General features: G+C 66.2%; 109 protein-coding genes (2 of these 109 only partly in view). 56 read left to right on the forward strand and 53 right to left on the reverse strand.

Going from position 1 to position 112200, the window contains the following annotated elements; translation table 11 throughout:
- Together NFH66_RS00265 and NFH66_RS00270 are read right to left on the reverse strand one after the other, a co-directional pair.
- Positions 1 to 1398, reverse strand: partial view of an FAD-dependent oxidoreductase gene (locus NFH66_RS00265; protein WP_349607409.1) — the 5' portion only. The gene continues 315 nt to the left of window position 1, outside the view; 1398 of the gene's 1713 nt are visible here — the first part of the coding sequence; it begins with the start codon at positions 1396 to 1398; its stop codon lies beyond the left edge, outside the window.
- A gap of 54 nt (positions 1399 to 1452) precedes the next feature.
- A complete protein-coding gene (locus tag NFH66_RS00270; protein ID WP_349607410.1) occupies positions 1453 to 2421 on the reverse strand; it encodes an MBL fold metallo-hydrolase in 969 nt (322 codons plus the stop codon).
- A 290-nt stretch (positions 2422 to 2711) separates the two neighbouring features.
- Between NFH66_RS00270 and NFH66_RS00275 the strand changes: the two genes are divergently transcribed.
- The 8 genes from NFH66_RS00275 to NFH66_RS00310 all read left to right on the forward strand — a co-directional run bounded on the left by NFH66_RS00275 (position 2712) and on the right by NFH66_RS00310 (position 10117).
- Positions 2712 to 3767 carry a TRAP transporter substrate-binding protein gene (locus NFH66_RS00275; protein ID WP_349607411.1) on the forward strand — a complete coding sequence of 352 codons (1056 nt, stop codon included), beginning with the start codon at positions 2712 to 2714 and terminating at the stop codon, positions 3765 to 3767.
- Positions 3768 to 3793: 26 nt separating this feature from the next.
- The gene (locus tag NFH66_RS00280) at positions 3794 to 4336 is read left to right on the forward strand and encodes a TRAP transporter small permease (protein WP_349607412.1); all 543 of its coding nucleotides are present in this window, start codon (positions 3794 to 3796) and stop codon (positions 4334 to 4336) included.
- On the forward strand, positions 4329 to 5624 hold the full coding sequence (locus NFH66_RS00285) for a TRAP transporter large permease (protein WP_349607413.1): 1296 nt from the start codon (positions 4329 to 4331) through the stop codon (positions 5622 to 5624). The genes NFH66_RS00280 and NFH66_RS00285 overlap by 8 nt, the downstream gene beginning before the upstream one ends.
- A gap of 129 nt (positions 5625 to 5753) precedes the next feature.
- The gene (locus NFH66_RS00290) at positions 5754 to 6146 is read left to right on the forward strand and encodes a MarR family winged helix-turn-helix transcriptional regulator (protein ID WP_349607414.1); all 393 of its coding nucleotides are present in this window, start codon (positions 5754 to 5756) and stop codon (positions 6144 to 6146) included.
- A 382-nt stretch (positions 6147 to 6528) separates the two neighbouring features.
- On the forward strand, positions 6529 to 7587 hold the full coding sequence (locus NFH66_RS00295) for a TRAP transporter substrate-binding protein (protein WP_349607415.1): 1059 nt from the start codon (positions 6529 to 6531) through the stop codon (positions 7585 to 7587).
- 138 nt (positions 7588 to 7725) lie between these two features.
- On the forward strand, positions 7726 to 8268 hold the full coding sequence (locus NFH66_RS00300; protein WP_349607416.1) for a TRAP transporter small permease: 543 nt from the start codon (positions 7726 to 7728) through the stop codon (positions 8266 to 8268).
- Entirely contained in the window at positions 8261 to 9556 is a 1296-nt protein-coding gene (locus tag NFH66_RS00305) for a TRAP transporter large permease (RefSeq protein WP_349607413.1), read from the forward strand. The genes NFH66_RS00300 and NFH66_RS00305 overlap by 8 nt, the downstream gene beginning before the upstream one ends.
- A 156-nt stretch (positions 9557 to 9712) precedes the next feature.
- On the forward strand, positions 9713 to 10117 hold the full coding sequence (locus tag NFH66_RS00310) for a hypothetical protein (RefSeq protein WP_349607417.1): 405 nt from the start codon (positions 9713 to 9715) through the stop codon (positions 10115 to 10117).
- A 248-nt stretch (positions 10118 to 10365) separates the two neighbouring features.
- Here the strand turns inward: NFH66_RS00310 and paaZ are convergent, their stop codons facing one another.
- The 12 genes from paaZ to paaF form a co-directional block, all read right to left on the reverse strand.
- Positions 10366 to 12408: a phenylacetic acid degradation bifunctional protein PaaZ gene (gene paaZ / locus NFH66_RS00315; RefSeq protein ID WP_349607418.1), complete on the reverse strand. Its 2043-nt coding sequence runs from the start codon at positions 12406 to 12408 to the stop codon at positions 10366 to 10368.
- 112 nt (positions 12409 to 12520) lie between these two features.
- On the reverse strand, positions 12521 to 13618 hold the full coding sequence (paaE, locus tag NFH66_RS00320) for a 1,2-phenylacetyl-CoA epoxidase subunit PaaE (RefSeq protein ID WP_349607419.1): 1098 nt from the start codon (positions 13616 to 13618) through the stop codon (positions 12521 to 12523).
- An 8-nt stretch (positions 13619 to 13626) separates the two neighbouring features.
- Complete coding sequence (paaD, locus tag NFH66_RS00325; RefSeq protein WP_349607420.1) at positions 13627 to 14166, reverse strand: 1,2-phenylacetyl-CoA epoxidase subunit PaaD; 540 nt, start codon at positions 14164 to 14166, stop codon at positions 13627 to 13629.
- Between the two features lie 21 nt (positions 14167 to 14187).
- On the reverse strand, positions 14188 to 14952 hold the full coding sequence (gene paaC, locus NFH66_RS00330; RefSeq protein WP_349607421.1) for a 1,2-phenylacetyl-CoA epoxidase subunit PaaC: 765 nt from the start codon (positions 14950 to 14952) through the stop codon (positions 14188 to 14190).
- A 19-nt stretch (positions 14953 to 14971) separates the two neighbouring features.
- Complete coding sequence (gene paaB, locus NFH66_RS00335; RefSeq protein ID WP_305797804.1) at positions 14972 to 15259, reverse strand: 1,2-phenylacetyl-CoA epoxidase subunit PaaB; 288 nt, start codon at positions 15257 to 15259, stop codon at positions 14972 to 14974.
- A gap of 12 nt (positions 15260 to 15271) precedes the next feature.
- Entirely contained in the window at positions 15272 to 16228 is a 957-nt protein-coding gene (paaA, locus tag NFH66_RS00340; RefSeq protein WP_502878657.1) for a 1,2-phenylacetyl-CoA epoxidase subunit PaaA, read from the reverse strand.
- Positions 16229 to 16395: 167 nt separating this feature from the next.
- Entirely contained in the window at positions 16396 to 17709 is a 1314-nt protein-coding gene (gene paaK, locus NFH66_RS00345; protein ID WP_349607423.1) for a phenylacetate--CoA ligase PaaK, read from the reverse strand.
- A gap of 44 nt (positions 17710 to 17753) precedes the next feature.
- Positions 17754 to 18959, reverse strand: coding sequence for a 3-oxoadipyl-CoA thiolase (pcaF, locus tag NFH66_RS00350; RefSeq protein WP_349607424.1), 1206 nt, complete (start codon positions 18957 to 18959; stop codon positions 17754 to 17756).
- On the reverse strand, positions 18956 to 19423 hold the full coding sequence (gene paaI / locus NFH66_RS00355; protein ID WP_349607425.1) for a hydroxyphenylacetyl-CoA thioesterase PaaI: 468 nt from the start codon (positions 19421 to 19423) through the stop codon (positions 18956 to 18958). The genes pcaF and paaI overlap by 4 nt, the downstream gene beginning before the upstream one ends.
- A complete protein-coding gene (gene paaH / locus NFH66_RS00360; protein ID WP_349607426.1) occupies positions 19416 to 20945 on the reverse strand; it encodes a 3-hydroxyacyl-CoA dehydrogenase PaaH in 1530 nt (509 codons plus the stop codon). Before paaH ends, paaI begins: the two co-directional genes overlap by 8 nt.
- Position 20946: 1 nt before the next feature.
- Positions 20947 to 21738 (reverse strand): 2-(1,2-epoxy-1,2-dihydrophenyl)acetyl-CoA isomerase PaaG, encoded by a 792-nt coding sequence (gene paaG / locus NFH66_RS00365; RefSeq protein WP_349607428.1) that lies wholly within the window; start codon positions 21736 to 21738, stop codon positions 20947 to 20949.
- Between the two features lie 16 nt (positions 21739 to 21754).
- On the reverse strand, positions 21755 to 22528 hold the full coding sequence (gene paaF, locus NFH66_RS00370) for a 2,3-dehydroadipyl-CoA hydratase PaaF (RefSeq protein WP_349607429.1): 774 nt from the start codon (positions 22526 to 22528) through the stop codon (positions 21755 to 21757).
- A gap of 390 nt (positions 22529 to 22918) precedes the next feature.
- Between paaF and paaN the strand changes: the two genes are divergently transcribed.
- On the forward strand, positions 22919 to 24595 hold the full coding sequence (paaN, locus tag NFH66_RS00375; protein ID WP_349607431.1) for a phenylacetic acid degradation protein PaaN: 1677 nt from the start codon (positions 22919 to 22921) through the stop codon (positions 24593 to 24595).
- A 12-nt stretch (positions 24596 to 24607) separates the two neighbouring features.
- Positions 24608 to 25216, forward strand: a complete 609-nt coding sequence (gene paaY / locus NFH66_RS00380; RefSeq protein ID WP_349607432.1) for a phenylacetic acid degradation protein PaaY — start codon at positions 24608 to 24610, stop codon at positions 25214 to 25216.
- A 107-nt stretch (positions 25217 to 25323) separates the two neighbouring features.
- On the opposite strand, the gene paaX is transcribed toward paaY, so the two are convergent.
- The 5 genes from paaX to serA all read right to left on the reverse strand — a co-directional run bounded on the left by paaX (position 25324) and on the right by serA (position 30451).
- Positions 25324 to 26250: a phenylacetic acid degradation operon negative regulatory protein PaaX gene (paaX, locus tag NFH66_RS00385; protein WP_349607434.1), complete on the reverse strand. Its 927-nt coding sequence runs from the start codon at positions 26248 to 26250 to the stop codon at positions 25324 to 25326.
- A gap of 121 nt (positions 26251 to 26371) precedes the next feature.
- Positions 26372 to 27208 carry an IclR family transcriptional regulator gene (locus NFH66_RS00390; RefSeq protein WP_349607436.1) on the reverse strand — a complete coding sequence of 279 codons (837 nt, stop codon included), beginning with the start codon at positions 27206 to 27208 and terminating at the stop codon, positions 26372 to 26374.
- A gap of 112 nt (positions 27209 to 27320) precedes the next feature.
- Entirely contained in the window at positions 27321 to 28109 is a 789-nt protein-coding gene (locus NFH66_RS00395) for an enoyl-CoA hydratase (protein ID WP_349607438.1), read from the reverse strand.
- A 55-nt stretch (positions 28110 to 28164) separates the two neighbouring features.
- Positions 28165 to 29091 (reverse strand): DMT family transporter, encoded by a 927-nt coding sequence (locus tag NFH66_RS00400; RefSeq protein WP_349607440.1) that lies wholly within the window; start codon positions 29089 to 29091, stop codon positions 28165 to 28167.
- Between the two features lie 109 nt (positions 29092 to 29200).
- Positions 29201 to 30451 (reverse strand): phosphoglycerate dehydrogenase, encoded by a 1251-nt coding sequence (gene serA / locus NFH66_RS00405; RefSeq protein WP_349607442.1) that lies wholly within the window; start codon positions 30449 to 30451, stop codon positions 29201 to 29203.
- A 252-nt stretch (positions 30452 to 30703) separates the two neighbouring features.
- On the opposite strand from serA, the gene xseB reads away from it, so the two are divergent.
- The 5 genes from xseB to NFH66_RS00430 all read left to right on the forward strand — a co-directional run bounded on the left by xseB (position 30704) and on the right by NFH66_RS00430 (position 35450).
- Complete coding sequence (xseB, locus tag NFH66_RS00410; protein WP_349607444.1) at positions 30704 to 30994, forward strand: exodeoxyribonuclease VII small subunit; 291 nt, start codon at positions 30704 to 30706, stop codon at positions 30992 to 30994.
- Positions 30984 to 31868, forward strand: a complete 885-nt coding sequence (gene ispA / locus NFH66_RS00415) for a (2E,6E)-farnesyl diphosphate synthase (protein ID WP_349607446.1) — start codon at positions 30984 to 30986, stop codon at positions 31866 to 31868. The genes xseB and ispA overlap by 11 nt, the downstream gene beginning before the upstream one ends.
- Positions 31869 to 31884: 16 nt before the next feature.
- On the forward strand, positions 31885 to 33825 hold the full coding sequence (gene dxs, locus NFH66_RS00420; protein WP_349607448.1) for a 1-deoxy-D-xylulose-5-phosphate synthase: 1941 nt from the start codon (positions 31885 to 31887) through the stop codon (positions 33823 to 33825).
- A complete protein-coding gene (gene djlA, locus NFH66_RS00425; protein WP_349607450.1) occupies positions 33825 to 34595 on the forward strand; it encodes a co-chaperone DjlA in 771 nt (256 codons plus the stop codon). The genes dxs and djlA overlap by 1 nt, the downstream gene beginning before the upstream one ends.
- Positions 34596 to 34820: 225 nt before the next feature.
- Complete coding sequence (locus tag NFH66_RS00430) at positions 34821 to 35450, forward strand: glutathione S-transferase family protein (RefSeq protein ID WP_349607452.1); 630 nt, start codon at positions 34821 to 34823, stop codon at positions 35448 to 35450.
- A 10-nt stretch (positions 35451 to 35460) separates the two neighbouring features.
- Here the strand turns inward: NFH66_RS00430 and ribA are convergent, their stop codons facing one another.
- The gene (ribA, locus tag NFH66_RS00435; RefSeq protein WP_349607454.1) at positions 35461 to 36096 is read right to left on the reverse strand and encodes a GTP cyclohydrolase II; all 636 of its coding nucleotides are present in this window, start codon (positions 36094 to 36096) and stop codon (positions 35461 to 35463) included.
- A gap of 134 nt (positions 36097 to 36230) precedes the next feature.
- On the opposite strand from ribA, the gene hemE reads away from it, so the two are divergent.
- On the forward strand, positions 36231 to 37307 hold the full coding sequence (hemE, locus tag NFH66_RS00440; protein WP_349607456.1) for a uroporphyrinogen decarboxylase: 1077 nt from the start codon (positions 36231 to 36233) through the stop codon (positions 37305 to 37307).
- Complete coding sequence (locus NFH66_RS00445; protein WP_349607458.1) at positions 37300 to 37692, forward strand: VanZ family protein; 393 nt, start codon at positions 37300 to 37302, stop codon at positions 37690 to 37692. The genes hemE and NFH66_RS00445 overlap by 8 nt, the downstream gene beginning before the upstream one ends.
- A gap of 10 nt (positions 37693 to 37702) precedes the next feature.
- Here NFH66_RS00445 and NFH66_RS00450 read toward each other — a convergent pair whose 3' ends face one another.
- Positions 37703 to 38188 (reverse strand): hypothetical protein, encoded by a 486-nt coding sequence (locus NFH66_RS00450; RefSeq protein WP_349607460.1) that lies wholly within the window; start codon positions 38186 to 38188, stop codon positions 37703 to 37705.
- Positions 38189 to 38395: 207 nt separating this feature from the next.
- Between NFH66_RS00450 and NFH66_RS00455 the strand changes: the two genes are divergently transcribed.
- Positions 38396 to 38824 (forward strand): host attachment protein, encoded by a 429-nt coding sequence (locus tag NFH66_RS00455; RefSeq protein ID WP_349611614.1) that lies wholly within the window; start codon positions 38396 to 38398, stop codon positions 38822 to 38824.
- Positions 38825 to 38880: 56 nt separating this feature from the next.
- Here the strand turns inward: NFH66_RS00455 and NFH66_RS00460 are convergent, their stop codons facing one another.
- A complete protein-coding gene (locus tag NFH66_RS00460) occupies positions 38881 to 39807 on the reverse strand; it encodes a LysR family transcriptional regulator (RefSeq protein ID WP_349607462.1) in 927 nt (308 codons plus the stop codon).
- Between the two features lie 143 nt (positions 39808 to 39950).
- Here NFH66_RS00460 and NFH66_RS00465 point away from each other — a divergent pair, with 143 nt between their 5' ends.
- Positions 39951 to 40727, forward strand: coding sequence for a ferredoxin--NADP reductase (locus NFH66_RS00465; protein ID WP_349607464.1), 777 nt, complete (start codon positions 39951 to 39953; stop codon positions 40725 to 40727).
- 194 nt (positions 40728 to 40921) lie between these two features.
- Here the strand turns inward: NFH66_RS00465 and NFH66_RS00470 are convergent, their stop codons facing one another.
- The 3 genes from NFH66_RS00470 to NFH66_RS00480 form a co-directional block, all read right to left on the reverse strand.
- Positions 40922 to 41260, reverse strand: coding sequence for a P-II family nitrogen regulator (locus NFH66_RS00470; protein WP_349607466.1), 339 nt, complete (start codon positions 41258 to 41260; stop codon positions 40922 to 40924).
- Between the two features lie 145 nt (positions 41261 to 41405).
- Positions 41406 to 42656, reverse strand: coding sequence for an ammonium transporter AmtB (locus tag NFH66_RS00475; RefSeq protein WP_349607468.1), 1251 nt, complete (start codon positions 42654 to 42656; stop codon positions 41406 to 41408).
- Positions 42657 to 42709: 53 nt separating this feature from the next.
- Positions 42710 to 43048: a P-II family nitrogen regulator gene (locus NFH66_RS00480; RefSeq protein ID WP_349607470.1), complete on the reverse strand. Its 339-nt coding sequence runs from the start codon at positions 43046 to 43048 to the stop codon at positions 42710 to 42712.
- Positions 43049 to 43316: 268 nt separating this feature from the next.
- On the opposite strand from NFH66_RS00480, the gene NFH66_RS00485 reads away from it, so the two are divergent.
- Complete coding sequence (locus NFH66_RS00485; RefSeq protein ID WP_349607472.1) at positions 43317 to 43661, forward strand: accessory factor UbiK family protein; 345 nt, start codon at positions 43317 to 43319, stop codon at positions 43659 to 43661.
- Between the two features lie 66 nt (positions 43662 to 43727).
- A complete protein-coding gene (locus tag NFH66_RS00490; protein WP_349607474.1) occupies positions 43728 to 45230 on the forward strand; it encodes a YifB family Mg chelatase-like AAA ATPase in 1503 nt (500 codons plus the stop codon).
- Positions 45231 to 45248: 18 nt separating this feature from the next.
- Here the strand turns inward: NFH66_RS00490 and NFH66_RS00495 are convergent, their stop codons facing one another.
- Positions 45249 to 45755 carry a hypothetical protein gene (locus NFH66_RS00495; RefSeq protein WP_349607476.1) on the reverse strand — a complete coding sequence of 169 codons (507 nt, stop codon included), beginning with the start codon at positions 45753 to 45755 and terminating at the stop codon, positions 45249 to 45251.
- Positions 45752 to 46735 (reverse strand): alpha/beta hydrolase, encoded by a 984-nt coding sequence (locus NFH66_RS00500; RefSeq protein WP_349607477.1) that lies wholly within the window; start codon positions 46733 to 46735, stop codon positions 45752 to 45754. The genes NFH66_RS00495 and NFH66_RS00500 overlap by 4 nt, the downstream gene beginning before the upstream one ends.
- 233 nt (positions 46736 to 46968) lie before the next feature.
- On the opposite strand from NFH66_RS00500, the gene NFH66_RS00505 reads away from it, so the two are divergent.
- Entirely contained in the window at positions 46969 to 49143 is a 2175-nt protein-coding gene (locus tag NFH66_RS00505; RefSeq protein ID WP_349607479.1) for a malate synthase G, read from the forward strand.
- 152 nt (positions 49144 to 49295) lie between these two features.
- Positions 49296 to 49709, forward strand: coding sequence for a PaaI family thioesterase (locus NFH66_RS00510; protein ID WP_349607480.1), 414 nt, complete (start codon positions 49296 to 49298; stop codon positions 49707 to 49709).
- Between the two features lie 6 nt (positions 49710 to 49715).
- Here NFH66_RS00510 and NFH66_RS00515 read toward each other — a convergent pair whose 3' ends face one another.
- Positions 49716 to 50090 (reverse strand): DUF423 domain-containing protein, encoded by a 375-nt coding sequence (locus NFH66_RS00515; protein WP_349607481.1) that lies wholly within the window; start codon positions 50088 to 50090, stop codon positions 49716 to 49718.
- 125 nt (positions 50091 to 50215) lie between these two features.
- On the opposite strand from NFH66_RS00515, the gene trmB reads away from it, so the two are divergent.
- The 4 genes from trmB to NFH66_RS00535 all read left to right on the forward strand — a co-directional run bounded on the left by trmB (position 50216) and on the right by NFH66_RS00535 (position 54664).
- Positions 50216 to 50980, forward strand: a complete 765-nt coding sequence (gene trmB / locus NFH66_RS00520; protein ID WP_349607482.1) for a tRNA (guanosine(46)-N7)-methyltransferase TrmB — start codon at positions 50216 to 50218, stop codon at positions 50978 to 50980.
- A gap of 211 nt (positions 50981 to 51191) precedes the next feature.
- On the forward strand, positions 51192 to 51686 hold the full coding sequence (ubiT, locus tag NFH66_RS00525) for a ubiquinone anaerobic biosynthesis accessory factor UbiT (RefSeq protein ID WP_349607483.1): 495 nt from the start codon (positions 51192 to 51194) through the stop codon (positions 51684 to 51686).
- A 38-nt stretch (positions 51687 to 51724) separates the two neighbouring features.
- Positions 51725 to 53836: an adenosylcobalamin-dependent ribonucleoside-diphosphate reductase gene (locus NFH66_RS00530; RefSeq protein WP_349607484.1), complete on the forward strand. Its 2112-nt coding sequence runs from the start codon at positions 51725 to 51727 to the stop codon at positions 53834 to 53836.
- 75 nt (positions 53837 to 53911) lie between these two features.
- Entirely contained in the window at positions 53912 to 54664 is a 753-nt protein-coding gene (locus NFH66_RS00535; protein ID WP_349607485.1) for a ribonucleoside-diphosphate reductase, read from the forward strand.
- Positions 54665 to 54904: 240 nt separating this feature from the next.
- Here the strand turns inward: NFH66_RS00535 and NFH66_RS00540 are convergent, their stop codons facing one another.
- From NFH66_RS00540 to NFH66_RS00560, 5 genes are all read right to left on the reverse strand, one after another.
- Positions 54905 to 55399, reverse strand: a complete 495-nt coding sequence (locus tag NFH66_RS00540; RefSeq protein WP_349607486.1) for a hypothetical protein — start codon at positions 55397 to 55399, stop codon at positions 54905 to 54907.
- Positions 55400 to 55460: 61 nt separating this feature from the next.
- Positions 55461 to 57320, reverse strand: a complete 1860-nt coding sequence (locus NFH66_RS00545) for a heavy metal translocating P-type ATPase (protein WP_349607487.1) — start codon at positions 57318 to 57320, stop codon at positions 55461 to 55463.
- Positions 57321 to 57381: 61 nt separating this feature from the next.
- Complete coding sequence (locus NFH66_RS00550) at positions 57382 to 57615, reverse strand: heavy-metal-associated domain-containing protein (RefSeq protein WP_349607488.1); 234 nt, start codon at positions 57613 to 57615, stop codon at positions 57382 to 57384.
- A gap of 217 nt (positions 57616 to 57832) precedes the next feature.
- Positions 57833 to 58975, reverse strand: coding sequence for a helix-turn-helix domain-containing protein (locus NFH66_RS00555; RefSeq protein ID WP_349607489.1), 1143 nt, complete (start codon positions 58973 to 58975; stop codon positions 57833 to 57835).
- 211 nt (positions 58976 to 59186) lie between these two features.
- Positions 59187 to 60212: a ferredoxin reductase family protein gene (locus tag NFH66_RS00560; protein ID WP_349607491.1), complete on the reverse strand. Its 1026-nt coding sequence runs from the start codon at positions 60210 to 60212 to the stop codon at positions 59187 to 59189.
- 14 nt (positions 60213 to 60226) lie between these two features.
- Here NFH66_RS00560 and NFH66_RS00565 point away from each other — a divergent pair, with 14 nt between their 5' ends.
- Positions 60227 to 60766, forward strand: coding sequence for a sensor histidine kinase (locus NFH66_RS00565; protein ID WP_349607493.1), 540 nt, complete (start codon positions 60227 to 60229; stop codon positions 60764 to 60766).
- A gap of 102 nt (positions 60767 to 60868) precedes the next feature.
- Complete coding sequence (locus tag NFH66_RS00570) at positions 60869 to 62188, forward strand: IS1380 family transposase (protein WP_349607494.1); 1320 nt, start codon at positions 60869 to 60871, stop codon at positions 62186 to 62188.
- A 167-nt stretch (positions 62189 to 62355) separates the two neighbouring features.
- Here NFH66_RS00570 and NFH66_RS00575 read toward each other — a convergent pair whose 3' ends face one another.
- The 5 genes from NFH66_RS00575 to ytfE form a co-directional block, all read right to left on the reverse strand.
- On the reverse strand, positions 62356 to 63093 hold the full coding sequence (locus NFH66_RS00575) for an anaerobic ribonucleoside-triphosphate reductase activating protein (protein ID WP_349607495.1): 738 nt from the start codon (positions 63091 to 63093) through the stop codon (positions 62356 to 62358).
- Between the two features lie 5 nt (positions 63094 to 63098).
- Positions 63099 to 64019, reverse strand: a complete 921-nt coding sequence (locus tag NFH66_RS00580; RefSeq protein ID WP_349607497.1) for a U32 family peptidase — start codon at positions 64017 to 64019, stop codon at positions 63099 to 63101.
- 10 nt (positions 64020 to 64029) lie between these two features.
- Complete coding sequence (ubiU, locus tag NFH66_RS00585) at positions 64030 to 65025, reverse strand: ubiquinone anaerobic biosynthesis protein UbiU (protein WP_349607498.1); 996 nt, start codon at positions 65023 to 65025, stop codon at positions 64030 to 64032.
- Positions 65026 to 65093: 68 nt separating this feature from the next.
- On the reverse strand, positions 65094 to 65714 hold the full coding sequence (locus NFH66_RS00590; RefSeq protein ID WP_349607499.1) for a hemerythrin domain-containing protein: 621 nt from the start codon (positions 65712 to 65714) through the stop codon (positions 65094 to 65096).
- Positions 65715 to 65774: 60 nt separating this feature from the next.
- Entirely contained in the window at positions 65775 to 66431 is a 657-nt protein-coding gene (ytfE, locus tag NFH66_RS00595) for an iron-sulfur cluster repair protein YtfE (RefSeq protein WP_349607500.1), read from the reverse strand.
- Between the two features lie 165 nt (positions 66432 to 66596).
- On the opposite strand from ytfE, the gene norR reads away from it, so the two are divergent.
- Positions 66597 to 68120, forward strand: a complete 1524-nt coding sequence (norR, locus tag NFH66_RS00600; protein WP_349607501.1) for a nitric oxide reductase transcriptional regulator NorR — start codon at positions 66597 to 66599, stop codon at positions 68118 to 68120.
- 3 nt (positions 68121 to 68123) lie between these two features.
- Here the strand turns inward: norR and NFH66_RS00605 are convergent, their stop codons facing one another.
- Together NFH66_RS00605 and NFH66_RS00610 are read right to left on the reverse strand one after the other, a co-directional pair.
- The gene (locus NFH66_RS00605; protein ID WP_349607502.1) at positions 68124 to 69179 is read right to left on the reverse strand and encodes a tellurite resistance/C4-dicarboxylate transporter family protein; all 1056 of its coding nucleotides are present in this window, start codon (positions 69177 to 69179) and stop codon (positions 68124 to 68126) included.
- On the reverse strand, positions 69173 to 70375 hold the full coding sequence (locus NFH66_RS00610) for a trans-sulfuration enzyme family protein (protein ID WP_232911867.1): 1203 nt from the start codon (positions 70373 to 70375) through the stop codon (positions 69173 to 69175). The genes NFH66_RS00605 and NFH66_RS00610 overlap by 7 nt, the downstream gene beginning before the upstream one ends.
- 219 nt (positions 70376 to 70594) lie before the next feature.
- Here NFH66_RS00610 and NFH66_RS00615 point away from each other — a divergent pair, with 219 nt between their 5' ends.
- From NFH66_RS00615 to NFH66_RS00640, 6 genes are all read left to right on the forward strand, one after another.
- Complete coding sequence (locus tag NFH66_RS00615) at positions 70595 to 71212, forward strand: TetR/AcrR family transcriptional regulator (protein ID WP_349607503.1); 618 nt, start codon at positions 70595 to 70597, stop codon at positions 71210 to 71212.
- Positions 71209 to 72609 carry an efflux RND transporter periplasmic adaptor subunit gene (locus NFH66_RS00620; protein ID WP_349607504.1) on the forward strand — a complete coding sequence of 467 codons (1401 nt, stop codon included), beginning with the start codon at positions 71209 to 71211 and terminating at the stop codon, positions 72607 to 72609. The genes NFH66_RS00615 and NFH66_RS00620 overlap by 4 nt, the downstream gene beginning before the upstream one ends.
- Positions 72606 to 75740, forward strand: coding sequence for an efflux RND transporter permease subunit (locus NFH66_RS00625; protein WP_349607505.1), 3135 nt, complete (start codon positions 72606 to 72608; stop codon positions 75738 to 75740). The genes NFH66_RS00620 and NFH66_RS00625 overlap by 4 nt, the downstream gene beginning before the upstream one ends.
- A gap of 105 nt (positions 75741 to 75845) precedes the next feature.
- Entirely contained in the window at positions 75846 to 76193 is a 348-nt protein-coding gene (locus NFH66_RS00630; protein WP_349607506.1) for a hexameric tyrosine-coordinated heme protein, read from the forward strand.
- Between the two features lie 62 nt (positions 76194 to 76255).
- A complete protein-coding gene (locus NFH66_RS00635) occupies positions 76256 to 76960 on the forward strand; it encodes a succinate dehydrogenase iron-sulfur subunit (protein WP_349611615.1) in 705 nt (234 codons plus the stop codon).
- A gap of 27 nt (positions 76961 to 76987) precedes the next feature.
- Positions 76988 to 77446 carry a 2-hydroxyacyl-CoA dehydratase gene (locus NFH66_RS00640; RefSeq protein WP_349607507.1) on the forward strand — a complete coding sequence of 153 codons (459 nt, stop codon included), beginning with the start codon at positions 76988 to 76990 and terminating at the stop codon, positions 77444 to 77446.
- Between the two features lie 80 nt (positions 77447 to 77526).
- Here the strand turns inward: NFH66_RS00640 and hmpA are convergent, their stop codons facing one another.
- Together hmpA and NFH66_RS00650 are read right to left on the reverse strand one after the other, a co-directional pair.
- Positions 77527 to 78696, reverse strand: coding sequence for an NO-inducible flavohemoprotein (gene hmpA / locus NFH66_RS00645; RefSeq protein ID WP_349607508.1), 1170 nt, complete (start codon positions 78694 to 78696; stop codon positions 77527 to 77529).
- Between the two features lie 106 nt (positions 78697 to 78802).
- The gene (locus NFH66_RS00650; RefSeq protein WP_349607510.1) at positions 78803 to 79369 is read right to left on the reverse strand and encodes a YIP1 family protein; all 567 of its coding nucleotides are present in this window, start codon (positions 79367 to 79369) and stop codon (positions 78803 to 78805) included.
- Positions 79370 to 79489: 120 nt separating this feature from the next.
- Here NFH66_RS00650 and NFH66_RS00655 point away from each other — a divergent pair, with 120 nt between their 5' ends.
- Entirely contained in the window at positions 79490 to 79903 is a 414-nt protein-coding gene (locus NFH66_RS00655; RefSeq protein WP_349607511.1) for a MarR family transcriptional regulator, read from the forward strand.
- Between the two features lie 100 nt (positions 79904 to 80003).
- Positions 80004 to 81161, forward strand: a complete 1158-nt coding sequence (locus NFH66_RS00660; RefSeq protein ID WP_349607513.1) for a cytochrome P450 — start codon at positions 80004 to 80006, stop codon at positions 81159 to 81161.
- 69 nt (positions 81162 to 81230) lie between these two features.
- On the opposite strand, the gene NFH66_RS00665 is transcribed toward NFH66_RS00660, so the two are convergent.
- The gene (locus NFH66_RS00665) at positions 81231 to 82454 is read right to left on the reverse strand and encodes a cytochrome D1 domain-containing protein (protein WP_349607515.1); all 1224 of its coding nucleotides are present in this window, start codon (positions 82452 to 82454) and stop codon (positions 81231 to 81233) included.
- Entirely contained in the window at positions 82447 to 82788 is a 342-nt protein-coding gene (locus tag NFH66_RS00670; RefSeq protein WP_282041956.1) for a c-type cytochrome, read from the reverse strand. The genes NFH66_RS00665 and NFH66_RS00670 overlap by 8 nt, the downstream gene beginning before the upstream one ends.
- Positions 82789 to 83147: 359 nt before the next feature.
- On the opposite strand from NFH66_RS00670, the gene NFH66_RS00675 reads away from it, so the two are divergent.
- From NFH66_RS00675 to NFH66_RS00750, 16 genes are all read left to right on the forward strand, one after another.
- On the forward strand, positions 83148 to 84878 hold the full coding sequence (locus tag NFH66_RS00675; RefSeq protein WP_349607517.1) for a cytochrome D1 domain-containing protein: 1731 nt from the start codon (positions 83148 to 83150) through the stop codon (positions 84876 to 84878).
- A gap of 57 nt (positions 84879 to 84935) precedes the next feature.
- Positions 84936 to 85451, forward strand: coding sequence for an AsnC family transcriptional regulator (locus NFH66_RS00680; protein ID WP_349607519.1), 516 nt, complete (start codon positions 84936 to 84938; stop codon positions 85449 to 85451).
- The gene (ahbB, locus tag NFH66_RS00685) at positions 85448 to 86017 is read left to right on the forward strand and encodes a siroheme decarboxylase subunit beta (RefSeq protein ID WP_349607521.1); all 570 of its coding nucleotides are present in this window, start codon (positions 85448 to 85450) and stop codon (positions 86015 to 86017) included. Before NFH66_RS00680 ends, ahbB (NFH66_RS00685) begins: the two co-directional genes overlap by 4 nt.
- Positions 86014 to 86472, forward strand: coding sequence for an Lrp/AsnC family transcriptional regulator (locus NFH66_RS00690; RefSeq protein WP_349607523.1), 459 nt, complete (start codon positions 86014 to 86016; stop codon positions 86470 to 86472). The genes ahbB (NFH66_RS00685) and NFH66_RS00690 overlap by 4 nt, the downstream gene beginning before the upstream one ends.
- On the forward strand, positions 86447 to 87046 hold the full coding sequence (gene ahbB, locus NFH66_RS00695; RefSeq protein WP_349607524.1) for a siroheme decarboxylase subunit beta: 600 nt from the start codon (positions 86447 to 86449) through the stop codon (positions 87044 to 87046). The genes NFH66_RS00690 and ahbB (NFH66_RS00695) overlap by 26 nt, the downstream gene beginning before the upstream one ends.
- Before the next feature lie 46 nt (positions 87047 to 87092).
- A complete protein-coding gene (gene nirJ / locus NFH66_RS00700; RefSeq protein ID WP_349607526.1) occupies positions 87093 to 88325 on the forward strand; it encodes a heme d1 biosynthesis radical SAM protein NirJ in 1233 nt (410 codons plus the stop codon).
- Positions 88326 to 88344: 19 nt separating this feature from the next.
- Entirely contained in the window at positions 88345 to 89181 is an 837-nt protein-coding gene (cobA, locus tag NFH66_RS00705; protein WP_349607527.1) for a uroporphyrinogen-III C-methyltransferase, read from the forward strand.
- A 20-nt stretch (positions 89182 to 89201) separates the two neighbouring features.
- Entirely contained in the window at positions 89202 to 90776 is a 1575-nt protein-coding gene (locus NFH66_RS00710; RefSeq protein ID WP_349607529.1) for a cytochrome D1 domain-containing protein, read from the forward strand.
- 199 nt (positions 90777 to 90975) lie between these two features.
- On the forward strand, positions 90976 to 92187 hold the full coding sequence (locus tag NFH66_RS00715) for an NnrS family protein (RefSeq protein WP_349607530.1): 1212 nt from the start codon (positions 90976 to 90978) through the stop codon (positions 92185 to 92187).
- Positions 92188 to 92206: 19 nt separating this feature from the next.
- A complete protein-coding gene (locus NFH66_RS00720; protein WP_349607532.1) occupies positions 92207 to 92593 on the forward strand; it encodes a SirB2 family protein in 387 nt (128 codons plus the stop codon).
- 59 nt (positions 92594 to 92652) lie between these two features.
- The gene (locus NFH66_RS00725) at positions 92653 to 92973 is read left to right on the forward strand and encodes a carboxymuconolactone decarboxylase family protein (RefSeq protein WP_349607534.1); all 321 of its coding nucleotides are present in this window, start codon (positions 92653 to 92655) and stop codon (positions 92971 to 92973) included.
- 194 nt (positions 92974 to 93167) lie between these two features.
- On the forward strand, positions 93168 to 93620 hold the full coding sequence (locus NFH66_RS00730; RefSeq protein ID WP_161431681.1) for a c-type cytochrome: 453 nt from the start codon (positions 93168 to 93170) through the stop codon (positions 93618 to 93620).
- Between the two features lie 69 nt (positions 93621 to 93689).
- The gene (locus tag NFH66_RS00735) at positions 93690 to 95045 is read left to right on the forward strand and encodes a cbb3-type cytochrome c oxidase subunit I (protein WP_161431680.1); all 1356 of its coding nucleotides are present in this window, start codon (positions 93690 to 93692) and stop codon (positions 95043 to 95045) included.
- 55 nt (positions 95046 to 95100) lie between these two features.
- Entirely contained in the window at positions 95101 to 95913 is an 813-nt protein-coding gene (locus NFH66_RS00740) for a CbbQ/NirQ/NorQ/GpvN family protein (protein WP_349607535.1), read from the forward strand.
- Between the two features lie 88 nt (positions 95914 to 96001).
- Complete coding sequence (locus NFH66_RS00745) at positions 96002 to 97948, forward strand: nitric oxide reductase activation protein NorD (protein WP_349607536.1); 1947 nt, start codon at positions 96002 to 96004, stop codon at positions 97946 to 97948.
- Between the two features lie 52 nt (positions 97949 to 98000).
- Positions 98001 to 98219 carry a hypothetical protein gene (locus NFH66_RS00750; protein WP_349607537.1) on the forward strand — a complete coding sequence of 73 codons (219 nt, stop codon included), beginning with the start codon at positions 98001 to 98003 and terminating at the stop codon, positions 98217 to 98219.
- 81 nt (positions 98220 to 98300) lie between these two features.
- Here NFH66_RS00750 and NFH66_RS00755 read toward each other — a convergent pair whose 3' ends face one another.
- The 9 genes from NFH66_RS00755 to NFH66_RS00795 form a co-directional block, all read right to left on the reverse strand.
- Positions 98301 to 98591, reverse strand: a complete 291-nt coding sequence (locus tag NFH66_RS00755) for a hypothetical protein (RefSeq protein WP_349607538.1) — start codon at positions 98589 to 98591, stop codon at positions 98301 to 98303.
- 2 nt (positions 98592 to 98593) lie between these two features.
- Positions 98594 to 99163: a cytochrome c oxidase subunit 3 gene (locus NFH66_RS00760; RefSeq protein WP_349607539.1), complete on the reverse strand. Its 570-nt coding sequence runs from the start codon at positions 99161 to 99163 to the stop codon at positions 98594 to 98596.
- Positions 99160 to 99624: a DUF4870 family protein gene (locus NFH66_RS00765; RefSeq protein WP_349607541.1), complete on the reverse strand. Its 465-nt coding sequence runs from the start codon at positions 99622 to 99624 to the stop codon at positions 99160 to 99162. The genes NFH66_RS00760 and NFH66_RS00765 overlap by 4 nt, the downstream gene beginning before the upstream one ends.
- A gap of 103 nt (positions 99625 to 99727) precedes the next feature.
- A complete protein-coding gene (locus tag NFH66_RS00770; RefSeq protein WP_349607543.1) occupies positions 99728 to 101026 on the reverse strand; it encodes an MFS transporter in 1299 nt (432 codons plus the stop codon).
- 64 nt (positions 101027 to 101090) lie between these two features.
- Positions 101091 to 102590: an MFS transporter gene (locus NFH66_RS00775; protein ID WP_349607545.1), complete on the reverse strand. Its 1500-nt coding sequence runs from the start codon at positions 102588 to 102590 to the stop codon at positions 101091 to 101093.
- Positions 102591 to 102627: 37 nt separating this feature from the next.
- Entirely contained in the window at positions 102628 to 103083 is a 456-nt protein-coding gene (locus NFH66_RS00780) for a universal stress protein (RefSeq protein WP_349607547.1), read from the reverse strand.
- Positions 103084 to 103156: 73 nt separating this feature from the next.
- Positions 103157 to 104749 carry an MFS transporter gene (locus tag NFH66_RS00785; protein WP_349607549.1) on the reverse strand — a complete coding sequence of 531 codons (1593 nt, stop codon included), beginning with the start codon at positions 104747 to 104749 and terminating at the stop codon, positions 103157 to 103159.
- A gap of 276 nt (positions 104750 to 105025) precedes the next feature.
- Positions 105026 to 105691 (reverse strand): two-component system response regulator NarL, encoded by a 666-nt coding sequence (narL, locus tag NFH66_RS00790; protein ID WP_349607551.1) that lies wholly within the window; start codon positions 105689 to 105691, stop codon positions 105026 to 105028.
- Positions 105688 to 107619, reverse strand: coding sequence for a type IV pili methyl-accepting chemotaxis transducer N-terminal domain-containing protein (locus NFH66_RS00795; protein ID WP_349607553.1), 1932 nt, complete (start codon positions 107617 to 107619; stop codon positions 105688 to 105690). Before NFH66_RS00795 ends, narL begins: the two co-directional genes overlap by 4 nt.
- Positions 107620 to 107790: 171 nt before the next feature.
- Between NFH66_RS00795 and NFH66_RS00800 the strand changes: the two genes are divergently transcribed.
- Positions 107791 to 109062, forward strand: a complete 1272-nt coding sequence (locus NFH66_RS00800; RefSeq protein WP_023007076.1) for an MFS transporter — start codon at positions 107791 to 107793, stop codon at positions 109060 to 109062.
- A gap of 217 nt (positions 109063 to 109279) precedes the next feature.
- Positions 109280 to 112200, forward strand: partial view of a nitrate reductase subunit alpha gene (locus NFH66_RS00805; RefSeq protein WP_349607556.1) — the 5' portion only. Its footprint extends 835 nt past the window's final position; the window shows 2921 of its 3756 coding nt (coding positions 1–2921); it begins with the start codon at positions 109280 to 109282; its stop codon lies off the right edge, out of view.

Genomic DNA, 112200 nt, shown 5'->3' on the forward strand with positions numbered 1-112200 from the left:
GAGTCGGGCGTCCAGCAGCAGCACGAAACGGTTACCGAGCTGGTTGAGCAACCAGGCGTTCTCGCCGCAGAGCCGGATCGGCGCATCCTTGGCCGGGCTGCCGGGCCGCAATTCTTTCGGGAAGCTGTGATCGTCGTCCCCATTGAGCGGCGAGTCCTCATAACGGCAGGGCATCGACAGACGGCCGCTGTTGACCAGGCTGCGGGCGAAGGGGTATTGCTCGGCCAGTTCCAGGGTAGTGTCGCGGAACAGCCGGCTGACGCGGCTCTTGGGCGTGATGAAGTCGGTGGCGCGTGTCGAGTTGAGGATGTTCTCCGTTGCCCCGTGCTGGCGCTCTGTGTTGTAGGTCTCTAGCAGGGCGTCTGGCGCCTCGCCCTTGAGAACGCGCGCCAGTTTCCAGGCCAGGTTGTCGATGCCCTGGGCGCCGCCGTTGGCGCCGCGTGCGCCGAAGGGGGAGACCTGATGGGCGGCGTCGCCCATGAAGAACACCCGGTGATGGATGAAGTTGTCCATCTTGCGGCAGCGGAAGGTGTAGACGCTGGCCCACTCCAGTTCGAACTCGACCTCTTCGCCGAGCATCTGCTGCACGCGGGGGCGAATGTTCTCTTCCTTTTTCTCCTCTTCCGGATCTGCATCCCAGCCAAGCTGGAAGTCGATGCGCCAGACGTTGTCCGGCTGCTTGTGCAGCAGCACCGACTGGTTGGGATGGAAGGGCGGGTCGAACCAGAACCAGCGCTCGGTGGGGAAGTCGGCCTTCATGATCACATCGGCGATCAGGAAGCGGTCCTGGAAGATCTGCCCCTTGCTCTCCAGGCCGAGCATGTCACGGATCTTGCTGTTGGCGCCGTCGGCGACCAACAGGTAGTCGCAGGTGAGGCGGTACTCACCATCCTGGGTAGAGACCGTGATCGCCGTATGTTCGGGCTTGGCATCGACCTCGGTGACCTTGTGCAGCCAGCGCAGGTCGATGTGCTCCTTCAGATCTTCGGCCCGATCGACCAGGTACTCCTCGAGGTAGTACTGCTGAAGGTTGATGAAGGCCGGTACGCGGTGTCCCTCCTCCGGCAGCAGGTTGAAGTCGTAGACCTCGCGCTCCTGGAAGAACACCCGGCCGTGCTGCCAGGTCACGCCCTTGTCGAGCATGGGCTGGGCACAGCCGAGTCGATCCATTATCTCAAGGGTGCGCTTGGCAAAGCAGATCGCTCGTGAGCCGACGCTGACGGTATTGTTGTCGTCCAGCAGTACGCTGTCGATGCCCTGTTGAGCCAGGTCGATTGCGGCGGTCAGGCCGGAGGGACCGGCACCGACGATCACCACGGGGCAGTGTCGGGTCGATGACTGGTCGAGCTCCGTCGGGCGTCGATAGGGATAGACAGGATTCTTGTAAGTGGTTGGCATGGCGTGCTCCCGAAAGGCCGCCGATGCCTTGGCATCGGCGGTTGCCCTGATCCGTTACTGCTTCTCTACCGCTTCCTGCAGCGAGTGCCACATCTCGGTATCGCGCTCGGCGGTCCAGATGCGCGGATCCGGATATTCGCCACCCGCCTCATCAAAGCAGCGAGTGATATCGAAGGGCAGGCAGTGATCGAAGATCACCCAATGGCCGTACTTGGGCTTGAGCTTGGCGTAGGTCTCGGAGTAACACTCGGAGAGTGACTTGCCGGCGGCCTTGCCTGCCTTGACGCTCTCGTACATGTCGGCGAGGAAGTCGCGGGTGCCCTGGATCGCCTCCTGGCACTGCTCGGGTGTCTGCAGCGCCTCGCCGCGTCCCGGCACCAGCTTCTCGGGCTGCATGGCCTGCAGGCGGTCCAGGGTGGCAGGCCAGTATTCGTGATAGGCGTCGCCGGTGTAGGGCGTGGCACCGAACTCGACCAGGTCGCCGGAGAACATCACCTTCTCCTCGGGCAGCCAGACGATGGTGTCCCCCTTGGTGTGGCCGCGGCCCAGGTGGATGATGCGCACCTCGCGCTTGCCCATGTAGACCGTCAGCTCTTCCTGGAAGACGATGTTCGGCCAGGTCAGGCCGGGCACGGAGTCGACACCCTTGAACAGGCGCGGGAAGCGGCCGACCTCGGACTCATAGTCCTGCTGTCCGCGCTCGACGATCAGGTCGTAGGTGTGCTGGCTGGCGTAAATGTTCTCGGCCTCGTAGGCGGAGGCCCCCAGCACCCGCACGGCATGGTAGTGGGTCAGCACCACGTGCTTGATCGGCTTGTCGGTGATCTCACGGATACGGCGGATCACGTCCTGAGCCATGATCGGCGTGGCCTGGGTGTCGATGACCATCACACTGTCATCGCCGATCACCACGCCTGTGTTGGGGTCGCCCTCGGCGGTGTAGGCGTAGAGGCCTTCGGCCAGCTTGTCGAAGCTGATCTCTTTCTCTTCCGTGTCGGCGTGGGATGCGAACTTCTTGCTCATGCTTCCTCCGGTGTCGTCGGGTCGCGCTTGGCGTCTTGTGAATCGGCAGCATAGTTACTACTGAAACTATATGTCCAGCATTGGCTGAGAAACAACTGGGGAGTTTGCCAGTCGGAGGCTTAAAAAATTGACTGAAATCAGTATATTTCGGCGTTGATTAAACTTAAGTCTAATGGTGTATGCCGCCAATTTAGTTGCGATAGATACTTTATGCCGGCATGGTGTCCGCCATGGAAAGCGCCATCTGTCGCTTCTCCGCGACCCCCTTGATGAATCAGGAGCACGAAAAAATGTATAAATCCGCTCGCTTGATACTGGGTGCCGCCGGTGTCGCCACTCTCGCCATGTCGACTCCCGTCTTGGCCCAGACCACCCTCACGGTTAGCACCTGGGGGGGACCCAATCACGGCATCAATACCATCGTCTGGCCAACCTGGAAGGCCTGGATCGAGGAGGCCACCGAGGGGCGCGTGACCCTTGAGGTGGTGCATGACATGGGGCCCCCCGACTCACAGATGGAGATCGTTGCCGATGGCATAGGCGATGCCACCTGGGTCTTCCATGGCTTCAACCCGGGGCGCTTCGAGCTGACCAAGCTTCCGGAATTCCCCACCTTCGAGGACTTCTCCTCAGAGGATGCCTCAGCCGCCTATTGGCGAGCCCATCAGGAGTTCCTGGCCGAGGCTGGTGAGCACCGCGGTGTCGATGTCGTGGCTGTCGGGGTGCATGGCCCCGGGCAGATCTTTACCGGGGAAATGGTCGAGAGCCTCGACGCCCTGGAGGGCAAGCGTATTCGCGTCGGAGGTGGCGTGATGGGTGACCTCGCCCAGGCGCTAGACCTGACCGGCGTGGCGCTGCCCCCTACCGGCGTGTACGAGGCGGCCTCCCAAGGGGTTATCGATGGCGCCATGCTGACCGAGGAGGGGCTGCGCAGCTTCCGGGTAGCTGAGGTGCTGCCGCATACCCTGACCGTGGATGGTGGCTTCTATCGTGGCAGCTTCTCCATTGCCATGAACCCGATGTTCTGGGAGCGGGTATCTCCCGAAGATCGTGAGGCGATCCTGGAGGTATCCGGCGAACCCTTGTCGCGGCTTTTCGGGCACATGATGGATGAAGTGGATGCCCGCGGCGTGGCATTCGCCCAAGAGCAGGGCAATACCTTCACAGAGGTTCCCGAATCTGATGTCGAGAGCCTCCGTGAGATCAGTGACCAGATGGTCGCGGACTGGGCAGCTTCCATGGAGGAGCGCGGAGTGGATGGCATGGCTGCCATCGAATTCTTCCGTGACCAGCTGGAAGTGGCTGCTGAAGAAGAGAGTATCGCGGATCAGGTCGTGAGCGAGTAATACGCTAGCCAAGGCGAGAAATCACCATGACAAACTCAGTATCACAATGGTCGCGCGTTGGCCGTGTACTGCAGTTGATGCTGGAGGGGGTGGCGGGCGCCACGCTCTTCGGCATGATGCTGCTGACCACGGTGGATGTGGGCGGCCGCTACTTCTTCAACTCGCCGATCCTTGGTGCTGTCGAGCTGACGCAGCTGATGCTGGCGGCGCTGGTGTTCCTGTCGCTGCCGGTAGTGTGCTGGCGGCAGGAGCATGTCAGCGTGGACCTGCTGGATGCCATCTTTCCCTCTCGGTTCATCTGGGTGCGGGAAGTGCTGGTGAACCTGGTAGTGACGGCAGCGCTCTGGGTGATGTCCCTGCGCGTGTGGGCCCTGGCCGAACGGGCCTTTTCGTGGGGTGATGTCACCGAGTTTCTGCGCATTCCCTACGGCTACCTGATCGGGCTGATCTCGATCATGCTGGCCCTGTCGGCGCTGCTGACCCTGGCGCGGGCGGTGCTGTATCTGCTGGAAGGGTTCAAGGTGGTCAAGCGAGGCGGCCCGCTGAGCCCAGGAGGGAACCATGACTGAAGCACTCTACGGATTTGCGGCTTTGCTGGTGCTGGTGTTCCTGCGGGTCCCCCTGGCCTTCGCGATGGGGATCGTCGGTTTCGCCGGCTTCTACTACCTGACCGGTAACGTGAGCGCTGCCGAGTCGATGGCGGCGCGGCGGGTGGTGGATACCGCCATGGACTACGGCCTGTCGGTGATCCCGCTGTTTATCCTGATGGGCAACTTCGTTTCCCATGCCGGGTTGTCGGATGCCCTGTTCCGGGCCTCCAATGGCTTTCTGGGACACCGCAAGGGCGGCCAGGCGATGGCTACCATCGTGGCCTGCGGTGGCTTCAGTGCCATCTGCGGTTCCAGTCTTGCCACTTGCGCAACCATGGGACGCGTCGCCATGCCGCAGATGCGCAAGTATGGCTACAAGGACTCGCTGGCCTCGGCCTCCATCGCCGCCGGCGGCACTCTGGGCATCCTGATTCCGCCCAGCGTGATGCTGGTGATCTACGGCATCCTCACCGAGACCAGTATCCGCGAGCTGTTTGCCGCAGGCTTCATTCCCGGCATCCTCGGGATCTTCCTCTACCTGGGGGCGGTCAAGTGGGTGCTGTGGCGCGACCCCGACGCGGGCCCGGCGGCGGAGCGGGTGCCCTGGCCGGAGCGCATCGCCGCGCTGAAGAGCGTGGGCAGTACCCTGGCGCTGTTCGTGCTGGTAATCGGCGGCATCTATCTGGGCGTGTTCACGCCCACCGAGGCGGCGGGTATCGGTGCGATGGGGGCCTTCCTGATCGCCCTGATGCGCCGTTCCCTGTCACCGCGAGTGTTGATGAACGTGCTGATGGACACGGTGCGTACCACGGCGATGCTGTTTGCGGTGGTGCTGACGGCGCTGATCTTCGCCAACTTCATCAACCGGGCGGGGCTGCCCAATGATCTGCTCAACCTGGTCACCGGCATGAACGTGGCGCCCTTCGTGGTGATCCTGACGATCATCGCCATCTATGTGGTGCTGGGCTGCGTGTTCGAGAGCATGTCGATGCTGCTGTTGACGGTACCGGTGTTCTTCCCGGTGGTGGCGGGGCTCGGCTATGACCTGGTGTGGTTCGGCATCCTGGTAGTGATCGTGATCGAGATCAGCCTGATCACGCCTCCGGTGGGGATGAACGTCTTCGTGCTTCGTGCGGTACTGCCGGATGTGGCGACGGGGACGATCTTCCGCGGGGTGACGCCGTTCTGGGTGGCGGGCACGATCCGCGCCCTGCTGGTGCTGTTGCTCCCCGGTATCGTACTCTTCCTTCCTGACCTGCTTTACTAGGCCATTACTATGGATATAGAGGAAAGTGCGCCACACACAGGAGTGACCGAGAAGGCCAGCAGCCAGGCTGCTGGCCATTCCAAGCCAGAGATAGATCTCAATCAGTTTCTCCCCTACAGGTTGAACAAGTTGGCGGACCGCATCAGCGATGAGCTGGAGCGTATGTACTCCCAGCGTTATGGCCTCAACGTCGCCCAGTGGCGAGTGCTGTCATGGCTGAGCCACTGCGATGACCTGACCGCCAAGAAAATTTGTGCGTACACCAACATGGATAAAGCACGGGTATCACGCGCGATACAGGCCCTGGAGGACAGAGGCCTGATCAAGCGCAGTCCCTCACCTCGCGACCAGCGTGTCCATGATCTGCATCTGACACAGGAAGGAGGGCGATTGCTGGAGGGGCTTATTCCCGATGCTCACTCCTGGGAGTCTGAACTGGTCTCCACGCTGAGTGCCAGCGAGTACCGTGACCTGCTGAATGCCATGAGCAAGCTGGAGCGACAGCTTGAGCGTATCGGTTAGGGCGCGAAGCCAGGACATTGCTACCTGATTCCCTCTTGTCGGCAACCTGGCGCTGGTCATGTTGCCGTTTTTGTTGCAAGCCATTACCGCATCGCGAGCCTCTTCTTTCTGGCAGGAGGTCTGCAATGTCATGATTGCGAAGATTTTTTTTGGCGCAATACTTAAGTTGTATTATCTATTGGTCGTGTGAGGATTGCGGGGTGGAAGATTACGAGGCATTGTATCCCACGAAGTGTTTCCTGTTTTGGATCTGAGCTGAAGAAATTGTATCGCATTAGGCCTGTATCAGGTCTCGTCGGCCCATTCGCCAGGTTCACAGGATGAAAGCCACCTTCTAACCGAGCGCGTGCCGCTCGCCCCGTGAAGTCGGAGGATACTTACAATGAACAAGACTACAGGCCTGATCCTAGGCACCCTGACCGCCGCTGTGATGAGCTCTACTGCCCTTGCCGAGACCACGCTGACTATCAGTACCTGGGCCGGCCCCAATCATGGGATCAACACCATGGTGTGGCCAACATGGGGAGCATGGATCGAAGAAGCCACGGAGGGCCGCGTCAAGGTCAACGTGGTGCATGATATGGGGCCGCCCGACTCCCAGATGGAGATCATCGCCGACGGCATCGCCGATGCCACCTGGATTTTTCATGGCTATAACGCGGGCCGCTTCGAGCTGACCAAGCTGCCTGAATTCCCCACTTTCGAGGATTTCTCCTCTGAAAATGCTTCAGCCGCATACTGGCAAACCCATCAGGAATATCTGGCCGAGGCCGCTGAGCATCGTGGCGTCGATGTGGTAGCCGCCGGTGTCCACGGTCCTGGCTGGATCTTCAGCAGCGAGCAGTATGAGACCCTTGATGACATGCAGGGCAAGCGTATCCGTGTCGGTGGGGGGGTGATGGGCGACCTTTCCGAGGCTCTCGGCCTGACCGGCGTTGCCCTGCCGCCTACCGGCGTCTACGAGGCAGGCTCCCAGGGTGTCATCGATGGTGCCATGCTGGTTCCCGAGGGCCTGCGTAGCTTCCGCGTAGCCGAGATTTTCCCGCATACCCTCAAGGTGGACGGCGGCTTCTACCGCGGCAGCTTCACCATTGCCATGAATCCGATGTTCTGGGACAGGATCTCTCCCGAGGATCGTGAGGCCATCGAATCAGTTTCCGGCGAGCGTCTGTCAAGGCTGTTCGGATACATGATGGACACCATGGACGTGCGCGGCGTGGAGTTCGCCGAGGAGCAGGGCCACACCTTCACCGAACTGGGAGCTGAGGATCTCGAGAAGCTGCGCGGCATCAGCGATGAGATGATTACCGAGTGGGCCGACAAGGTCTCCGACAGCCGCGGGGTTGATGCGATGGCGGCCATCGAGTTCTTCCGTGAGCAGCTCGCCGTTGCCGCCGAGGAAGACTCCGTGGCTCCCCTGGTACCGGACGAGCTTAAGTAAGCGCTTCATTCATACGCCAGGTACTCATACTGATATTGAACCCGAGTCCGCGCCACACCGGCACCTGTCACGTTTCCGGTATGGCGCGGATTTGCGTTCTATCGAGGTGTACGCTCCCTCGCCAACAGGAGTTCTACTATGCAGACCCTGACGATGCGCCCGGCTCGTATTGGCCGTGTACTGCAGTTGATGCTGGAGGGGGTGGCGGGCGCCACGCTCTTCGGCATGATGCTGCTGACCACGGTGGATGTGGGCGGCCGCTACTTCTTCAACTCGCCGATCCTTGGTGCTGTCGAGCTGACGCAGCTGATGCTGGCGGCGCTGGTGTTCCTGTCGCTGCCGGTAGTGTGCTGGCGGCAGGAGCATGTCAGCGTGGACCTGCTGGATGCCATCTTTCCCTCTCGGTTCATCTGGGTGCGGGAAGTGCTGGTGAACCTGGTAGTGACGGCAGCGCTCTGGGTGATGTCCCTGCGCGTGTGGGCCCTGGCCGAACGGGCCTTTTCGTGGGGTGATGTCACCGAGTTTCTGCGCATTCCCTACGGCTACCTGATCGGGCTGATCTCGATCATGCTGGCCCTGTCGGCGCTGCTGACCCTGGCGCGGGCGGTGCTGTATCTGCTGGAAGGGTTCAAGGTGGTCAAGCGAGGCGGCCCGCTGAGCCCAGGAGGGAACCATGACTGAAGCACTCTACGGATTTGCGGCTTTGCTGGTGCTGGTGTTCCTGCGGGTCCCCCTGGCCTTCGCGATGGGGATCGTCGGTTTCGCCGGCTTCTACTACCTGACCGGTAACGTGAGCGCTGCCGAGTCGATGGCGGCGCGGCGGGTGGTGGATACCGCCATGGACTACGGCCTGTCGGTGATCCCGCTGTTTATCCTGATGGGCAACTTCGTTTCCCATGCCGGGTTGTCGGATGCCCTGTTCCGGGCCTCCAATGGCTTTCTGGGACACCGCAAGGGCGGCCAGGCGATGGCTACCATCGTGGCCTGCGGTGGCTTCAGTGCCATCTGCGGTTCCAGTCTTGCCACTTGCGCAACCATGGGACGCGTCGCCATGCCGCAGATGCGCAAGTATGGCTACAAGGACTCGCTGGCCTCGGCCTCCATCGCCGCCGGCGGCACTCTGGGCATCCTGATTCCGCCCAGCGTGATGCTGGTGATCTACGGCATCCTCACCGAGACCAGTATCCGCGAGCTGTTTGCCGCAGGCTTCATTCCCGGCATCCTCGGGATCTTCCTCTACCTGGGGGCGGTCAAGTGGGTGCTGTGGCGCGACCCCGACGCGGGCCCGGCGGCGGAGCGGGTGCCCTGGCCGGAGCGCATCGCCGCGCTGAAGAGCGTGGGCAGTACCCTGGCGCTGTTCGTGCTGGTAATCGGCGGCATCTATCTGGGCGTGTTCACGCCCACCGAGGCGGCGGGTATCGGTGCGATGGGGGCCTTCCTGATCGCCCTGATGCGCCGTTCCCTGTCACCGCGAGTGTTGATGAACGTGCTGATGGACACGGTGCGTACCACGGCGATGCTGTTTGCGGTGGTGCTGACGGCGCTGATCTTCGCCAACTTCATCAACCGGGCGGGGCTGCCCAATGATCTGCTCAACCTGGTCACCGGCATGAACGTGGCGCCCTTCGTGGTGATCCTGACGATCATCGCCATCTATGTGGTGCTGGGCTGCGTGTTCGAGAGCATGTCGATGCTGCTGTTGACGGTACCGGTGTTCTTCCCGGTGGTGGCGGGGCTCGGCTATGACCTGGTGTGGTTCGGCATCCTGGTAGTGATCGTGATCGAGATCAGCCTGATCACGCCTCCGGTGGGGATGAACGTCTTCGTGCTTCGTGCGGTACTGCCGGATGTGGCGACGGGGACGATCTTCCGCGGGGTGACGCCGTTCTGGGTGGCGGGCACGATCCGCGCCCTGCTGGTGCTGTTGCTCCCCGGTATCGTACTCTTCCTTCCTGACCTGCTTTACTAGGCGGCGTCGAGACCCATAAAGCGACACGGCTAGCTCTTCAAATCTGAATTTTTAGTGTCAAAAGTCGCCCTGATTTGACTCGCGTCAAATCAGGGCGACCTGCGTTGAGCTACTCTGAAAGTGAGCAGTAACTGACACCAGATGAGGAGGACAGCAATGGAAAGGTTATCTGATTACATTCAGGGTGAGCGTGTGGTCCGTGAACTTCGCAGCCATGCCCCGGAGGCGCTGGAAGAATTGGCTCGCGACCTGGAGCAGCCGCTGAGCAGGCCACTGGAAAAAGCAATCGGCAGGACTCTCGATGACCGTCGGGTGCCCGACTTCCAGGCCTCCGAAGTGTTGATGCCGGCGATGATGAAGACCTTCGAGGTGCCCACCGCTGCTATTGCCGAGGATGAAATGGCGTTACTGGAGTCTGTCTGCAATCGCTGCGAGGTGGTTGGCCATTGCTGGAAGGCGATGCGTAACGGCGCAGGTGCCGAAGCTTGTCGTGGCTTCTGCCCCAATGCCAAGAGTTTCGTGGCGCATGGCGGTGAAGAGAGTGAGCCAGTAGCAGAATGAGCGGTGTGGCATGGCGGTTAGCCAATGATTGCCATGACGGATTCGCTGAGTGGTCGTCGGCCAGTAGAGCGGGCCACTCACTACAGCAGTAAATGAATAAGCGAGTGCCACCATGCCGATCTCGGCGTTGGTGGACACCCGCTTGTCGATAGTATCCAGCGATGTTTCCTGTCAGTACATGCCGTATCAGCAGAGGCACTCGGGTAGGGGATCAGTGCAGCACAATCCCCAATACCGGTATCGTGAACTTACTGTCGCTTTGCGACCAACGTCAGAATGTCATAGCTGGCCACCAGCTCGCCGTTCTGGTTGGTGACTGCCACGTCCCACATGACCACTCCCTGGGGGTGCCCCTCGGGTGAGGTTCGGCCCTGATCGATCTTGCGCTTGCACGTCAGGCGAGCACGGATGGTATCGCCGGCGACCACAGGGTTGATGAATCGAAGGGTGTCGATGCCATAGTTTGCCAGCACGGGGCCTTCGCCGGCATAGACGAACAGACCGGCGGCGGCGGAGAGCACGAAGTAGCCATGGGCGATGCGCTGGCCGAACTGGGTCTCCTTGGCGGCGATCGCGTCGAAGTGCATGTAGAAATGGTCGCCCGAAAGGCAGCCGAAGTTGACGATGTCAGCCTCGGTGACAGTGCGGCGATGGGTCAGCAGAGATTCGCCCACCTGCAGGTCGTCGAAGTGGCGACGGAAAGGGTGGATATCGTTCTCGATCACCGTGGCGCCACGCACATACTCGCGGGTTACCGCGGCGACCATGGTGGGTGAGCCCTGGATGGCGGTGCGCTGCAGATAGTGGTGCACGGAACGAATGCCGCCGAGTTCTTCGCCACCCCCGGCGCGACCCGGACCGCCATGCTTGAGCATGGGCAGCGGGGAGCCATGGCCGGTAGATTCTTTGGACGCTTCGGCGTTCAGGATCTGCAGGCGACCATGCTGGGCGGCCAGCACCGGGATCATCTCGGCGGCGATGGCCGGATCCTTGGTGGTGAGCGTGGTGACCAGGCTGCCTTTGCCTTTGGCGGCGATGGTCAGGGCCTCGTCGATGCCGTTGTAGGGCATCAGGGTGGCTACCGGACCGAAGGCCTCGATGTCGTGGGCGCCGCCGTCGTTCAGCGGGTTGCGGCTGACCAGCAGATGAGGCGCGATAAAGGCGCCATTCTCCACTCCTTCGCCCGTGGGGCGCAGGCCTTCGGTTCGGCCGTACGCGCATTCGCTGGTTTCCAGCAGGCGATCGATGGCGGCCGTGACGTCTCTCAGCTGGTCATGGGAAGCGAGAGCGCCCATGCGAACGCCGTCAGCGGCGGGGTTGCCGAAGGCAATCTTGCTCAGTCGCTGTTTGAGGCGTTCAGCCAGGGCGTCCAGGTGCTCGGCTGGCACCAGCACCCGGCGTATGGCGGTACACTTCTGGCCGGCCTTGGCGGTCATCTCCTTCGCTACTTCCTTGGCGAAGATATCGAACTCGTCGTCTTCCGGGGTGACATCCGGGGCCATGATGGCGCTGTTGAGGGAGTCCGCCTCGGCGTTGAAGGGGATACTCCTGGCCATGATGTTGGGGTGGCTCTTCAACTTCAGGGCGGTACTGGCTGAGCCGGTGAAAGTGACGAAATCCTGCTCTTCGAGTCTGTCCAGCAGGTCGCCGGTGCCGCCGATGATCAATTGCAGCGCGCCTTCGGGGAGCAGGCCGGAATCGTTCATGACCCGCACAGCGGCTTCGGTGAGGTAGCTGGTAGCCGTAGCTGGCTTGAAGATACACGGCATGCCTGCCAGAAAGGCTGGGGCAAATTTCTCCAGCATGCCCCAGATGGGAAAGTTGAAGGCATTGATGTGCACGGAGACACCACGACGAGGCACCAGGATATGGGTCCCGTTGAAGTGATTGTCCTTGCCGAGCTGGGTGACAGGTCCCTCATGGGCCACGTTGCCGGAGGGCAGCTCCTTGCGGCCGGTGGAGGCGTAGGCGAACAGGGTGCCGAAGCCACCGTCGATGTCGATCCAGGAGTCGGCCTTGGTACAGCCGGTGTGATAGGAGGTTGCGTAGAGCTCTTCCTTGCGGCCCTGGATATAGATGGCCAGTTCCTTGAGGATGGCGGCGCGCTGTTGGAAATCAAGCGCAAGGAGACTCTTCACCCCGGTGGAGCGGGCATAGTCGACTGCCTGGGCGAAGTCGATGGTTTCCTCATGGGTATGCGCAACGGTATCACCGTTGATGGCGCTGGGCAGTGCCTTGGCTGGCGTCTCTCCCAGCCACTTTCCGGCAATGTAACTCTGTAGGACTGACATTAAGCGTTCTCCCGGTAATAAGTGTGGATCGGTGACGATCTTGCTTCGTCACCGTGACCAGAGCGTGGCGTGGAGTGAGCGTATCGAGGGATTAGGGTGGCTCAGCCGATCATCAGCGCTGATCGAAGTCGAGGGTCACTTCATCGGTGAGAGGGTGAGCCTGGCAGCTCAGCACATAGCCCGCCTCGATTTCGTGCTTCTCGAGGCCGTGGGTCACATCCATATCCACTTCGCCCACTACCAGCTTGCACTTGCAGGTGGAGCAGACGCCGGCCTTGCAGGAATAGGGAAGGTCCATGCCGTTGGCGATCCCGGCGTCCAGGATGTTTTCGCCTACCGTGGCCAGATCGAACATCACGGAGCGGCCATCCGCGACCACGGTCACCTTGCTGCTCTTCTCCTCGCCATACTCCGCGATGCGCTGCTGCGCCTTCTCGAGCATTTTCTCGGAGTCCGCAGCAGAGTTAGCGAACAGCTCATAATGGATCTGCTCATTGCTCAGGCCCTCGAGGCGAAAGCCATGCGAGACCTCAGCCATCATGGCCTCGGGGCCGCAGATAAAGGCTTCATCGGTGTTCTTGATATCGATCAGGCCACTTTTCTGAAGTTCGTAGCCCTTCTTGTTGTCAATCTTGCCGTTGAGAAGGTCAGCGCCCTGGTCTTCGTAGTTCATGATGTTGAGCCACTGGAAGCGGTCCATGTGGCGATTCTTTACGAAGCTCAGCTCATCCTTGAACATCACAGAATTGCTGCGGCGGTTGCCATAGATCAGCGTCACCTTACTGTTGGGCTCCGTATCAAGAACGGATTTCACAATCGACAGTACCGGTGTGATGCCGGAGCCTGCGGCAATACACATGTATTGCTTGGCATTGTTTTCATCCAGCTGGGTATAGAAGCTGCCCTGTGGCGGCATGACATCGATCTCCATGCCGCGCTTGAAATGGTCATTGGCATAGTTGGAGAAGCGACCATTCTTGACGCGCTTTATGCCGACTCGCATATGGCCATCCTTGACGCCGGAACAGATAGAGTAGGAGCGGCGGACCTCCTCGCCATCAATCGTGGTTCGCAGTGTCAGGAACTGTCCCTGAATGAAGTCGAAGGTTTCCTTCAGCTCCTCGGGAATGTCAAAAGTCACACGTATGGCGGTGTCCGTCTCCGGCTGGACGTCGGCGATTCTCAGCGTATAGAAGTTCGTGTCTGACATCACGTAGCCTATATTGTCTTGAAATAATCGAAGGTCTCCTTGCATGACTGGCACTGAAACAACGCCTTGCATGCGGTGGAGCCAAATTCACTGAGGAGTCGTGTATCGCGCGAGCCACAGCGTGGGCAAAGCGCCTGTGAGTCGGAGCTCAAGCCCTCCTCGGAGGCCTCGACATCCTCCGGGGGGGCGATGCCGTAATTGCGTAGCTTGCGGCGCCCGTCGGAGGACATCCACTCGGAGCTCCAGGCGGGTGATAGCTTTACCTTTACCTCGAGTCTCTCATATCCCTTGGCGTACAGGGCAGCCTCGATATCTTCGGTAATGGTGTTTATTGCCGGGCAGCCAGAATACGTCGGTGTGATAGTGACGACTATGTAATCACCCCGCCGCTGGATGTCGCGCAGTATTCCCAAGTCCCAGATACTCAGTGCCGGAATTTCGGGATCCTTGACGTCATCAAGCAAGTCCCAGAGCTCTTTTACTTCGGAAGTGTTGCGCTGCTGTAACCGGTGGTACTCTTCCTCCGGCATCAACGAGATTTCGCTCATGATCCATTACCAACCTTGCACTTACCACTGGCATCCAGGGTAAGAGCGGTGTACGAATTGCATTTCTGTCAGCAGGTGGCCAAGGTTCTCGGTGTGATAACCGATACGACCACCACGCACTGCCCAGCCATCTTCCGGAACGCTCAGAGTGGCTTCCGAGAGGATAGCGTTGACTTGCTTCAGCCACTCTTCGCGAAGCTGGGTGGTATCGACGCCGATACCGTTATCGGCCAAGAGCTTCTCGGTCTCGTCCATATCGAACAGCTCATGGGTATAGCCCCAGAGGCTGTCGACGGCAGCCTGTGCGCGACGATGGCTCTCTTCGGTGCCATCGCCTAAACGCAGCACCCAGTCACGGCTGCGCCGCAGGTGATAGCGGGTTTCCTTGATTGCCTTGGCGGCGATGGCGGCCAGCGTGTCGTCCTTGGAATCGGCCAGTTTCGGCAGCAGGAGGTTGTAGTAGATATCCACGAAGAGCTGTCGAATTTGAGAGTAGGCAAAATCGCCTCGTGGCATCTCCATCAGCAGCAGGTTCCGGTACTGGCGGTCGTCGCGCATGTAGGCGAAATCGTCTTCGGTTCGACCATCGTTGGCCAGCTCCGCTGCATAGCCATAGAACATGCGCGCGCGGCCAATGTAGTCCAGCGCCACATTGGCATAGGCGATGTCCTCTTCCAGGAAGGGCCCACGGCTGACCCACTCTGAAATACGGTGGCCCAGGACGACGGCATCATCGCCCAGGCGTGTTGCATATTCCTGCGTCGCGTCCTTAATATTGACACTCATCACGCGGTCTCCTCAGAAGTTACATGTTGTTGACGGCATCGGGGAGTTCGTAATAAGTGGCGTGCCGATATGGTTTGTCGTCGTTGGGGTCGAAGAAGTCTTCCGCATCGTCTTCCTGAGACGCGCAGATATCCGATGACTTGACCACCCAGATGCTGACGCCCTCGCTGCGGCGAGTATAGACATCGCGGGCATACTCCAGCGCCTGTGCATGGTCTTCGGAATGCAGGCTTCCGACATGCTTGTGATCGAGGCCGCGCTTCGAGCGAATAAAGACCTCAAAGAGTTCCAGGGCATTGTCTTGCATGATGTTGTCTCCTTAGGCGGCTTTAGACTTGTTGGCCTGCTTCTTGGCGTTGTAGGCGGCGAGGGCCTCCCTCACCCAGGCCCCTTCTTCATGAGCCTTGATGTGGTGCTCGAGGCGCTGGCGATTACAGTGGCCATTGCCGTTGATGACATTCTGGAACTCTTCCCAGTCGATCTCGCCGCTGTCGTAATGACCGCGCTCTTCGTTCCACTTGAGATCCTTGTCGGGATGCTCTAGCCCCAGGAACTCGATCTGTGATGCGGTCTGGTCGACGAACTTCTGGCGGAGGTCGTCATTGGTCTCACGCTTGATTTTCCACTCCATGGACTTGGCGGAGTGTGCCGACTCAGAGTCGTGCGGACCGAACATCATCAGTGCCGGCCAGTAGAAGCGGTTCAGGGCATCTTGGGCCATGGCCTTCTGCTCGGAGCTGCCGTTGACCAAGGACAGCATGATGTCGTAGCCCTGGCGCTGGTGGAAACTCTCTTCCTTGCAGATGCGAATCATGCCGCGTGAATAGGGGCCGTAGGAGGTGCGCTGCAGGGATACCTGGTTGACGATGGCGGCCCCATCGACCAGCCAGCCAATGGCGCCCATGTCGGCCCACGTCAGCGCTGGGTAGTTGAAGATGGAGGCATATTTCGCCTTGCCGCTCTGCAGCGCCTCGATCATCTCCTCACGGGTAATCCCCAGGGTTTCGGCGGCACTGTAGAGGTAGAGCCCGTGACCAGCCTCGTCCTGGATCTTCGATAGCAGGATCGCCTTGCGGCGCAACGAAGGCGCACGAGTCAGGAAGTTACCTTCGGGCTGCATGCCAATGACTTCCGAGTGAGCATGCTGAGAAATCTGGCGAATCAGATTCTTGCGATATTTCTCGGGCATCCAGTCCTTGGGCTCGATCTTCTCTTCAGCCTTGATCTTGTCCATAAACTGCTGTTCTTGAAGAGATATCTGCTGTTCAGAGGACATCGTTACACTCTCCAGTTCTGGTTTAGCCTGTCTTGCTTGTCTCAAGCATAGCAGGCTGAACTTTTAAGCGACACAAAAAGGTGGTTATACCTTCGTATCTTGTGTCGCTATTGTTGGTTTTTAATCAAGCTGTTGTTCAATAAGCTTTTTATGGCGCCTGGGTGCGATCAGCGTAAATCCTTCACGCGCTTCGCCTTGCCGACAGAGCGCATGACTTCATCTACCCCACAGACATCTACCTTGGTGCTGATGCCTACGTAGGTCTTGATGGCATGCTGGAGTTGTTTGCCCAACTGCTCGCAGGCTACTGGATCGCGGGCAATGTCATTGCTGCATGCCTCGACGCGCACGAGCACCATATCCATGTTGCCCTGGCGAGTGACTTCGATCTCGTAGTGCGGTGAGAGCTGTTCGATCTTGAGTAGCCGTTCCTCGATCTGGGTCGGGAAGACGTTGACCCCGCGAATGATCAGCATGTCATCGCTGCGACCGGTAATCTTGTCGATACGCCGCATGGGTCGGGCTGTGCCGGGAAGAAGGCGGGTGAGATCGCGGGTACGGTACCGGATCACCGGCAATGCTTCCTTGGTGAGGGTGGTAAACACCAGCTCGCCGTATTCGCCATCAGGCAAAACTTCACCGCTGATCGGGTCGATGATCTCGGGATAGAAATGGTCCTCCCAGATGGTCGGGCCATCCTTGGTTTCCAGGCACTCCATGCCTACCCCAGGCCCCATCACCTCGGAGAGGCCATAGATGTCCAGGGCATCGATGCCCAGACGCTTCTCCAGAGAGAGGCGCATATCGTTGGTCCAGGGCTCTGCGCCGAAGATGCCGGTACGCAGAGGCAGTTCACGTGGATCGATGCCCTGACGCTCCATCTCATCTGCGATATTGAGCATGTAAGAGGGGGTCACCATGATGATGTCCGGCTGGAAGTCTCGGATCAGCTGCACCTGCTTCTCGGTCTGACCGCCGGACATGGGGATGACGGCGCAACCCAGGCGCTCGGCGCCGTAGTGGGCGCCCAGGCCACCGGTGAACAGGCCGTAGCCGTAGGCCACGTGCACCTTGTCGTTGCGACTGCCGCCGGCGGCGCGGATCGAGCGGGCTACCACGTCGGCCCAGACATCGATGTCGTTCTGCGTGTAGCCGACTACGGTGGGCTGGCCGGTGGTACCGCTGGAAGCGTGGATGCGTACGATCTCGCTCATCGGTGTGGCGTACATGCCGAAGGGGTAGTTGTCGCGCAGGTCAGCCTTGGTGGTAAAGGGCAGCTTGCCGAGGTCCTCTAGGCTCTTGATGTCCTCGGGGTGAACGCCGGCCTGATCGAAGGAGTGGCGGTAGTGGGGCACATTCTCGTAGGCGTGCTTCAGGCTCCACTGCAGGCGCTTGAGCTGAGAGGCACGCAGCTCGTCGATGCTGGCGGTCTCCAGGTGGTCGAGGCTGGAGGTGTCGATGGGTTTTACGCGCTGGTTCATGGTGTCTTTTTCTCCGGTCGCAGGGATTGTTGTAGTGCGCGCTATCAGAGGCGCTCAATGATCAGGGCGATACCCTGACCCACGCCGATACACATGGTGCACAGCGCGTAGCGTCCCTGCCGGCGTTCCAGCTCGTGCAGGGCGGTGGTCACCAGGCGGGCGCCGCTCATGCCCAGCGGATGGCCCAGGGCGATGGCGCCGCCGTTGGGATTGATGTGCTCGGCATCGTCGGGGAGGCCGAGGTCGCGGGTCACGGCCAGCGCCTGGGCGGCGAAGGCTTCATTGAGTTCGATCACGTCCATCTGTTCGAGGGTCAGGCCGGTTTGCGCCAGCACCTTGCGGGTCGCAGGGGCCGGGCCAAATCCCATGATGCGTGGCTCGACGCCGGCAGTGGCCATGCCTACCACACGAGCGCGGGCCTTGAGGCCGAACTGGGTTGCCTGTTCCGGTGAGGCCAGCAGCAGGGCACAGGCACCATCGTTGACGCCCGAGGCGTTGCCGGCGGTAACGCTGCCGCCTTCGCGGAAGGGGGTGGGCAGCTTGGCCAGTTGCTCCAGGGTGGTCGAGGCACGAGGATGCTCGTCGGTGTCTACCACCAGCGGTGCCTGCTTGCGGCGCGGCACTTCAACGGGAACGATCTCCTCCGCCAGGCGGCCGGCTTCCATTGCCGCTGCGGTGCGCTGCTGGCTACGCAGGGCGAAGGCGTCCTGATCCTCGCGGGAGATCCCGAACTGCGCGGCGACGTTCTCGGCGGTCTCCGGCATGGAGTCGACGCCGAATTGGGCCTTCATCTGGCGGTTGACGAAGCGCCAACCGATGGTGGTGTCGTGGATCTCGGCGCTGCGCGAGAAGGCCTGCTCGGCCTTGCCCATCACGAAGGGGGCACGGGACATGGACTCGACGCCGCCGGCGATCATCAGGCCCGCCTCGCCGGCCTTGATGGTGCGGGCGGCATTGCCGATGGCGTCCATGCCGGAACCGCACAGGCGGTTGAGCGTGGTGCCCGGCACTTCCACGGGGAGGCCTGCCAATAGCGCCGACATGCGTGCCACGTTGCGGTTGTCCTCACCGGCCTGGTTGGCGCAGCCGTAGAAGAGGTCGTCGATCTGGGCCCAGTCCACCGAAGGGTTGCGCTCGATCAGGGCACGCATGGGCACGGCACCGAGATCGTCGGCACGTACCGGGGATAACACGCCGCCGTAGCGACCGATGGGGGTGCGGATGGCATCGATGATCAGGGCATCTTTCATGCGTTTTCTCCAGCGGTGGATTCTTCCTGGCGACGGACGGTGCCGCGGACCTTGTAGGAGCGGCCGCGAAACAGCGCGACCTCGTGGCCATGCTGGTTGCGCACGGTGATGTCATAGATACCGGTGCGACCGCGACGGCTGCGCTCCTCGGCGGTGGCAGTCAGCACATCGCCAAGCTGGCCTGGGCCCAGGTAGTCGATGCTGCAGCCCGAGGCCACCGTGGCGTCATCATAGGTGTTGCAGGCGAAGGCGAAGGCGGAGTCCGCCAAGGCGAAGATGAAGCCGCCGTGACAGTTGCCGTGCCCCTGCACCATGTCCTCGCGGACGCTCATGGTGAGCACTGCCCGGCCCGGGGCCACGCTCTCGATACGCATGCCCAGCCCCTGGCTGGCGTTGTCCCGGGAGAACATGGCGTCGGCGCAGGCCTCGGCCAGCTGCTGGGGACTCAGCTCGGATTCAGACATGGAAGGTCTCCTCGGCAAGGGCCTTGCGGCGCAGCAGGAAGGAGGCGCGATAGCGCTCCTCGCCGTAGCTCTGCTGCAGATGGGTCAGGGTGCGGTGGACGAAGTCGAGCCCCAGGCCGTCGGCCCAGGCCAGCGGGCCGCGGGGGTAGTTGAGACCGGCCTGCATGGCCAGGTCGCCGTCAGTGGCGCTGCACACGCCCTGCAGCACAGCGTCAGCGGCCTCGTTGGCCAGCATGGCCACGGTGCGCAGTACCACCAGCCCCGGGGTGTCGGTGAGCCAGGCCACGTCCAGGCCCAGGCGCTGGAAGAGTGCCGTGGCTAGGTCGCGGCCAGCGGCGTCGACGCCGGGGCTCGCCGCCAGGGCGATGGCGCTGGCCTCGCCGTAGTCGAGGCAGAGGTCGAACAGCACCAGGGCCTCGAGGCCCTCGTCCCGGGCACGTTCGGCGGCACAGCGGCCGTCGCTCAGCGCCAGGGTGAGGCCGCCCAGGCGCAGACGCCCCTCGCCGGAGATGCTCTCCCGATGCACCACCTCGAGGCCGGCGGCCTCGGCGCGTGCCACCAGCGGCGCGATAGCACCGAGCTGACCCTCGGCCACCAGGGGCGGGAGTTCAGCCTCGGCAGGGGCAGCGAAGTCGGGCGCGTCGGGGGTGGCGTTGTCCCGATAGTCATAGAAGCCCAGGCCGCTCTTGCGGCCCAGGCGGCCAGCCTCGACCAGCGCCTGCTGGACCAGGGAGGGCTCGAAGCGGGTATCACCGTAGTAGGCGTCGAACACCGAACGGGTCACGGCGTAGTTGACGTCGTGTCCGATCAGGTCCATCAGTTCGAAGGGGCCCATGCGAAAGCCGCCGGCCTGGCGCAGCAGGGCGTCCAGGGTGGCGGGGGCGGCAGCGCCCTCCTGCATCAGGCGCAGCCCCTCGGCATAGAAGGGGCGGGCGACGCGGTTGACGATGAAGCCGGGGGTGGAGCTGGCGTGGACCGGCACCTTGCCCCAGGCAGCAGCAGTGGCGTAGAGGGTCTCGGCCACCTCGGCGTCGGTGGCCAGGCCCGAGATCACCTCCACCAGCTTCATCACCGGCGCGGGATTGAAGAAGTGCAGGCCGGCGACGCGCTCGGGGCGTTCGAGGTCGGCGGCGATGGAGGTGATGGAGAGCGATGAGGTGTTGCTGGTCAGCAGGGTACCGGGGCCGCAGAGGGCCTCCAGCTCGGCGAAGACGCCGCGCTTGACGTCCAGGTTCTCGACGATTGCCTCCACCACCAGGCGGCTGTCGGCCAGCTCAGCGAGGGTGGCGGCTGGCGTCATCCTCGCGATGATGGTCTCGACCTCATCCTGGGCCATCTTGCCCCTGGCCACGCGCTTCTCTAGCTGGCGGCGCACGCCGTCGATGCCGGCCTGGGCGGCGCCGTCGCGGTTGTCGTAGAGACGCACCGGGTGGCCGGCCTGGGCCGCCACCTGGGCGATGCCGGCGCCCATGGCGCCGGCGCCGATCACGGCGATGATGTCGCTGGTTACGAGGGCTGGCATCTCACTCCCCCTTGAAGCTGGGCTGGCGTTTGTCCATGAAGGCGGCCACGCCCTCGCGGTAGTCGTCGGTGCGGCCGGCCAGGCGCTGCAGGTCGCGCTCCAGGTCGAGCTGGGCATCGAAAGTGTTGTCGGCGCTGGCATGCAGGGCGCGCTTGATCAGTGCCAGGCCACGCGTCGGCTGGGTGGCCAGGTGGCGGGCCAGGGTCAGCGCCTCGTCCTGCAGGGACTCGTCGTCTACTACCTTCCAGATCATGCCCCACTGCTCGGCCTGCTCGGCGCTGAGCTTGTCGCCCAGCATGGCCAGTCCCTTGGCGCGGGCCATGCCCACCAGGCGCGGCAGGCTCCAGGTGCCGCCGGAGTCCGGCACCAGGCCGATCTTGCAGAAGGCCTGGATGAAACTGGCCGAGCGGGCCGCCAGCACGATGTCGCAGGCCATGGCGATATTGGCGCCGGCACCGGCGGCCACGCCGTTCACCGCACAGATGACGGGAAACGGCAGGTCCCTGATGGTGCGCAGCATGGGGTTGTAGCGCTTCTCAAGGGACTCGCCCAGGTCTGGCGTCTCGGCCCCGGGGGCCACGTTACGGTCGGAGAGATCCTGGCCGGCGCAGAAGCCGCGGCCGTTGCCGGTAAGCAGCAGGGCGCGCACGCTCTTGTCCTGACGTGCGGCCTTGAGCGCCTGGCGCATCTCGGCGTGCAGTTCGGCATTGAAGCTGTTGAGACTGTCGGGGCGGTTCAACGTGATGCGGGCGACGCCGTCTTCCACGGAGTAGAGCAGGGGGGCTTCACTCATGATTCAAGGTCCTGTGTCATTGCCCGTTGAAGGTGGCGGGGCGTTTTTCCTGGAAGGCACGGATGCCCTCCTCTCGGTCCTGGGTGCCGGCCAGCAGCGTGAAGGCGTGGCGCTCGAAGCGCAGGCCGGTAGCCAGGTCGGTGTCCTCGGCCTTGTGCAGGGCCTCACGGGCCAGGCGGACGGCGAGCGGTGCCTTGGTGGCGATGGTCTCGGCCACGACCAGGGCACGCTCCACCGTCAGCTCGGGCTGGGTGACCTCGCTCACCAGGCCGGCCTCCATGGCACGACGCGCACTGATCGGCTCGCCGGTGAGCACCATCTGGGTGGCCAGCGCCTTGCCCACGGCGCGCACCAGGCGCTGGGTGCCGCCGGCGCCGGGCATGATGCCCAGGTTGATCTCGGGCTGGCCGAAGCGGGCGTCTTCGCCGGCGATCAGGATATCGGCGTGCATGGCCAACTCGCAGCCGCCGCCCAGGCAGAAGCCGTTGACGGCGGCGACGATGGGTTTGTTGAAGCGGGCGATGGTGGCCCAGTGGCGCTGGCGGGGGTCTTCCAGCATGCCTACCAGGTCGCGTTCGGCCATCTCCTTGATGTCGGCGCCGGCGGCGAAGGCGCGCCGGCTGCCGGTGATCACCACGGCACGCACCTCGGCGTCATCGGCGGCCCCCTCCAGGGTGTCGGCCAGTTCGGCAAGCAGGGCGGTATTCAGAGCATTCAGCGCCTCGGGGCGGTGCAGGGTAATGTGCAGCACCCCTTGCTGAGGCCCTTCGATGATCAGGTGGTTGGGCATGGTCTCCTCGCTTCTGGCGTGACGTTGCGGCGCTAGGATGGCCGGGTCTTAGCCTGAAGCGAGTATAGGTTTTTTTTGATACGCATCAAATCAATAGCTTGGTATATAGTGTATCGGTTAAGCTGTTGTTGACGATGAAAGTCACTGTCTTTCAGGAAGTTGCAGTGCGGTGAAGCCGCTCAAGGAGGTGAAGTTATACCATGGTCGAATCTCTTCGGCCGTGATGGTCCAGGTGTCTTTAATTGACTAATACTTAAAGGGAATTTTCCGGTTCATGCCGAGAGCTGAAGACGGCAGTCGGGGGCTGGGGTTTGATGTTTTGTTACGCCATGGGTAGTTTTATTTTTCGAAATCGTATCGAATGCAGCCTCCCGCTGCGCAGGAGTCAGCATGTCACAGCAAGCCCAACAGTTGTTCGACCGCCATCGCGGGACCCTCGCGCAGGCCGTCGAGGCCATCGCCACCCGTGAGTTCTGGACACCCTATCCGGAGAGTATCAAGCAGTATCCAGAAGAGGCGGTGAAGGAGGCCCCGCAGCGCTTCGAGGCGCTCCTCAAGCGACATTTTTCTCTCAAGGTCCCGAGCGTGGCCGGCCAGGTGGGGAGTGAGGTCTCGCCCTATGGCTTCGAGCTCGGGGTGACCTACGATCAGCCCGAACGGGACGCACTGATCGCGGCCATGCGGGCGGCGCTGCCCGCATGGCGCGACGCCGGCGCCGAGGCGCGAGTAGGCGTCTGTCTGGAGATCCTGGCGCGTCTGAACGCCATGAGCCCGGAGATCGCTCAGGCGGTCAGCCATACCAGCGGCCAGGGGCCTCTGATGGCTTTCCAGGCCGGCGGCCCTCACGCCCAGGATCGCGGCCTTGAAGCCGTAACCTGCGCCTGGCAGGCGATGTCCTCTGTGCCGGCCACGGCCAGCTGGGTCAAGCCCCAGGGTAAGCGCGATCCGCTGGTGATGGAGAAGCGCTTCCATATCGTGCCACGCGGCATCTCCCTGGTGGTGGCCTGCTCCACCTTCCCCACCTGGAATACCTATCCGGGGCTGTTCGCCAGCCTGGCCACCGGCAACCCGGTCATCCTCAAGCCCCATCCGGGAGCCATCCTGCCACTGGCGATGACGACGCGCGTCGCTCAGGAGGTGCTCGAGGAGGCCGGCTTCGATCCATGCCTGGTGAGCCTGATGCCCGACAGCGCCGAGGAGCCGGTAGCCAAGGAGTTGGCCTTGGACCCGGCTGTCAAGTTGATCGACTTCACCGGCTCCAGCGCGTTCGGCGAGTGGCTGGAGCACAACGCCACCCAGGCTCGGGTCTTCACCGAGAAGGCCGGCCTCAACACCCTCATCATCGACAGCGTCGAGCGGATCGAGCCGGTGGCCCAGAACCTGGCCTTCAGTCTGAGCCTTTACTCCGGCCAGATGTGCACGACCCCCCAGGCCATCTACGTTCCCCGCGATGGTATCCAGACGTCAGAGGGCAGGCTCTCCTTCGACGAGGTGGCCGGTGCCCTGGCCAAGGCCATCGAGGCATTCCTCGCCGATAACGAGCGCGCCTGTACCGTGCTGGGCGCCATTCAGTCGCCGGCCACCGCCGCTCGCATCGAGGAGTGCCGCGGCCTGGGCGAAGTGCTGCTGGATGGCGAGCGTCGCCAGCATGCTCGGTATCCCGAGGCGCGGATCCATACGCCGCTGCTGCTCAAGGTGGATGCCAGCCAGCGCGACGCCTTCAGTGAGGAGCGCTTCGGTCCCATCGGCTTCGTGGTCGCCACCGACAGCACCGCGCACAGCATCGAGCTGGCCCGCGAAGTGATCGGCGAGCAGGGCGCCATCACCCTGGGTGCCTATACCACCGATGACGAGGTCGCCGAGCGTTTCGAGGAGCTGGCCATGGAGGTAGCGGTCGCGTTATCGCTCAATCTGGACGGTGGTATCCTGGTCAATCAGTCCGCTGCCTTCAGCGACTTCCACGCGACCGGAGGCAATCCGGCGGCCAACGCCTCGCTATGCGACCAGGCCTTCGTGACACCTCGCTTCGTGGTGGTGCAGAGCCGCCGCCATGGCCAGTTGGACTAAAGGAGACGCGTTATGCCCTGCTATCGACTCGAGGGAGTAACCCCGGTGGTGCACCCCACTGCCTATGTGCACCCCACGGCGGTGCTGATCGGTGATGTCATCGTCGGCCCCGGCTGTTATGTGGGACCCGGTGCGGTGATGCGCGGCGACTTCGGTCAGCTGGTACTGGAGGAGGGCGCCAACCTTCAGGACACCTGCGTGATGCACGGCTTTCCTGGCTGTGTCACCCGGGTGGAGAAGAATGGCCATATCGGGCATGGCGCCGTACTGCACGGTTGCGTGGTGGGCGAGGACGCCATGGTTGGCATGAACGCCGTGGTGATGGACTACGCCGTGATTGGCGCTCGTTCCATCGTCGCCGCGGCGGCCTTCGTCAAGACTAACTTCGAGTGTCCGCCCCAGTCGCTGGTGATGGGGGCTCCGGCCAAGGTCAGGCGTGAGCTCTCCGACCAGGAGGTCGCCTGGAAGCAGCAGGGTACTCGGGAGTACCAGCGTCTCACCGAGCGCTGCCGCGACAGCCTCGAGCCCTGCGAGCCGCTGACCGAGCTGGATGCCGACCGTCCGCGGCTGGACGCCGGGGATACCCAGCCCAAGCAGCAGACCCTGGGGAAGGGGACGTGACCTGGCTTCTTGTCTGACGGCGGAATACGCAATACCCCCTGCCATGATGTCATGGTAGGGGGTATTGCTATCTGGGTGACGAGATGTCGGCCGCCTGTCCTGGTGAACTACTCCAGCCCGCCGAAACGCCGGTAGAAGCTGGGGCCTGGGGCTGGCAGGGGGCCTTCCGCGGTCTCCAGGTGGCGGTCGAGCCAGTTCTCGGCACGACGGTAGACCATGCGGTAGAGGTTGCGGCAAAGCTGGTAGGCGTTGCGCCCCTCCCAGGCGGTGGGGAGCAGTTCGTCGGGGAGCTGAGGGTCGCGCAGCTGGACGCGCCGGTACTCGTGGATCAGCAGGGTGCGAGCGATGAAGCAGGCCTCCTCGTCGAGGTGGTTCTCCTCGTTGAGGGCCTTCCACAGGGGGCGAAACAGCGTCAGGAAGCGTTGGTAGTGCCCGGCCAACTCGTCGAGGTTCCAGCTCTCGCGCACCTGCAGACGCAGCGGCCGGCTGGCCAGGGGTTCGAGGGCCTCGGTGCGCATGACAATGGCCTCCTCTGCGGCACCCAGCTCCTGCAGGGCGGCAAGGGTCTCGCTGCGGCTCAGAGTCGGATGGGCGAGCAGCCCGTTGGCGAAGTGTCCGAACCCTAGCCACTCCAACTCCTCTCGGACCTTCTGCCGGTGCAAGGCATCCAGCTGACTGAGCAGAACCAGGGTCCACTGGCCCGACCAGGGGGGTTGGGTGCCATGGTAGACGCGCTTGAAGGCCTGTTCGAAACGACGCCGGCCTGGGCCGCTGAGGCTGTAGTAGCTGCGTCGCCCCACCTTTTCCCCCTGTAGCCAGGTCTCCCGGGTCAAGCGATAGACAGAGGTGCGCACCAGCCGCTCGTTGATGCCGATCGGTTCCACCAGCTTCGAGATGCTGCCCAGCCAGACGGTACCGCCACGGGGCACGATGGCATCGCCGTAGAGGGTGATGATCAGCGAGCCGGCGCGTATCGGGCGGCGCTGCTGGAACTCATCGACAAGAGCATTGACGCATTCGATGGCCTGAGACATTGGGTAATAGTGGTTTCGAAATGGCCAGTGTTAGCGGTGGGGTATGAAGTGGTGCGCCGGGTTTAGGCGGGCGCACCTCTTTTATGATACCGAGTTACGGGTAATATGTAACCACATTGAATCACGTTTTCTGGGCGTGCTCGGGAGCAGCGCCCCCCAGCCGGGCGGTGATCTCGGCGGCGGTATCGCGCACCAGCTCGCCGAGTTCCAGCAGGCGCGTCTCGGGGATGCGCGCCACCGGGCCGGAGACCGAGATGGCGGCCAGTGGGGTGCCGTGCTCGTCGTGGATGCAGGCGGCCACGCAGTGCAGGCCGATGGCGTGCTCCTCGCGATCGCAGGCGAAGCCCTGGCGGCGGATCTCGGCCAGCCCCTCGCGCAGCGTCTCGGCGGTGTGCAGGGTGTTTTCGGTGACCCGAGAAAGCCCCTGCTCGGCGAGGATGCGCGCGAGCTCGTCCTCGGGTAGCCAGGCCATCAGTGCCTTGCCCACGCCCGAGGCGTGCAGCGGGGCACGAGAGCCCAGTCGGGTGATCATGCGCATCATCTGCGGCGATTCGCTCTGGGCCAGGAACACCGCGGTGCCGTCGTCGCGGATGCCGAGGTTGGCGGTCTCGCCGGTCTGGGCGGTGAGGCGACGCAGGAAGGGGCGGCTGGTGCCCACGAAGTCACGGGCCTCGAGGAAGCTGTTGCCGATGCGGAAGGTCTTGACGTCGATCTTCCAGACGCCGAGCTCGCTCTCCTGGGTGACAAAGCCCTGGCTCTGTAGCGCCTGCAGCAGGCGGTGGGTGGTGGAGGGGGCCAGTTCGGCCAGTTCGGCGAGCTCGGAGAGGGCCAGGCCGCCGGGGTGGCCGGCCAGGCGCTCCAGCAGGTTGAGGCCGCGCACCAGCGACTGGCTGTGGCCGCCGCTGGCCTTGCCCGATCCCGCGGGGCGCCCCGCCGTCCTGCGCTTGACTTCACTCACCCTCAAATTCCTTATGCCTTGGCTTCGCTGGCAGAGGATACCTTGTCGGCGCGCGCCTGTCGCGCCTGCGGAAATCGCTTCCACTAACCCGTTTGCGCCGCTCCTTGGGTGCTCAGCGGTTCTTCCACACCGGTTGGCGCTTCTCGATGAAGGCGTCGATGCCTTCGGCGACGTCCTCGGCCAGCATGTTGCCGGCCATCACCTCGCCGGCGAAGGCATAGGCCTCGTCCAGGGGCATGCGTAGCTGGCGCTGGAACATCGCCTTGCCGGTGCGCACCGCCACGGCGCTCTTGGCGCAGATGCTGGCGGCGAGTTCGGCCACTGCCTCGTCGAGGGCCTCGTCGTCGGCGACCCGGTTGACCAGCCCCCAGTCGCGGGCGGTGGCGGCATCGATGAACTCCCCGGTGAGGAGCATCTCCATGGCGCGCTTGCGGGCCACGTTGCGCGACAGCGCCACCGCCGGGGTGGAGCAGAACAGCCCGGCGTTGATGCCGGAGACGGCGAAGCGCGCCGAGCGTGCCGCCACCGCCAGGTCACAGCTGGCCACCAGCTGGCAGCCGGCGGCGGTGGCGATGCCCTGGATCCGGGCGATCACCGGTACCGGCAGCTCGACGACGGCCTGCATCACGCCGGCGCAGCGGGCGAAGAGTTCCTGGAAGTAGTCGCGGTCGTTGCCGTGGGCGCGCATCTGCTTGAGATCATGGCCGGCACAGAAGGCGCGCCCCGCGGCGGCGATCACCACGCAGCGCACGCTGCCATCGTGCGCCAGGCGCGTAAGCTCGGCGCCCAGCGCCTCGAGCATCTCCTCGGAGAGGGCGTTGAAGCTGCCGGGACGGTTGAGGGTCAGGGTGGTCACGCCGTCGGCGTCGTGGCGGTGTACCGCCGGGGTCGTCTCGCTCATGGGGTTCTCCATGCTATGGGGCCGTATCGGGCATTGACGCCCTAGCCTAGCGCGATCATTCCGGTTCCCGCACTGCGACCTTGGGGGCCGTCGAGGGCTCGTCGATGGCCTTGAGGCGGGTGAGGCGGTCGCCGAACAGGTAGGCACCGAGAGCCACCAGGATCAGACCGGCTCCCGCCAGCATCGAGGGCGAAGGCTGTTCCTGATTGAGCAGCATGCCGAGCCCCAGCGCCAGTACCGGCGTGATCAGGGTGACCAGCGACACCGTGGCGGCGGGCAGCCGCGAGAGGATCAGGAAGTAGCAGAGAAAGCCCACCAGGGAGCCGAACAGCGCCAGGTAGAGCACCGCCCACAGGCCGCGCTCGGAGAGCGGCAGGCCAGGCGGCTCGCCGCTGGCCAGCCACAGCGCCAGGAAGCAGGGCAGGCTCAGGGCCAGGGCGCCCAGGGTCTGCTCCAGCGGGCCGACGCCGGCGGCCACGCGCTGTACGGCGATGCCGCTGGCGCTGAACAGCGTCACCGCGCCCAGCATCAGCAGCAGCGCGCCAAGCACCTCGCCACCCAGCGTCAGGCTGTCGGCAAACACCACGGCCAGCCCGACGACACCCAGCGCGCAGCCCAGCCAGTGCCAGCGACGCAGCCGGGTGGCACCGGGCAGCGCCTGCAGGATCAGCCCCGAGATCAGCGGGGCCATGCCGAACATCACCGACAGCATGCCCGAGGGCAGGCTCTGGGAGGCGTGGTAGCTCAGGGCCATGGCGCCGAATACCCCGGGCACGGCAGCGGCGTAGCTGCGCAGCGCCCGACGGTCGCGGCGCAGGCGGCGTTTCAGGGCCAGCAGGATCACCAGCCCCAGCAGGAAGGCGATCAGCATGCGCAGCATCACGCTGCCGATCGGCGCGCCGGCCTCGGCGCTCCACTTGATGGCCAGCGGCGTGGAGGCCCACACCAGTACCACGATCAGATAGGCGAGTGCGGTCGGCACGGCAGGTTTCCTGTGAGATGTCCCGGGGCATGGTTCGATGGTCAATCATTAGCACAATAAAAACCGCCGCGTCGATGACGCGGCGGCGAATCGGCGAGGACAGGCGGAATCAGATGTCCTGGCCACCCTCGGAGTAGAGCACCCGTACCTTGAGGGTGTGCTCTACCTGGCGCAGGGCGTCCAGCGCCTGGGGGCCGTAGGCCTTGTCGACGTCGATCACCACGTAGCCGACCTTGTCGTTGGTCTGCAGGTACTGGCCGGCGATGTTGATGCCGTTTTCGGAGAGCACCCGGTTGATCTCGGAGAGCACGCCAGGCACGTTGTCGTGGATGTGCAGCAGGCGGTGCTTGCCGGGGTGGGCCGGCAGGGCCACCTCGGGGAAGTTGACCGAGGTGACGGTGGTGCCGTTGTCGGAGTAGGTCGCCAGCTTCTCGGAGACTTCGATGCCGATGTTCTCCTGGGCCTCCAGGGTGGAGCCGCCGATGTGCGGGGTCAGGATGACGTTGTCGAGGCCGCGCAGGGGGCTCTCGAACTCCTCGTCGTTGCCCTTGGGCTCCACCGGGAAGACGTCCACTGCGGCACCGTTGAGGCGCCCCTCGCGGATCGCTTCGGCCAGTGCCTCGATCACCACCACGCTGCCGCGGGAGGCGTTGATCAGGATGGATCCCGGCTTCATGCGTGCGATCTGCTCGGCGCCGATCATCCAGCGCGTCGACGGCAGGTCGGGGACATGGAGGGTGACCACATCGGCCTTGCCCAGCAGCTCGTCGAGGCCGCCGACCTGGCGGGCGTTGCCCATGCCTAGCTTGGCGATCACGTCGTAGTAGATGACGTCGAAGCCCAGTGACTCGGCGAGTACCGAGAGCTGCGAGCCGATGCTGCCGTAGCCGATGATCCCCAGGGTCTTGCCGCGGGCTTCGTGGGAGTTCTTGGCGCTCTTCATCCAGCCGCCCTGATGGGCGCGGGCGTTCTTCTCGGGGATGCCGCGCAGCAGCATGATCGCCTCGGCCAGCACCAGCTCGGCCACCGAGCGGGTATTGGAGTAGGGCGCGTTGAACACCGGAATGCCGCGCGCCAGGGCGGCGTCGAGGTCGACCTGGTTGGTGCCGATACAGAAACAGCCCACGGCCACCAGCTTCTCGGCGGCGGCGAACACCCGCTCGTTGAGCTGGGTGCGCGAGCGGATGCCGATGAAGTGCGCGTCACGGATATTCTCGATCAGCGCGGCTTCATCCAGCGAGGTGGACAGGTGCTCGATGTTCGAGTACCCGGCGTTGCGAAGATTGTCCACCGCGGTCTGGTGGATGCCCTCGAGCAGCAGGATCTTGATCTTGCTCTTGTCCAGGGACGTCTTTGCCATGGTCGAATCAACCCCTTCCGGCGCGAGCCGCATGCTGTGTCAGAAACTGGTGAGGCGGTTATCTTAACACAGCCGATAAATGAGCCTGGATAAAAATGCTGCGCTGCTCATATGAGCCAGATGCAAGTTCATGGCACCACATCGTGTTGGTCGGCGGCGGCGGGGCAGACGACCCCCCGGAGGGAGCGTGTATACTGTGGCCCCTTGAATGATCTCTTTCTGACTATCGGGGCGGTTTTTTAAAGGAGCAGCATGGCAGAGCGCAACGAGCGGTCCCGTGAGCCGCAGGCCGACGACACCGTGTCCGGTGACTTCGCCGCCACCGTCGAGCGGCTCGAGGGCCTGGTGGCACAGCTGGAGTCCGGCGAGCTGTCGCTGGAGGCGTCGCTTGCCGCCTTCGAGGAGGGGGTGCGACTGACCCGTGATGCCCAGCGTCGCCTCGACGAGGCGGAGATCAAGGTGCGCACCCTGACCGAAGGCCCGCAGGGTGGCATCGAGCTCGAGCCCTTCGTGCCACCGTCGGAGGACAACGGTGAACGCTGACACCCTGATCACCCTGCTGGCCGCCGATCGCGCGCGGGTGGATACCCGCCTGGAGGCACTGTTTGTCGAGCGCACCGCTCCGGCCCCGCGACTCGAGGCCGCCATGCGTCACGGCGTGCTGGTGGGCGGCAAGCGGTTGCGTCCGCTGCTGGTGTATGCCGCCGGCCGCGCGCTGGGGGCCGAGGACGCTACCCTCGACGCCCCGGCCATGGCCATCGAGCTGATCCACGCCTACTCGCTGGTCCACGATGACCTGCCGGCCATGGACGATGACGACCTGCGCCGCGGGCAGCCCACCGTGCACCGCGCCTATGACGAGGCCACGGCGATCCTCGCCGGCGATGCGCTGCAGTCGCTGGCCTTCGAGGTGATCGCCCGTACCCGGCACCCCCGTCTGGCGGCGATGATCGCCAGCCTCGCCGAGGCGGCGGGGCGTGACGGCATGGTGGCCGGCCAGGTGCTGGATCTCGACGCCGTGGGCGGCCATCCCGATGTGGATGCCCTGGCCACCATGCATGCTCACAAGACCGGGGCGCTGATCCGTGCCGCGGTGCGCCTGGGCGGGCTGGCGGCGGTGAGCGAGGACGATGCCAGCCTGGCCGCCCTGGATGCCTATGCCCGGGCCATCGGCCTGGCCTTCCAGATCCACGACGATGTGCTCGATGTGATCGGTGATACCGCCACCCTGGGCAAGGCCTCGGGGGCCGACGCCGCCCGCGACAAGCCCACTTATCCGACCCTGCTGGGCCTCGCAGGCGCTCGCCGCCGGGCGGCGGGGCTGGTCGAGGAGGCCGTCGCCGCCCTGGCGCCGCTTGGCGAACCCGCCCGGCCGCTGGCGGCGCTGGCCCGATACATGATCGAGCGTGACCACTGACACGACAGATGCCCACATGAAGCTGTTCGATGACATTCCCGTCGAGCGTCCGGCCACGCCGCTGCTCGACACCCTGGATACCCCGGCGGCACTGCGCGCCATGTCCACCGCGCAGCTGGCGCAGGTGGCCGACGAGTTGCGTGCCTATCTGCTCTACAGCGTGGGGGTCTCCGGGGGGCACTTCGGCGCCGGCCTCGGCGTTGTGGAGCTCACCGTAGCCCTGCACCAGGCACTGGAGACCCCCCATGATCGCCTGGTGTGGGATGTCGGTCACCAGGCCTACCCCCACAAGATCCTCACCGGGCGCCGCGAGGCGATGCCCAATATCCGCCACCATGGCGGGCTGGCGGCCTTTCCACGGCGTGCCGAGTCGGCGTATGACACCTTCGGTGTGGGCCACTCCAGCACCTCGATCTCGGCGGCGCTGGGCATGGCGTTGGCCGCCCGCACCCGGGGCGAGAAGCGTCGCGTCTGCGCGGTGATCGGCGATGGCGCCCTGACCGCCGGGATGGCCTTCGAGGCCCTGGCCCATGCCGGTCACGTCGACGCCAACCTGCTGGTGGTGCTCAACGACAACGAGATGTCGATCTCCGAGAATGTCGGCGGCATGGCCAGCTACCTGGCGCGCATCCTCACCAGCAAGCCCTATACCAGCATGCGCGAGGGCGGCAAGAAGGTGCTCTCCCACCTGCCCGGGGCCCTGGAGCTGGCGCGGCGCACCGAGGAGCACATGAAGGGCATGATCAGCCCCGCCACGCTCTTCGAGGAGCTGGGCTTCAACTACATCGGGCCCATCGACGGCCACGACCTGCCGCTGTTGGTGCAGACCCTGCGCAACATGCGTGACCTGGAAGGGCCCCAGTTCCTTCACGTCAAGACCCGCAAGGGCAAGGGCTTCCTGCCCGCCGAGGCCGATCCCATCGGCTACCATGCCATCACCAAGCTGGAGAAGAACGGCGCCCCGCCGCCGCTCAAGCCGGCGGCGCCGGCCCGCAAGGGCAGGAAGTACTGCAACGTCTTCGGCGACTGGCTGTGCGACATGGCCGCCGCCGATGAGCGGTTGGTCGGCATCACCCCGGCCATGCGCGAAGGCTCCGACCTGGTGCGCTTCTCGCAGACCTATCCCGAGCGCTACTTCGATGTGGCCATCGCCGAGCAGCATGCGGTGACCCTGGCCGCGGGCATGGCTTGCGAGGCCATGAAGCCGGTGGTGGCGATCTACTCCACTTTTCTGCAGCGCGGCTACGACCAGTTGATCCACGACGTGGCGGTGCAGGACCTGGATGTCACCTTCGCCATCGATCGCGCCGGCCTGGTGGGCGAGGATGGTCCCACCCACCACGGCAACCTCGATCTCTCCTACCTGCGCTGCGTGCCTGGCCTGGTGGTGCTGGCGCCGGCCGACGAGGCCGAGTGTCGCGCCATGCTGAGTGCCGCCTACCACCACCCCGGCCCCGCCGCGGTGCGCTATCCGCGGGGCACCGGGCCTGGTGCCGAGATTCCCGCCCATCTCGAGCCGGCTCCCATCGGGCAGGCGCAGCTGCGCCGCGCGAGTGGCGCCGAGGCGGGGCGTCGTGTTGCCCTGCTGGCCTTCGGCAGCCTCAACACGCCGGCCGCCGAGGTGGCCGAGGCGCTCGATGCCAGCCATCTCAACATGCGTTCGGTGAAGCCCCTGGATCGCGAGGCGGTGCTGGCCGCAGCCGCCGACCACGACCTGCTGGTGACCCTGGAAGAGAACGTGCTGGCCGGCGGTGCCGGCAGCGCGGTCAACGAGTTGCTGGCCGCCGAAGGCGTGCGGGTGGCGGTGCTCAATCTGGGGCTGCCGGACGCCTTCGTCGAGCACGGCAAGCCCGCCGAGCTGCTCGCCGAGTGCGGCCTGGACGCGGGGGGCATCGAGGCCGCTATCCGCCGTCGCCTGGCGGCCGCCGACGATGCCGCGATAGAGGAGGCACGCTGATGTGGATCGTTGTCCTGATGGGGGCCGGTCTGGGCTTCATGATCGGCGGCCCGGTGGGTGCGCTTATCGGTGGCGGGCTTGGCTACTGGCTCGTCGCCCGCCTGCGCCGCAGCATGCTGGGCAAGCTGGCGGTGTCCCAGGCGCAGTTCCTCGAATCGACCTTCGCGGTCATGGGCTGCCTGTGCAAGGCCGATGGCCGGGTCAGCGAGGAGGAGCTGGACGCCTCACGGCAGCTCTGGGAGCGCCTGCGCCTCAACGAGGCCCAGCGCGCCCGGGCCCGGGCCGACTTCAACCGCGGCAAGGCGGCCGACTTCGACCTCGACGCCGAACTGGCGAAGGTGCGCAGCCTGCTGGGCAGCCAGCCCGCCTTGCGCCAGGTGTTCCTGCAGGTACAGCTGGCGGCGATCGCCGCCGATGGTCGGCTGCATCCCGCCGAGCGCGAGATGCTGATGCGGGTGGTACGCGGCCTGGGCTGCTCCGAGGCGGAGATCGCCCAGGTCGAGGCGATGCTGCATGGCGCCGGCCAGCAGGCCGGGGGTGGTGCGGCCAGCGGCCCGACCCTGGCCGATGCCTACCGGGTGCTGGGGGTCGAGGAGGATGCCAGTGACGCCGAGGTCAAGAAGGCCTATCGCCGCCTGATGAGCCAGAACCACCCCGACAAGCTGGCCGCCAAGGGGCTGCCCGAGAGCATGCGCGAGGTCGCCCGCGAACGCACCAGCGAGATCGGCAACGCCTACGAGCGTATCCGCAAGGCGCGCGCCGTGGCCTGATCCCCGCCGCTTCCTCCCCATGCGCTTATGGTGGCCCGGTTGACCCAGCGCCGCTCACCAAAAAGCCCCCGAAGGTTGATTGGGCGTCCAACTTTCGGGGTGCCGTTCATCTCGGGGGCTTTTTGCGTGCCGGGCGATGCGCTCCGATGGCCGGGGCGCCCGGCTCGCCACATTCCCGGGGATGCGCTAGCGTGGGGAGACCGAGACATCGCAAGGAGTCGTCCAATGATTACCCTCTACGGTTTCCCCAACTCCCGCTCGCTGCGAGCGACCTGGACCCTGGAGGAGCTGGGCCTTTCGTATGCGTACCGCCACGTCGACCTGGGCCGCGGGGAAGGCCAGTCGGAGGCCTTCCTGGCGCGTCATCCCGACGGCAAGGTGCCGGTGCTGGAGGATGGTGAGCTTTCGCTCTTCGAGTCGGGGGCGATCTGTCGCTACCTCGCGGAGCGCTACGGCGAGCCGGGCGGCCTGCTGCCGGCCACCATCGAGGAGCGGGCCCAGGTCGATCAGTGGCTCTTCTTCATCATCGGCGAACTGGAGCAGCCGCTCTGGACCCAGGCCAAGCACAAGTTCGCCCTGCCGGGCGAGCAGCGCATCCCGGCGGTGCTGCCGACCGCCGCCTGGGAGTTTCAGCGGGCGTTGGCGGCCCTGGAGCGGCGTTTCGACGGCGAGAGCTGGCTGGTGGGGGATCGCTTCACCCTGGGGGACCTGCTGCTGACCCATACCCTGACCTGGGCCGTGCAGTTCAAGATGCGCCTGTCGCCGGCGCTGACCGCCTATCGTGAGCGCGTCGCGGCTAGGCCGGCGTTGGCGCGGGCGGCTGCGCGGGAGCGCAGCGGCGCCGAGCCGGGTTGAGCTCGGCGGCTCAGGGCTTGCGTTCGGTGGGCGTCTCCTCGACCGGGGTAAAGTCGCCCAGCACCATCATATGCCCCAGCTTGCCGGCCTTGGTGGAGAGGTAGTGCTCGTTGTGGGGATTGAGGCCGGTGGTCAGCGGCACCCGCTCCGCGACGTTGATGCCGGCACGGCTCAGGGCGTCTACCTTGCGCGGGTTGTTGGTCATCAGGCGCAGGGCGGCGATGCCCAGATGCTCGAGCATCGGCACGCAGAGGTCATAGCGGCGCAGGTCGGCGGCAAATCCCAGTCGCTCGTTGGCCTCCACGGTGTCGGCGCCCTGGTCCTGGAGGTGGTAGGCGCGAATCTTGTTGAGCAGCCCGATGCCGCGTCCCTCCTGGCGCAGATAGAACAGCACCCCGCGGCCCTCCTCGGCGATGCGCTTGAGTGCCTCCTGCAGCTGGTAGCCGCAGTCGCAGCGCATCGAGAAGAGCGCATCGCCGGTCAGACACTCTGAGTGCACCCGACCCAGCACCGGCTGGCCATCGGCCACGTCGCCCAGGGTCAGGGCGATATGGTCCTTGCCGGTGGCCTCGTCCTCGAAGCCGTGCATGGTGAAGGTGGCCCAGGGGGTGGGCAGACGGGAGGCGGCGATAAAGCGAATCGTCACGGGTTACCTCGGTATCAGGCCGCGGGCGGCGCCGCAGGGTGGGCGATATTCTATCAGGAAGGCCGGCGAGGCTCACGACCGGGGCGCAAGCATCGGGTACAATGCAGGCACATTTCGCGTGGATGACCGCCTGCATGGAACTCAAGAACGATCGCTTTCTGCGCGCCCTGGCGCGTCAGCCGGTAGACCGCACCCCGGTGTGGATGATGCGCCAGGCCGGCCGCTACCTGCCGGAATATCGTGCTACCCGCGCCGAGGCCGGCAACTTCATGGACCTGTGCCGCAACCAGGATCTGGCCTGTGAGGTCACCCTGCAGCCCCTGGAGCGCTATCCGCTGGATGCGGCGATCCTGTTCTCGGATATCCTCACCATTCCCGATGCCATGGGCCTGGGGCTCTACTTCGAGACCGGCGAGGGTCCCAAGTTCCGCAAGCCGGTGCGCACGGCCGAGGATGTTGCGGCGCTGCGTGCTCCCGATGCCGAGCGCGACCTCGACTACGTGATGCGGGCGGTCTCCACCATTCGCCGCGAGCTCAACGGGCGCGTGCCGCTGATCGGCTTCTCCGGCAGCCCCTGGACGCTGGCAACCTACATGGTGGAGGGCGGCTCCAGCAAGGACTTCCGCCACGTCAAGACCATGCTCTACGACACGCCCAGCGTGATGCATGATCTGCTCGACACCCTGGCCACGGCAGCCACCGACTACCTCAACGCTCAGATCCGTGCCGGTGCCCAGGCGGTGCAGATCTTCGATACTTGGGGCGGGGCGCTCTCCACGCCGGCCTACCTGGAGTTCTCGCTGCGTTACATGGAGCAGATCGTGGCCGGCCTGATTCGCGAGCATGAGGGCCGCCGCGTGCCGGTGATCCTGTTCACCAAGAACGGCGGGCAGTGGCTCGAGGACATCGCCCTGGCGGGCTCCGACGCCGTGGGCCTGGACTGGAGCACCGAACTCTCCGATGCCCGCGGCCGGGTGGGCCACAAGGTTGCCCTGCAGGGTAACCTCGACCCCAACGTGCTGTTCGCCCGCCCGGCGGCGATTCGTGCCGAGGTGGCGCGCATCCTGGAGAGCTATGGTGAGGGCCCGGGTCACGTCTTCAACCTCGGCCACGGCATCAGCCAGTTCACCAACCCCGATAACGTCGTCGCCTTCATGGAGGCACTGCACGACCTGAGTCCGGCCTACCACCGCAATATCATGCATGGCTGAATGGCTCGGGCTCGGCAGGCTGCAACGCCTGCACGACCGGCGCCGCCTGTGGGCGGCGCTGGCCGTTGTGGCGGCACTGGTCATTGCCCTGGGCAGCCTGACCCCAGGACAGGAGATGCCCAGTCACCTGCCCTGGGACAAGCTCAACCACTTCGTGGGCTACGCCGGTCTCGCCGGGCTGATCGGCTTGGCCGGCGTCCGCTTGCCGTTCGCGCTGCTGCTCGCCGCCGGTTACGGCGGCGCCCTCGAGTTCGCCCAGATCCCGGTGCCGGGGCGTAGCGGCGGCGACTGGGCCGATATCCTGGCCAATGCTCTCGGTGCGGGGGCTGCCGTGCTGCTGCTGGTCGGCTTGCGCCGGCTGCTGCGGATCGCGAGTCGGGGCTGAGGCGCGCGTCCTAGAGACGCGGCTCCCCGGTCGTCGGTTCGCCGTGGGAGACACCGTTGAGGTCCAGGGAGGGTTCGCGGTTGCGGCGGGAGCGCAACGACTCGGCGGCTCGGGTCACCCGGGCGCTGCCTACCGCCTCACCCTCGGTGGAGAGGGGACGAGCCTCGCTGGTCCAGGCGGCCTGGGGGTCATGCACCGCGGGACGGCGCTCCCAGGAGCGGGTGATCACCGGTCCGGCGCCCAGCTGACCGACCAGATGGTGAGGCAGCAGCGCAAGCTCGGTCATCAGGCGCAGCAGCATGGCGGCCAGCAGCCAGAGGCCGCCGCCCAGCGCCAGGTCGGGCCAGGCATCCTGCCAGGTGGTGGCCGCCAGCCACGGCGTGCGTGGGGCGAGCCATAGCGCCGCGCCGGCCGCGAGGCCAAGCTGCAGCAGCAGGTGGCAGGCGAGCAGGGTGCCGCGTGACAGCGGGCGGCGGGGAAACAGTAATTGACGCATCGGGGTCCTCCCGGGAGTACAGCATGGAGATGAGACGCACCGGCATCCCTGCCGGCCAGATGGAATGCTACCCCAGGTCAGGCTCCCCTGCAGTTGTCGCCGATTGCCGTCGGTAGCGGGTTGACCCGCGTCAAGGCGCTTGCCATGGTTGACTCTGGAGCGGTCGGCGGTCGCCGGTCGCTGTTCCACCGGTATCGAGGAGTGGCTATAACAACCTATATCGTGGTGGCGGATGCGGCGCGGGCGCGGATCTTCACCCGTGACGCGCTCACGCTGGTCGAGCAGGATAGCCTGCTGCACTCGGCCAGTCGGCTGCACGCGGGGGACCTGGTGACGGATCGCGGCTCCGACGTGCATGAGTCGACGTCGAACAGTTCGCGTTCCTCCGGTGGCGAGAGCACGGCACGGACCCATGAGGAGCTGGTGTTCGCCAAGGAGGTGGCCGATCACCTCTATCGGGCGCGTACCGACAACCGCATGGAAAAGCTGATCCTGGTGGCGCCGGCCCGTTTTCTCGGCCAGTTGCGCGACAAGCTCGATGCTCCCACCGCGAAGCTGGTCATCCACTCCCTGACCAAGGACCTCACCAAGGCGAGCCTCGAAGGCATCCAGGAGGCGGTCAGCGATATGCGCTGACAAGGCTGGCTTTCTTTTCAGCGTGGGCCCGGTGCCGTTCGGGAGACGGCCTCGTCTCACGGCACCGGCGGCAGGTCGATCTGGTCGCTGCGGGTCACGCCCTCGGTCATCTGCCGACACAGCTTGAGGAACTCGCGCATGCCGGTGGCGAGGTACTTGTGGCGGTGCCAGATGAAGGTGAACTGGCGGCTCAGATCCAGTTCCGGGGTGGCGATGGGCACCAGGCTACCGCGGCGGAAGGCATCGCGCAGGGCGAGCCGTGAGACACAGCCGATCCCCAGTCCCGACTCCACCGCGCGCTTGATGCCCTCGGTGTGTTCCAGCTCCAGCAACACGTTGAAGCGCCCGCGGCGGTGGCGCGCCGCCTGCTCCAGGGTCAGGCGCGTACCGGAGCCCTCCTCGCGCATGATCCACGCCTCGCGCAGCAGCCGGTTGAGTTCCACCTCGCCGGCCCCGGCGAGGGGGTGGCGAGGCGAGCAGAACACCACCAGCTCGTCCTCCACCCAGGGCTGGGTGACCACGTCCTCTTCCTCGCACTGCCCCTCGATCAGCCCCAGGTCGAGACGGTGGTGGCGGACGCTCTCCACGATGGCGCGGGTATTGCGCACCGCCAGGCGTATCCGGCTGCCGGGGTAGCGCTGCATGAAGTCGCTGATCAGCAGGGTGGCGAGGTAGTTGCCGATCGTTAGCGTGGCGCCCACGTCAAGCACGCCGATGCCCTGTTGGCCGTGGAGCAGCTCCTCTACCTCCTCGGCGCGGTCGAGCAGCGCGACCGCCTTGGGCAGCAGCTGGAAGCCCAGGGCGTTGAGGCGCAGCCGCTTGCCGTGGCGGTCCAGCAACTGGCAGTTGAACTGCTTCTCCAGTTCGGCCAGGGCGCTGCTGGCGGCGGACTGGGAGAGCGCCAGTGATCGGGCGGCTCGCGATACGCTCTCGTGCTGGGCGACTGCCACAAAGACCTCCAGCTGGCGCAGGGTGAAGCGCATGGTGCTCTCCAGTGATGCATATCAATGCGATGAATAAAGGTTATCCATACAATCCATTTAACAGATAACGCCTCCTGCCTTAGAATTCAAATCAAATATTGACATCGCCTTTATTCTTTTTTGACATATCAAAAGGAGCCGACATGAGCAAATTCGCCCTTGAAGAGGTGCTCAGCGTCCACCACTGGAACGACACCCTGTTCAGCTTCCGTACCACCCGCGAGCGCAGCCTACGCTTCAAGAACGGCCAATTTGTGATGATCGGCCTGGAGGTGAACGGCAAGCCGCTGATGCGCGCCTACTCCATCGCCAGCCCCAACTACGAGGATCACCTGGAGTTCTTCAGCATCAAGGTGCCCGATGGCCCCCTGACGTCGCGACTGCAGCATCTCCAGGTGGGCGACCAGATCATGGTCAGCCGCAAGCCCACCGGCACCTTGGTCACCGACGACCTGCTGCCGGGGCGCAACCTCTATCTGCTCTCCACCGGCACCGGGCTCGCGCCCTTCATGAGCCTGACCCAGGACCCCGAGGTCTACGAGCGCTTCGAGAAGGTGGTGCTGGTGCATGGTGTGCGCAACGTCAGCGAGCTGGCCTATGCCGACTTCATCCAGCAGGAGCTGCCGGCCCACGAATACCTGGGCGAGGAGATCGCCGAGAAGCTGATCTACTACCCCACGGTGACCCGCGAGGAGTTTCACACCATGGGCCGCTTGACCGACCATATCCGCAGCGGCAAGCTCGCCGAGGACACCGGCCTGCCGGCCCTGGACCCCAAGCAGGATCGCGCCATGATCTGCGGCAGCCCGGCCATGCTGGAGAGCACCAGCGAACTGCTCGACGAGCTGGGCTTCAAGATCTCGCCGCGCATGGGCGAGCCCGGGGACTACGTGATCGAGCGGGCGTTCGTCGAGAAGTGACCGGGCTGCGCCCGGAGCTCTAAGCCGTAAGCTTTAAGCGATAAGAGAAACCCCATCCGGCTTCCGTCGGATGGGGTTTCCTTGTCTGGATCAGCTAACGAGCCAAGCTCGGCGCTTACGGCTTACGGCTTACGGCTTACGGCTTACGGCTTACGGCTTACGGCTTACGGCTTACGGCTTACGGCTTACGGCTGTTAGACCGCGTCCTTGCCGGTCTCGCCGGTACGGATGCGGATCACCTGCTCCAGCGGCGTGACGAAGATCTTGCCATCGCCGATCTTGCCGGTATTGGCGACACTGGTGATGGCATCGATCACCTTCACCGCCATCTCGTCGTCCACGGCGACCTCGAGCTTCACCTTGGGCAGGAAGTCCACCACATACTCGGCACCACGGTAGAGCTCGGTATGTCCCTTCTGACGGCCGAAGCCCTTCACCTCGGTCACGGTGATACCCTGCACGCCGATCTCCGAGAGGGATTCTCTCACGTCGTCGAGCTTGAAGGGCTTGATGATGGCGGTCACCAGTTTCATGGTCAGTTCCTCGTCGGTGCTGGGGCGGGCATGCCGCCGGTGATAGGCGGATTGACTCTAGGATACACCCCGCCGCCGGGGAAGAAAAAAGGCCCCCTTGCGGGGGCCAGGTGGAGCACGCCAGCTCACTCGTTACGCGTTGCCTTCATTTCTTGGCGACGCTGAACTCGGGGTAGGCCTCCATGCCGCATTCGGTCAGGTCGACCCCCTCGTACTCTTCCTCCTCGCTGACACGGATGCCCATCACCGCCTTGAGGATGCCCCAGACGATCAGGCTGGCCAGGAAGACCCAGGCGAAGATGCCGACGATGCCGAGCAGCTGGGCGCCGAAGGTGGCGTCGCCGTTGGTCAGCGGCACCGCCAGCAGCCCCCAGATGCCGACCACACCGTGTACCGAGATGGCACCCACCGGGTCATCGATCTTCAGCTTGTCCAGGGCAACGATGGCGGCTACCACGATGGCCCCGCCCACGGCGCCGATCAGGGCGGCGCCCGGGGCGGAGGGGGACAGCGGGTCGGCGGTGATCGCCACCAGGCCGGCCAGGGCGCCGTTGAGGGTCATGGTCAGATCGGCCTTGCGGAACCACAGCTTGGCAACGATCAGGGCGGCGATCACCCCGCCTGCCGCCGCGGCATTGGTGTTGGTCAGCACCTGGGCGACGTTGTTGGCGGAGGCGATATCGGAGATCTTGAGCTCGGAACCGCCATTGAACCCGAACCAGCCCATCCACAGGATGAAGGTGCCCAGGGTGGCCAGTGGCAGGTTGGCGCCGGGGATGGCATAGATGCTGCCGTCCCTGCCGTACTTGCCCTTGCGCGGGCCGAGCACCAGCACGCCGGCCAGCGCCGCAGCCGCACCGGCCATGTGCACGATGCCGGAACCGGCGTAGTCGGAGAAGCCGGCCGCGGAGAGCCAGCCACCACCCCAGGTCCAATAACCCGAGACCGGGTAGATCAGGCCGGTCATCACCACGGCGAAGGCCAGGAAGGCCCACAGCTTCATGCGCTCGGCCACGGCCCCGGATACGATGGACATGGCGGTGGCCACGAACACCACCTGGAAGAAGTAGTCGGCACGCATGGAGTAGTACGGCGCGTCGTCGCCGCCGGCCAGCACGGCGTCCACGCCGTTCTCGCCGCCCAGCAGCACGCCCAGGTTGGGCAGGATGCCGCCGCCCGGGCTCGAGTACATGATGGAGTAGCCCACCAGCAGGTACAGGGTGCAGGCGATGGCGAACAGGGCGATGTTCTTGGTGAGGATCTCGGCGGTGTTCTTGGCGCGCACCAGGCCGGCCTCGAGCATGGCGAAGCCGGCGGCCATCCACATCACCAGCACGCCGCAGATCAGGAAGTAGAAGGTATCGAGCGCATAGCTCAGTTCGGTCAGTTCACTCATGGGGCTTGCTCCAGGCAGGGTAACGACAGGCGATTCCGGGTGGGGCGTGACGCTCAGACGGCATCGGCGCCGCGCTCGCCGGTGCGGATACGGATCACGTCCTCGAGGGCCGTGACGAAGACCTTGCCGTCTCCGATCTTGCCGCTGCCGGCGGCGGCGCAGATGGCGTCGAGTGCACTCTCCAGGCGACTATCGTCCACGGCGATCTCGATCTTGACCTTGGGCAGGAAGTCGACGACGTACTCGGCACCGCGATAGAGCTCGGTATGGCCCTTCTGGCGACCGAAGCCCTTGACCTCGGTGACGGTAATGCCCTGGACGCCGTTGCCGGCGAGGGCCTCGCGGACGTCGTCGAGCTTGAAGGGCTTGATGATGGCGGTGATCAGTTTCATGTCCAGTCTCCTCGTGGCGATGGGAGGCGACCCGATGGGGCAGCTGATCAGCACAATGCGTGTGGTGTGCCAGTGAAGAGAGAAATCCTTCTATATCATCATGTTAAATAATCGTCCCAGGCCGAGGGCGCTCCGCCCATGGCCGCATGCTGGTCCCCATGCACCGTGATGGTGCCTGTGCATGCCCCGCGCGCCCTGCAAGAGGGCATGCGTCTCCGGGGCGCCACGCGTATCCTGTAGCTCGTCATCCCCAATCAGGAGAAGCGTCATGGTGACCCACGATAGAATCGGTCGGCTGGCCCAGCAGATCGGTGAACGCCTGCAGGGCGCCTCCCAGGCTCCCGAAGAGGTACAGAAGGGTATCCAGCAGGTGGTGAAGGGTGCCTTCGACCGTCTCGAACTGGTCTCCCGCGAGGACTTCGATATCTTGATGGACGTGCTGCAGCGCACTCGGTCGCGGGTCGAGGCCCTGGAGAAGCAGGTCGCCGCCCTCGAGGCGTTGGTGGAGGCACAGGGCGGCGGCGCGGCCGAGGGCGCCGACGCCTTGGCGGCGAGCGACCCGAACGGTGAAGGCAAGCGTGCCGAGCACAAGAGCGAGGACGCCGCCTCCTGAGTCGCGTCGGGCGGCCCGCCGCGCTGTGGACTAGCCTGAGAGCAGTCCATCCGCGAGGGAACGCCCATGACGCTGGCGATCGTGCACACCCGGGCCGGGCTCGGCCTGGAGGCACCCGAGGTGCAGGTGGAAGTACACCTCTCCAATGGCCTGCCCAGCATGACGCTGGTCGGGCTGCCGGAAACGGCGGTGAAGGAGAGCCGTGAGCGGGTGCGCAGCGCCCTGGTCAACGCCGGCTTCGAGTATCCACTGCGGCGCATCACCCTCAACCTGGCCCCCGCCGACCTGCCCAAGGAGGGTGGCCGTTTCGACTTGCCCATCGCCCTGGGGCTGCTGCTCGCCTCCGGCCAACTGCCGCCCGGTTGCCTGGAGGCGACCGAGAGCGTCGGCGAGCTGGCGCTGGATGGCGCCCTCAGGCGGGTAGAGGGCGTGCTGCCGCTGGCTTTGGCGGCGCGCCGCGCCGGGCGGCGGCTGATCGTGCCGCGAGCCAACGCCGACGAGGCGGCCCTGGCCGGCGAGCTCGAGGTGCTGCCGGCCGACCACCTGCTGGACGTGGTCGCCCACCTCCTGGGCCAGGCCCCTATCGCTCCCCACCGGCTGTCGCACCCGCCCGCGGCCACCCGGCCGTTGCCCGACCTTGCCGAGGTGCGCGGCCAGTTCCAGGCGCGCCGCGCGCTGGAGGTGGCCGCCGCGGGGTCTCACAACCTGCTGTTCGCCGGTCCGCCAGGCACTGGCAAGACCATGCTGGCCAGCCGCCTCCCGGGCATCCTGCCGCCGCTCACCGACGACGAGGCCCTGGAGGTGGCGGCGGTGCGCTCGGTGAGCGGGCTGCCGCTACGGGCCGAGTGGGGCCGGCGCCCCTTCCGTGCGCCGCACCATACCGCCAGTGCCGTGGCCCTGGTGGGTGGTGGCGCGCGGCCGCGCCCCGGCGAGATCTCCCTGGCCCACCATGGGGTGCTGTTCCTCGACGAGCTGCCGGAGTTCCCGCGCCATGTGCTGGAGGTGATGCGCGAGCCCATGGAGTCTGGTCGCATTCATATCGCCCGGGCCAGCCATGAGCGGCGCTACCCGGCGCGCTTCATGCTCGTGGCGGCGATGAATCCTTGCCCGTGTGGCCACCTGGGCGACCCGCGCCAGGCCTGCCACTGCACCGCGGCGCAAATTCAGCGCTACCAGTCGCGGCTATCGGGGCCGCTGCTCGATCGCATCGACCTGCAGGTGGAGGTGCCGGCACTCCCCCCGGAGCAGCTCACCGCCAACCAGCCGGGGGAGGACTCCGCCACGGTGCGCAGCCGAGTGCTCGCCGCCCGCGAGCGGCAGCTGGCGCGGGGCGCACTGAATGCCCATCTGGCGGGGAGGGAACTGGAGACGGCCTGTGGCCTCTCGGCGCCGGATCGCGCCTGGCTGGCCGAGGTGCTCGAGCGGCTCAAGCTCTCGGCGCGGGCCTATCATCGCGTGCTGCGGGTGGCGCTGACCCTGGCCGACCTGGCCGGGGTGACGCGTCCCGAGCGCGAGCAGCTGATCGAGGCGGTGGGCTATCGCCAGCTCGATAGGCTCCTCAAGGGGTGAGCGCGCCTTTCGCGATGGTTATAGCGCCGTGGCGTCCAGGGCGCCCTGCAGGCTCTCCTCCCAGCGCGTCGCCTCCTCGCCGGGGTGTCGCAGGGTCAGCGTCAGGCGGTAGGGCAGCAGCTCACGGTCGGAGAGCGAGAGGCGTGGGCCGTCGGCCATCAGGCGGCTCTCCAGGCGCCACTGGTTATCGCTGCTGTCGGTCAGGCTGGTGTTCCAGTCGAGCACCTGGGGGCCATCGCTGATTGCCAGCAGGGCGCGTACCAGGCTCTCGTTGAAGCGCGCGTTCTCGATGCCGAGGCTGGCGTTGATCTCGGGGCGCGCCAGCAGCAGCACCTGGTCGCTGGGTGGCTGCGGTAGGTTCGGCGCCGACATCACCAGCGCGGCGGCGCGCTCGCCGAGGTTGAACAGCGCCTGGCGGATGCTGCTGTCGGGGCGTTCGGGGGGGGCGGCGCAGCCGGCGAGCAGGGCCGATGCCAGTGGGGTCAGTACCAGCAGGGTGGCCAGGCGAAGGGGCGCGGTCCTCATGATGTTGTGTCCTCCACTGCGGTGTCGGGCGCCAGGGCATCGATAAAGCGATCCAGGCTTTCAAACAGTGCCTGGCGGATGGGCTCCGCCTCATTGACCAGGTGGTGGCGCGCCTCAGGATGCAGATGCACCTGGGCGTTGGGAAACTTCTTCTTGAGTACCTCCAGGTTCCACTCCCAGTCCACGGTCAGATCCTGTTCACCCTGCAGGATCAGGGTCGGTACCGGGTTGGGGGGCAGCGCCAGCAGCCGCGGCATCCAGCGGCGCATGGCGCTCACCCAGTCCACCTCCACGCGGCTGGCCTGGAGCGGGTCCTGGTCGCGCAGGAAGGCGGCGAATTCGGCGTCGGTAGAGTTGTCGCGGAACTTGCGTGGGATGGAGCGCACGAAGGGGCCCACCAGCAGGTGCAGCCAGCTTGACTGACGCCAGCCCCAGGGTCGCACCAGCGGTGCCAGCAGGGCCAGGCCGGCCCAGCTGTCGTCCGCGCCGCGGGTCAGGGCGTCGGTGGCGAGGATCGCCGCGCCGGTGCTCTGGCCGATGCCCAGCCAGGGGTGCGGCGCCAGCCCTTCGGCCTCCAGGTGGTCCTGGAGGGCGTGCAGGCAGCCGCCATAGTCGTCGAAGTCGGTAATCGAGGCGCGCTGGCCGCTGGAGAGGCCATGCCCGGGCAGATCCCAGAGCACCACTCGCCAGCCGCGCTCCAGCAGGCGTTCGAGCAGGTGGCGATAGAGCCCCAGGTGGTCGAAGTAGCCGTGGACCACGAAGGCCGTGCCGATGGGCTCGACGGGGCTCCATACCGAGGCCCACAGGCGGAAGGCGCCGGCCTCTAGGAAGCCCAGGTGCAGTCCCACGTGCCTGGCGAGCAGGGGCGCCAGGCCGTAGTGGCCCAGGTAGCGCTGCAGGTGGTCGCCGCCCGGCAGCTCGTCGGCGGGGTCGATCCAGCGGAAGGGTCCCAGGGCCTGCAGGGGGGTGAAATCGCTCATCGCATTCTCCACGGTGCGCCACCATGCTAGCGGCAAGCGCGAGGTGGCACCATGATTGCCGAGCGAACGGGCCTCGCGGTCTTATCTTTTGGTCGAGTCCCGGCGCTGGCGATGCCACTCCGGCTTTACATATGGAACGATTTTCCACAAAATCAGAGCGACACAGTCACCCCAACCCTGTCGATGGCAGTCCGGTGTGTACCCGCCGCCTGCCCCATGCGAGGAGATTCACCATGACCCAGCGTGTCACGCGTCACCGCCTCCGGGTGGCCGCCGAACTGGACCGCTTCATCACCGAACAGGCGCTGCCGGGCACCGGCATCGACGCCGAGGCCTTCTGGGTCGGCGTCGATGCCCTCTTCCATGACTTGACGCCGAAGAACCGCGAACTTCTCGCCGAGCGTGACCGCCTGCAAGAGCAGCTCGATACCTGGCATCGGGAGAATCCTGGCCCGGTGCGTGACATGTCCGGCTATCGCGCCTTCCTCAAGGAGATCGGCTATCTGGTCGAGGCGCCGAGCTCGGTCAAGGTGAGCACCGCCAATGTCGATCGCGAGATCGCGATCCAGGCCGGCCCCCAGCTGGTGGTGCCGGTCAACAACGCCCGCTATGCGCTGAACGCCGCCAATGCCCGCTGGGGCAGCCTCTACGACGCGCTCTATGGCACCGATGCCATCTCCGAGGAGAACGGCGCCGAGAAGGGCTCGAGCTTCAACCCCAAGCGTGGCGAGAAGGTCATCGCCTACGCCCGCGGCGTGCTGGATCGTGCCGCACCGCTGGCCACCGGCTCCCACCGCGATGCCGTCAAGTACGCCCTGCGTGACGGTCACCTGGTGGTCACCCTCGAGGGTGGCCGCGAGAGCGGTCTCAAGGACGCCGGCAAGCTGGTGGGCTTCAACGGCCCGGCCGAGAGCCCCGAGGCGATCCTGCTGAGCAACCATGGCCTGCACCTGGAGATCCAGATCGATCCGACTCACCCGATCGGCAAGACCGATCCGGCCGGGGTCAAGGACGTGGTGGTCGAGGCCGCGCTGACCACCATCATGGACTGCGAGGACTCGGTGGCCGCGGTGGATGCCGAGGACAAGGTGGGCGTCTATGCCAGCTGGCTGGGCCTGATGAAGGGTGACCTCGAGGAGCCGGTGGAGAAGGGCGGCAAGACCTTCACCCGTCGCCTGCATGCCGATCGCACCTGGCAGAACACCGACGGCGGCAGCGTGACCCTGCCGGGCCGCTCGCTGATGTTCGTGCGTAACGTCGGCCACCTGATGACCACTCCAGCGGTGCTCGACGGCGAGGGCAACGAGCTGCCCGAGGGCATTCTCGACGGTATCATCACCAGCCTGCTCGCCCTGCATGACCTTAACAAGGGCGAGGGCGAGGCACGCAACTCTCGCGAAGGCTCGGTCTATATCGTCAAGCCCAAGATGCACGGGCCCAAGGAAGTGGCGTTCGCCAACGAGCTGTTCGGTCGCATCGAGGACCTGCTGGGAATGGCGCGGGATACCCTGAAGATGGGCATCATGGACGAGGAGCGCCGCACCTCGGTGAACCTGAAGGCGTGCATCGCCCAGGCGGCGTCGCGTGTGGTGTTCATCAACACCGGCTTCCTCGACCGCACCGGCGACGAGATGCACACCGCCATGGAGGCGGGGCCGATGATCCGCAAGGGCGACATGAAGGGTGCCGCCTGGATCCACGCCTACGAGAAGAACAACGTCCAGGTTGGCCTGGCCTGTGGCCTGCGCGGCCGCGCCCAGATCGGCAAGGGCATGTGGGCCATGCCGGACCTGATGGCCGCTATGCTCGAGCAGAAGATCGGCCATCCCAAGGCCGGTGCCAACACCGCCTGGGTGCCGTCGCCGACCGCCGCCACCCTGCACGCCCTGCACTACCATCAGGTCGACGTCGCCACCCTGCAGCGCGAGCTTGAAGGCCAGGGCGCGCCGGACTGCCTGGATGAGCTGCTCAGTGTGCCGGTGGCCGAGAGCGCCGACTGGAGCAACGAGGAGCGCCAGCAGGAGCTCGACAACAACTGCCAGGGCATCCTCGGCTACGTGGTGCGTTGGGTCGAGCATGGCGTGGGCTGTTCCAAGGTGCCGGACATCCACGACGTGGGCCTGATGGAGGACCGCGCCACCCTGCGCATCTCCAGCCAGCACATCGCCAACTGGCTGCATCACGGCGTGGTCGATGCCGCCCGCGTCCAGGAGACCCTGGAGCGCATGGCCAAGGTGGTCGACGCGCAGAACGCCGGTGACCCGGAGTACACGCCGATGAGCGCGAACTTCCAGGACTCCAGCGCCTTCCAGGCCGCCAGCGACCTGATTTTCAAGGGACGCGAGCAGCCCTCCGGCTACACCGAGCCGCTGCTGCACCACTGGCGTGCGGTGCACAAGGCCAGGTAACACCCCTCGTCTCGGCCTCCCCGGCCGAGGCATCGAGCCGACGCCCCCGCGGTCATGCCGCGGGGGGCGTCGGCGTTCAGCCTCTGTCGATTCCTGCGGCGGTCGGCTATGGTGTGGGCTGTTTTCTCACGCGCTATCGCAGGGAGGCTTGCATGCCCATGATGACCGCCGCCGCCATCGAGGATTTCCTCGACGAGATCTTCCCCCAGCGCATCGGCACCATCGAGGCCGTCGATCATATGAAGGCCACCATGAGCCTGGCCATCGACGACGAGCACCTGCGCCCCGGTGCGAGCGTTTCCGGTCCCACCCTGATGGGCCTGGCCGACGTCTGCCTCTACGTGGCGATCCTCGCCGAGATCGGGCCGGAGCCGATGGCGGTGACCAGCGACCTGCACTGCCGTTTCCTGCGCCGCCCCCGTGGCGACCGCGATATCATCGCCACGGCGCGCCTGCTCAAGCTGGGGCGTCGCCTGGCGGTGGGCGAGGTGCAGCTCTTCTCCGCCGGGCAGGAGGAGCCGGTGGCCCTGGTCACCGCCACCTACGCCCTGCCCGATCGCGACTGACGCGCCTCAGCGGCCGCGCAGGACGGCCCCGGCCAGCGCCAGCCAGCCGCCGATCATCAGCACTCCGCCGATCGGTGTGATCATGCCAAGTCCCGTCGCGCCGGTGAGCGCCATGGCGTAGAGTGAACCGGAGAAAAGCGTGCTGCCGGATGCCCATAGCCCCATGGCCAGCCGCTGGCCGGCGATCGGGCAAGAGGCGCGCCAGGCGAGCACGGCCAGCAGTGCCAGGGTATGCCACGCCTGGTAGCGCACCCCGGTCGCGAAGGCCGCCGCCAGTCGCGGGGCCAGCTGTCCCTCCAGGGCGTGGGCGCCGAAGGCGCCGGCGACCACCACCAGGGCGCCGGACAGCGCCGCGACCAGCCACCATCCCCTGTCGTGCATCTCGGTCTCCTCGCGGTTGTCTGGATTCGGACGCTACCGTACCCCGCGGCGGCCTTAGCCGCTACAATACGCGCCCCCGATTCATCCAAGCCCAGAAGATTCCGTCCAGAGAGTTGTCCCGCGCCATGACCGACCCCCATCACGACGACAAGACCACCGGCCCGGAGGGAGCGGATGCCCCGCTGCACCGCCGCGGCATCAAGAGCTATGTGCTGCGTGCCGGGCGCATGACCCAGGCCCAGACCCGCGGGCTCGAGGAGGTGTGGCCGCGGCTGGGGCTGACCCTGGCCGACGGTCGTCAGGCGCTCGAAACGCTGTTCGGTCGCCGCGCGCCCTGCGTGGTGGAGATCGGCTTCGGCATGGGCGCCTCGCTGGTGGAGCAGGCCGAAACCCACCCGGGCACCGACTTCATCGGCATCGAGGTGCATGCGCCGGGCGTCGGCAAGCTGCTCGACGAGGTCGACAAGCGCGGCCTCACCAACCTGCGCGTCTACCGAGAGGACGCCCTGCGGGTGCTCGAGGAGTGCCTGCCCGAGGCGAGCCTCGACGCCGTGCAGCTGTTCTTCCCCGACCCCTGGCCCAAGAAGAAGCACCACAAGCGGCGTATCGTGCAGCCCGCCTTCGTCGAGCTGGTGCGCACGCGGCTGAAGGTCGGCGGCACCTTCCACCTGGCCACCGATTGGGAGGCCTACGCCGAGTGGATGGCCGAGGTAATGGATGCCGCCCCGGGTTTCGCCAACACCGCAGGGCCCGAGACCGCCCCCTATGTGCCGCGGCCGGCGTTCCGTCCGTTGACCAAGTTCGAGGCCCGCGGGGAGCGGCTGGGGCATGGCGTCTGGGATCTCATCTATCGCCGCACCGGTGATTCTGTCGTCGCTTCAAGCGGTTAGGCTGTCAAATGAAAATGGGTCATGATGTTTGGTGTTTTTAACCAGATATAGGGCTTGCTGACTAGATATTGTCTATATATGGTAGTCGGGCCGCGGGTGAGCAGAGGGCCTGTCACCGACATGATGCATGTCAGTGCAGCCCCGGGAGCACCGGCCTAGGATAAACGGTTCGGCGGCCCTGGCCGCATGGTTACCCTTCAGGAGAGCTGTCATGTCCCTGCCGTTGTTGCCTTTACCGTTACAAGCCCTGCCGCGTCCTCCCGCCCCCGTCCATCTGATTCGCGCCCTCGATCCGCGCGTGCCGGTCGGCCTGAAGCGTCGTCTGGTGGAACCGTTGCTCAATCGCACCTTCGCCGAGCCCCTGGCCGAGGGGGAGTTCGACGCCCTGGAGGGGCGCCGCATTACCCTGGCCATCGAGGATATCGGCGTGGCCCTGACGCTCACCCTGGAGGGCGAGCGCCTGGCGGTGTGCACCGAGCCTGGCGAGGCCACCATCCGTGGTGGCTGGCGGGAGTTCCTCTGCCTGGCCACCCGCCGCGAGGATCCCGATGCGCTGTTCTTCCAGCGCCGGCTGCTGATCGAGGGCGACACCGAACTGGGCCTGATGGTCAAGAACCTGCTCGACGGTCGCGAGGAGGGACTGGCCCAGGGCCCCTTCGGCGAGCTGCTGGTGCGCCTGGAGCGGCTGGCAAGACGTACGGGCTGATTTTTTTCGATTAACGCATTTCTTCCGGAGCCATCCGAATGAGCACTTCCACCAAGCCAGTGAAGTCATCCAACGAGGTGCCCCTGCAGGGGCCGTCCCGCGACATCTGGGACTCCAAGTACCGCCTCAAGGACCGTCACGGCCAGCCCGTGGACCAGGACGTGGCCGCCACCTGGGATCGCGTGGCCCGGGCGCTGGCCGCGGTGGAAGGCAAGCAGGCCAACACCTGGCTGGCGAAGTTCCGCTGGGCGCTGGAGAACGGTGCCATCCCCGCCGGGCGAATCATGTCCAACGCCGGCGCCGAGGCCTACAAGCCGGCGGTGAGCCTGATCAACTGCACGGTGTCGCGCACCATCCGCGACTCCATGCACGATATCCTCGACTCCGTGGTGGATGCCGGCATGACCCTCAAGGCGGGCTGCGGCATCGGCTACGACTTCTCCACCCTGCGCCACAAGGGCGCCTTCGTGTTCGGCGCCGGGGCCGGCACCAACGGCCCCCTGGCGTTCATGGATATCTACGACAAGATGTGCTTCACGGTGGCTTCCGCGGGCGGTCGCCGCGGCGCCCAGATGGGCACCTTCGACGTCGGCCACCCCGACGTGCGCCAGTTCATCGAGGCCAAGCGCGAGGCGGGCCGCCTGCGCCAGTTCAACCTCAGCCTGCTGATCACCGACGAGTTCATGGAGGCAGTGAAGCACGACGCCGAGTGGCCCCTGGCCTTCCCGCTGCACGCGGGCGAGAAGGATGACGTCCAGGAGAGCGAGCTGATCTACCGCGACTGGCCGGTGGTGGAGGAGGGCTACACCGTCGACGCCGAGGGCCGCGTGGCCTGCCGCATCGTCGAGGTGATCAAGGCCCGCGAGCTGTGGGATACCATCATGCGCTCCACCTACGACTACGCCGAGCCGGGCTTCATCCTGATCGACCAGGTCAATCGGATGAACAACAACTGGTTCTGCGAGGAGATCCGCGCCACCAACCCCTGCGGCGAGCAGCCGCTGCCCCCCGAGGGCGCCTGCCTGCTGGGCTCGGTGAACCTGACCCGCTTCGTCATCGATCCCTTCGGCAAGACGCCGCGCTTCGACTGGGAGCGCTACCGCCAGGTGGTGGCCATCTTCACCCGTATGCTCGACAACGTGGTGGAGATCAGCGGCCTGCCGCTTTCGGGCCAGCGCCGCGAGATCGAGGCCAAGCGCCGCCACGGCATGGGCTTCCTGGGCCTGGGCTCGACCCTGACCATGCTCAAGATCCCCTATGGCTCGCCGGAGTCGTTGGCCTTCACCGAGGAGGTGAGCCGCAACCTGGCCATCGAGGGCTGGAAGCAGGCTCTCGAGCTCTCCCGCGAGAAGGGCATGGCCCCGGCGCTGGCCGAGGACTATGAGATTACCCCGAAGATGCTGCGCGAGCGTCCCGAGCTGAAGAAGGACGGCTACGAGATCGGCGACAAGGTGCCCGGTCGCATCCTGCACGCCCGCTACAGCCGCTACATGCAGAAGGTCGCCGAGGTGGAGCCGGAGCTGGTCGCCCAGCTCGCCGAGCACGGTGCGCGCTTCACCCACCATAGCTCCATCGCGCCCACCGGCACCATTTCGCTGTCGCTGGGCAACAACGCCTCCAACGGCATCGAGCCGTCGTTCTCGCACCGCTACTTCCGCAACGTCATCCAGGCGGGCAAGAAGACCAAGGAGCAGGTCGAGGTGGTTTCCTTCGAGCTGGCGGCCTACCGCCACTTCATCGCCGCCGACGCCGTGGAGAGCGACCTGCCCGACTACTTCATCACCGCCGATGCGGTGAGTCCCAAGCAGCACGTGGCGGTGCAGGCCGCCGCCCAGGCGTGGGTCGACTCGGCGATCTCCAAGACGGTGAACGTGCCCACCGAGTTCCCCTTCGAGGAGTTCAAGGACCTCTACCTCGATGCCTACCAGAGCAAGCTCAAGGGCTGCACCACCTTCCGCTTCAACCCCGAGGCCTTCCAGGGCGTGCTGGTGCGCGAGGACGACCTCAAGAACACCACCTACGTGTTCGAGCTGGAGAACGGCGAGAGCGTGGAGCTGGCCGGCGATGAGAAGGTCATCTACGACGGCGAGGAGCACAACGCGGCGAACCTCTATGATGCGTTGAAGGAAGGCACCTATGGCAAGTGGTAATTACGGCACTTGCCGGATCAGCCCCGAGCGATGGATGCCCAGTGCCACCCAACAACTTTCCGGAGGAGCCCTCTGATGGCCGTCGAGATCAATTCCAAGATCGTGTCCTACAGCGTTAAGAAGGCGGTGGAAGCGCCGCCGCTGGCCGAGGAGAACCCACTCACGGTGCGCATCCCCTCGCGTCCCGAGGGCACCCTGGAAGCCGTGTCGGAGAAGATCTCCTACGTCGGTGCCGAGGGCCGCAAGAAGGTCTACCTGCTGGTCTCCTTCATGCCCGTGGAGGGCGTGCTCAATGGCAAGCGGGTGGTGATCGAGCGTCCGGTGGAGTTCTTCTTCCCCTCCGGCCAGCTCTCCAGCGAACACCAGTGGATCACCGCCACCATGCGCAGCCTGTCGCTGGCCGCCCGCGGTGGCTACGTCACCCAGGCAGTGGCCGACCTGCGCAAGGTGGCCTGGGACAAGGGCCTGGTGCGCTGCGGCATGAACCGCTGGGGCAAGCCGGTATTCCACGACTCCGAGGTGGCGGCCATCGCCTGGTCGATCCAGCAGATCCTCTACCGCCGCGGCTTCCTCGACCAGGATGGCAACCAGGTGCCGGTGGAGGAGCTGGTGGCCCGCTACGCCCAGCGCCAGGCCAGCGGCCACCTGTGGATGCCGCCCACCGCGGAGGAGATCGAGCAGGCCGAGCGCAAGGCCGAGGAGGCCGCCCATGCCAAGGCCGACGGCCCCACCGTGGTGGGCCACTGTCCCGAGTGCAACGGCGAGCTGGTCATGATGGACGGCTGCCCCACCTGCTACTCCGGCTGCGGCTGGTCGAAGTGCGGCTGAGCCATTGGGCTCAGCGGGCGGGGCCGCTCCCCGATAGGCAGTAGCCAAGGAGCCCGGCGTGCTTTGCACGCCGGGCTCCTTGATGCCGGGCGGTGACCTAGGCTATGTCCGAAAACTGGCTGCGCTCGGCCATACGGCGTTAAAAATCGACTCAAAGTACTCATTTACACCCCGTAAACTCCGTCTTTTCGCCGATTTTTGCCTTGTTTGACCTTCGCTCGCCGACTTTTCAGACAAAGCCTAGTGAGTGACAGGCACGAAGTCGGGGTCATCGAAATAGCGCGCATAGGCCTCTAGTGCGCCCAGCACTTGTACCGCTCCCGCACGGGGTGTGGCGTCGGCATGGTTGCCGGCCATCTTGTCCGCACCGCTCACCAGTTGGGCGATGATCATGTGCAGTTGAGCATCGGCCTCCGGCGGCAGTTCGCAGTTGGCAACCATGTAAGCGACGCTGTCATCGATCCGCTCGGCCAGTGGCGCATACTCTGCTGCCGGCAACCGATCCTCATGGATGGTCGCGATGGGGGCGCGCATCACCATGCTGATATCGCCCATGGCTTTACCCAGCGGGGCATCGATGGCCCACTTTTCGCCAGCGTTGAGCTGCAGCTCGAAGGGGGCGTCGCCATGGTCATGGTCGAGTGCCGCGGTGTCAGCAGCCAGGCTGGATCCGGAAACCATCAGGGCGGCCGCTAGGGTAAAGGGGATGATGGCAGTGGAAAGTTTGGTCGACATCATGAATCTCCATTCTCAGTAGTGCGTGGGTAAGCGATCGTGCGAGTCGTCGCGGCGGCGATCATGACGCCAGGACCTCCGCGGCTTCGTGGCGCTGCGTTGTCGACTGCTTGGCCTCCTTGAGGGTGGGGCGCAGCAGCAGCATGGCGATGGCGATGACCAGCAGGACGGACGCCTCGTGGACCAGCATGCCGATGGCCATGGTCACTCCGCCGGCGAGCACCCCGGCCAGCAGCACGGCCACCGTCAGCAGGGCAATGGCGATGTTGAGGCGCATGGTGTTCACCGTCCGCTTGGCCAGCCCCAGGGCATAGGGAAGACGTGGCAGGCGGTCGGCCATCAGCGCGATATCGGCGGTTTCGATGGCGGCCGGTGAGCCGGCGGCACCCATGGCCACGCCGATGTCGGCCTGGGCGAGCGCCGGGGTGTCGTTGACGCCGTCGCCCACCATGGCCACGGTATGCCCCTGGCGCTGCAGTTCCTTGACGAGAGTCAGCTTGTCCTCGGGCAGCAGGTCGGCATGCACTTCGTCCACGCCAAGCTCGGCGGCGACGTTGTCGGCGACACGCCGGGCATCACCGGTGGCCATGACCACCTTGATGCCGTTATCGTGCAGGGCCTGGACGGCGGCCCGGGCGTCGTCACGGATGGTGTCGGCAACGGCCACGATCCCCACGGCGCGTCCGTCCACGCCGACGAACATGGCGGTCTTGCCGGCGGCGTTCAGTGCCAGGATGCGGTCGTTGGCGGGGGTGTGGTCGAGCAGGTCGGCAGAGCCCACGGCAACGGTATGGCCGTCGACCTCGGCGCGGATGCCCTTGCCGGTCACCGGCTCGGCGCGCTCCACCATCGCCACGGCCAGCTTACGCTGCTCGGCGCCGCGGATGATGGCGTCTGCCAGCGGGTGCTCGGAGGCGGTTTCCGCCCGGGCGGCCAGGGCAAGCACCTGATCCTCGCTCCAGGCGTCATCCAGCACCACCACGTCGGTCAGCTCGGGGCGGCCGTTGGTCAGTGTGCCGGTCTTGTCCACCACCACGGCGCTGACCCGGGCGGAGGTTTCGAGGAACTCGCCCCCCTTGATCAGGACACCATCTTTGGCCGAGCGGCCGATGCCGGCGACGATGGAAACCGGGATGGAGATGACCAGTGCACCCGGACAGCCGATGACCAACAGGGTCAGGGCCAGCTCCACGTTGCGCGTCAAGAGACCGATCACCAAGGCGCTGAGCATCACGCCAGGCGTGTAGTACTTGGCGAACTTCTCCATGAAGGTCTGGGTCTTGGCCTTGGCATCCTGGGCGTCTTCGACGCGGTGGATGATCCGGGCCAGGGCGGTATTGGCGCCGATGCGAACGGCCTGGACACGCAGCACCCCGGAGCGTAGCCAGGTACCGGCAAACACCTCCATGCCCTCGGCCTTCTCGGCGGGCACCGACTCACCGGTGATGCTGGCTTCATCCACTCCGCCATGACCGGAGACGACGGTGCCATCCACGGGCACCTGCTCACCGTTCCTGATCAGCACGGTATCGCCGGGCACCAGCTCCCACACCTCGACGGTTTGCGGCTCACCGTCGCGCAGCACGGTCGCTGTTTCGGGGGCGGCGTCCACCAGGTCCGACAGGGCCTGACGGGTCTTGTTCAGGGTCGCCCTCTCCAGGGCACCGCCGAGGGCGAAGAGGAAGGTCACCGCGGCGGATTCCCAATAATTGTGAATGAACAGGGCACCCACCGCGGCGACGATGACCAGCAGGTCGATCGAGACGGTCTTGATGCGCAGGGCCTGGTAGGCGGAGATGGCAATCCGATAGCCGGCCACCGCGGCGGCGGCGATCATCAGCCAATCCGATCCGGTGAGCCAGGACGCGATGATCAACAGGCCAGAGGCGATGACCACGCCCCAGGTGTTCCATTGTTTCATGAGTCTCTCCTGGGCGATTGGCAGGGGGCGGGAGTGCCCCCTGCCTGTGTGAACGTGGCGCTCAGATGGCCGAAGGCTTGACGTTGAAGCCGACCTCGGCCACGGCATCGACCAGGGCGCGCACCGAGGCCTTCGCCGGATCGTGGCTGACCAGTACCCGGCCGGAAGCGAACTTCACCTCGGCGGATTCGACGCCCTCCAGCCCCCTGAGCTTGGTCTCGATCTTGTCGACACAGCTGGGGCAGGAGAACTCGTCGGAACGCAGGGTGGTGGTTTTCAGAGTGGAAGTCGTCATGGTCGTCTGCTCCGTCATGGTGAAGTGAAGAGTCAGGCCAGCGGGCTGGCTGCTCAGCGTTGACACCATGATAGGGAGCAGAGACCTCCGGGTCGTTCGTTAGCGCACTCTCGAACCCTTTTCTGTCTTGCAAAAAAATGTCTATGTATCAATGAGGTACGAGTTCGAACTTCAGGGGGGTGAAAGTCGAACCGGAAAGAGGGAGGGGGAGGGCTTGCTAGGCGGAGTGCTGCGCCCGGTAGGCGCTGGGGGTCATGCCGGTGGCCTTCTTGAACGCCGTGTTGAAGACCGACTTGGAGTTGAAGCCCGAGTCATACATCACCTGGAGGATGGTGGTGCCGGCTTCGGCGGCTTCCAGCTGACGGCGGGCCTCGGCGATGCGGTAGTCGCTGACGAGCTCGAAGAAGTTCTTGCCGAGCCCCTCGTTGATGGCGCGCGATAGATCGCGGGAGGGCACGCCGAGCTGGTGCGCCAACTGGTCCACGCTGAGGTTGGCGTCCAGGTAGGGGCGGGCCTCGGTCATATGGCGATCAAGGTGGCGCAGCAGCGCCGCGTTCTCCGCACTGACCAGGGCGGCCCGGCTCGGCGCTTCGCTTTCCGCCAGCTGCACCTCCTCTGCACTCAATCCCGAGAATATGCCTGGCTGGCGCAGGGCGTGTATCAGCAGATAGTTGATGAACAGGAAGCCGGAAATGGCTCCGGCGGCGGATACCGCCGTGGCACTCACAAGATCCTTGTAGATATGCGCAAAGAGGCAGTAGAACAGGCTGACGGTCCAGACACAGGCGTAGCCGATCAACAGCGTGCGCAGCCAGGCCAGCTGCTTGCTTTCGAGATTGGAGAAGAGCTGTCGTAGCGTGGTGCCGAAGCTGCCGAGCTCACGGATGGTGGCCCACAGGTAGCCGAGAAATACCAGATGGATGGCGACCGCCAGCAGTGGTGAGGCGAGGACTCCCGGGTGGTCGCGGCTCATCAGGATCTGCAGCTTCACCTCGTCGGGCTGCAGGTAGTACTCCACCACGAAGATGGCTGAGATCACCCAGAACAGCAGGCTGTGGATGGCGTGCCCAGGAACGAGCCGGAAGTCACGATACATCAGCGACTTCGCGTAGAGATAGAGCAGGCTCACCTGGAGCAGGCCGATCAGGGTGCCCAGATAGGCCAGGTTTGGATGCTCGAGGGCGAGCCCGGTGGAATAGAGGAAGACCTCGGCGAGGCCCGCGGCAAAGGTGAGAACGCTGGCTGCCAGCAGGCGGTTGCTGACCAGGCGGAACGTCTCCGGCAGCAGCAGGAAAGCGGACAGCGCCAGAGACTGCACGATACTGGTGATCAGCAGGATATCGACCAATGTCAGGTACATATTGCTTCTCCGCCTCCTCTACGCTCAGTCGCATCAGCCCTTCCACGGCCCCGCGGGACGAGGCGAGCGTCGCCGGCTGGCGGCGACGGCTCCCGTGATCGGCCACTGCCCGGCATGCAACGCCGAACCGAGCATGCTGGATGGCTGCCCCGACGGCGACTCCGGCTGTGGCTGGCCGCAGTGCAGCGCGTCGGGGCCGCGCCCCGGCCGTTCAGCGGAACTGGTAGCTTTCCTGATGAAAACGTAGGGAAAGCGAGCGCTGCTTCAGGCCACTGCGCAGAGCGCTGGCCAGGCCCTTGGGTCCGCAGAACCAGAGATCCACTCGGCGATCGTGGAGACGCAGTCGATCCGCGGTCAATCGTTGTCCCTGCCGGCTGTCGTGGAGATGCAGCGAGACCTCCGGCAGCTGTTCCGTCAGCCGTTGCAGGCGAGCCACCATCGGGTCATCCGCGGCGCCGGCGGTGCAGTAGTGCAGGGTGACCGCCGGGCGTGCGGGGTCGGCATCGACCAGGCGTTTCTCTAGGGCCGCCAGAAACGGCGTGACCCCTATGCCACCGGCCACCCAGACCTGCTGGGCGTTTCTTCTGCCGCGGTCGGGGTCGAAGCGACCGTAGGGGCCCTCGAGCGTCACCGCCTGGCCACGGCTGAGCCGTTGCGGGAGCTTGCGAGTATAGTCGCCCAGCGCCTTGATCTGGAAGTTGACCCGCCCGCTGGCATTGTCGGCGCTGGACAGGCTAAAGGGATGCGCCCCTTCTCCGCGCTCGAAGGTTACCAGGGCGAACTGACCGGCGCGATGGCCTGGCCACCGCTGGCTCATCTCGCAGACGACTTCCGTGAGGCTGGTCGAGGTCTGCCTGACGGCCTGCACCAGCCCCTGGTAGCAGCGGCTCCTGCCGATCTGCCCGCTCAGCGATTGCAGGCTGGCGACGCTACCGCCGGCTGCCAGCAGCGCCATCAGCCAGCCGCTGGGCTGCTGCCACCACACCAGCGGCGCCAGCAGCACGGCATGCGCGGTGAGTGCCAGGTAGATCAGGGGCATCACCCGGTGCAGGTAGCGCCAGTAGCGGTAGGGGACCCAACGGGTCAGGGTGATGGCGACCAGAAGCAGCAGCAGATACAGGCCGGGCTCGCCCAGGTCCTTGGCGCCCTCCTGGAGGCCGTCGAGTAGGCCCGAGAAGTCGGCTTCCTGCAGGCGTTGATTCGAGCCCAGCAGCGCCTCGAGACCGTCGTCCGCCATCTCGATCAGCCAGTGTGTCAGTGCCAGGCTCGCGCGCCAACAGCGCCCATGAGCTGCGCACGCCCGTGGCCGCGGCCCTGGCCCAGGCACAGCGGCTGCGCCACGAGGCGCCACCGGGCCCGCTCCGCGACCGCGCGACCCGCATCGAGGAGGCGTTGCACGCGCTCTTGCGGCTGTCGGAAAAGCTGCTGCAGCTGGCCAAGGCCGAGAGCGGTGGGCTGCTGGCCGAGACGCCCCAGGACGTGCGTGGGGTCATCACCCATGTCGTCGACGAGTTGCGTCGCACCCATCCGGCGCGCCTCGAGCTGTCGCTGCCGGGGGAGGCGCGCATCGTCTCCTCGATCGATCCGGATGCGTTGGCGATTCTGCTTCGCTACCTGGTCGAAAATGCCCTGAAGCATGGCTGCCCGGAGCGTCCCGTCGAGGTGATCGTGTCGAGCGATGGCGAACTGCGCGTGATCAATGGGGGCGCGGTGGTGCCCGAGCTGGTGCTGGCGTCTCCCGTGCCGGGGCGTGCGGACGGCTTTGCGGCCAGCGTGCGTCTGCCCGCATGACCGTCGAGCGCCTAGCCTGGATATTGCATCAGACATGAAAAAGGCGGCTGAAAATCGGTTATGATTCAAGGGCCTAATCCAGAATCAACCGCTACAGCCGCCATGACAAAATGTACCACGCCGTCCACTTCCTTTCCACGCTGCAAAGGCCGTCAGATCACCGCCAGCTTCGATGGCGGCGAGGTCACCTCTGACGGTGGCATCCTGCTGCTGCGGCAGCTCGACCGCGAGATGGGCCTGACCCGCGCTATCGCTCGCCGGCTGAGTGATGACCGCGATCCTCAACGCTGCCTGCATCGCACCGAAACCCTGGTCCGGCAGCGCGTTTTCGGCCTGGCGCTGGGCTATGAGGACCTCAATGACCACCAGGCCCTGCGTCACGACATCGCCTTGCAGACCGCCGTCGATACCGATGGCGTGCTGGCCAGCCAGTCCACCTTGTGTCGCTTCGAGCAGCAGGCCGATCGGGACTGGGCGGCTACCATCCACGAGGAGATGATCGGGCAGTTCATCCGCTCGTTCCGGCGGCCACCCAAGAAGCCGCTCTACCTCGACTTCGATGCCACCGACGATCGGGTGCATGGCCAGCAGCTCGGGCGGCACTTCAACGGCTACTACAACCACTACATCTTCCTGCCGCTGTTCGTATTCTGTGGCGACCAGCTGCTGGTCAGCTATCTGCGTCCGGCCTCGCTGGATGCCGCTCACCACGCCGGTGCCATCCTCGCCCTGTTGGTTCGGCGGCTGCGCCAGGCGTGGCCTGAGGTGAAGATCGTCTTCCGAGGCGACAGCGGCTTCTGCCGTCCACTGATCCTCAACTGGTGTGACCGCCACGGCGTCGATTACATCATCGGCCTCGCCGGCAACAAGCGCTTGGCCAAGCTGGCTCTGGACATCGACTACACGTCGGCTATCCGCTTCGAGAAGAGTTGGGAGAAGGAGCGTGTCTTCGGCTTCATCGAGTACGCTGCCAAGAGCTGGAAGGAGCGTCGACGAAAGGTCATCGTCAAGTCCGAGACCAGCCGGCGTGGCTTCAACACCCGCTATGTGGTCACCAGCCTGCGCGGCTGCAGCGCCGAGTGGCTCTATGACCACCGCTACTGTGCCCGGGGCGAGATGGAGAACCGCATCAAGGAGCAGCAGTTCCTGTTCTCCGACCGCACCAGCTGCCACGAATGGTGGCCCAACCAGTACCGACTGCTGCTGTCGGGGTTGGCCTACCTGCTGCTGGAGCGGCTACGCCGGATTTACCTCAGGCGCACCGCCTTCGCCCAGGCCCAGGTCAACACCCTCCGCCTGAAGCTGCTGAAGATCGGCGCTGTCATCACCCGCAACACGCGCACGATTCGGCTGATGTTGAGCAGCCAGTACCCGGAGCAGGACCTCTTCCTGAAGCTGGCCAACAAGCTGGTGCCCGGATAGCGCCGCGGCGTGCTGTCCCCGGCACAGAAAACACATGGGGGTTGGGGGCAGTGCGTCCTGAGCGCAGAAAATTGATCAATAAATAGCCAATCTCAAGCCCGTAGCGCCATCGTCTTCACCGAGCCTGAGATCTGGGAGCGTCTGGTCGGCCCGGTGCAACATCCGGGCTAGCCGCGCAGCTCGACGGAGGCGAAGTGGGGCTTCAGGCGGCGCACCAGGGTCTCCAGCGCCTCGCGCGGCGGGGCGTCGTCGAGCGCCTCGCGGTAGGCGGGATCCAGGCAACGCTCCAGGCGGGCCAACTGGATGGCGTAGCGGCGCACGCCGCAGTCGGAGAGGGTCATCGCCAGCTGCTCGAGATCGTCGAGGGTGAAGTCGCGCCAGTGCACGGTGGTACGGCACTCGAAGGGTACCCCGGCCTCCAGCAGCAGCGACAAGCTGAGCGCATGCTGGCGCCAGATGCCGGGCCGGCCGCCGATACGGTCGAAGTCGGCGCCGCGCCCCTTGGTGTCCAGTGCGACCCAGTCGAGCCGCGGCAGCAGCCGTTCCAGGCGGGCGGGATAGGGGCCGGCGGTGTGCAGCCCGACCGCCAGTCCCAGTGCCTGGCAGGCGTCGGCGGCGGCCGCGAGGTCGGCGTGAAGGGTAGGCTCGCCGCCGCTGAACACCACCGCGTCGATCTCGCCGACCCGGGTGGCAATCAAGGCCTCGATGGCCGGCCATTCGCCGGCCGCCGGGCGGCGTGCCGGCCCCATGCTGCTCGCCGTCTCGCAGTAGCCGCAGGCCAGTGGACAGCCCTGGAGATAGACGACCGCCGCTCGCCGGCCGGGGAAGGCGTGGTCGTCGCGGGCGTCGAAACCGGCGACGGGCAGGCGAACCGGGTCGGCGAGGGCATCCTGCAGCGGGATCATGGCCCTTACCCCAGGCCGACGGTCCGGCTGTGGTCCATGCCGGGACGGCCGTGCCAGTAGCCGTCGCAGATCTCGGCGTCGACCAGGCTGAGCGGATCGGGAGCGGGCAGCTTGCCGCGGCGGGCCGCATCGAAGGCGCTGACCACCTCGGCCATGCCCTCCGGTCGCGGGCTCAGGCGGGCGATGCCGACGCCCATCTCGGCCATGTCGAGAACCGCATGGCGCAGGTCCTGACAGGCCCCGGAGAGGGTCTGGATGCCGTTCAGGGTGAATACCTGCTGGGACTCCTGGGAGCGCAGGGCCAGGCCCTCCGGATGTTTCTGGCAGACGAACTGGCAGCGGTCCTTGGGTTTCTGGTAGCGCCGCGCGGTGAAGCAGCGCGATGACCAGGCCAGCGGCAGGTGGCCGTAGGCAAACACCTCGCAGGGGGCCTCGATCCCCTGCTCGCTGCAGTCCTCCAGCAGGCGGGCGAGGTCGTCCCGGGACATCTCCACGGGTGCCTGCCAGCGCTGCATGCCGGCGCGGGAGAGCACGGCAAGGGTGGCCGGGTTGTAGAGGTTGAGAGCGGCACCGGCCACGAAGGGCTGGCCCGCGGCCGAGAGGCGTTGCAGGGCGCTCTGGTCATTGGCCTCGACCAGGAACTCGCCGTTGTCGCACAGCTTGCGCAGGTCGCGCAGGTCGGCCTCGGACTCGATCAGGGTCTGGCTCGAGAGCACCACCTGCTTGCCGCTCTGGGTCAGCTCGCGGCCGATGCCAAGCCAGTCGTCGAGCTTCATGTCGCGGCGCCGCGAGCAGACCGACTCGCCCAGGTGGACGATCTCCACCGGCCAGTCGGCGGCCTCGCGATAGAAGTCGGCGTAGTGCTCGCGGGTCCAGTAGAAGAGCACCGGGCCGAGCGACAGCTGGAGCGTGGGGGTAGCGGACATGGGCTCTCTCCTATTTCCAGCGGCGCTCGTAGGCGCCCAGGGTGGTGGTGCTGCCTTCGGAGACCTCGCCGAGGCCGGTCATCCAGGCGGGTTCGGTATGAAAGCGGCCCGGGGCCCGCGCCAGGCGATCCAGGGCCTGGCGCCAGATGCCGGCGACCTTTGATACATAGGCCGGGCTGCGCTGGCGCCCCTCGATCTTGACGGCCGCGATGCCCAGTTCCTTGAGCTCCGGCAGCAGCTCCAGGGTGTTGAGGCTGGTGGGCTCCTCGATGGCGTGGTAGGTCTCGCCGCCCACCTCGAAGCGCCCCTTGCACAGGGTGGGGTAGCCGGCGTTCTCGCCCTCGCCGTAGCGGTCGATCAGCACGCCGTTGAGGCGTGACTCCAGGCCCTCCGGGGTCTCCTCCCAGCGCACATGGGCCGCCGGCGAGCAGACGCCGCGAGTGTTGGGCGATTCACCGGTGAGATACGACGACAGGTAGCAGCGCCCCTCGGCCATGATGCACAGGCTGCCGAAGGCGAATACCTCGAGCTCCACGGGGCTCTGCTTGGCCAGGTCGCGCACCTGGGTGATGGAGAGCACCCGGGGCAGTACGGCGCGCTTGATGCCGAACTGGTCGTGATAGAAGCGCAGCGCCTCGTGGCTGGTGGCCGAGCCCTGCACCGAGAGATGGCGGGCGAGGTCGGGGTGGCGGCGGGCGGCGTAGTCGAGCAGCCCCATGTCGGCCATGATCAGGGCATCGACGCCAAGATCCGCGGCCTGGTCCACGGCGCGGGTCCACATCGCCCAGCCATCCGGCTGGGGATAGGTGTTGATGGCGCAGAACACCTTCTTGCCGCGGGCGTGGGCGTAGTCGATGCCCTCCCTGGCACGCTTGTCGGTGAAGTTGAGGCCGGCGAACTGGCGGGCGTTGGTGGTGTTCTGAAAGCCGAAGTAGACGGCATCGGCCCCTTCATCCACGGCGCGCTTCAGGGCGGGCAGGTTGCCGGCGGGGCAGACGAGCTCCATGGTGAGCCTCCTGTCGTGGGAATCCCGACCATGCTAGTCGACTATCCCGCCTGGCCTTTTGACGCGGGTCATAAGGAGGCGTAGTCGGCTCTGGCGTCGCAGAGCGGACAAAAGTCGGCCTGCTCGCCGTGACCCAGGCGTAGTCCCGTGCGGTGGTCGGCAATCTGCCGGTACAGCAGCTGGAAGCTGGGGCTTCCCTCGGAGGGACTGGCCAGCGAAGGAGAGGGCGCCAGCTCATCCAGTTCAGCGGCCTGCAGGCAGCGCTCGATCAGCGGGTAGATATGCCGATTCTCGCTGTACAAGTGATGGTGATAGAGCTCGCTGAAGCCGCGAGCCAGGTTGAGTCGGCCGGGGTCGAGCTCGGCCTCCGGCATCTCATTTGCCTGTCGGCGGAAGGTCGCCTCGAGCTCGTTTCCATCGCGGGTGATCCGCCGGTGCTCCTCGGAGAGCACCGCGAGCAGCTCGGCGCTCTGTGCATGGCAGCCGGCGAGGCGGGCGAAGAGGGCCTCCTCCACCGGATGGTGCCACTCCTCGGGCTGGTGGGTCAGGTAGTGGCAGAGCCTGGCCAGCAGTCGATAGTCGGGGACCTCCTCGCAGGCGGCGATATGCAGCTGGCGGTCGAGGATGCAGAGCAGCGCCGCGTAGCGATGGTGGTCGGCATGCAGGCGCTCCAGAATGATGGCTTTCATGGTGGCCTCCCTGACGCACCGTCGGGCGACGGTGCGTCATGATTGGGCGCCGAACTGGATTCAGCCGGCGCGTTCGAACAGCAGGTTGTTCTCCAGATGGATGTGCTGCATCAGGTCGTCGCGGAACTCGCGCAGCCCGGTATAGAGGGCACGCCAGGTGGTGCAGGCGCCCTTGGGCGGAGTGATGTCGTCGGTCAGCGCCGCCAGCTGTTCGAGGTGTTCGCCGTGGTCGTCGTGCTCGTGGCGCATTACCGCGATGGGTCCCTGGGCCTGGGCGCCCATGCCCCGGCGCAGCATCGGAAAGAGGATCTGCTCCTCCTTCTGCATGTGGCTCTCCATCTCCTGGTAGATCGTGGTGAGCAGGTCGGCCAGGCCGTTGGGGCAGGTGTCACGCTCGCCGTGGACCTGCTCGACGCGACGCGCCATGCGCACCAGTTCGGGCAGCTGCTGACGGTGGACATCGTGGTAGCGGGTCAGGATATGGTCGATGAGCTCGTCGTTGCTGGCGGACTGCCAGTCGCGTTCGTCGCTTGCGCCGGCGGGCAGCGCCTCGAGCGCGTCCACCAGCGCCTCTGGGGCCAGGCCGACGCGCTCGGCGGCCTCGCGCAGGCTGATGCGGCCGCCGCAGCAGAAGTCGATATTGTGGTCGCGGAACACCCGGGTGGCGCCGGGCAGGGTGAGGGCGGTGCGGCCGACGGTCTGTTCGATCAGGCTCATGGCAGGAGCTCCTTGGTCGGATGATGGCAGAAAAGGGTGGTACCTCATCACAAGCAAGTGGCATGCCAGTTCCTGACGGCCTGTTTTGCCGGGTATCGAGGCCATTCTGGTGAAAAATACCCGGATCGTTTAGGGTAGATTGAACCCTTCAAGGTGAATATCACCATGCTCGACGAGACCCTGCTGGCTGACCTGGTCGCCGACCTGCCCAGCGCGGTGCGCCTGCAGCGCCTGGTGCGGACCCTGCGCGAAGGTTTTCGCTGCGGCGCCGTCTGCCTGCTGCGCCTGGAGGAGGGCGCCCTGGTTCCGCTGGCCGTAGACGGCCTGGTGCGCGAGGCGCTGGGACGGCGCTTCGAGGTGGCCCAGCATCCACGCCTGGCCACTATCCTCACCAGTCGGCGCACGACCCTCTTCCCGCCCGATGCCGACCTGCCCGATCCCTATGATGGGCTGGTGGAGCAGCAGCCCGGACAGCCGCTGCATGTCCACGACTGCATGGGTATCAGCCTGCACGTGGAGGGCGAACCCTGGGGAGCTCTGACCCTGGATGCGCTCGAAGCGGGGACCTTCGATGCCACCGACCGGGCGGCCCTGGAGCGCTATGCGCTGCTGGTCGAGGCGGCGGTGCGGGTCAGCCGCCTGGAGCGTGACCTGCGGGCCCTGCGCATGTCCCAGCAGGAGAGCGGCCTGCCGCTGGCGGCCCCCGAGGCGCGCGATATCCTCGGCCACAGTGCGGAACTCCAGCGGCTGCTGCGTGAGCTCGATGTGGTGGCCGCATCGGACCTGCCGGTGCTGCTCAGCGGCGAGACCGGGGTGGGCAAGGAGCTCTTTGCACGCCGTCTCCATCGTCGCTCCGCCCGCCACGCCGCGCCGCTGGTGCAGGTCAACTGCGCCGCCCTGCCGGAGTCCCTGGCCGAGAGCGAGCTGTTCGGTCATGTGAAGGGGGCCTTCTCCGGCGCCACCGCCGAGCGCGCGGGGCGGTTCGAGGCCGCCGACGGTGGCACCCTGCTGCTCGACGAGGTAGGCGAGCTGTCGCTGCCGGTCCAGGCCAAGCTGTTGCGCGCCCTGCAGGAGGGCGAGGTGCAGCGCCTGGGCGAGGACATCCCGCGGCGTGTCGACGTGCGCATCATCGCCGCCACCAACCGGCAGCTGGCCGAGGCGGTGCGCGAGGGCAGCTTTCGTGCCGACCTCTACCACCGCCTGTCGGTCTACCCGGTGGTCATCCCGCCGCTGCGCGAGCGGGGCAGTGACGTGCTGGTGCTGGCCGGCCACTTCCTGGAGATCAACCGTACCCGACTCGGCGTGCGCAGCCTGCGTTTCTCCCCCGCGGCCGAGGAGGCGCTGCTGGCCTACGCCTGGCCGGGCAACGTTCGTGAACTGGAGCATGTAATCAGCCGCGCGGCGATCAAGGCCTTGAGCCAGGGTGCACGTCGCGACGAGATCATCACCCTGGCGCCGGCCTGGCTCGACCTGCCCGTCCCCGAAGGGAAAGGGAGCCGCACCCTGCAGATGGAGTACGCCGATGAGGGTGGCGCAGCGAGCCTGCGTGAGTGCGTGGAGTGGGCCCAGCGACGGGCGATCCGTGACGCCCTGGCGGCCTGCAACGGTCGCTGGGCGGCGGCCGCTCGGCGCCTGGAGCTCGATCCCAGCAACCTGCACAAGCTGGCCAGGCGGCTGGGGCTCAAGTAGGTCTCAGGCCCGTGACGCCCGGGCCAGCCGCCAGAGATGGTGGAACATTCCCGCACTGGTGACGCCCCAGGCAAGCAGTACCAGCCAGATCAGCAGTTCGGGAATGCGCATCAGGAAGGGCATGTCGAGAGCCGCCGAGAGGCGCAGGGTGCCGGTGGTGTACATGGCCAGCGGGAAGACCATGCTCCACAGTTGGGGCTCATAGGCGATGCGATGGCGGTGGATCAAGTGACGCCAGAGCATCAGTCCCACCAGCAGGGGAAACCACCAGCTGGCGGTGGCCCAGAAGAACACGGTGAACCCGAGCAGGAATGGCTGGAAGTCGGCGATTATCCCACCTTCGCCGGCCCGCAGGATCAGCGTCGAACCCGCGAGGGTAGCGATCGCCACCGCCCCCATGTTGATCCAGTAGGGCGGGGTCAGGTTCTCTACCGTCACCTTGAGGAAAGTGAGGCGATAGAAGATCAGGGTGATGATCGCCAGATAGAGCATGCAACCGATCAGGAACATGCACAGCGCAAAGAACAGGCGCAGGTCGGCCGGTCCTTCCCAGGGCAGCAGCGCGGTGAGAATCGATACCGAGTGGGTGCTGACCGCTGCCAGCAGCCAGGCACCGTTGATGCCTGAAGTGAGGTTGGGCTTCTCGGCACGCGTCGTCACGGCGATGAAGAACAGGTACATGATGAGGCCCCACAGCGTCAGGCCCACCCACCAGAATTCGGCGGCGATGGCGTCGCTGTCGGCTACGATATGAAACTGGGTGCCAAGGATGCAGGTCCCGGCGACGATGGTGAAGAAGCCGGGCCCGCGGGCGTGGTCGACCATGTCGCCGGCCAGGCGTTCGGGGTAGCGCACCAGGCGGATCAGGGTCAGCAACCACAGTGCAATATAAGCCAGCAGGTTGGCGCCCAGCAGTGCCCAGGATACCAGCGTCAGCCCCAGCAGATGGCAGGCGATGGAGGTGGCGCCGGTGGCCATGATCACCGCGAAGTAGCCCGGAAAGAGCTCGGCCGCGGCGCGGTCGATGATACCGGCGCCGTGCGCAAGACGCTTCAGCATCGGCCTGATTCGAGGGGAGCCAGGGCGCGTTTCAGGTCATTCAGCAGGTCTTCGACATCCTCCAGGCCGATCGATAGGCGCAACATGCTGTCGGTGATGCCGCGCCGTTGCCGCGCCTCGGCGGTGAGTTCTGCATGGGAGGTGGTACAGGGCTGAGTGACCAGGCTTTCGGCGCCACCGAGGCTGGGGGCCAGGGTGAAGAGTTCCAGTCGGTCGGCGACGCCTGTGGCGGCATCGCGCCCGCCGGTAATCTCCAGGGTGAGCATGCCGCCGAAGCCACTCATCTGGCGCTGCGCCAGGGCATGACCGGGGTGTGAGTCAAGACCGGGATAAAGAACCCGCTCGATGGCGGGGTGTTCCCGCAGCGCCTCGGCGAGGCTCTGGGCCGAAGCGTTGTGGCGTTGCATGCGCAGCGGCAGGGTACGCAGGCTGCGCGACAGCAGTGACGCCACCTGAGGAGATAGCACGCTGCCCAGATTCTGTCGCCAGCGCCACAGTGGGGCGAGCAACTCGGCCGACCCCATGACGGCACCGGCCGTGAGGTCACTGTGTCCACCCAGGTACTTGGTGGCGCTGTGTACCACCAGGTCGGCGCCTAGCGCCAGCGGCCGCTGGTTGATCGGGGTGGCGAAGGTGCCGTCCACCGCCACCAGGGCGCCGTGGCGATGGGCCTGCTCGGCCACTGCCGCGATGTCGATCAGGCGCAGTGTCGGGTTGGTCGGTGTCTCCAGATAGACCAGCCCGATGCCCGACGCCAGCAGCCTTTCCAGGGCGTCGGGGGCGTACCCCTCGAGCATGAAATGTGTCTCGATGCCCAGTTCGGGAAGCTGCTGCTCGAGCAGGCCCAGGGTGCCGCCATATACCTCGCCCAGGCAGGCGATACCGCGACGGCCGTGGCTCAGGAACAGGGTGCTGATGGCGGCCATGCCGGACGAGAAGGCCCATGCCGCCTCGGCACCCTCCAGCGCGGCCAGTGTCTCTTCAAGGGCAAATATCGTGGGGTTATGGCCATAGCGGGAGTAGAGAGGGCCTCGCCGACGTCCTTCGGCTACCTCCAGCAGGGCGGCGGTATCCGGGAAGGCGAAGGTGGTGGTGTCGTAGATCGGCATGTGGGGGCTGCCGAAGGCATCGCGTTGCTGCTGGCCATGTATGGCCAGGGTGGCGGGACCGTAGTGTGGCGATTGCGACTGGGACATGGCGGATCTCCGAACGAGCTTCCCTTAACGTTAGTCTCTTTTTTCAATCTATTCATTTATTTTCAATAAGTTATATTGTCATCCGGTTTCTTGTTGTCCGGATTTTCAGTCGCTTTCTCGGCTAACTTGATCGTGATCAGAAGTATGCTAATCACGCCTGGCAGAGAGGAGGGTTCACGCCTAGGATAGTAACCAATTACTATCTTTAGAGGCTCGAGCATGTCGCAGCGTCAGCATCTCCCCGCCGACGAGCGTCGGGAGCGTACCGTGGAGGCCGTCATCGAGCTTTGCGGCCGCGAGGAGCCCGCCACCCTGACCACGGGGCGTATCGCCCGCCGCATGGGCGTGACCCAGGGGGCGCTGTTTCGCCACTTCCCCAGCAAGGAGGCGATCTGGGAGGCGACGGTGGCCTGGATCGCCGAGCGGGTGATGGCGCGGGTCGCCACCGCCGCCGAAGGCGTCGATGACCCCCTGCTTGCCCTGAGGGCGATGTTCCTGGCCCATGTGGCCTTCATCGCCGAGCATCCGGGGGTGCCGCGGCTGTTGATGGGCCAGTTGCAGCATCCGCGGCCCACCGCCGCCGGGCGCCTGGTGCGCGAGCTGCTGGAGCGCTACCGGCGCCGCCTGCTGGGCCTGCTCGAGGAGGCCGGGCGTCGCGGGCAACTGCGCCCGGGGCTCGACCTGGATGCGGCGGCGACCCAGTTCATCGGCTGCGTCCAGGGGCTGGTGTTGCAGTCGCTGATCGCCGATGACGTCGCGGGCATCGTCGACCGGGCGCCGGCGGCCTTCGAGCTCTACCGGCACGGCATACGCTCAGGCGCGGGAGGTGGCGCATGAGGCCCACGATACGGCGATTGGGGCGGGGGTTGGCGGTGCTGATCGGCGTCGTCGCGGGCGCGGCGCTGCTGGTCTTCTTCGTGGCCAACCGGCAGGCCCCCGAGCGCCAGGAGGCGGTGGCATTCGCCACCCCGGTCAGGATCGTCGAGGTCCAGCCTCTGGATGTGCGTCTGGAGGCGCGCGGACACGGCGTGGCGCGTCCCGCCGAGACCTGGCAGGCGGTAGCCAGCGTGGCGGGGCGCGTCGTCGAGCGCCACCCGCAACTGGAGAGTGGCACCCTGCTGCCCGAGGGCACCCTGCTGGTGGCACTGGATCCCAGCCGCTATGAGCTGGCCATCGCCGAGGCCGAGGCGGAGCTGGCCAGCCTGGCCGGCGAGTTGGCTCAGCTCGCGGCGGAGGAGGAGAACACCCGCCGCCTGATGGCGCTGGAGCAGCAGGCCCTGGCCCTGGCCGAGCAGGAGCTGACACGCATCGAGCGCCTGGCATCCAGCGGCTCGGTCTCCGGGTCACGACGCGACGAGCAGCGCCGCAGCACACTGGGGCAGCGCCAGGCGGTCGCTGCCCTGGAGAACAGCCTGACGCTGTTGCCCGCCCGGCGCGAGGTGCTCGAGGCTCAGCGTGAGCGCGCCGTGGTGCGCCTGGCCCAGGCCCAGCGCGACCTCACCGACACCCGCTTCGTGGCCCCCTACGACCTGCGGCTGGCCAGCGTGGAGGTAGAGCTGCACCAGTTCGTCGGCACCGGGCAGCGGCTGTTCCAGGCCGAGAGCCTGGCCGCAGCCGAGGTGGAGGCGCATATTCCCATCGACATGATGCGCCGCCTGCTGGCCGCGGTCATGCCGGCGGCATCTATCGACGCAGCGCCGGCCCTGGCCGAAGGGCTGGACCTGGCGGAGCGACTGGACTTCTCGGCGGTGCAGGCCGAGCTCTTCCTGGCCGGCGCCGAAGGAGTGGGCTGGACGGGGGAACTGGTGCGCGTGGCCAGCGGACTGGACCCGACCACCCGCACGGTACGCGCCGTGGTGCGGGTCGATCATCCCTACCGCGATGCCCGGCCGCCGGATCGCCCCCCGCTGCAGCGTGACATGTACGTGCGGACGTGGCTCAGCGCGCCCAGCCCTGAGCCTCGGCTGGTGATACCGGCCGCGGCGGTGCACCAGGGCGAGGTGTGGCTGGTGGATGCCGAGGCACGCCTCGAGCGACGCGCGGTGAGCGTGGCCTTCGAGCAGGGCAACCTGGCGGTGATCGCGGCGGGCCTGGCCCCGGGCGAGAGGGTGGTGGTCGATGATCTGCCCGCGGCGATCGCCGGCATGGCCCTCGCCCCACGTCGTGATGCGGCCCTGGAGGCGAGTATCGCCGGGCAGGCACTGGGCGAGCGCCACGGGGAAGCCCAGCCATGATCCGCTGGTTCGCTGCCCACCCCACCGCCGCCAACCTGCTGCTGGTGCTGCTGCTCGCCGCCGGGCTCTTCACCGCCCCGTCGCTCAAGCGCGAGACCTTCCCCGACTACCGCCCGGTCGAGGTGGGCGTCGAGGTGGTCTATCGCGGGGCCAGCGCCGCGGACGTGGAAGACGCCGTGTGTCGCCGTCTGCATGAGGCGGTGAAGGGCGTGGAGTTCCTCGACGAGTTCGTCTGCGTGGCCCAGGACAACCTGGCCAGTGCCACCGCCACCATGCAGGCGGGAGGGGATCCCCTGCGCTTTCTCAGCGAGGTCGACACCGAGGTCGGAGCCATCAGCGAGTTTCCGGTCCGGGCCGACCCACCGGTGGTGCGCGAACTGCATCGCAGCGACCTGGTGGCGGCGGTGGCGGTAGCATCCGACATGCCCGCCGGCCAGCTCGAGGAGTACGCCCTGCGACTGGAGGAGCGCATCATGGCGCTGCCCGGCGTGGCGGACGTGGCGATCCACGGCATGTCCCAGCGCCAGTGGCAGGTGGAGGTGCCCGGCGAGGTGCTCGGCCAGCACGGCCTCTCGGCCCGCGAGCTGGCGCGGCGGGTCTCGGCCCAGAGCCTGGACCTGCCGCTGGGCACCCTGGAGACTCCCGCGCGCGATATCCTGCTGCGCTTCACCGACCAGCGCCGCTCGCTTGCCGAGCTCGAGGGCCTGGTGGTGATCTCCGACCCGGCCGGCGGCGAGCTGACCCTGGGCGATATCGCCAGCCTGACCGAGGCCGGTGAGCGCGAGGAGGAGAAGATTCGCTTCAACGGCGAGCCGGCGCTGGTGCTGGAGGTGAGCAAGAGCCTGCGTGACGACTCCCTGACGGTGAAGGAGCGCCTCGAGGGACTGATCGAGGCCGAGCGCCGCCGCTTCGGTGATGGCATCACGCTGACCCTGACCCAGGACATGACCAGCATTGTCCGCGACCGCCTGCAGATGCTGGTGGGCAACGGTGTCATGGGACTGGCGCTGGTGGTGCTGGTGATGAGCCTGTTCTTCCGTCCGCGCCTGGCGCTGTGGGCGGTGCTGGGGCTGCCCGCGGCCTTCATGGGGGCCTTCCTGGTGATGGGGCTCGCCGGCCTCTCCCTGAACATGATCACCCTGGTGGCGCTGCTGATGGCCATCGGCATCGTCATGGACGACGCCATCGTGATCACCGACAACATCGCTGCCCACGCCGGCGAGAGTGCCTCGCCACTGGAGGCGGTAGTGGCGGGGACCCGCCAGGTGCTGCCTGGGGTGCTGTCGTCGTTTCTGACCACCGCCTCGGTCTTCGTGCCGCTCTCCTTCCTGGCCGGCGAACTGGGCGCGGTGCTTGAGGTACTGCCGGTGGTGCTGATCGCTGCCCTGGCGGCGAGCCTTGTCGAGGCCTTCTGGATCCTGCCCCACCATCTCAAGGGCAGTCTCAAGGGCAGTCTCAAGGGCAGTCTCAAGGGCAGCATCCGGCACCTGCAGCAGGGCCATGATTCTCGCTTTCGCAGCGCCTTCGACCGCGGCTTCGAGCGTTTCCGCGAGGGCGTGGGGCGGCTGGCCGACCGGGCGATCCGCTTCCGCCATGCGGTGCTGGGAGCGGTGCTCGCCGTGATGCTGGCCTCCGCCGGCTTCATGGCCGGCGGGCATGTGGGCAGCGAGGCGATGCCCGACATCGACGGCGACGTGCTGGAGGCGCGCCTGCTGATGCCCCAGGGCACGCCGCTCGAGCGTACCGAGGTGGTGGCCGGGCGGATCGAGGCGGCGCTGCGTGAGCTCGACGCCCGCTACTCTCCCGAGCAGCCCCAGGGCGCGGCGCTGGTGGAGGCGATCCAGGTGCGCTTCAACCACAACGCCAGCGCCCGGGAGGCGGGGCCCCACGTGGCCACGGTCAGTGTCGACCTGCTCACCGCCGAGCGTCGTTCGGTCACGCTGGACACCCTGTCCGGCGAGTGGCGCGCGGCGATCGGCGAGATCCCGGGGGTGCAGCGCCTGATCATCCAGGAGCCGGGCTTCGGCCCCGCCGGGGTGCCCGTGGAGGTGCGCCTTACCGGCGAGGATCTCGAGGCCATGAAGGCGGCGGCCCGCGAGCTGGTCACGCGCCTCGAAGGCTACTCGGCGGTCTACAATGTCATGGATGACCAGCGACTGGGCAAGCCCCAGCGCACCTACTCCCTGGCACCGGGCGCCCACGGTCTGGGGCTCACCGCCGAGGAGGTGGCAAGCCAGCTGCGCGCCGCCCTGCTCGGCGAGATCGCCGATACCCAGCGCATTGGTGAGCAGGAGATCGAGGTGCTGGTACGCCAGGCCGAGGCCGACCGCGACGGTCTCGACGACCTGGTCGACCAGGCCCTGATGCTCCCGGATGGCAGCCGCGTGCCGCTTTCGGTGGTGACCGAGGTGGCCGAGCGCCGCGAGTGGGCGCGCATCACCCGCATCGACGGGCAGCGCACCGTCACCGTGGAGGCCAACGTGGATGCCCGCCAGGCCAGTGGCCAGGCCATCGTCGACGACCTCGTCGGCAGTGGCTGGCTGGCCGACTTCGAGGAGCGCCACCCCGAAGTGGCGATCACCTTCGAGGGGCAGGTGGCCAGCTCCGCGGAGACCGGCGGCTCCATCGCCCGTGGTCTGCTGATCGGCCTGGTGGGAATCTTCGTGATCCTCTCCTTCCAGTTCCGCAGCTACATGGAGCCGCTGATCGTCATGCTCTCGATCCCGTTGGCCTTCATCGGCGCCATCTGGGGGCACGTGATCATGGGCTACTATCTCTCCATGCCCTCGTTGATCGGCGCTGCCTCGCTGGCCGGCATCGTGGTCAACAATGCCATCCTGCTGATCCACTTCATCAAGACGCACCGCGAGCGGGGCCTGGACGCGGCAGCGGCCGCCGGCCAGGCCTGCCGCGACCGGCTGCGCGCCATCCTGATCTCCTCCACCACCACCATTGCGGGCCTCGCGCCCCTGCTGGCCGAGACCAGCAGCCAGGCGGATGCCATCAAGCCGCTGGTGATCGCCGTGGTGTTCGGCCTGTTGAGCGCGACGGTGCTGGTCTTGCTGGTCATCCCGGCGCTTTATGTGCTGTTCGATGACTGGGGCTGGACCGGTGGAGGTGAGCACCGCTGACGATACCGCGTGGCGTGCGCTTGACTACGGCGTTTCCTCGACTAGCTTTAAAGATGCATTTCTTTTGCGTCTATTGTCGTTCGAGGCACTCATCAGGAGGCTATCATGCCCATTGCCCACCGCTCGCTTTCTCCCCGGAAGAGGCTCGCCGCTGGCCTGGTGCTGGCGACATCGCTGGCTCTGGGTGGCATCGTCAGTGCGGATGAACACGAGGCGTCGGCGGCGGAAGAGACCTGGCTGCCAAGCCTGATCACCGAGACACCCCAGGAGGGCTTCGCCCTGGCGGTCAAGCTCTCCCAGAAGGGGGTAGCGACGACCCAACCGGATGCCGAGGTGCGCAAGGAGCAGCGCCCCGAGTATGCGGAGGATCCCGACAGCCTGATCGCGGCCTCCCACGTGATTGCCACCCACTTCCAGACCGTCGCCGCGGCCAATGACTACTGGCGAGAGTGACCCGGAAAAGAGAGCGACCCGAAAAAGAGTGAGCTCGATTCATCGCTGGGAGAGCGGCCATGATCAAGGTACGGCTCTATCGCTACCACCCCGAGGGGGACGACCTGCCGCGGATGGAAAGCCTGGAGGTCGAGGAGCGTTTTCGTAAGGCGATGGTGCTCGACGTGCTCGAACACCTGAAGCAGCAGGATGCCACCCTGACCTATCGGCGCTCCTGCCGCGAGGGGGTGTGTGGCTCCGACGGCATGAATATCAACGGCAAGAACGGCCTGGCCTGCATCACATCGGTGGAGGAGGTGCTGGGCAGCGGCGACACCCTGACGCTGCGCCCGCTCCCCGGCATGCCGGTGATCCGCGACCTGGTCGTCGACCAGGCGCTGTTCTTCCGCCAGTTCGAGAAGATCCGCCCCTGGCTGATCAACGATGAGCCGCCCACCGCCACCGAACGACGCCAGAGCCCCGCGGATCGCGAGAAGCTCGACGGCCTCTACGAATGCATCCTGTGCGCCTGCTGCAGTTCGGCCTGCCCCTCCTGGTGGTGGAACCCGGACAAGTACATCGGCCCGGCCGGCCTCATCCAGGCCTATCGGTTCCTGATCGACAGCCGGGACACCGCCACCGACGAGCGATTGGCCGAGCTCGATGACCCCTTCAGCGTGTTTCGCTGCCGACAGATCGGCAACTGCACCTGGGTGTGTCCCAAGGGGCTCAACCCGATGCGCGCCATCGGCCATATCAAGGCGATGCTGTTGGCGCGTGGCAGCTGATGCCATCTCGAGCGAGTGGAGGAAGCCATGGCCTTTCGTCAGGTAAGAGACCTGCTGGAGTGGGTTCACGACTTTCACCGGCAGTTGGGGGCACAGTATGAGCGGCTGGCCGAGGAGGCGGCGGACGAACGCCTGAGGATGGCGCTGGTGTTCCTCGCCGACCGCGAGGGGCGCATGCGTGATGCCATGGCGGCCTACCTCGAGGATGCCGATCAGGGATTGCTCACCACCTGGCTGATCGACAGCCAGCAGTTCGGCCACCCGGGCGTGCTGGAGCGCATCCCGCCCTGCCTGGGGTGTCACGACGTCCAGGATATCCTGGCCAACGTGATGACGGCCCACCAGACTCTCAAGGACATGTACCGGCTGCGTGCGGAGCTTGCCGAGATCCCCGAGGAGGCGGAGCTGTTCATGCAACTGGCCGACCAGCAGGAGGCCGAGGCCCGCCTGCAGACCCGCGATCTTGCTCGTCTGGATATGTACTGAGCGGTACTCCCAATACAACATCCTGAACGACGACGCCCCGGCATGGCCGGGGCGTCGTCGTTATGCGGGTGGGGCAGGCGTCAGGCGGCGCTGAGGGGCTGCGAGGGGCCGAAGTGCTCGTAGTGGCGGTGCTCGACGGGCACGCCCAGCTCGGCCAGGGCCCGGTCCATGGCGGTCATGAAACCCTGGGGGCCGACGAAGTAGCAGCGGCTGCCCTCGGGCAGGTAGTTCGCCAGCAGATTCCGGTCCACGCGTCCGACATGGTCGGCCGCGTCGCCACGCTCATGGATGGTCACCGTGTGCAGCTGGTCCGGGTGCGCCTCGGCCAGGGCCGCGACCTCGTCGCGGAAGGCATGATGCTCGGCATCCAGGGCGGCATGCAGATAGACCACCCGGCGACCCTGGGCCAGCGCCTGGCGCGCCATGGGCAGCAGCGGGGTCTGGCCGACACCGCCGCTTGCCAGCAGCAGCGGCTCGTCCCCCTCGTGCAGGGTCAACTCGCCGGCCGGCGGCAGCAGCGAGAGGGTGTCACCGACGCCTATGGCGTCATGCAGGTGACGGCTGGCGCGCCCTTGGGGCTCGCGCTTCACCGAGATCCGGTAGCTCTCGCCGTTGGGCAGGTCCGAGAGGCTGTAGTGTCGATAGACCGGCTCGCCATCGATGGTGAGCCTGACGCCGATGTACTGGCCAGGCTCATGGCCGGCGACCGGGCCGCCATCCACTGGCTCGAGCACGAAGGAGCGAATCACCGCGCTCTCCTGGCGAACGGCGGCAATGCGGAACTCGCGGGGGCCACGCCAGCCGCCGGGGGACTGCTCGAAGTTGCGGTAGCGGTACTCCTCCAGCTCGATGAGCAGGCCGGCCAGCTCCTCGTAGACGCCCTCCCAGGCGGCGGCGATCTCCGGGGTCACGGCGTCGCCCAGCACCTCGCCGATGGCCGCCATCAGGCATTCGCCGACCAAGGGATAGTGCTCGGGGCGGATGTCCAGGGAGACGTGCTTGCCGACCACCGTGGCCAGGGTCTCGCGCACCTTCTCGCGATCGTGACGCAACTGCACATAGGCCAGCACGGCGCCGGCCAGTGCCCGCGGCTGGCCGCCGTCGGCCTGGTGTGCCTGGTTGAACAGCGGCTTTACCTGCGGATAGCGCTCGAACAGCAGCGGGTAGAAGCGCTGGGTGATGGCGTCGAGATGTTCGGCCACTACCGGGGCGGTGGCGGCGATCAGCTGTTCCTGCTCCTGGGTCAGCATCGAGGGGCTCCATGTCGGGGGGATGTTTTTTAAGGTGCATGTAAACTACATGTTCATTCCCGACAATGCCAGACCCTCGATGCTGCGCTGCACCAGAGGGTGCGGCTCAATAGGCCCAGACGATTGCCATCAACAGGCCCCAGGCCAGTACCCCGGCCGCCATGATGGTGTAGGCCGCCGACATGGTGTTGACGTCGTTGTCGCTGCGTTCGCAGAGCGCCTGGAGACCGTGGTAGACCAGGCTGCAGGAGATGCCCAGGGCCACCAGTACCGCCAGGGTGTTGAGCAGCAGGCTGGGGATCAGCAGCACGATCGCCGAGGACCACAGCGGTAGTGGCGCCAGGGCTGCCAGCAGGTAGGCGTCGTGATAGTCGATCGACAGTTCGCGGGTGCCGTTGACGACGGCATGAATCAGCCAGCCCATCACGAAGAAGGTGAGCAACTCGGCCAGGAACAGGATGGTGGTGATGAAGCGCCACTCCCGGTCGGCGAAGCCCATCACGAAGCCGTCACCGTAGTGAGTGCCGGCATAGTAGAGCAGCACCGGCGGCAGCAGCGACATGGGCAGCACCAGGCCCCAGGCAAGCACCGGGATAGAAGGCTTGCGTTGCTGCAGGCTCTTCCAGCCCGCCTGGCGGGTAAAGGGCAGGCGAATTACGGTCAGCGGGTTCATTGCGGCGTCCTCGTCGGTGGGTAAATATCATTCTGTGATATTATTGCTTAACCTTTAGGCAGCAACCCCCTTGCTGTCAAGCGATGGGGAATCTATCCACGCAATTGCCGGATGCCTTTCATGAGCGATGACGCCCTCACCAAGCAGGACTTCCAGCGCCTTTCACATTTTCGTTACCAACTGCGCTGCTTCCTGCGCCAGGGCGATGATATCTGTCGCGAACACGGCCTGACGCCGCTGCAGTATCAGCTGTTGTTGCATCTGCTGGGGTTCGAAGGACGTGAGTGGGCATCCGTCGGCGAGCTGGCCGAGCGGCTCCAGGCCAAGCATCACGGCACGGTAGCGCTGGTCAATCGGTGCGAGCAGCTGGGCCTGGTGGAGCGCCGCGCGAGCCGCGGCGACCGCCGGCGTATCGAGGTGCACCTGTTGCCTCGCGGTGCCGAGCTGACCCGGCGCATTGCCGAGCTGCATCAGCCGGAGTTGCGCCATCTGCAGGAGGAGTTTCATCTGCCGGGTTGGCCCGAGTTCCGCTGACCCGTGACGAGAGCCGGCTGACGTGGGTCAATGCGTTCCAGGCGTTTTTTTGCTCCCATTAACCGATTCGTCGCCCCCCCCCTTCTTTCCAGGAGATGACATGAGTGATACATGCCAGCAGGACTGGGACCCGCGCGCCGAGAATGTGCTGAACGACCAGATCTCCGCCTATGACGAGATGCGCCACCGTTGCCCGGTGGCCTTCAGCGACTATCTGCAGTGGTCGCTGTTCCGCCATGCGGACGTGATGCGCGTGCTCGAGGACCACGAGACCTTCAGCAACGCGGCGAGCCGCCACCTGTCGGTGCCCAACGCCATGGATCCGCCCGAGCATACCCGCTTCCGGCGGATCATCGAGCCCTACTTCGGCCCCGAGGCCATGGCCGAGTTCGCCCCCCGGTGCCGCGCCATCGCCGAAGGGGTCGTGGCTCGACTGCCCGCCGACGGTGAGGTGGAGGCGATGGCCGAGATGGGCCAGGATTTCGCTCTGGAGATCCAGTGCGCCTTCATGGGCTGGCCCACTGCGCTGCATGAGCCACTGCGCGCCTGGGTGAAGCGCCAGCAGGCCGCTACTCTGGCCCAGGACCGAGAGGCGCTGGGCGAGCTGGCGCTGGAATTCGATGGCGTGATTCGCGAGCAACTGGCCAGCCGCCGAGCGGCCGGCGATGATGCTCCCGATGACGTCACCACTCGCATCATGAACGAGACCGTTGAGGGGCGCGCACTCTCCGACGAAGAGATCGTCAGCATCCTGCGCAACTGGACAGTGGGTGAGCTCGGCACCATCTCGGCGAGCATCGGTATCCTGATGCGCTACCTGGCGGCCGATCCAGAGCTCCAGGGACGGCTGCGCGCCGAGCGTCAGCTGCTGCCGGCGGCCATCGACGAGGTCCTGCGCCTCGATGCCCCGCTGATGTCCAACCGACGCATCGCTACCTGCCCGGTGGAGATCGGTGGCCGTCGACTCGAGGCCGGCGAGCGTCTGACGATCCTGTGGGGCTCGGTCAACCGCGACGAGGCGGTGTTCGGCGACCCCGATGAGGTGCGCCTGGATCGCGACCCGCAGGACAACCTGCTGTATGGCGCCGGTGTCCACGTCTGTCCCGGGGCGCCGCTGGCGCGCATGGAGCTCAAGGACTTCATGGACGCGCTGCTCGACGCCACCGTCGACATCACCCTGCTGCCGGGCCGCCCCGCGGTTCGCGCCCTCTACCCCGCCGGCGGCTACTCCGAGGTGCCGCTGCACGTGCGGCGCTAGTCGCAGGTCAGGCCATGATGACGGAAGGCGCCCCGCGGGGCGCCTTCCTTGCTTCGAGTGGCCGGGTCCTCAGAGCCCGATACGGTGCGCCCGGTCGGTGAAGAAGATACCGCTGGGCGACTCGCTGTCGAGGCGCGTGATCTCCTTCAGGGTGCGGGTGTCGTAGACCACCACCCGGTCGCTGTCCCGGGCCGAGACCCAGGCCTGCTCCCCCTTGGGGGTGAACTCCATGTGCAGCACCGCCTCGCCGGGCGTCAGGGTGGCGATGACCTCGCGGGATTCGGTATCGATGACCTGCACCACGTCGTTGTTGGGGTGAGCGAAGTTTACCCAGATCTGGCGCTCGTCGGGGCGACGCATCACGAAGATCGGCTGGCCATGGACCGGGACGCGCCCCTTGAGCGACCAGTCGTTGCTGTCGGCGACCAGCACCTCGTGTCGGCCCACCGCCGGTAGCCAGGCCTCGCCGCCGGCCAGGGTCCACCCTTCCAGATGCGGCATCTTGTAGACCGGCAGGCGCTCCTCGCCGCGGCCATAGTCGGGCAGGATGCGCGTGACCCCCTGCTCCGGGTGCCACAGGTCGAGCATCGCCAGGCCATCCTCGCCGAACAGCCCGGCGATATAGTAGCGTCCGCTGGGGCCGATCAGGGCATCGTAAGGCTCCTTGCCGATAGCGGTGAAGCGTGTCACCTCGGGGGTGTCGCCGTGCATGTCGATCAGGTGAATCTCGCCGGCCTCGAACAGGCTGTAGACGAAGCGATTGCCGGGGGCGTCCACCAGGCCCACCACCTTGGAGCGCTGTGTCTCGCCCTTCGCGTCGATCCAAGTGGCGGGGATGTCCGCCACCTCCTCCAGGGTCTCGCTGTCGAAGAGCTTCACGCCGCCCGGCTCGTAGTTGGCCACCGCCACCAGGGCGCCATCCTGGGAGACGGCGCCGCCGATGCTGTTGCCGGACTGGATCACCCGGTGGGTGATCTCGCCGGTGAGCAGATCGACACGGCTGAGGCCGCCGTCGCGGCCGAATATGAAGGCATGGCGGGCGTCGCGGGAGAACTTCACCGAGGCGTGGGAGAGATCCCCCAGGCCCTCGACCCGGTCGAGGATGCGTCGTTCGCTGGTGTCCACTATCGCCAGGCTGCCGGTGGCGCGCTCCACGACCACGCCGAGGTCGCCGGTGCCGCGCAGCTCGGTGGTCGGGGTCGCCTGGCAGCCGGCCAGCAGGGCGAGCAGCGAGACGGCAGCAAAAGGCTTGCGGAGTGCTGGGGGCATCTTGGGCATGAAGAGGTCACTCATCCAGGGGGTTGTCGTTCTGCAGGTGATCGGCGAGCCACAGGGCCTCCTGCTCGGTCAGCAGCCCCTCCCAGCCGGGCATGGCGGTGCCTTCGACGCCGTGGAGGATCAGCGCGGCCAGGCCGTCTTGGCTGTAGGCATTCATGCGCGACCTGGGCAGTTCAGGGCCCAGGCCGCCGCGCAGGGTCATGCCGTGGCAGGAGCCGCAGTCCTGATAGAGCAGGGTCTCGAGTTCGGCCTCGCGTTCGGCGGAGAGTGGTGTCTCGGCCTGGGCGGCGAGGGGCAGCGCACAGGCCATGGCCAGCAGCGAGAGGCGTAGGTTAAGGGGCGGCAACATGGCGACTCCTGAGGTAAGGGCTGGGGAAAGTGTCCCTGCCCGGGCGTCGGCGCGCATTGATTGGCGTCAACGAAAGTCTCCTATGCTTGTGCTTATCAGCAAAGCTCGGAGCGCTCAATTTCCCTTTGTGGGTAGCCGTTCCGCGCTTTGATATAGGTCAATATCTCCCCGGATAGAGGGCCTGAGACCATTAAAGGAGCATGAATTATACGCGTTATTGGGCCACTCTCTGCGCAGGAAGGTCATCGGCCGTGTGATGCCGGCTGGCCGTCCGGCGAAGTACACCATTGAGAAGTACAACAATGACTCGCCCATGTCCTGGCGACAGCGCACTCAAGGATCATGACAGAGGTGGAACGATGATGAAGAAAGACTGGTATCTCAAGCCCCTGGCCGTGGCGGTAACCACCGTCGCGCTGGGTATTACCGCGGCTTACGCCCAGGATGGCAAGAAGGATCTCGACGAGACCCAGGCCGCCTATCAGGGCACCGAGTCCGCCGTGGATCCGAGCTCGGCGAAGGTGGTTCGCACCCCCGGCGCGCCGGACCTGACCGACGAGGAGTTCGAGAAGGCCAAGGAGATCTACTTCCAGCGCTGCGCCGGCTGCCATGGCGTGCTGCGCAAGGGGGCCACCGGCAAGCCGCTGACCACCGACATCACCCAGGAGCGCGGGATCGAGTACCTCAAGGCGTTCATCCACTACGGTTCGCCGGCCGGCATGCCCAACTGGGGCACCTCGGGCGACCTGACCGAGGATGAAGTGGAGATGATGGCCAAGTACATCATGCACGAGCCACCGCAGCCTCCCGAGTTCGGCATGGCCGACATGAAGGATACCTGGGAGGTGCTGGTCGCCCCCGAGGATCGCCCCACCGAGAAGATGAACGACCTGGACATCGAGAACCTGTTCTCGGTCACCCTGCGTGACGCCGGCCAGATCGCCCTGATCGACGGCGAGACCAAGGAGATCGTCAAGATCCTCGATACCGGCTATGCGGTTCACATCTCGCGCATGTCCGCCTCCGGCCGCTACCTGTTCGTGATCGGTCGCGATGCCAAGATCGACATGATCGACCTGTGGATGGAAGATCCGAGCATCGTCGCCACCATCAAGATCGGCATGGAGGCACGCTCCGTCGAGACCTCCAAGTTCGAGGGCTACGAGGACGACCTGGCGATCGCCGGCGCCTACTGGCCGCCCCAGTACGTGATCATGGACGGCGAGACCCTGGAGCCCAAGAAGATCGTGGCCACCCGCGGCATGACCGTCGGTGAGCAGGAGTACCACCCGGAGCCCCGCGTGGCGGCCATCGTGGCGTCCCACCAGCACCCCGAGTTCATCGTCAACATCAAGGAGACCGGCAAGGTCCGCCTGGTCAACTACGAGAACCTGGATGCCATCTCCACCGTCGAGATCGACACCTCGCGCTTCCTGCATGACGGCGGCTGGGACGCCTCGGGTCGCTACTTCCTCACCGCGGCCAACGAGTCCAACCAGATCGTGGTCATCGACGCCCAGGAGCGCGAGCTCGAGGCGATCGTCGATGTGGGCAAGATCCCGCACCCGGGCCGTGGCGCCAACTTCGTCGACCCCGAGTTCGGTCCGGTGTGGGGCACCAGCCACCTGGGCGACGCCACCATCCAGCTGATCGGCACCGACCCGGAAGGGCATCCCGACAACGCCTGGCAGGTGGTACGTACCCTGGAAGGTCAGGGCGGCGGTTCGCTGTTCATCAAGACCCACCCCGAGTCCGACAACCTCTACGTCGACACCGCGCTCAACCCCAACGAGGCGATCAGCCAGAGCGTGGCGGTCTACGACATCAACGATCTGGAGGCCGGTTACGAGGTGCTGCCGATCGCCGAGTGGGCCGATGTGGGTGAAGGTCCCAAGCGCGTGGTGCAGCCGGAGTACAACAAGGCCGGCGACGAAGTGTGGTTCTCGGTGTGGAACACCATGGATGACACCTCTGCCATCGTGGTGGTCGATGATGAGACCCGTGAGCTGAAGCACGTGATCAAGGATGAGCGGCTGGTCACCCCGACCGGCAAGTTCAACGTGATCAACACTCAGAAAGACATCTACTGATCGGGACCCGGCGGCGGGCGCAAGCCCGCCGCCACCCGCCGCAAGTGAGCTGTGCCAATGCATTGCCAAGCCCCGAACAGCCAAGCCCCGACTCACCAGGCCCGAAAGCTCGATGCGCTGGACCGTCGCCTGATCGACAGTTATCAGCGTGGCCTGCCGGTCTGCACCCGTCCCTTCCACACCATCGCCGAACGGCTGGGCAGCAGTGAGGCCGAGATCATCGCACGCCTCGAACGCCTGCAGGCGCTGGGCGTGCTGAGCCGGGTGGGGCCGGTGTTCGACCACGCCCGGGCCGGCGCTAGCCTGCTCGCCGCTGTGGCCGTACCCGAGGCCGAGCGCGATGCCTTCGCAGAGCTCATCAACGCCGCTCCCGGCGTCAACCACAACTATGCCCGCGAACACGACTTCAACCTCTGGTTCGTGATGACCGCTCCGGACGAGACGGAGCTCGTGGCGCGTCTCGATGGCCTGGAGGCGCGCCTCGGCGTGCCGATACTGCGTCTGCCGATGCTCGAGGGTTATCACATCGACCTCTCCTTCCCCATTCCCTGGGCCGAGCTGGAGCGCGCATGAAGACCACTAACGACCTGGAGTTCGCCGCCACCGGCGCCACCGGCGCCACCGGCGCCACCGGCGCCACCTGCCATGCGCCCTCGGCCGAGGCCGAGCGCCGCCTGCGTGGCCTCCTCGAGCAGGGGTTGCCGCTCGACCAGCGGCCCTGGCGCACCCTGGCCGAACAGGCCGGCATGGCCGAGGACCAGGTGATGACCTGCGTGCGCCGCTGGCAGGCCGACGGCATGATCAAGCGCCTGGGGCTGGTGGTGAAGCATCGCCGCCTGGGTATCCAGGCCAACGCCATGGTGGTCTGGAACGTGCCGGATGAGCGGGTCGCCGAGGTGGGCCGCCGCCTGGCCCGCGAGACCGCCGTCACGCTCTGCTACCGCCGTCCCCGGCGGCTGCCCGACTGGCCCTACAACCTGTTCTGCATGATCCACGGCGCCCGCCGTGAGCGGGTCGAGGCGGAGCTTGCCGATATCGTCGAGCGACTGGGCCTGGGGGGCCTGGAGCACCGCGTACTGTTCAGCACCCATGCCTATCGACAGTGCGGTGGGCGCTACGTGCGGGAGGGGGAGGCATGACCCTTGAAGATCTGGATGCCGTCGATCGTCGTCTGATCAACCGCCTGCAGGATGGCCTGCCGCTGGTGGCACGCCCCTTTGCGGCGGTGGCCGAGGCGCTGGGCATCACCGAGGGCGACCTGCTCTATCGCCTGGAGCGGCTGTGCGAGGCTGGCGTGCTCAGCCGCTTCGGCCCGATGTACCACGCCGAGCGCTTGGGCGGCGGCCTGACCCTGGCTGCGCTGGCGGTGCCGGAGTACGACTATGATGAGGTCGTCGAGACGGTCAACGCCTTCCCCGAGGTGGCCCACAACTATCGTCGCGAGCACGAGCTCAACATGTGGTTCGTGCTGGCCACCGAGACACCGGAGCGCATCGCCGAGACCATCGCCGGGATCGAGGCCGCCACCGGCCTGCCGGTTTTCAATATGCCCAAGGAGGAGGAGTTCCATGTCCGTCTCCATCTGCCCGTCTAGACCGGCCCCGCGCCGCGCAGTCGACGAGGGTGAGGCCCCGCCGGCGGATACCGGGGGGCTCGATGCTGCCGATCGAGCCATCGTGCTGGCCACCCAGGCCGGTCTGCCGCTGGTCCCCGACCCCTGGGGCGCGGTGGGCCGCGAGGTGGGCATGAGCGGTGCCGAGGTGCTCGAGCGCGTGCAGGCCATGCAGGCAAGCGGGGTGATCCGCCGGGTCGCCGCGGTGCCCAACCACTATCGGCTTGGCTACGTGGCCAACGGCATGACGGTGTGGGATGTCGATGACGCCCAGATCGACCGCCTGGGCCGCGAGGTGGCCGCCATCGAGGGCGTCAGCCACTGCTATCGTCGCCCGCGCCACCTGCCGCACTGGCCCTACAACCTGTTCGCCATGCTGCATGGCCACAGCCGGGAGGAGGTCGAGCGTCAGGCCGCGGTGCTACGCCAGCGCCTGGGTGAGGCGTGCCGCGATCACCGCATCCTCTACAGCACGCGCATCCTCAAGAAGACCGGGCTGCGTCTGGCCGGCCGCCGGCCGAGCGATACGCCCAAGGATACCGAACGTCGAGGCTGAGTCGCGCCCGCCGCGGCGACTCGGCACCACACAGCAGGAGAACGCCATGTTCCGCGTCACCCGCTATATCAAGACCTTGATGGAGCCGGGCCCCCCGGGTCATGCAACGAGAGGGGCGGCCCGCAAGCCGCCAGGACCGGTGGTGATCTGGAACCTGATCCGCCGCTGCAACCTGACCTGCAAGCACTGCTACACCACCTCGGCGGATATCGATTTCGCCGGCGAGCTCTCCAATGCCGAGGCCCATGCGGTGCTCGACGACCTCGCCGCCTTTCGGGTGCCGGCACTGATCCTCTCCGGAGGCGAGCCGCTGATGCGGCCCGACATCTTCGAGCTGTCGCGTCGCTCCCGGGAGCTGGGGATCTACACCGGGCTCTCCACCAACGGTACTTTGATTACCGAAGACAACATCGATGAGATTGCCGACGTCGGCTATGACTACGTGGGCATCAGCATCGATGGTCTGGAGGAGACCCACGACGTCATTCGCCAGCGCAAGGGCGCCTTCCGTGAATCGATGCATGCGGTGAAGCTATGCAAGGAACGCGGCATAAAGGTCGGCCTACGCTTCACCCTGACCCGCGAGAACTACGAGCAGCTCGGCGATATCCTGGCACTGCTCGACGAGCATGATGTCGACAAGTTCTACCTCTCGCACCTCAACTACGGCGGCCGTGGCCGGCGCCACAGCAAGCAGGACGCCTGGTATCGCATGACCCGCGACGCCATGACCCGACTGTTTGACCACTGTCGCGCCGAGCTCGCGCGTGGCGTGGAGCGTGAGTACGTCACCGGCAACAACGATGCCGATGGTCCCTTCCTGCTGATGTGGGCCCGTGAGCACTTTCCCGAGCAGGTGGCGGCCCTGGAGCAGCGGTTGCTCGACTGGGGGGGCAATGCCTCCGGCGAGTATATCGCCAATATCGACAACCTGGGCCATGTGCACCCGGACACCTTCTGGTGGGACCACGACCTGGGTAGCGTGCGCAGCCGGCCGTTCTCCGAGATCTGGCGCGATACCCAGGACCCGTTGATGGTCGGCTTCCGCCAGCGCCCGCGTCCGCTCAAGGGGCGCTGCGCCGAGTGTCGTTACCTGCCGATCTGCAACGGCAATACACGGGTACGTGCCTGGAAGGTCAGCGGCGATCCCTGGGAAGAGGATCCCGGCTGCTACCTGACCAATGCCGAGATCGGCGTCGCCGAGAGTGGCGAGCGCCGGGTGGCGGCACCCTATTCCTCCCCACCCCATGAGGCCATCCAGGCCGTCGAGATCAGCTGAGGCTTGCGAGGATACCGCCATGCCGTCACACCGTGTTTCCTATGATCTGGCCGAGGCGCCGCTGGCGTCCGGCGAAGTGGCCATCATCGGCGCCGGCCCCGGTGATCCCGGCCTGCTGACCCTGCGCGCCCTGTCGTTGATCGAGCAGGCCGACTGCCTGGTCTACGACCGGCTGGTCTCCCGCGAGGTGCTGGCCCTGGCGAGCCCCAGGGCCCGGCGCTTCTACGTGGGCAAGGCATCGCGCTGCCATGCGCTGACCCAGGACGAGACCAACGCCCTGCTGGTGCGCCTGGCCAGGGAGGGCCGCCGCGTGGTGCGCCTCAAGGGAGGGGACCCCTACATCTTCGGTCGCGGTGGCGAGGAGGCCGAGGTGCTGATCGAGCACGGCGTGGGCTTTCGCGTGGTGCCGGGCATCACCTCGGCCCAGGGCTGTGCCGCCTACGGGGGCTTCCCGCTGACCCATCGCGACTTCGCCCAGAGCGTCACCTTCGTCACCGGCCACTGCAAGGGCGATGGCGACCTGGCCTTGAACTGGGCCACCCTGGCTGCCCCGCACCAGACCACGGTGTTCTACATGGGCCTGGCCAACGCCGAGCTGATCCGCCGCGAGCTGCAGCGTCATGGTCTGCCGGCCGAGCATCCGGTGGCCCTGGTGGAGCGCGGCACCACCCCCGAGCAGCGCCAGGTCATCACCTGCCTGGGCGAGCTGGTCGAGACCATCGAGAGAGAAGGGCTGCGCCCGCCGACCCTGATCGTGGTGGGTGAGGTGGTGCGCCTGGCCGATACCTTGGCCCAGCCCGCGGCGGAGGCGGCCGCCTTCATCGAGGGGGGCGCCCTGGAGCGGATTGCCCTGTGACAGCTCACGCACGCCCCGTCATGACATCGCGACTCCTGCCGCTGCTGGCAACCGCCATGCTGCTGCTGCCCGCGGCCGCTCCGGCCGCCAGCGATCCGGAGACCGAGGCGCTCTACCAGGCCCAGTGTGCCTCCTGCCACGGCGCGGACCGCCTGGGGGGTATCGGCCCGGCGCTGCTGCCGGGCAACCTGTCGCGTCTCAAGCTGGAGGCCGCCGAGGCGGTGATCCGCGACGGCCGCGTGGCCAGCCAGATGCCGGGCTTCGCCGACCAGCTGGAAGAGGCCCAGGTCGCCTCCCTGGCCGAGTGGATCTATCGGGAGCCCGACGTGGAGCCGCGCTGGGGGCGCGATGAGATCCTGGCCAGTCAGGTGGCGCATCACGTCGACGGCAGCCTGCCGGACACGCCGCGCTTCGATGCCGATCCGCTCAACCTGTTTATCGTGGTGGAGACCGGAGACCACCATGCCACCCTGCTCGACGGCGATACCTTCGAGCCGATTCACCGCTTCGCCACCCGCTACGCCCTGCACGGTGGTCCCAAGTACACCCCGGACGGGCGCTACGTGTTCTTCGGCTCCCGGGACGGCTGGGTGACCAAGTACGACATCTACAACATGCAGGTGGTGGCCGAGGTGCGCGCCGGCATCAACATGCGCAATATCGCCGTCTCCGGCGATGGCCGCTACGTCATGGCCGCCAACTACCTGCCCCATAGCCTGGTGTTGCTCGATGCCCACAACCTCGACCTGATGAAGGTCTACCCGGTGGTGGGGGAGAGCGGCGAGAGCTCGCGGGTCAGCGCCGTCTATGCCGCCCCGCCGCGGGGCAGCTTCATCGCCGCGCTGAAGGATATCGAGGAGGTGTGGGAGATCCCCTGGCCACTGCCCACCGAGCCGGTGGTCTCCACCGGTCATATGGCGACGCCGCTGGCATCGCCGCGTAGCCACGACACGCCCAACTTCCGGGTGCGGCGCATTCCGGTGCCGGATTATCTCGATGACTTCTTCTTCGACCTCGACTACGAACATGTCATCGGCGCCTCCCGAGGAGGGGAGAGCGGTGGCCAGGGCGGCATGGTGGTCAACCTGGACAGTGGCGAGAAGGTGGCCGACCTGCCCCTGGAGGGGATGCCCCACCTGGGCTCCGGCATCACCTGGGAGCACGAGGGGCGCCGCGTGATGGCGACACCCCACCTCACCCGAGCGGCGGTGTCGATCATCGACATGACCCGCTGGGAGGTGATCAAGACCCTCGAGACCGACGGCCCCGGCTTCTTCATGCGCAGCCACGCCAACTCGCCCTACGTCTGGGCGGATGTCTTCTTCGGCCCCAATCGCGACCGGGTGCACGTCATCGACAAGCAGAGCCTGGAGATCGTCGAGACCCTGATTCCCGAGCCCGGCAGGACCGCCGCCCACGTGGAGTTCGACCGCTATGGCGAGAAGCTGCTGCTCAGCCTGTGGGAAGACGATGGTGCGGTGATCGTCTATGACGCCGAGACCCTGGAGGAGGAGAAGCGTATCCCCATGAGCAAGCCCTCGGGCAAGTACAACGTCTGGAACAAGACGCGGTATGAGGAGGGCACCAGCCATTGATGGCTGTATGGCGGGAAGATAAAGCGAGAGGCGCCGGAAAAGCTTCGAGCGCCTGCTTGCTGCGATCACTCGGCGTCCTTGTGCTTGCCCTCTTGGGGGCGATCGATCAATAAGAAGTATTCTTGATACCTATCATGGAAGTCCTGGGCCCGTCGGCGCACAATGGCACTATCCAAGCGTCTTATACGGGTATCGCGACATGTCCTCCTCCCGCACCAGCCAGCCCTCCTTCGCACTGACCCAGCTCGCGGTAGCGCGCCTGGCCTTCCGTCCCTTCTTCCTGCTCGCCGCGCTGTTCAGCATCCTCTCCCTGGTGGTGTGGTTCGCCTTCTGGCACGGCGACATCCTGCTGCGCCCCCAGGGGGGGCTGATGTTCTGGCACCAGCACGAGATGCTGTTCGGCTTCGCCACCGCGGTGGTGGCGGGCTTCCTGCTCACCGCGGTGCAGAACTGGACCGGGCTGCCCAGCCTCAGGGGCGGGCCGCTGCTGGGCCTGGTCGTCCTGTGGCTGGCGGCCCGCGTGCTGATGGCCTTCCCCATGGGGCTGCCCGGCGTGCTGGTGGCGGCGGTCGACCTGGCCTTTTTGCCGGTGGTGGCCGTGGTGATGGCAAGCCTGGTGATCCGTGCGCGGCGCTGGCGCAACCTGATCTTCCTGCCGGCCCTGGGGTTGCTGACCCTGGCCAACCTGCTGATGCACCTGGGGGTGCTCTCCGGCAAGGCGGAGCTGATCCGCCCTGCCGCGCACCTGGCGGTGCTGCTGATCACCTTGCTCATGGTGGTGGTGGGCGGCCGGGTGATCGCCATGTTCACCGCCAACCGCCTGGGGCTGACCCGCAAGCCGCCGATTCCGGCCCTCGAGTATGCGAGCCTGGGCAGCGTGATGGCGGTGGTGATGGGGCAGTTGCTCATCGCCTTGGGCGTGCCGTTGCCCCCCGCACTGCTGGCGGCCCTGCTGCTGCTGGCGGCGCTGGCCAACGGGGTACGCCTGTCGCGCTGGGGCGGCCAGCACAGCTGGCGCGAGCCACTGCTGTGGGGGCTACACCTGAGCTATGCCTGCATTCCGCTGGGCCTGGTGATGTGGGCCCTGGCGCTGCTCGCCGGCAGCCGCGCGGATGCCGCGCTGCACGCCCTGACCATCGGCGGCATGGGCACCATGATGCTGTCGATGATGGCACGGGTCTCGCTGGGCCATACCGCACGCCCCATCCGCACCCTACCCGGCATTGGCGTGGCCCTCGCGCTGATGGTGGCCGCCGCCCTGCTGCGTTCGCCGGTGCTGGTGCTGTTCCCGCAGATCACCCACTGGACCTACAACCTGGGAATTATCTTCTGGTGCCTGGCCTATGGCATCTTCCTGTTCCACTATACGGGACCGCTGCTGGCACCTCGCGCCGACGGCAAGGATGGTTAGACACTACACGGAGCGTCCGATGGAATACTATTTCCTGGTCAAGCACCTGCATATCACCGCCGCCACCCTGAGCATCCTGTTCTTCATGCTGCGCGCCTTCTGGTCGGTACGCGAGGCACCGGTGCTGCAGGCGCGCTGGGTCAGGATCGCCCCTCACGTCATCGATACCCTGCTGCTGACGCTGGGCGTGGTGCTGATGGTCATGCTCTCGCTGTGGCCCCAGGAGCATCCCTGGCTGGCCGCCAAGCTGATCGCCCTGTTGATCTACATCGGCCTGGGCACGCTGGCCATCAAGCGCGGGCGCACCCCTGCGGTGCGCGGTGCGGCCGCGGTGGCGGCGGTGCTGGTGTTCCTCTACATGCTGGGTGCGGCCATCACCAAGAGCGCGCTCTCGTGGCTGGCGTGACGCCAGGCCGGTCGAGTGGCCTATACTGATGCCACATTCATCCGCAGAAGGAACTTGGCATGTCGAAACAGGATCTTCCCGCTGGCGCCGGCCAGGTGGCTGAGCACTACCCCGAGGTGTGGGACGCTTACGCCGAGCTGGGCCGGGCCTGTGCCGAGAGCGGCCCGCTGGACGCGCGCACTCGGCGCCTGGTGAAGCTGGCCCTGGCCGTGGGGGCCCGCTCCGAGGGCGCCGTGCACTCCCATGTCCGCCGCGCCCTGGAGGAGGGCGAGACCAGCGAAGCCCTCAAGCAGGTGGCCATGCTGTCGATCCCCACCTTAGGGTTGCCGCGTGGCGTCGCCGCCCTGACGTGGATCGAGGACATCACCGACGGGCGCTGAGCACTCGCCCCTGGCGACATGTTTCTCATCCCCTATCGCCCATACCTTTTTGCACTAATTGACCGACGTCAAAGCCTGAACCCCCTCTCTTCTGCTAGGCTTAACATGTATCGATAATGCATGTTAATAAATCGCCAGGCGTAACCCGTGGATTCCGCGACGCGCCTGCCAGACGAGCAAGGGGGGAAAGATTCATGGCCGACGGTCTCACCAAGTCGGCGGCCCGCAATATTTTCTATGGCGGGTCGCTGTTCTTCTTTCTGCTGTTCACCGCCCTGACGGCGCACAGCCACTGGTACATGGTCAACAAGTCCACCGACAAGGAGGGGCTCACCGAGTCTGTCGTGGAAGGCAAGCACATCTGGGAAAAGAACATGTGCATCAACTGCCACAGCATCATGGGCGAGGGCGCCTATTTCGCGCCGGAGCTGGGTAACGTCTGGGAACGCTACGGCGGCCACCAGAACCCCGAGGCGGCGCGTGCCGGCCTCGCCGCGTGGATCCGCGCCCAGCCGTTGGGCACCCAGGGCCGCCGCCAGATGCCGGCCTACGACTTCAGCGACGAGGAGATGAACGCGCTGATCGACTTCCTCGAGTGGACCGACGGCATCGACGACCAGGACTGGCCGCCGCACCCCGCCGGCTGAACCACCTGAACGCCGGATCGCCGGACCGCCGGATCGCCGGACCGGGATGAATCAAGGAGAACGACACCAATGAAATATGAAACCCAGAAGGTGGCCCTGCCATTCTTCATGGTGGCCATGGCGCTCTTCGCGCTGCAGATCGTCTTCGGGCTGCTGGCTGCCTCTGTCTATGTGTGGCCGAACTTCATGGCCGAGCTGATGCCCTTCAACATCATGCGGGTCAGCCATACCAACCTGCTGATCGTGTGGCTGCTGATCGGCTTCATGGGCGCTACCTACTATCTGATGCCGGAAGAGGCCGAGCAGGAGATCCACAGCCCCACCATTGCCTATATCCAGCTGGCGATCTTCGCCTTTGCCGGTGCCGCGGCGCTGGTCGGCTACCAGTTCGGGATCCACGAGGGTCGCGAGTTCCTCGAGCAGCCGTTCTGGGTCAAGGTGCTGATCACCATCTCCTTCCTGATGTTCCTGTTCAACACCAGCATGACCCTGCTCAAGGGGCGCCGCACCGCCATCAACCTGGTGCTGATGCTGGGCCTGTGGCTGGCGGCGGTATTCTGGCTGTTCGCCTTCTACAACCCCTCCAACCTCGCCGTGGACAAGCTCTACTGGTGGTGGGTGGTGCACCTCTGGGTCGAGGGCGTGTGGGAGCTGATCATGGCCTCCCTGCTCGGCTACCTGCTGATCAAGATGACCGGCGTCGACCGCGAGGTGATCGAGAAGTGGCTCTACGTAATCGTCGGCCTGTCGCTGTTCTCCGGCCTGCTGGGCACCGGTCACCACTACTACTGGATTGGTGCGCCGAGCTACTGGCAGCCCATCGGCAGCATCTTCTCCACCCTGGAGGTGATCCCCTTCTTCGCCATGGTGGTGTTCGCCTTCACCATGTTCTGGAAGGGCAGCCGTAACCACCCCAACAAGGCCGCCATGCTGTGGGCGCTCGGTTGCCCGACCGTTGCCTTCTTCGGCGCCGGCGTGTGGGGCTTCATGCACACCCTGCACTGGGTCAACTACTACAGCCACGGCACCCAGGTCACCGCGGCCCACGGCCACCTGGCCTTCTACGGCGCCTACGTGATGCTGATGCTCGGTATCATCAGCTTCGCCATGCCGCAGCTGCGCCGCGTGCAGCCCTACAACCAGGTAATGAACATGTGGGGCTTCTGGATCGTGACCGGCGCCATGTGCTTCATGACCTTCACGCTGACCTTTGCAGGCGTCGTCCAGACCCACCTGCAGCGCGTGCTGGGCATGAACTTCATGGAGGTGCAGGACCAGCTGGTGCTGTTCTATGGCATGCGCCTGGGCTCCGGCATCGCCGTGGCCATCGGTAGCGGCCTGCTGCTCTACGCCTTCTTCGGCCCTGCCCGTGAGCAGGTTCCCGCAGGCGGGACTCAGCTCACCGCTGGCGCCGACCGCGCCTGATCACCCGAGGGCCCCGCCAGGGGCCCTCTTCGATTGACCCACACGGAGTTTCGCCATGACCCTCTCCCCCGCGGCGGCGCAGCCCGCCGACCAGGAGATTCCCTACTACGACAGCGTGGGCAACGAGTGCGCCATGTTCGAGCACGCCTACGAGCAGCGCCTGCCGCTGCTGCTCAAGGGCCCCACCGGCTGCGGCAAGACCCGCTTCGTCAGCCATATGGCCGCCAAGCTGGGCAAGTCACTGTTCACCGTCTCCTGCCACGATGACCTCACCGCCGCCGACCTGACCGGCCGCTACCTGCTGCAGGGTGGCGAGACACGCTGGGTGGATGGCCCGCTGACCCGCGCCGTGCGCGAGGGGGGCATCTGCTACCTGGACGAGGTGGTGGAGGCGCGCAAGGACGTCACCGTGGTGCTGCACCCGCTCACCGACGACCGCCGCCTGCTGCCGCTGGAGCGTACCGGCGAACTGCTCGAGGCACCGGACGACTTCATGCTGGTGGTCTCCTACAACCCCGGCTACCAGCACATCCTCAAGTCACTGAAGCCCAGTACCCGCCAGCGCTTCGTGGCGATGTCCTTCGATTTCCCGCCGCCCAGGGTGGAGCGCGATATCGTCGCCCGCGAGAGCGGCCTGGACCCCGAGCGCTGCAGTGCTCTGGTCAACCTGGCGGCCAGCCTGCGTGCCATGAAGGGCCAGGACCTGGAGGAGGGCGTTTCCACCCGCCTGCTGGTCTACTGCGCCACCCTGATCCAGGCCGGCATGCCGATCCGCGATGCCGCCCGCGCCACCCTGGTGGAGCCGCTCTCCGATGATGCGGATGTCCAGGAGGGCCTGATGGAGGCCATCCAGGCCACCTTCGGTTGATGAGATATTTCTTGAAGGAAGGGGCGCCGGGGGCAAGCCGAAGAGGAGGTCCCCGAATCAGCCCCTTTCGATACCCGGGAGCTTGATCATGCTGGACTTTCTTGAGGTCGAGGAGACCGTCGGCCGTTTCTGGCACCGCTGGGCCTCCGGGGCGGTGAGCTACCCCGATCACCCCGAGGCGGCGGTCAGCCTCGAGAGCCTGCGACCCATGCTGGGGGTCTTCTTCCGCGCCGGCGGTGGGGAGCAGGGCATCGAGGTGGCGGCCATCGCCCGGCGCGCCTCGGCTCACCGGCTGAGTCTGCGTCAGCGCCTGGGCCTCGACGAGGAGGCCCTGGACCAGGCCCGACGCGACGAGGAGAACCTGCTGCTGCCGCCACGCCTGGCGCTGTTCCCCGAGGCTTCCCTCAACCGCGACCTCTACCTGTGGCTGACCGCCTATCTGGCCGAGGCGCGGCCGCTGAGCTATCCCGACGATCCCCTGCAGGCCGATCTGGCGCGGCTGCGTGAGGCACGGCGCACCACTCGTGCCGCCCTGGCGCGCTTCCCCGGCCTCGCCGAGCGCTATGTGCGGCTGTGCGGCGAACTGCTGACCATCCGGCCGCAGCGCAAGCGCCTGCCGCCCAGGGAGGCGGCCCTGGAGTCCGCAATATGCGCCGAGCTGGGTGCTCCCGACCCCGAGGAGGCCTGGGCCCTGGCCATGCAGCGCGCCATCCGCGAGAGCGACTTCCCGCTGGAGGAGTTCCGCGCGCCACGCGGCTATCGCCCGCCGCTGCCGGTACCGCTGTGGGGGCAGGCGGTCACTCTGGGCACCCGCGACGGCGCCCGCGAGCAGAGCGTGGACGATGACGAGGAGCTGGTCAGCGCCAGCAATTCGCCCGACGATGACCATGGCAAGCGCCAGGCCGACCGCCGCGAGCAGGACCAGGCCGATCGCGACGACCCGCTGATGCTCAACAACATGGAGAAGATGCTCTCCTGGGCGGAGATGGTGAACCTCAATCGCCATGTGGACGACGAGGAAGAGGAGGAGGCACGCCAGGCGGCCGACCAGATGGACGAGATCGTGCTCAGCTCCAACCGCAAGAAGGCCTCCTCCCGGCTCAAGCTCGATCTCGATCTGGCGCCCGACGAGGCCGTTGGCGGCCGCCTCAAGGGCAAGCACCCCTACCCCGAGTGGAACCACCGCAAGCAGGCCTACCTGCCCGACCATTGCGTGGTGCTCAGCGACGTGCAGAGCGAGGAGGGCGAGGACTGGGCGCCCGATGAAGCGACCCGCCGGCGCATCCGCCGCGTGCGTCGTGAATTCGAGGCGCTGCGCCCGCGGCGCGAGATCCTGCGCGGCCAGCTGGATGGCAGTGAGCTCGACATGGATGCGGTGATCCGCTCGCGCTGCGACCTGGCCGCCACCGGTGAGGCCAGCGACCGCCTCTACATGGCCAGCCGCACCCAGGCCCGCGACCTGGCGGTATCGATCCTGGTGGATGTCTCGCTCTCCACCGAGGCGTGGCTGCAGGACCGCCGGGTACTCGACGTGGCCAAGGAGGCGCTGCTGGTGCTGGGTCACGGCCTGGCCGGCTGTGGCGATGACTATTCGATCCACAGCTTCACCTCCCAGCGCCGCCACAAGGTGTGGGTCAACACCCTGAAGGCATTCGACGAGCCCATGGGCGAGCGGGTCACGCGGCGCATCTCGGCCCTGCGGCCAGGTAGCTACACCCGCATGGGGCCGGCCATTCGCCACCTGACCAAGCAGCTGAGCGAACGCCCCAATCGTCACCGGTTGCTGCTGATGCTCACCGACGGCAAGCCCAACGACAACGACTACTACGAGGGGCGCTACGGCATCGAGGATACCCGCAAGGCGGTGCTCGAGGCGCGGCGCCAGGAGGTGCGGGTGTTCGGGGTGACCATCGATCGTGAGGCGGGGCAGTATATTCCCCACCTGTTCGGCCGCGGCGGCTACGCCATCGTGCAGCGCCCGGAGCACCTGTCGCTGGCCCTGCCGGGCATCTACCGCCAGATCATTGCCACCTGAGCCCTTTTGATTTGAACCATCGCCAGTCGAACCACCGCCGAGGAAACGCGCCATGACCCTTCGAACCCGACTGATCCTTGCCGCGGCGGCCTGGTGCCTGGTCGCCGTGGCCCTGGTGCTGCCGCTGGTGTGGCTGATCAACAACCGCGACTGGGGCATCGGCCTGATGCTGCTGACCCCGTTCCTGGTCTATGCCCTGATGCGCCTGGGCCGAGCCCTGGAGGCCTGGGCCCGGGCGAGCACCCCGCCGGAGCATCCGCAGCGGCGCTAGCCCCCCTCAGGGGCCGGAACCACACGACGGCGAAGGGCCTGCGCATGCAGGCCCTTCGGCATTCATTAAGAGCGGAGAGCGTCAGGTAAAGCGCGCCACCAGATAGCCGGCACCGATCAGCGCCAGGGTCAGGATCACCAGGCCCACGAAGGCGCCCTTCCAGGCCGAGGTGGCCATGCGCAGGTTGAGGTAGACCATCAGCAGGCGCTGGGCCTTGAAGGCGGTGGCCAGAATCACCAGGGCCGCCGACCACAGCGGCAGCGTCTGCCAGTCGTCGGCGTCGCTCAGCGCCGAGAGCATCGACACCAGCGTCAGGCCCATCAGGATCGCCCAGGTGGTCAGCAGGCGGCGTGTGCCGGGCAGTGCGGTCATGGTTACCTCAGCAAATAGAGCAGTGGGTAGAGCAGGATCCAGATCAGGTCGACCATGTGCCAGAAGGCGGCGGCGGTCTCCACGTTCTCGAGGCTGGTGCGCCAGCTGACCAGGGCCAGCAGCGCCAGGCCGAACAGCACATGGGCGAAGTGGAAGGCGGTCAGGCCGTAGTAGAAGCCGAAGAAGGTGTTGGTGTCCGGGGTGATCCCCACGGCGAACTTGCTCGAATACTCGACCACCTTGATCACCCCGAACAGCACCCCCAGCCCCATGGAAGCGGCCAGCCACTGCCGGGCGCGACGGATGCGCGCCGCGGCGCAGGCCTCCACCGCCAGCGCCACGCACAGGCCGCTGGTCAGCAGTACCAGGGTGTTGAGCCCGCCCATCAGCGGGTCGAGCTGCTGCTGGGAGGCGTCGAACAGCGTCACCTGGGCGGCGCGTTCGGCGGCATAGAGGGCGAAGAACGCCATGAACACCAGCAGCTCGCTGAGGATCAGCACCCAGATCAGCGGGTTGCCGGGCAGGGCAGAGAGTGGTCCCCAGCCGGGGTTGGGAAGGTCGTGTTCCCTCATGCGTCGCTCAGGGTCACCCGGGCGCCGCCGAAGGCCAGGCTGCGCGGGTTGTCTATCGGGCGATTGGAGGTCAGCCGGGCGATGCCCACGGCGCAGCGCCCCACCATCCAGACCATGCAGGCGGTGAAGTAGAGATAGCCCATGGCCCAGGGCGCCATGGGCGGAGTGCCGACCAGTCCCAGCAGCTGCCAGGTGGCGATGAAGGCGCTGCCACCCAGCACCCCCAGCCAGAAGGTACGGATCTGGAACTGCAGGTGGCTCTGCACCCAGGGTTCGGCGCCGGGGCGCTTGAAATGGGCGATCAGTACGGCGATGGGGGCGGTGATGACCGCCAGTACGCTGCCCAGGAAGAGCATGTAGACGATGATGGCGGCACCGCGCCCGCGAGACTGCTTGCCGGAATGCGCGCCCTCGATGTGGTGGCCGGAATCGACGGCTGGGAAGGCCGGAGGGGTGGACATGATGGGTCCTCGCTTGACAGGCGGCCGGCCCTGACGGACCGGTCTAATGATGTATTCAGGATACTACTATAGCGCGAGGCCTTGCGGAAAGCCTTGGCCTGGATCAACTCTTGGCCGGACTGGTTGTGGTGAGCCGGTTCTCGGCAGGCTTGCCCGGATGCTGCTCGTCGCGGGTCAGCACCGGTACGCGCCGCTCGGTCCACCACATCCAGACGATCGAGACCAGGGTCACGCCGAAGCACAGCATCCACACGGTGGTGGCCACGCCGGTGATATCCACCAGGGCGCCGAACATGATCGGCAGCAGGAAGCCGCCGACGCCACCGGCCAGGCCGACGATGCCGGAGACCAGGCCGAGGTTCTCGTGGTACTCGTTGGAGAGGTACTTGAACACCGAGGCCTTGCCGATGCCCCAGGCGATGCCCACCACGAACAGCGCCGCGGTGAACAGCCACACCGGGATGCCGAAGCCGAACTCCACTACCCCTTCGCCGCCGGCACCGGCCACGCGGTACTGGGTCTCGGGGTAGGACATGATGAACAGCGCGATCAGGCTGGCCCACATGCAGGCCCAGGTGACGGTGTGGGCGCCGAAGCGGTCGGAGAGCCAGCCGCCGAAGGCGCGGATCACCCCGGAGGGCAGCACGAAGATGGTGGCGATCAGCGCCGCGACCTGGATGCCGAGGCCGTACTCGCCCATGTAGTAGCGGGTCAGCCACAGCGAGACCCCCACGTAGCCGCCGAACACCACGGAGTAGTACTGGCAGTACTTCCACACCCTGGGGTCGTTGAGCACCTTGAGCTGGTCGCGCAGCGAGACGCTGCTGGCGCTGCGGTGGGCCGGGTTGGAGTAGGTGAAGAACCAGAACAGCACCGCGGTGATCAGCATGATGCCGGCGTAGATGTTGGGCACGGCCTGCCAGCCCAGCACCACGATCACGGTGGGGGCGATGAACTTGGTCACCGCGGCCCCGGCGTTGCCGGCGCCGAAGATGCCCATGGCCAGGCCCTGGCGCTCCTTGTCGAACCACTTGGCGGTATAGGTGATGCCCACCGAGAAGGAGCCGCCGGCCAGGCCGACGAAGGCGCCCAGCACCAGCAGCTGCCAGTACTGGGTGGCGAACTGCACCAGCCAGATGGCCGGCACGATCACCAGCAGGATGATGAAGAACACCGGGCGACCGCCATAGCGGTCGGTCAGCGAGCCCAGCGGCAGCCGCGAGAGCGCGCCGGTGAGGATGGGCACCGCGGTGAGGATGCCGAACTGGGTGCCGTTGAGGTCGAGCTGCTCGGCGATCGGCACGCCGATCTCGCCGAACATCGTCCATACCATGAAGCACATGGTGAAGGCGAAGGTGTTGGCCACCAGCACCGAGTATTGCTTGAAGCGTTCAGAGGCCATGCTTGTCTCCTTGCGATACGGCCGATGGCCGGCTAGTGCCGGCCATCGGGCTGGAGGAACGGGGTCAGGCCTTGCCTTCGGCCTTAAGCTGCTCCTGTTCGGCGATCATGCGATCGACTGAGGAGATGTGGTACTCGTCGGCGAACGCACCCTCAGGCTCCTTGAGCCACATGAAGCAGACCAGCCAGCTGAAGAAGGCGCCCGCCGCCAGGATGTAGAAGAATTGGGTCGGGGTGACGAAGGTGAAGACTGTCAGGTAGACCACCGCCCCTACGTTGCCGTAGGCGCCGGCCATGCCGGAGATCTGGCCGGTGATGCGGCGCTTGATCGACGGGATGATGCCGAAGGTGGCGCCTTCCGAACCCTGCACAAAGAAGGAAGTGAAGATGGTGATGGCGATCGCCAGGATCAACGGCCAGCTCTCGTCCATCATCGCCATCAGAGTGAAGCCGATGCCGATACCGAACATGTAGCTGAGCATCACGAAGCGGCGGTTGCCCATGCGGTCGGAGACGGCGCCCCCCATGGGGCGAGCCACCAGGTTGACGAAGGCGAACGACGAGGCGATCAGGCCGGCAGCAGCGGCGGACAGGCCCCAGGTCTGCTCGAAGAACATCGGCAGCATCGAGATCACCGCCAGCTCGGCGCCGAAGTTGGCGAAGTAGGTGGTGTTGAGTGCGGCCACGCTGTTGAAGTGGTACTTGTCGTCCTCCGGCACACCCTTCCTGAGGATCGGCACATTGACGCGGATGATCTGCACAATCTGGTAGATGACGACCGCCAGGATGGCCAGGTAGGCAATAACTGCGGCGGTGGTGGACATGAAGCCCATGTTCTGGATCCGCCAAACCAGAATCGCCAGCACGCCCACCAGCGGGATGGTCCACAGGATCAGCTTATACATGTCGGCCCAGCTGCTGACCTCCATGGCCATCGCCTTGCGGGTCTTGCGGTGGGCTGTGGCATCGGGGCCATCGGTGATGGCGAACCAGTAGAAGACGCCATAGGCGGCCATCACGAAGGCGCTCTGGGCGATGGCCCAGCGCCAGCCCTCGTCGCCGCCGTACCAGACGATGGCGATGGTGGGCAGGGTCATGGCGGCGGCGGCGGAGCCGAAGTTGCCCCAGCCGGCATAGAAGCCCTCGGCGAAGCCGATATGCTTGGGCTTGAACCACAGCGCGGTCATGTGGATACCGACCACGAAGCTGGCGCCTATGGAGCTGAGCACCAGGCGAGAGACCAGCAGCTGGGTCATGGTGTTGCCGAAGGCGAACGCCAGGGCGGGAATCGCCATGACCACCATCAGGATGGAGAACACGCGGCGCGGTCCGAAGCGGTCCAAGGCCATGCCGACGATGATGCGCGCCGGGATGGTCAGCGCCACGTTGCAGATGGCGAACAGGCGGATGTGGTCCTGGGTCAGCCAGTCGACATCGCGCAGCATGCTGGTGGCCAGCGGCGCCATGTTGAACCACACGTAGAAGGTGATGAAGAACGCAATCCAGGTCAGGTGCAGGGCCCTGATCTCCGGCGTGCGTACCTTGAAGAGGTCAGCGACTTTCATGGTCGTGTCATCCTTATCGCAAGGCCAGAGGCCGCGATCAGCTGGGCAGGATCATTAGGGGACATTCGGCGCGGCGGGCCAGGAAGGAGCTCACGCTGCCGAAGGTCATGTAGTCGAGCTCATCGACGAAGTAGCTCAATGACTGGGCGATGAAGCCGCCGTCGGGTTTCTGGCTGTGGCGAGCGATCACCAGGATGTCCGGGGACAGACGCTTGGTGGCATCGAGCAGCATCTTGCGAGCGTCGCCCTCGGCGATGACCAGCTCCGCATCGAGGCCCTCCTTTACGGCCACCTCGACCGCTTCCTCGAGGTCGGCCTTGAGCTCGCGATACTCCTCCTGGAAGAGGTCCTCGTTGGCGTCGGTGGTGTCCCTCGGGTTCTCGGCGACACCCACCAGCACGATCAGCGGCGACATGGCGTGAAACAGGGTGATGGTTCTGGCCAGTGCGAGCTTGGCATTCCGCGAACCGTCATAGGCGATCATGATCTTCATCTAGCACCTCCAGCATTTGAGGTAGAGGCGGGGTGGCCGGGAGGGCCGGCCACCGGGCGTGGGGTAAGGTGGATCAGGGGTTCTTCACGTAGGCGTTCTTGCGCAGGTAGAACCACCAGTTGACCACCAGGCAGAGAGCGTAGAAGACCGCGAAGCCGTACATGGCCATCTCCGGGGTGCCGGCCTTGATCTGCTCGCCCATCACCCGCGGGGCGATGAAGGCGCCGTAGGCCGCGACGGCGGAGGTCCAGCCCAGCACCGGGCCTTTCTGCTGGAGGTTGAAGATGAAGCCGATGCTGCGGAAGGTGGAACCGTTGCCGATGCCGCTGGCGGCGAACAGCACGATGAACAGCAGCAGGAACATCCAGAAGTACTGGTTGGGATCGGTGGCGTTGTAGGCCAGCATCATCACGTAGCCCACCGCAGCAGACGCCAGGACCATCACCACCGAGATCGCCTGGGTGACGATGGCGCCGCCCACCTTGTCGGAGATCCAGCCGCCTACCGGACGGATCAGGGCGCCCACGAAGGGCCCCATCCAGGCCCAGGTGAGGGCGCTGGGGGCGTCTGGGTTGGCGACTCGGGTCACGGTACCGTCGGCGGCGACCTCCATCATGTTGCCGAAGATCACCGAGATGGAGAGCGGAAGCGCCGCGGAGAAACCGATGAAGGAGCCGAAGGTGGCGATGTAGAGCACCGTCATCGCCCAGGTGTGCTTGTTGGAGAAGATCGCGAACTGCTTCTGGATGTTGGGCTTGATATCACCCGGGATCAGGCGCAGTAGGAACAGGGTCAGTACGATGGTCAGCGGCAGGGCGAGCCACATGTTGAGGAAGCCCAGCGCCACCACGCCGACGATGGAGGTCACGATGCCCACGGCGTAGAGGCCCAGGATCTTGCCGAAGGCCTGCAGCGGCGTGCCGGGGTTGGGGGTGATGGCCCTGATGTTGTTCATCCCAAACCAGCCGGCGAAGGCCAGCGGAATCAGGAAGACCAGCCAGATGAAGCCGGCATTCTGGATCCAGGTATCGGTGCCCGCTTCGATACGCCCGATCAGAGTGCCGCTGGCCTTCTGCAGCTCCATGGGGTCGCCGCCCAGGGCGCCGAACAGGCCCACGGTCATCACCAGCGGGATCAGGATCTGCATGGTGGTGACGCCGAAGTTGCCGAGGCCGGCGTTCATCCCCAGCGCGTAGCCCTGCTGCTTCTTGGGGAAGAAGCTGGAGATGTTGCTCATCGAGTTGGCGAAGTTGCCGCCGCCGATGCCGGAGAGCAGCGCCAGCGCCTGGAACACCCAGAAGGGGGTGTCCGGGTTCATCAGTGCGATGCCGGTGCCCAAGGCAGGCACCATCAACAGGGCGGTGGTCAGGAAGATGGTGTTGCGCCCGCCGGCGATGCGGATCATGAAGGAGGCGGGGATGCGCAGGGTGGCCCCGGCGAGGCCGGCAATCGCCGTCAGGGTGAACAGCTGGTCCACCGTGAACGGGAAACCCAGGTTGCGCATCTGGGTGGTGATCATTCCCCACATCAGCCACACGGCGAAGCCCATCAACAGGCTGGGGATGGAGATCCACAGGTTGCGGTTGGCAACCTTCTTGCCCTCCGACTCCCAGAACTCCTCGTTCTCGACATCCCAGTGTTCGATGTCGGCATTCTTCCTGGTCATGGCGTTTCCCCTCAGGTCTGCGTTATTCCGGTGGCCCTGATATCGGTTGATCGATATCAAGGTGCTGGAACTGTTGGGGGAAAGATACGCCTGAGCCCGCGGGCGCGAAACGTGCCGCCACGGGCCGGAAAGGGGAAGACTACCTCCAGAGGGGTAGAGGGGTGTTTTGTGTAATGCCTTGTTTTATTAGGGTTTGTGTCGCCGGCGGGGTGGTAGAGGTAGGGCGCCGGCGGGCCCCGGGGTATTTGGAGGTATCCACACAGAACCGGGTGCGGTTTAGCGGTCGATCCCCTCCTGCACCGCCCACACCGCCGCCTCGACCCGCGAGCGCAGGTTGAGCTTCTTGAGCAGGTGCTTGACGTGCACCTTGACGGTGCCCTCGGTGATCTCCAGCTTGCGGGCGATCATCTTGTTGGAGAGCCCGGCGGCGAGCTCGCGCAGGATCTCACGCTCGCGCTGGGTGAGGCTGTGGATATCAGGCGCCGCCGGCTGGTTGCGCTGGCTGCGCAGCGCCTCGGCGAGCAGCGCGGTGAGGCTCTCGCTGATCACCATGCGCCCCAGGGAGGCCTGGCGCAGCTGGCGCACCATCTCGTCGGGATCCATGTCCTTGAGCAGGTAGCCGTCGGCGCCGCTGCGCAGGGCATTGACCACATCCTCCTCGTGGTCGGAGACGGTGAACATCACGATGCGCCCGGCGTAGCCCGCGTCGCGCAGGCGGCGCAGCGTCTCGATGCCGTCGAGCCCCGGCATGTTGAGGTCGAGCAGCACCATGTCGGGGTCCAGCTCGGCGGCCAGGCGGATGCCCACCTCGGGTTCGCCCGCCTCGCCGGCAAGCACCAGGTCATCCTCCAGCTCCAGCAGCTGGGAGACCCCGCGGCGCAGCAACGGGTGGTCGTCGATGATCAGGATGGTGGCAGGGCTGTCGGCGGCGGTGTCGGTCATCCTGGGGTCCTGTCGTCGGGTGAATCGGTGGTGATGGCGCTGTGCGGGTCCACGTGGCTTGCCTCGGCGCTGGCCTGCTGGTGGATCAGGCGCGCGGTCTGGGGCGTGAAGATCAGCTCGACCCGGGTGCCCCCCTGGGGGCGATTGCTTACCGTCATGCGGCCGCCGAGGGTGTCGGCGCGGTCGCGCATGATCACCAGGCCGTAGTGCATCGGCGGCGAGTCGTCGTCCTTGAGGCCCACGCCGTCATCCTCGATGGCGACGTGCAGCCGCGCCGCCTGGAAGCCGATGGTCACCGCGGCCCAGTGGGCATTGGCGTGCTTGTGCACGTTGGCCAGCGCCTCGCGCACCACCTGCAGCACGTGGATCTCCTCGTTGGGATTGAGCAGGTGGGGTGGCACGTCCACGGAGAGCGACACCGGGAAGCCCAGGCGCTCGCCGAACTCCTCGGCGGTCTGGCGCAGGGCGCTGGCGAGCCCCGGCCCCTCGAGCTTGAGGCGGAAGGTGGTGAGCAGCTCGCGCAGCTGGCGGTAGGCGCTGTCGAGCCCGGTGCGTAGCTCGTCGAAGACCGCTGCCTGGGTCTCCCGCGGGGCCTCCTTCTGCTGCATGCGCTCCAGGCGCGCCACCTGCATCTTGAGGTAGGAGAGCGACTGGGCCAAGGAGTCGTGGAGCTCCCGGGCGATGATGGTGCGCTCGTTCATCAGCGTCACCTGCTGCTGTTCCTCGATGCGCCGTTGCAGGTAGACCGCGGTGGCCAGCTGGTCCGCCAGGGCGTTGAGCAGGCGGCGCACGCTGTCGGAGAGCGGCCGCTCACGGGGGTGCCACACCTCCAGGGTGCCGAGCATCAGCTCGCCGACGCTCACCGGCAGCAGCAGGCACTCGCCCTGCCGGGTGGCCTCCAGGCGCAACGGCTGGGGGTCGATCAGGCAGGCGTGGCAGTCGTGGTCGCGGCAGTACTCCGGTCGCCGCGCCGAGTGGGTGGCGAGTATGGGGATCTGGCGGTCGTCGTGGGGGTCGTTGAGCGACAGCCGGATGGGTCCCACCTCGAGCAGTTGCTCGAGGTGGCGCAGCATGGGGGCAGCGCTGGCGCAGAGGTCGTTGCCGCCGCCGTAGAGGGCGCGGCTGCCGTCGTGCATCACCTGCATGGCGCGATTGCTGCGCTCCAGCTCCACCTTCTTGCTGGAGGCGCGCGCCTCCAGCTCTGCGTAGCTCGCCGCCAGCTCCTCGGCCATGCCGTCGAAGGTGCGCCCCAGCAGGGCAAGCTCGTCGCGGCCCTCGAGGTGCGTGCGATAGGCGAAGTTGCGTTGGGCGGCCTCTCGGGCCAGCACCACCAGCTGGCGCAGCGGCGCCACCAGGTTGTGGCGGATGTCGTAGAGGGCGATGGCCACCACCACGGCGGTCAGGGCCAGGAAGAGGATCTGCAGGGCGCTGAGCAGCTGGATCTTCGACTCGCTGTTCTGCTCGAGCAGGGTGACCAGGCGGTCGATGTCATCCACCAGGCCATCCAGCGTCTGGCGCAGGGCCTCGACCTCGAGCCCGCCGTCGTCCAGGGTGCGGTTGACCTCGGGGGCCAGCGCCTCCTCCCAGCGGGTCTGCAGCAGCCGGTACTGTTCCCACAGGGCATGGTCGCCGGCCCCCGGCAGGGCATCGATCAGCTCGGGGCTTTCCAGGCGAGCCTCGAAGCGCGCCATCAGCGCCTCGACCCGCTGCCGCTGTTCCGCCGTCGGGCGCTGCTCGTGGCGCTGCAGAGCGGCGACGATCTGGTAGGTGTTCATGCGCAGCGAGCCGGCCATGTTGATGGCGGCGGCGTCGCCACGGCTGTCGCTGGCCACCGTCATGGTGACCACGATGCTGACCAGCGCCATGGCGCTGATGGCGAGCAGCGAGGCGACGATGCGCGCCACCAGGGAGTGTTGCAGCAGTTTCATCGAGTCGCAGCCGTCAGGGGGAGTGGCTCGGGGCGAAGGGGCCCCCATACCAGGCAACCTAGGCAGTCTACTACACCCAAGGGGGTAGGGAGGATACCTCCGATGCCCCTTTGACCCCCAGGGGGCGGCTACTGAGACTTCTCTCCACTCCCATCGTTTCCATGGCCCCCGATGACCGCCCCCCCGGAACCCGCCGCCGTCGGCTACCGACCGCTCGTGGTGATGCTGCTGTCGCCGCTGGCCTTCGCCCTGGTGTTCGCCAGCTGGACCCTGTTCGCCGTGCTGGGGCTGGAGCTGCGCGCCCTGCTGGGGCTGGACGAGTTCGGCTTCGCCCTGCTGCTGGCCACGCCCATGGCCGCCGGCGCCCTGGCGGCGCTGCCCATGGCGGCCCTGGCACGGCGCTTCGGCGGGCGTCGGGTGATGGTCGCCAGCCTGCTGCTGATCTGTCCCTTCCTGTTGGCGGTGGCCCACTCCCGGCTCTTCCCGCACTTCCTGCTGGCCGGTGCCGGCCTGGGGCTGGGGGCAGGGTCGCTTTCGGCCGGGCTGGTCTATGTCGCCGAGCTCTGCCCGCGCCGCCACGTCGGCCTGGCGCTGGGCCTCTACGGCGCCGGCATGATCGGCGCCGGGCTCTGCTACCTGCTATTGCCGCTGGTCAGCCAGGCCTACGGCTGGCGCAGCGCCCCGCTGCTGTTGCTGATGCCGGTGCTGGCGGTGGCCGCGCTGCTGTGGCTGTTCGCCGACGATCCCGAGGCGTCGGGCCCGGCCGGTGACGAGGCGTCGCCGCCCCGGGCGCTCGGCGCGCTGCGGGAGTGGCCATCGCTGCTGCGCCACTGGCATCCCTGGCGCCTGGCGGTGGTCTACAGCTTCTTCTACGGCGCCTTCGTGGCGCTGACGCTGTGGCTGCCGGGCTATCTCGGCGCCCAGTACCAGCTGGGGCTGCGCGAGGCGGCGCTGCTGGCGCTGCCCTTCCCGCTGGCGGTGGGCCTGGGCCAGGTGGCGGGCGGCGCCTGGGGCGACGTGCGCGACTTCCGTGCCCTGCGCTGGTGGGTCAGCGCCTTCGTGCTGGTGTGCCTCTTCCTGCTCTCCTACCCCCCCTTCACGATGCGGATCGAGGGGGTGGAGCGCATGCTCACCCTGCGCTACACCGCCCCGCTATGGGGCTTCCTGGCGCTGCTGGTGGCCATGGGGCTGGCCATGGGGCTCGGCCAGGGCAGCCTGATGCGCATGATCCATCGCGACCACGGCGACCAGATGGCGCTGGTGGGTGGCCTGTCGCTGGCCCTGGGCGGCCTGTTCGGTGCCCTGCTGCCGCCGGTGTTCGCGCTGGGCAACAGCTGGGTGGGCATCCGCACCGCGGGGTTCATGTTCCTCTACGCCTCCCTGGTGGTGTGCATGCTGGTGATGGTGTGGGACCACGCCAGCGGCCGAGGGCGGCGCGCCTGACCCGTCATGCGGGCTATCTCCCCGGCGATGGCGGCGTCTATCCCCTTGGGGGTAGACGAGGGGTATATGGAGGTAACCAGGCAGTATTCGCCGCCGCCATCGCCCAGAATTGCTGGCAAGGAACCGGCCCTGGTCCCGCGCCGAGCGCGCTCTCGACCAAGGCTGACCGGGTGGCCCGACGAGGCCACGCATCTTTTCAGGAGCCTGGAGAGCGACCATGAGTCACTTCATCGATCGGCTGAACTTCTTCCGCAAGGCCCGCGAGCCCTTCGCCAACGACCACGGCGAGCTTCGCGACGAGTCCCGCGGCTGGGAGAACGGCTACCGGCAGCGCTGGCAGCATGACAAGGTCGTGCGTTCCACCCACGGGGTGAACTGCACCGGGTCGTGCAGCTGGAAGATCTACGTCAAGAACGGCCTAGTCACCTGGGAGACCCAGCAGACCGATTACCCGCGCACCCGGCCCGACCTGCCCAACCACGAGCCGCGTGGCTGCCCGCGCGGCGCCAGCTACTCCTGGTACCTCTACAGCGCCAACCGCCTCAAGCACCCGATGATCCGCAAGCCGCTGCTCAAGCTGTGGCGCGAGGCCCTCCAGGCGAAGAAGGATCCGGTGGAGGCCTGGGCCTCCATCGTCGAGGACCCGGCCAAGGCCAAGCAGTACAAGCGCGCCCGTGGCATGGGCGGCTTCGTGCGTGCCGACTGGAACGAGGTCAACCAGCTGATCGGCGCCTCCAACGTCTACACCGCCAAGCAGTACGGCCCGGACCGCATCATCGGCTTCTCGCCGATCCCCGCCATGTCCATGGTCAGCTACGCCGCCGGCAGCCGCTACATGTCGCTGATCGGCGGCGTCTGCATGAGCTTCTACGACTGGTACTGCGACCTGCCGCCGGCCTCGCCGATGACCTGGGGCGAGCAGACCGACGTGCCCGAGTCCGCCGACTGGTACAACTCCGGCTACATCATCGCCTGGGGCTCCAACGTGCCCCAGACCCGCACCCCGGACGCCCACTTCTTCACCGAGGTGCGCTACAAGGGCACCAAGACCGTCTCGGTGACTCCGGACTACGCCGAGGTCTCCAAGCTCACCGACGAGTGGCTCTCCGCCAAGCAGGGCACCGACGCCGCCCTGGCCATGGCCATGGGCCACGTCATCCTCAAGGAGTTCCACCTCGAGAACCCCAGCGCCTACTTCACCGACTACGTGCGGCGCTACTCCGACATGCCCTTCCTGGTCGAGCTGGAGGCCCGCGAGGACGGCAGCTACGCGCCCGGCCGCCAGCTGCGCGCCAGCGACTTCGACGGCAACATGGGGCAGGACAACAACCCCGAGTGGAAGACCGTGGCGTGGGACGAGACCCGCGACCAGCCGGTGGTGCCGCGGGGCTCCATCGGCTTCCGCTGGGGCGAGGAGGGCAAGTGGAACCTCGAGCCGCTGGACGCCGACGGCGCCGAGATCAAGCCGCTGCTGACCCTGGCCGACAAGCATGACGAGGTGGCCAAGGTCGCCTTCCCCTACTTCGGCGGCATCGCCCACGAGCACTTCGAGCACGTCAAGAGCGGCGGCGCCAGCGACGAGCTGCTGTTCCACAGCCTGCCCGCCAAGCGCATGAAGAAGGCCGACGGCAGTGACGTGCTGGCGGTCACCGTCTTCGACCTGATGTGTGCCAACTACGGCATCGACCGCGGCTTCGGAGAAGACGACGGCGCCACCTCCTATGACCAGGTCAAGCCCTACACCCCGGCCTGGCAGGAGAAGATCACCGGCGTGCCCGCCGAGCAGGCCACCCGCATCGCCCGTGAGTTCGCTCAGAACGCCGACAAGACCCAGGGTCGCTCCATGATCATCGTCGGTGCCGGGATGAACCACTGGTACCACATGGACATGAACTACCGCGGCCTGATCAACATGCTGGTCATGTGCGGCTGCATCGGCCAGAGCGGCGGCGGCTGGTCCCACTACGTGGGCCAGGAGAAGCTGCGCCCGCAGACCGGCTGGACCCCGCTGGCCTTCGGCCTCGACTGGCACCGTCCGCCGCGCCACATGAACTCCACCTCCTTCTTCTACAACCACTCCTCCCAGTGGCGCTACGAGAAGCTCGAGGTCAAGGAGATCCTGTCGCCGCTGGCCAAGGCCGAGGACTACTCCGGCAGCCTGATCGACTTCAACGTGCGCTCCGAGCGCATGGGCTGGCTGCCCTCCGCGCCGCAGCTCGGCACCAACCCGCTGCGCCTGGCCGCCGCCGCCGAGGCCGCCGGCATGTCCACCAAGGACTACGCCGTGCAGCAGCTCAAGGAGGGCAAGCTCGCCTTCGCCGCGGAGGATCCGGACAACCCCCAGAACTTCCCGCGCAACCTCTTCATCTGGCGCTCCAACCTGCTGGGCAGCTCGGGCAAGGGCCACGAGTACATGCTCAAGTACCTGCTGGGCACCCGCCACGGCATCCAGGGCAAGGACCTGGGCGAGTTCGGTGGCCAGAAGCCGGAAGAGGTGAAATGGCATGACGAGGCGCCCGAGGGCAAGCTCGACCTGCTGGTGACCCTGGACTTCCGCATGTCCACCACCTGCCTCTACTCGGACGTGGTGCTGCCCACGGCGACCTGGTACGAGAAGGACGACCTCAACACCTCCGACATGCACCCCTTCATCCACCCGCTCACCGCGGCCACCGACCCGGCGTGGGAGTCGCGCAGCGACTGGGAGATCTTCAAGGGCATCGCCAAGGCCTTCTCCGAGGCTACCGAGGGGCACCTGGGCGAGGAGACCGACCTGGTCACCCTGCCGCACCAGCACGACTCCCCGGCCGAGCTGGCCCAGCCCGAGGTCAAGGACTGGAAGAAGGGCGAGTGTGAGCCGATCCCCGGCAAGACCATGCCGGCGCTGATCGAGGTCAAGCGCAACTATCCCGAGACCTATGAGCGCTTCACCTCCATCGGCCCGCTGCTGGAGGAGATCGGCAACGGCGGCAAGGGCATCGCCTGGAAGACCGAGAAGGAGGTCAAGCTGCTGGGCGACCTGAACCATCGCAAGACCGAGGGGCCGCACAAGGGCCGCCCCCAGCTCGACAGCGCCATCGACGCCGCCGAGATGATCCTGACCCTGGCGCCGGAGACCAACGGCCAGGTGGCGGTCAA

Origin of the sequence: Halomonas sp. H10-9-1, from assembly GCF_040147005.1 — a bacterium.
Taxonomy (GTDB): domain Bacteria; phylum Pseudomonadota; class Gammaproteobacteria; order Pseudomonadales; family Halomonadaceae; genus Halomonas.

Bases quoted from the DNA above. Each gene is read 5' to 3' on its own strand.
- NFH66_RS00270 (WP_349607410.1), bottom strand. From the start codon at position 2,421: ATGAGCAAGAAGTTCGCATCCCACGCCGACACGGAAGAGAAAGAGATC.
- NFH66_RS00275 (WP_349607411.1), top strand. From the start codon at position 2,712: ATGTATAAATCCGCTCGCTTGATACTGGGTGCCGCCGGTGTCGCCACT.
- NFH66_RS00280 (WP_349607412.1), top strand. From the start codon at position 3,794: ATGACAAACTCAGTATCACAATGGTCGCGCGTTGGCCGTGTACTGCAG.
- NFH66_RS00285 (WP_349607413.1), top strand. From the start codon at position 4,329: ATGACTGAAGCACTCTACGGATTTGCGGCTTTGCTGGTGCTGGTGTTC.
- NFH66_RS00295 (WP_349607415.1), top strand. From the start codon at position 6,529: ATGAACAAGACTACAGGCCTGATCCTAGGCACCCTGACCGCCGCTGTG.
- NFH66_RS00300 (WP_349607416.1), top strand. From the start codon at position 7,726: ATGCAGACCCTGACGATGCGCCCGGCTCGTATTGGCCGTGTACTGCAG.
- NFH66_RS00305 (WP_349607413.1), top strand. From the start codon at position 8,261: ATGACTGAAGCACTCTACGGATTTGCGGCTTTGCTGGTGCTGGTGTTC.
- NFH66_RS00310 (WP_349607417.1), top strand. From the start codon at position 9,713: ATGGAAAGGTTATCTGATTACATTCAGGGTGAGCGTGTGGTCCGTGAA.
- paaZ (WP_349607418.1), bottom strand. From the start codon at position 12,408: ATGTCAGTCCTACAGAGTTACATTGCCGGAAAGTGGCTGGGAGAGACG.
- paaE (WP_349607419.1), bottom strand. From the start codon at position 13,618: ATGTCAGACACGAACTTCTATACGCTGAGAATCGCCGACGTCCAGCCG.
- paaD (WP_349607420.1), bottom strand. From the start codon at position 14,166: ATGAGCGAAATCTCGTTGATGCCGGAGGAAGAGTACCACCGGTTACAG.
- paaC (WP_349607421.1), bottom strand. From the start codon at position 14,952: ATGAGTGTCAATATTAAGGACGCGACGCAGGAATATGCAACACGCCTG.
- paaB (WP_305797804.1), bottom strand. From the start codon at position 15,259: ATGCAAGACAATGCCCTGGAACTCTTTGAGGTCTTTATTCGCTCGAAG.
- paaA (WP_502878657.1), bottom strand. From the start codon at position 16,228: ATGTCCTCTGAACAGCAGATATCTCTTCAAGAACAGCAGTTTATGGAC.
- paaK (WP_349607423.1), bottom strand. From the start codon at position 17,709: ATGAACCAGCGCGTAAAACCCATCGACACCTCCAGCCTCGACCACCTG.
- pcaF (WP_349607424.1), bottom strand. From the start codon at position 18,959: ATGAAAGATGCCCTGATCATCGATGCCATCCGCACCCCCATCGGTCGC.
- paaI (WP_349607425.1), bottom strand. From the start codon at position 19,423: ATGTCTGAATCCGAGCTGAGTCCCCAGCAGCTGGCCGAGGCCTGCGCC.
- paaH (WP_349607426.1), bottom strand. From the start codon at position 20,945: ATGCCAGCCCTCGTAACCAGCGACATCATCGCCGTGATCGGCGCCGGC.
- paaG (WP_349607428.1), bottom strand. From the start codon at position 21,738: ATGAGTGAAGCCCCCCTGCTCTACTCCGTGGAAGACGGCGTCGCCCGC.
- paaF (WP_349607429.1), bottom strand. From the start codon at position 22,528: ATGCCCAACCACCTGATCATCGAAGGGCCTCAGCAAGGGGTGCTGCAC.
- paaN (WP_349607431.1), top strand. From the start codon at position 22,919: ATGTCACAGCAAGCCCAACAGTTGTTCGACCGCCATCGCGGGACCCTC.
- paaY (WP_349607432.1), top strand. From the start codon at position 24,608: ATGCCCTGCTATCGACTCGAGGGAGTAACCCCGGTGGTGCACCCCACT.
- paaX (WP_349607434.1), bottom strand. From the start codon at position 26,250: ATGTCTCAGGCCATCGAATGCGTCAATGCTCTTGTCGATGAGTTCCAG.
- NFH66_RS00395 (WP_349607438.1), bottom strand. From the start codon at position 28,109: ATGAGCGAGACGACCCCGGCGGTACACCGCCACGACGCCGACGGCGTG.
- serA (WP_349607442.1), bottom strand. From the start codon at position 30,451: ATGGCAAAGACGTCCCTGGACAAGAGCAAGATCAAGATCCTGCTGCTC.
- xseB (WP_349607444.1), top strand. From the start codon at position 30,704: ATGGCAGAGCGCAACGAGCGGTCCCGTGAGCCGCAGGCCGACGACACC.
- dxs (WP_349607448.1), top strand. From the start codon at position 31,885: ATGAAGCTGTTCGATGACATTCCCGTCGAGCGTCCGGCCACGCCGCTG.
- djlA (WP_349607450.1), top strand. From the start codon at position 33,825: ATGTGGATCGTTGTCCTGATGGGGGCCGGTCTGGGCTTCATGATCGGC.
- NFH66_RS00430 (WP_349607452.1), top strand. From the start codon at position 34,821: ATGATTACCCTCTACGGTTTCCCCAACTCCCGCTCGCTGCGAGCGACC.
- hemE (WP_349607456.1), top strand. From the start codon at position 36,231: ATGGAACTCAAGAACGATCGCTTTCTGCGCGCCCTGGCGCGTCAGCCG.
- NFH66_RS00445 (WP_349607458.1), top strand. From the start codon at position 37,300: ATGGCTGAATGGCTCGGGCTCGGCAGGCTGCAACGCCTGCACGACCGG.
- NFH66_RS00450 (WP_349607460.1), bottom strand. From the start codon at position 38,188: ATGCGTCAATTACTGTTTCCCCGCCGCCCGCTGTCACGCGGCACCCTG.
- NFH66_RS00460 (WP_349607462.1), bottom strand. From the start codon at position 39,807: ATGCGCTTCACCCTGCGCCAGCTGGAGGTCTTTGTGGCAGTCGCCCAG.
- NFH66_RS00465 (WP_349607464.1), top strand. From the start codon at position 39,951: ATGAGCAAATTCGCCCTTGAAGAGGTGCTCAGCGTCCACCACTGGAAC.
- NFH66_RS00470 (WP_349607466.1), bottom strand. From the start codon at position 41,260: ATGAAACTGGTGACCGCCATCATCAAGCCCTTCAAGCTCGACGACGTG.
- NFH66_RS00475 (WP_349607468.1), bottom strand. From the start codon at position 42,656: ATGAGTGAACTGACCGAACTGAGCTATGCGCTCGATACCTTCTACTTC.
- NFH66_RS00480 (WP_349607470.1), bottom strand. From the start codon at position 43,048: ATGAAACTGATCACCGCCATCATCAAGCCCTTCAAGCTCGACGACGTC.
- NFH66_RS00485 (WP_349607472.1), top strand. From the start codon at position 43,317: ATGGTGACCCACGATAGAATCGGTCGGCTGGCCCAGCAGATCGGTGAA.
- NFH66_RS00490 (WP_349607474.1), top strand. From the start codon at position 43,728: ATGACGCTGGCGATCGTGCACACCCGGGCCGGGCTCGGCCTGGAGGCA.
- NFH66_RS00495 (WP_349607476.1), bottom strand. From the start codon at position 45,755: ATGAGGACCGCGCCCCTTCGCCTGGCCACCCTGCTGGTACTGACCCCA.
- NFH66_RS00500 (WP_349607477.1), bottom strand. From the start codon at position 46,735: ATGAGCGATTTCACCCCCCTGCAGGCCCTGGGACCCTTCCGCTGGATC.
- NFH66_RS00505 (WP_349607479.1), top strand. From the start codon at position 46,969: ATGACCCAGCGTGTCACGCGTCACCGCCTCCGGGTGGCCGCCGAACTG.
- NFH66_RS00510 (WP_349607480.1), top strand. From the start codon at position 49,296: ATGCCCATGATGACCGCCGCCGCCATCGAGGATTTCCTCGACGAGATC.
- NFH66_RS00515 (WP_349607481.1), bottom strand. From the start codon at position 50,090: ATGCACGACAGGGGATGGTGGCTGGTCGCGGCGCTGTCCGGCGCCCTG.
- trmB (WP_349607482.1), top strand. From the start codon at position 50,216: ATGACCGACCCCCATCACGACGACAAGACCACCGGCCCGGAGGGAGCG.
- ubiT (WP_349607483.1), top strand. From the start codon at position 51,192: ATGTCCCTGCCGTTGTTGCCTTTACCGTTACAAGCCCTGCCGCGTCCT.
- NFH66_RS00530 (WP_349607484.1), top strand. From the start codon at position 51,725: ATGAGCACTTCCACCAAGCCAGTGAAGTCATCCAACGAGGTGCCCCTG.
- NFH66_RS00535 (WP_349607485.1), top strand. From the start codon at position 53,912: ATGGCCGTCGAGATCAATTCCAAGATCGTGTCCTACAGCGTTAAGAAG.
- NFH66_RS00540 (WP_349607486.1), bottom strand. From the start codon at position 55,399: ATGTCGACCAAACTTTCCACTGCCATCATCCCCTTTACCCTAGCGGCC.
- NFH66_RS00545 (WP_349607487.1), bottom strand. From the start codon at position 57,320: ATGAAACAATGGAACACCTGGGGCGTGGTCATCGCCTCTGGCCTGTTG.
- NFH66_RS00550 (WP_349607488.1), bottom strand. From the start codon at position 57,615: ATGACGACTTCCACTCTGAAAACCACCACCCTGCGTTCCGACGAGTTC.
- NFH66_RS00555 (WP_349607489.1), bottom strand. From the start codon at position 58,975: ATGTACCTGACATTGGTCGATATCCTGCTGATCACCAGTATCGTGCAG.
- NFH66_RS00560 (WP_349607491.1), bottom strand. From the start codon at position 60,212: ATGGCGGACGACGGTCTCGAGGCGCTGCTGGGCTCGAATCAACGCCTG.
- NFH66_RS00570 (WP_349607494.1), top strand. From the start codon at position 60,869: ATGACAAAATGTACCACGCCGTCCACTTCCTTTCCACGCTGCAAAGGC.
- NFH66_RS00575 (WP_349607495.1), bottom strand. From the start codon at position 63,093: ATGATCCCGCTGCAGGATGCCCTCGCCGACCCGGTTCGCCTGCCCGTC.
- NFH66_RS00580 (WP_349607497.1), bottom strand. From the start codon at position 64,019: ATGTCCGCTACCCCCACGCTCCAGCTGTCGCTCGGCCCGGTGCTCTTC.
- ubiU (WP_349607498.1), bottom strand. From the start codon at position 65,025: ATGGAGCTCGTCTGCCCCGCCGGCAACCTGCCCGCCCTGAAGCGCGCC.
- NFH66_RS00590 (WP_349607499.1), bottom strand. From the start codon at position 65,714: ATGAAAGCCATCATTCTGGAGCGCCTGCATGCCGACCACCATCGCTAC.
- ytfE (WP_349607500.1), bottom strand. From the start codon at position 66,431: ATGAGCCTGATCGAACAGACCGTCGGCCGCACCGCCCTCACCCTGCCC.
- norR (WP_349607501.1), top strand. From the start codon at position 66,597: ATGCTCGACGAGACCCTGCTGGCTGACCTGGTCGCCGACCTGCCCAGC.
- NFH66_RS00605 (WP_349607502.1), bottom strand. From the start codon at position 69,179: ATGCTGAAGCGTCTTGCGCACGGCGCCGGTATCATCGACCGCGCCGCG.
- NFH66_RS00610 (WP_232911867.1), bottom strand. From the start codon at position 70,375: ATGTCCCAGTCGCAATCGCCACACTACGGTCCCGCCACCCTGGCCATA.
- NFH66_RS00615 (WP_349607503.1), top strand. From the start codon at position 70,595: ATGTCGCAGCGTCAGCATCTCCCCGCCGACGAGCGTCGGGAGCGTACC.
- NFH66_RS00620 (WP_349607504.1), top strand. From the start codon at position 71,209: ATGAGGCCCACGATACGGCGATTGGGGCGGGGGTTGGCGGTGCTGATC.
- NFH66_RS00625 (WP_349607505.1), top strand. From the start codon at position 72,606: ATGATCCGCTGGTTCGCTGCCCACCCCACCGCCGCCAACCTGCTGCTG.
- NFH66_RS00630 (WP_349607506.1), top strand. From the start codon at position 75,846: ATGCCCATTGCCCACCGCTCGCTTTCTCCCCGGAAGAGGCTCGCCGCT.
- NFH66_RS00640 (WP_349607507.1), top strand. From the start codon at position 76,988: ATGGCCTTTCGTCAGGTAAGAGACCTGCTGGAGTGGGTTCACGACTTT.
- hmpA (WP_349607508.1), bottom strand. From the start codon at position 78,696: ATGCTGACCCAGGAGCAGGAACAGCTGATCGCCGCCACCGCCCCGGTA.
- NFH66_RS00650 (WP_349607510.1), bottom strand. From the start codon at position 79,369: ATGAACCCGCTGACCGTAATTCGCCTGCCCTTTACCCGCCAGGCGGGC.
- NFH66_RS00655 (WP_349607511.1), top strand. From the start codon at position 79,490: ATGAGCGATGACGCCCTCACCAAGCAGGACTTCCAGCGCCTTTCACAT.
- NFH66_RS00660 (WP_349607513.1), top strand. From the start codon at position 80,004: ATGAGTGATACATGCCAGCAGGACTGGGACCCGCGCGCCGAGAATGTG.
- NFH66_RS00665 (WP_349607515.1), bottom strand. From the start codon at position 82,454: ATGAGTGACCTCTTCATGCCCAAGATGCCCCCAGCACTCCGCAAGCCT.
- NFH66_RS00670 (WP_282041956.1), bottom strand. From the start codon at position 82,788: ATGTTGCCGCCCCTTAACCTACGCCTCTCGCTGCTGGCCATGGCCTGT.
- NFH66_RS00675 (WP_349607517.1), top strand. From the start codon at position 83,148: ATGATGAAGAAAGACTGGTATCTCAAGCCCCTGGCCGTGGCGGTAACC.
- NFH66_RS00680 (WP_349607519.1), top strand. From the start codon at position 84,936: ATGCATTGCCAAGCCCCGAACAGCCAAGCCCCGACTCACCAGGCCCGA.
- ahbB (WP_349607521.1), top strand. From the start codon at position 85,448: ATGAAGACCACTAACGACCTGGAGTTCGCCGCCACCGGCGCCACCGGC.
- NFH66_RS00690 (WP_349607523.1), top strand. From the start codon at position 86,014: ATGACCCTTGAAGATCTGGATGCCGTCGATCGTCGTCTGATCAACCGC.
- ahbB (WP_349607524.1), top strand. From the start codon at position 86,447: ATGTCCGTCTCCATCTGCCCGTCTAGACCGGCCCCGCGCCGCGCAGTC.
- nirJ (WP_349607526.1), top strand. From the start codon at position 87,093: ATGTTCCGCGTCACCCGCTATATCAAGACCTTGATGGAGCCGGGCCCC.
- cobA (WP_349607527.1), top strand. From the start codon at position 88,345: ATGCCGTCACACCGTGTTTCCTATGATCTGGCCGAGGCGCCGCTGGCG.
- NFH66_RS00710 (WP_349607529.1), top strand. From the start codon at position 89,202: ATGACATCGCGACTCCTGCCGCTGCTGGCAACCGCCATGCTGCTGCTG.
- NFH66_RS00715 (WP_349607530.1), top strand. From the start codon at position 90,976: ATGTCCTCCTCCCGCACCAGCCAGCCCTCCTTCGCACTGACCCAGCTC.
- NFH66_RS00720 (WP_349607532.1), top strand. From the start codon at position 92,207: ATGGAATACTATTTCCTGGTCAAGCACCTGCATATCACCGCCGCCACC.
- NFH66_RS00725 (WP_349607534.1), top strand. From the start codon at position 92,653: ATGTCGAAACAGGATCTTCCCGCTGGCGCCGGCCAGGTGGCTGAGCAC.
- NFH66_RS00730 (WP_161431681.1), top strand. From the start codon at position 93,168: ATGGCCGACGGTCTCACCAAGTCGGCGGCCCGCAATATTTTCTATGGC.
- NFH66_RS00735 (WP_161431680.1), top strand. From the start codon at position 93,690: ATGAAATATGAAACCCAGAAGGTGGCCCTGCCATTCTTCATGGTGGCC.
- NFH66_RS00740 (WP_349607535.1), top strand. From the start codon at position 95,101: ATGACCCTCTCCCCCGCGGCGGCGCAGCCCGCCGACCAGGAGATTCCC.
- NFH66_RS00745 (WP_349607536.1), top strand. From the start codon at position 96,002: ATGCTGGACTTTCTTGAGGTCGAGGAGACCGTCGGCCGTTTCTGGCAC.
- NFH66_RS00750 (WP_349607537.1), top strand. From the start codon at position 98,001: ATGACCCTTCGAACCCGACTGATCCTTGCCGCGGCGGCCTGGTGCCTG.
- NFH66_RS00755 (WP_349607538.1), bottom strand. From the start codon at position 98,591: ATGACCGCACTGCCCGGCACACGCCGCCTGCTGACCACCTGGGCGATC.
- NFH66_RS00760 (WP_349607539.1), bottom strand. From the start codon at position 99,163: ATGAGGGAACACGACCTTCCCAACCCCGGCTGGGGACCACTCTCTGCC.
- NFH66_RS00765 (WP_349607541.1), bottom strand. From the start codon at position 99,624: ATGTCCACCCCTCCGGCCTTCCCAGCCGTCGATTCCGGCCACCACATC.
- NFH66_RS00770 (WP_349607543.1), bottom strand. From the start codon at position 101,026: ATGGCCTCTGAACGCTTCAAGCAATACTCGGTGCTGGTGGCCAACACC.
- NFH66_RS00775 (WP_349607545.1), bottom strand. From the start codon at position 102,590: ATGAAAGTCGCTGACCTCTTCAAGGTACGCACGCCGGAGATCAGGGCC.
- NFH66_RS00780 (WP_349607547.1), bottom strand. From the start codon at position 103,083: ATGAAGATCATGATCGCCTATGACGGTTCGCGGAATGCCAAGCTCGCA.
- NFH66_RS00785 (WP_349607549.1), bottom strand. From the start codon at position 104,749: ATGACCAGGAAGAATGCCGACATCGAACACTGGGATGTCGAGAACGAG.
- narL (WP_349607551.1), bottom strand. From the start codon at position 105,691: ATGACCGACACCGCCGCCGACAGCCCTGCCACCATCCTGATCATCGAC.
- NFH66_RS00795 (WP_349607553.1), bottom strand. From the start codon at position 107,619: ATGAAACTGCTGCAACACTCCCTGGTGGCGCGCATCGTCGCCTCGCTG.
- NFH66_RS00800 (WP_023007076.1), top strand. From the start codon at position 107,791: ATGACCGCCCCCCCGGAACCCGCCGCCGTCGGCTACCGACCGCTCGTG.